84 protein-coding genes, 3 tRNA genes and 1 other RNA gene are annotated in these 90,460 nt (G+C 71.4%); 47 read left to right on the top strand and 41 right to left on the bottom strand.

Translation table 11 applies throughout. The features are described from left to right. Positions 1–163: 163 nt before the first annotated feature. The 3 genes from VMV22_14425 to VMV22_14415 form a co-directional block, all read right to left on the bottom strand. The gene (locus VMV22_14425) at positions 164–307 is read right to left on the bottom strand and encodes a hypothetical protein (GenBank protein ID HUY23525.1); all 144 of its coding nucleotides are present in this window, start codon (positions 305–307) and stop codon (positions 164–166) included. Positions 308–632: 325 nt separating this feature from the next. After that, positions 633–704 (bottom strand) — tRNA-Lys (locus tag VMV22_14420). A 57-nt stretch (positions 705–761) separates the two neighbouring features. Then, a tRNA-His gene (locus tag VMV22_14415) sits at positions 762–835 on the bottom strand. Between the two features lie 103 nt (positions 836–938). Here VMV22_14415 and VMV22_14410 point away from each other — a divergent pair. Continuing rightward, positions 939–1,012: transfer RNA gene (locus VMV22_14410), tRNA-Arg, on the top strand. A gap of 971 nt (positions 1,013–1,983) precedes the next feature. Here VMV22_14410 and VMV22_14405 read toward each other — a convergent pair. Then, positions 1,984–2,421 carry a hypothetical protein gene (locus VMV22_14405; GenBank protein HUY23524.1) on the bottom strand — a complete coding sequence of 146 codons (438 nt, stop codon included), beginning with the start codon at positions 2,419–2,421 and terminating at the stop codon, positions 1,984–1,986. A 935-nt stretch (positions 2,422–3,356) separates the two neighbouring features. Between VMV22_14405 and VMV22_14400 the strand changes: the two genes are divergently transcribed. Next, entirely contained in the window at positions 3,357–3,773 is a 417-nt protein-coding gene (locus tag VMV22_14400) for a hypothetical protein (protein ID HUY23523.1), read from the top strand. Between the two features lie 90 nt (positions 3,774–3,863). On the opposite strand, the gene VMV22_14395 is transcribed toward VMV22_14400, so the two are convergent. Continuing rightward, on the bottom strand, positions 3,864–5,375 hold the full coding sequence (locus VMV22_14395; GenBank protein ID HUY23522.1) for an MFS transporter: 1,512 nt from the start codon (positions 5,373–5,375) through the stop codon (positions 3,864–3,866). A 69-nt stretch (positions 5,376–5,444) separates the two neighbouring features. On the opposite strand from VMV22_14395, the gene VMV22_14390 reads away from it, so the two are divergent. Genes VMV22_14390 through VMV22_14375 form a run of 4 tightly spaced genes read left to right on the top strand, consistent with a single transcriptional unit; the run spans position 5,445 to position 7,919 of the window. After that, entirely contained in the window at positions 5,445–5,918 is a 474-nt protein-coding gene (locus tag VMV22_14390; GenBank protein ID HUY23521.1) for a MarR family transcriptional regulator, read from the top strand. 48 nt (positions 5,919–5,966) lie between these two features. Next, the gene (locus VMV22_14385) at positions 5,967–6,743 is read left to right on the top strand and encodes a ParA family protein (protein ID HUY23520.1); all 777 of its coding nucleotides are present in this window, start codon (positions 5,967–5,969) and stop codon (positions 6,741–6,743) included. Between the two features lie 25 nt (positions 6,744–6,768). Next, a complete protein-coding gene (locus VMV22_14380) occupies positions 6,769–7,230 on the top strand; it encodes a hypothetical protein (protein HUY23519.1) in 462 nt (153 codons plus the stop codon). After that, positions 7,179–7,919 carry a DedA family protein gene (locus VMV22_14375; GenBank protein ID HUY23518.1) on the top strand — a complete coding sequence of 247 codons (741 nt, stop codon included), beginning with the start codon at positions 7,179–7,181 and terminating at the stop codon, positions 7,917–7,919. The genes VMV22_14380 and VMV22_14375 overlap by 52 nt, the downstream gene beginning before the upstream one ends. Before the next feature lie 110 nt (positions 7,920–8,029). On the opposite strand, the gene VMV22_14370 is transcribed toward VMV22_14375, so the two are convergent. Beyond that, positions 8,030–9,226 (bottom strand): hypothetical protein, encoded by a 1,197-nt coding sequence (locus tag VMV22_14370; protein HUY23517.1) that lies wholly within the window; start codon positions 9,224–9,226, stop codon positions 8,030–8,032. Positions 9,227–9,367: 141 nt separating this feature from the next. Next, positions 9,368–10,417, bottom strand: coding sequence for an MBL fold metallo-hydrolase (locus tag VMV22_14365; protein HUY23516.1), 1,050 nt, complete (start codon positions 10,415–10,417; stop codon positions 9,368–9,370). Positions 10,418–10,769: 352 nt separating this feature from the next. Here VMV22_14365 and VMV22_14360 point away from each other — a divergent pair, with 352 nt between their 5' ends. Together VMV22_14360 and VMV22_14355 are read left to right on the top strand one after the other, a co-directional pair. Then, positions 10,770–12,536 (top strand): EAL domain-containing protein, encoded by a 1,767-nt coding sequence (locus tag VMV22_14360; protein ID HUY23515.1) that lies wholly within the window; start codon positions 10,770–10,772, stop codon positions 12,534–12,536. A 146-nt stretch (positions 12,537–12,682) separates the two neighbouring features. Further along, on the top strand, positions 12,683–13,300 hold the full coding sequence (locus tag VMV22_14355; GenBank protein HUY23514.1) for a YceI family protein: 618 nt from the start codon (positions 12,683–12,685) through the stop codon (positions 13,298–13,300). 141 nt (positions 13,301–13,441) lie between these two features. On the opposite strand, the gene VMV22_14350 is transcribed toward VMV22_14355, so the two are convergent. The 3 genes from VMV22_14350 to VMV22_14340 form a co-directional block, all read right to left on the bottom strand. After that, positions 13,442–14,365, bottom strand: a complete 924-nt coding sequence (locus tag VMV22_14350) for an aldo/keto reductase (GenBank protein HUY23513.1) — start codon at positions 14,363–14,365, stop codon at positions 13,442–13,444. Further along, the gene (locus VMV22_14345) at positions 14,365–15,219 is read right to left on the bottom strand and encodes a thioesterase family protein (GenBank protein HUY23512.1); all 855 of its coding nucleotides are present in this window, start codon (positions 15,217–15,219) and stop codon (positions 14,365–14,367) included. The genes VMV22_14350 and VMV22_14345 overlap by 1 nt, the downstream gene beginning before the upstream one ends. 123 nt (positions 15,220–15,342) lie before the next feature. Further along, the gene (locus VMV22_14340) at positions 15,343–16,890 is read right to left on the bottom strand and encodes an AMP-binding protein (GenBank protein ID HUY23511.1); all 1,548 of its coding nucleotides are present in this window, start codon (positions 16,888–16,890) and stop codon (positions 15,343–15,345) included. Positions 16,891–17,083: 193 nt separating this feature from the next. On the opposite strand from VMV22_14340, the gene VMV22_14335 reads away from it, so the two are divergent. Both VMV22_14335 and VMV22_14330 read left to right on the top strand, forming a co-directional pair. Continuing rightward, complete coding sequence (locus VMV22_14335) at positions 17,084–18,499, top strand: FAD-dependent oxidoreductase (GenBank protein HUY23510.1); 1,416 nt, start codon at positions 17,084–17,086, stop codon at positions 18,497–18,499. Between the two features lie 71 nt (positions 18,500–18,570). Beyond that, entirely contained in the window at positions 18,571–19,383 is an 813-nt protein-coding gene (locus VMV22_14330) for an alpha/beta hydrolase (protein HUY23509.1), read from the top strand. Between the two features lie 30 nt (positions 19,384–19,413). Here the strand turns inward: VMV22_14330 and VMV22_14325 are convergent, their stop codons facing one another. The 3 genes from VMV22_14325 to VMV22_14315 all read right to left on the bottom strand — a co-directional run bounded on the left by VMV22_14325 (position 19,414) and on the right by VMV22_14315 (position 22,257). Beyond that, entirely contained in the window at positions 19,414–20,217 is an 804-nt protein-coding gene (locus VMV22_14325) for an enoyl-CoA hydratase (protein ID HUY23508.1), read from the bottom strand. A 1-nt stretch (position 20,218) separates the two neighbouring features. Beyond that, on the bottom strand, positions 20,219–20,413 hold the full coding sequence (locus tag VMV22_14320; protein ID HUY23507.1) for a hypothetical protein: 195 nt from the start codon (positions 20,411–20,413) through the stop codon (positions 20,219–20,221). A gap of 80 nt (positions 20,414–20,493) precedes the next feature. Then, positions 20,494–22,257, bottom strand: coding sequence for an acyl-CoA synthetase (locus tag VMV22_14315; protein HUY23506.1), 1,764 nt, complete (start codon positions 22,255–22,257; stop codon positions 20,494–20,496). A gap of 9 nt (positions 22,258–22,266) precedes the next feature. Here VMV22_14315 and VMV22_14310 point away from each other — a divergent pair, with 9 nt between their 5' ends. Next, entirely contained in the window at positions 22,267–22,446 is a 180-nt protein-coding gene (locus VMV22_14310) for a hypothetical protein (GenBank protein ID HUY23505.1), read from the top strand. 3 nt (positions 22,447–22,449) lie between these two features. Here the strand turns inward: VMV22_14310 and VMV22_14305 are convergent, their stop codons facing one another. Together VMV22_14305 and VMV22_14300 are read right to left on the bottom strand one after the other, a co-directional pair. Beyond that, positions 22,450–22,692, bottom strand: coding sequence for a DUF2630 family protein (locus VMV22_14305; protein ID HUY23504.1), 243 nt, complete (start codon positions 22,690–22,692; stop codon positions 22,450–22,452). A 77-nt stretch (positions 22,693–22,769) separates the two neighbouring features. Further along, a complete protein-coding gene (locus tag VMV22_14300; protein ID HUY23503.1) occupies positions 22,770–23,630 on the bottom strand; it encodes a DNA-formamidopyrimidine glycosylase family protein in 861 nt (286 codons plus the stop codon). A gap of 77 nt (positions 23,631–23,707) precedes the next feature. Here VMV22_14300 and VMV22_14295 point away from each other — a divergent pair, with 77 nt between their 5' ends. From VMV22_14295 to VMV22_14270, 6 genes are all read left to right on the top strand, one after another. Next, positions 23,708–25,291 carry an alpha/beta hydrolase gene (locus tag VMV22_14295; GenBank protein HUY23502.1) on the top strand — a complete coding sequence of 528 codons (1,584 nt, stop codon included), beginning with the start codon at positions 23,708–23,710 and terminating at the stop codon, positions 25,289–25,291. A gap of 217 nt (positions 25,292–25,508) precedes the next feature. Beyond that, complete coding sequence (gene gap / locus VMV22_14290; GenBank protein HUY23501.1) at positions 25,509–26,522, top strand: type I glyceraldehyde-3-phosphate dehydrogenase; 1,014 nt, start codon at positions 25,509–25,511, stop codon at positions 26,520–26,522. A gap of 26 nt (positions 26,523–26,548) precedes the next feature. Then, positions 26,549–27,139 (top strand): 2-oxoacid:acceptor oxidoreductase family protein, encoded by a 591-nt coding sequence (locus VMV22_14285; GenBank protein HUY23500.1) that lies wholly within the window; start codon positions 26,549–26,551, stop codon positions 27,137–27,139. Between the two features lie 13 nt (positions 27,140–27,152). Beyond that, entirely contained in the window at positions 27,153–28,376 is a 1,224-nt protein-coding gene (locus VMV22_14280; GenBank protein ID HUY23499.1) for a transketolase C-terminal domain-containing protein, read from the top strand. A gap of 10 nt (positions 28,377–28,386) precedes the next feature. Beyond that, positions 28,387–29,535: a thiamine pyrophosphate-dependent enzyme gene (locus VMV22_14275; GenBank protein HUY23498.1), complete on the top strand. Its 1,149-nt coding sequence runs from the start codon at positions 28,387–28,389 to the stop codon at positions 29,533–29,535. A gap of 2 nt (positions 29,536–29,537) precedes the next feature. Further along, positions 29,538–31,163, top strand: a complete 1,626-nt coding sequence (locus VMV22_14270) for an NAD(P)-binding protein (GenBank protein HUY23497.1) — start codon at positions 29,538–29,540, stop codon at positions 31,161–31,163. A gap of 12 nt (positions 31,164–31,175) precedes the next feature. On the opposite strand, the gene ppsA is transcribed toward VMV22_14270, so the two are convergent. From ppsA to VMV22_14240, 6 genes are all read right to left on the bottom strand, one after another. Continuing rightward, the gene (ppsA, locus tag VMV22_14265; GenBank protein HUY23496.1) at positions 31,176–33,638 is read right to left on the bottom strand and encodes a phosphoenolpyruvate synthase; all 2,463 of its coding nucleotides are present in this window, start codon (positions 33,636–33,638) and stop codon (positions 31,176–31,178) included. 24 nt (positions 33,639–33,662) lie between these two features. After that, positions 33,663–33,923 carry a DUF1918 domain-containing protein gene (locus VMV22_14260; protein HUY23495.1) on the bottom strand — a complete coding sequence of 87 codons (261 nt, stop codon included), beginning with the start codon at positions 33,921–33,923 and terminating at the stop codon, positions 33,663–33,665. Positions 33,924–34,090: 167 nt separating this feature from the next. Continuing rightward, on the bottom strand, positions 34,091–34,558 hold the full coding sequence (locus VMV22_14255; protein HUY23494.1) for a DsrE/DsrF/DrsH-like family protein: 468 nt from the start codon (positions 34,556–34,558) through the stop codon (positions 34,091–34,093). Positions 34,559–34,631: 73 nt separating this feature from the next. Further along, positions 34,632–34,967 (bottom strand): TusE/DsrC/DsvC family sulfur relay protein, encoded by a 336-nt coding sequence (locus tag VMV22_14250; GenBank protein HUY23493.1) that lies wholly within the window; start codon positions 34,965–34,967, stop codon positions 34,632–34,634. Between the two features lie 35 nt (positions 34,968–35,002). Then, on the bottom strand, positions 35,003–36,250 hold the full coding sequence (locus VMV22_14245; protein ID HUY23492.1) for an FAD/NAD(P)-binding oxidoreductase: 1,248 nt from the start codon (positions 36,248–36,250) through the stop codon (positions 35,003–35,005). 2 nt (positions 36,251–36,252) lie between these two features. Continuing rightward, entirely contained in the window at positions 36,253–36,645 is a 393-nt protein-coding gene (locus VMV22_14240; protein HUY23491.1) for a carboxymuconolactone decarboxylase family protein, read from the bottom strand. A 385-nt stretch (positions 36,646–37,030) separates the two neighbouring features. On the opposite strand from VMV22_14240, the gene VMV22_14235 reads away from it, so the two are divergent. The 8 genes from VMV22_14235 (at position 37,031) to VMV22_14200 (ending at position 44,207) form a co-directional block, all read left to right on the top strand. Continuing rightward, positions 37,031–37,441: an Hsp20/alpha crystallin family protein gene (locus VMV22_14235; GenBank protein HUY23490.1), complete on the top strand. Its 411-nt coding sequence runs from the start codon at positions 37,031–37,033 to the stop codon at positions 37,439–37,441. A 46-nt stretch (positions 37,442–37,487) separates the two neighbouring features. Beyond that, on the top strand, positions 37,488–38,264 hold the full coding sequence (locus VMV22_14230; GenBank protein ID HUY23489.1) for a beta-phosphoglucomutase family hydrolase: 777 nt from the start codon (positions 37,488–37,490) through the stop codon (positions 38,262–38,264). Positions 38,265–38,277: 13 nt separating this feature from the next. Then, positions 38,278–38,475, top strand: coding sequence for a hypothetical protein (locus VMV22_14225; protein HUY23488.1), 198 nt, complete (start codon positions 38,278–38,280; stop codon positions 38,473–38,475). A 122-nt stretch (positions 38,476–38,597) separates the two neighbouring features. Beyond that, on the top strand, positions 38,598–39,179 hold the full coding sequence (locus VMV22_14220) for a pyridoxamine 5'-phosphate oxidase family protein (GenBank protein HUY23487.1): 582 nt from the start codon (positions 38,598–38,600) through the stop codon (positions 39,177–39,179). After that, a complete protein-coding gene (locus tag VMV22_14215) occupies positions 39,176–41,455 on the top strand; it encodes a glycosyl hydrolase family 65 protein (protein ID HUY23486.1) in 2,280 nt (759 codons plus the stop codon). Before VMV22_14220 ends, VMV22_14215 begins: the two co-directional genes overlap by 4 nt. An 8-nt stretch (positions 41,456–41,463) precedes the next feature. Beyond that, positions 41,464–42,204: a universal stress protein gene (locus tag VMV22_14210; GenBank protein ID HUY23485.1), complete on the top strand. Its 741-nt coding sequence runs from the start codon at positions 41,464–41,466 to the stop codon at positions 42,202–42,204. Next, positions 42,201–43,790 carry an AAA family ATPase gene (locus tag VMV22_14205; protein ID HUY23484.1) on the top strand — a complete coding sequence of 530 codons (1,590 nt, stop codon included), beginning with the start codon at positions 42,201–42,203 and terminating at the stop codon, positions 43,788–43,790. Before VMV22_14210 ends, VMV22_14205 begins: the two co-directional genes overlap by 4 nt. 162 nt (positions 43,791–43,952) lie before the next feature. Further along, complete coding sequence (locus VMV22_14200) at positions 43,953–44,207, top strand: hypothetical protein (GenBank protein HUY23483.1); 255 nt, start codon at positions 43,953–43,955, stop codon at positions 44,205–44,207. A 197-nt stretch (positions 44,208–44,404) separates the two neighbouring features. Here VMV22_14200 and VMV22_14195 read toward each other — a convergent pair whose 3' ends face one another. Beyond that, positions 44,405–45,184: a DUF6390 family protein gene (locus tag VMV22_14195; protein HUY23482.1), complete on the bottom strand. Its 780-nt coding sequence runs from the start codon at positions 45,182–45,184 to the stop codon at positions 44,405–44,407. A gap of 191 nt (positions 45,185–45,375) precedes the next feature. Here VMV22_14195 and VMV22_14190 point away from each other — a divergent pair, with 191 nt between their 5' ends. Continuing rightward, positions 45,376–46,923 carry a hypothetical protein gene (locus tag VMV22_14190; protein HUY23481.1) on the top strand — a complete coding sequence of 516 codons (1,548 nt, stop codon included), beginning with the start codon at positions 45,376–45,378 and terminating at the stop codon, positions 46,921–46,923. 85 nt (positions 46,924–47,008) lie between these two features. On the opposite strand, the gene VMV22_14185 is transcribed toward VMV22_14190, so the two are convergent. The 10 genes from VMV22_14185 to cpaB (VMV22_14140) form a co-directional block, all read right to left on the bottom strand. Continuing rightward, complete coding sequence (locus tag VMV22_14185; GenBank protein HUY23480.1) at positions 47,009–47,212, bottom strand: Flp family type IVb pilin; 204 nt, start codon at positions 47,210–47,212, stop codon at positions 47,009–47,011. A 62-nt stretch (positions 47,213–47,274) separates the two neighbouring features. Then, entirely contained in the window at positions 47,275–47,478 is a 204-nt protein-coding gene (locus VMV22_14180) for a Flp family type IVb pilin (GenBank protein ID HUY23479.1), read from the bottom strand. Between the two features lie 142 nt (positions 47,479–47,620). After that, a complete protein-coding gene (locus tag VMV22_14175; protein HUY23478.1) occupies positions 47,621–48,277 on the bottom strand; it encodes a response regulator transcription factor in 657 nt (218 codons plus the stop codon). After that, the gene (locus VMV22_14170) at positions 48,277–49,977 is read right to left on the bottom strand and encodes a histidine kinase (protein ID HUY23477.1); all 1,701 of its coding nucleotides are present in this window, start codon (positions 49,975–49,977) and stop codon (positions 48,277–48,279) included. Before VMV22_14170 ends, VMV22_14175 begins: the two co-directional genes overlap by 1 nt. A gap of 279 nt (positions 49,978–50,256) precedes the next feature. Then, positions 50,257–51,654, bottom strand: a complete 1,398-nt coding sequence (locus VMV22_14165; protein HUY23476.1) for a hypothetical protein — start codon at positions 51,652–51,654, stop codon at positions 50,257–50,259. 16 nt (positions 51,655–51,670) lie between these two features. Continuing rightward, entirely contained in the window at positions 51,671–52,594 is a 924-nt protein-coding gene (locus VMV22_14160) for a type II secretion system F family protein (protein ID HUY23475.1), read from the bottom strand. Position 52,595: 1 nt separating this feature from the next. Continuing rightward, positions 52,596–53,570: a type II secretion system F family protein gene (locus VMV22_14155; protein HUY23474.1), complete on the bottom strand. Its 975-nt coding sequence runs from the start codon at positions 53,568–53,570 to the stop codon at positions 52,596–52,598. Continuing rightward, positions 53,567–54,925 carry a CpaF family protein gene (locus tag VMV22_14150; protein ID HUY23473.1) on the bottom strand — a complete coding sequence of 453 codons (1,359 nt, stop codon included), beginning with the start codon at positions 54,923–54,925 and terminating at the stop codon, positions 53,567–53,569. Before VMV22_14150 ends, VMV22_14155 begins: the two co-directional genes overlap by 4 nt. 9 nt (positions 54,926–54,934) lie before the next feature. Beyond that, on the bottom strand, positions 54,935–56,155 hold the full coding sequence (locus VMV22_14145; protein HUY23472.1) for an AAA family ATPase: 1,221 nt from the start codon (positions 56,153–56,155) through the stop codon (positions 54,935–54,937). Between the two features lie 3 nt (positions 56,156–56,158). Continuing rightward, positions 56,159–56,914 (bottom strand): Flp pilus assembly protein CpaB, encoded by a 756-nt coding sequence (gene cpaB, locus VMV22_14140; protein ID HUY23471.1) that lies wholly within the window; start codon positions 56,912–56,914, stop codon positions 56,159–56,161. A 440-nt stretch (positions 56,915–57,354) separates the two neighbouring features. On the opposite strand from cpaB (VMV22_14140), the gene cpaB (VMV22_14135) reads away from it, so the two are divergent. From cpaB (VMV22_14135) to VMV22_14120, 4 genes are read left to right on the top strand one after another with little or no spacing between them, the layout of a single operon-like run. Further along, positions 57,355–58,236 (top strand): Flp pilus assembly protein CpaB, encoded by an 882-nt coding sequence (cpaB, locus tag VMV22_14135; protein HUY23470.1) that lies wholly within the window; start codon positions 57,355–57,357, stop codon positions 58,234–58,236. Then, entirely contained in the window at positions 58,208–58,720 is a 513-nt protein-coding gene (locus tag VMV22_14130) for a TadE/TadG family type IV pilus assembly protein (GenBank protein HUY23469.1), read from the top strand. Before cpaB (VMV22_14135) ends, VMV22_14130 begins: the two co-directional genes overlap by 29 nt. Next, the gene (locus VMV22_14125) at positions 58,717–60,606 is read left to right on the top strand and encodes a Tad domain-containing protein (GenBank protein HUY23468.1); all 1,890 of its coding nucleotides are present in this window, start codon (positions 58,717–58,719) and stop codon (positions 60,604–60,606) included. Before VMV22_14130 ends, VMV22_14125 begins: the two co-directional genes overlap by 4 nt. After that, positions 60,606–61,148, top strand: coding sequence for a TadE/TadG family type IV pilus assembly protein (locus VMV22_14120; protein ID HUY23467.1), 543 nt, complete (start codon positions 60,606–60,608; stop codon positions 61,146–61,148). The genes VMV22_14125 and VMV22_14120 overlap by 1 nt, the downstream gene beginning before the upstream one ends. Here the strand turns inward: VMV22_14120 and VMV22_14115 are convergent. Both VMV22_14115 and VMV22_14110 read right to left on the bottom strand, forming a co-directional pair. Then, positions 61,145–62,383: a hypothetical protein gene (locus tag VMV22_14115; GenBank protein HUY23466.1), complete on the bottom strand. Its 1,239-nt coding sequence runs from the start codon at positions 62,381–62,383 to the stop codon at positions 61,145–61,147. The two genes, VMV22_14120 and VMV22_14115, sit on opposite strands and share 4 nt — an antisense overlap. A 77-nt stretch (positions 62,384–62,460) precedes the next feature. Then, entirely contained in the window at positions 62,461–63,681 is a 1,221-nt protein-coding gene (locus VMV22_14110) for a hypothetical protein (GenBank protein ID HUY23465.1), read from the bottom strand. A 269-nt stretch (positions 63,682–63,950) separates the two neighbouring features. Between VMV22_14110 and VMV22_14105 the strand changes: the two genes are divergently transcribed. From VMV22_14105 to VMV22_14045, 13 genes are all read left to right on the top strand, one after another. Beyond that, a complete protein-coding gene (locus VMV22_14105) occupies positions 63,951–65,189 on the top strand; it encodes a cytochrome P450 (protein ID HUY23464.1) in 1,239 nt (412 codons plus the stop codon). Position 65,190: 1 nt separating this feature from the next. Beyond that, entirely contained in the window at positions 65,191–65,880 is a 690-nt protein-coding gene (locus VMV22_14100; protein ID HUY23463.1) for a TetR/AcrR family transcriptional regulator, read from the top strand. 68 nt (positions 65,881–65,948) lie between these two features. Beyond that, positions 65,949–67,250, top strand: coding sequence for a sterol desaturase family protein (locus VMV22_14095; GenBank protein HUY23462.1), 1,302 nt, complete (start codon positions 65,949–65,951; stop codon positions 67,248–67,250). Positions 67,251–67,301: 51 nt separating this feature from the next. Further along, positions 67,302–68,291 carry a PrsW family glutamic-type intramembrane protease gene (locus tag VMV22_14090; GenBank protein HUY23461.1) on the top strand — a complete coding sequence of 330 codons (990 nt, stop codon included), beginning with the start codon at positions 67,302–67,304 and terminating at the stop codon, positions 68,289–68,291. Positions 68,292–68,457: 166 nt separating this feature from the next. Further along, positions 68,458–69,891 (top strand): sulfatase-like hydrolase/transferase, encoded by a 1,434-nt coding sequence (locus tag VMV22_14085; GenBank protein HUY23460.1) that lies wholly within the window; start codon positions 68,458–68,460, stop codon positions 69,889–69,891. Positions 69,892–69,895: 4 nt separating this feature from the next. Next, positions 69,896–70,429, top strand: a complete 534-nt coding sequence (locus VMV22_14080; GenBank protein HUY23459.1) for an HD domain-containing protein — start codon at positions 69,896–69,898, stop codon at positions 70,427–70,429. Continuing rightward, complete coding sequence (locus tag VMV22_14075) at positions 70,426–71,259, top strand: phytanoyl-CoA dioxygenase family protein (GenBank protein ID HUY23458.1); 834 nt, start codon at positions 70,426–70,428, stop codon at positions 71,257–71,259. The genes VMV22_14080 and VMV22_14075 overlap by 4 nt, the downstream gene beginning before the upstream one ends. A 136-nt stretch (positions 71,260–71,395) precedes the next feature. Then, complete coding sequence (locus VMV22_14070; protein ID HUY23457.1) at positions 71,396–71,965, top strand: hypothetical protein; 570 nt, start codon at positions 71,396–71,398, stop codon at positions 71,963–71,965. Between the two features lie 76 nt (positions 71,966–72,041). Next, on the top strand, positions 72,042–72,755 hold the full coding sequence (locus tag VMV22_14065; GenBank protein HUY23456.1) for a YoaK family protein: 714 nt from the start codon (positions 72,042–72,044) through the stop codon (positions 72,753–72,755). Positions 72,756–73,037: 282 nt separating this feature from the next. Continuing rightward, positions 73,038–73,841, top strand: a complete 804-nt coding sequence (locus tag VMV22_14060; protein HUY23455.1) for a pentapeptide repeat-containing protein — start codon at positions 73,038–73,040, stop codon at positions 73,839–73,841. Positions 73,842–74,118: 277 nt separating this feature from the next. Beyond that, on the top strand, positions 74,119–75,294 hold the full coding sequence (locus VMV22_14055; protein ID HUY23454.1) for a hypothetical protein: 1,176 nt from the start codon (positions 74,119–74,121) through the stop codon (positions 75,292–75,294). A 1-nt stretch (position 75,295) separates the two neighbouring features. Continuing rightward, positions 75,296–76,825, top strand: coding sequence for a sulfatase-like hydrolase/transferase (locus VMV22_14050; GenBank protein ID HUY23453.1), 1,530 nt, complete (start codon positions 75,296–75,298; stop codon positions 76,823–76,825). A gap of 248 nt (positions 76,826–77,073) precedes the next feature. Then, entirely contained in the window at positions 77,074–78,780 is a 1,707-nt protein-coding gene (locus VMV22_14045) for an acyl-CoA dehydrogenase family protein (GenBank protein ID HUY23452.1), read from the top strand. 908 nt (positions 78,781–79,688) lie between these two features. On the opposite strand, the gene VMV22_14040 is transcribed toward VMV22_14045, so the two are convergent. Continuing rightward, positions 79,689–81,050 (bottom strand): hypothetical protein, encoded by a 1,362-nt coding sequence (locus VMV22_14040; GenBank protein HUY23451.1) that lies wholly within the window; start codon positions 81,048–81,050, stop codon positions 79,689–79,691. Positions 81,051–81,407: 357 nt separating this feature from the next. Here VMV22_14040 and VMV22_14035 point away from each other — a divergent pair, with 357 nt between their 5' ends. Together VMV22_14035 and VMV22_14030 are read left to right on the top strand one after the other, a co-directional pair. Beyond that, entirely contained in the window at positions 81,408–82,457 is a 1,050-nt protein-coding gene (locus VMV22_14035; GenBank protein ID HUY23450.1) for an FtsX-like permease family protein, read from the top strand. Beyond that, positions 82,457–83,431 carry an ATP-binding cassette domain-containing protein gene (locus tag VMV22_14030; protein ID HUY23449.1) on the top strand — a complete coding sequence of 325 codons (975 nt, stop codon included), beginning with the start codon at positions 82,457–82,459 and terminating at the stop codon, positions 83,429–83,431. Before VMV22_14035 ends, VMV22_14030 begins: the two co-directional genes overlap by 1 nt. Positions 83,432–83,482: 51 nt before the next feature. On the opposite strand, the gene VMV22_14025 is transcribed toward VMV22_14030, so the two are convergent. After that, positions 83,483–83,647, bottom strand: a complete 165-nt coding sequence (locus tag VMV22_14025) for a hypothetical protein (protein ID HUY23448.1) — start codon at positions 83,645–83,647, stop codon at positions 83,483–83,485. 225 nt (positions 83,648–83,872) lie between these two features. Here VMV22_14025 and VMV22_14020 point away from each other — a divergent pair, with 225 nt between their 5' ends. Continuing rightward, positions 83,873–86,737 carry a TIR domain-containing protein gene (locus tag VMV22_14020; GenBank protein ID HUY23447.1) on the top strand — a complete coding sequence of 955 codons (2,865 nt, stop codon included), beginning with the start codon at positions 83,873–83,875 and terminating at the stop codon, positions 86,735–86,737. 458 nt (positions 86,738–87,195) lie between these two features. Here the strand turns inward: VMV22_14020 and VMV22_14015 are convergent, their stop codons facing one another. Further along, on the bottom strand, positions 87,196–87,582 hold the full coding sequence (locus tag VMV22_14015; protein HUY23446.1) for a PIN domain-containing protein: 387 nt from the start codon (positions 87,580–87,582) through the stop codon (positions 87,196–87,198). A 14-nt stretch (positions 87,583–87,596) separates the two neighbouring features. Beyond that, on the bottom strand, positions 87,597–87,839 hold the full coding sequence (locus VMV22_14010; protein HUY23445.1) for a CopG family transcriptional regulator: 243 nt from the start codon (positions 87,837–87,839) through the stop codon (positions 87,597–87,599). A 91-nt stretch (positions 87,840–87,930) separates the two neighbouring features. On the opposite strand from VMV22_14010, the gene VMV22_14005 reads away from it, so the two are divergent. Beyond that, a complete protein-coding gene (locus VMV22_14005; protein ID HUY23444.1) occupies positions 87,931–88,383 on the top strand; it encodes a hypothetical protein in 453 nt (150 codons plus the stop codon). 606 nt (positions 88,384–88,989) lie between these two features. Here the strand turns inward: VMV22_14005 and ssrA are convergent. The 3 genes from ssrA to smpB form a co-directional block, all read right to left on the bottom strand. Then, positions 88,990–89,339: a transfer-messenger RNA gene (ssrA, locus tag VMV22_14000) on the bottom strand. 331 nt (positions 89,340–89,670) lie between these two features. Continuing rightward, positions 89,671–89,985, bottom strand: a complete 315-nt coding sequence (locus VMV22_13995; protein ID HUY23443.1) for a hypothetical protein — start codon at positions 89,983–89,985, stop codon at positions 89,671–89,673. Further along, on the bottom strand, positions 89,960–90,460 hold a 501-nt coding region (smpB, locus tag VMV22_13990), incomplete at its 5' end, for an SsrA-binding protein SmpB (GenBank protein ID HUY23442.1). The genes smpB and VMV22_13995, both read right to left, overlap by 26 nt.

Raw genomic sequence — 90,460 nt, 5'->3', positions numbered from 1 at the left:
GCCGGCGGCCTCGTAGTGGACGAGGCCGTGGCGCATCACGGCCTCTTGCGCGGTCGACAGGATGGCATCGCCTCGGGCCTCCAGGAAGGCCCCGACGTCCATGGGCGCTGTGGTCACGATGCAGGCTCCCATCTGGTCGGGGCCACGTCCACTCCCACCCGGCCTACCGGCCCTCGAGCACGGGCGGGCGCTTGTCGTGGAAGGCGGCGGTCGCCTCGAGGTGGTCCCCGCTGTCGTAGGCGCGCCGGCGCAGGCCCGGCACCCGCGCGTACACCTCGCCGGCGACGGGCTGATGGTCCGTCAGCATCCGCGTCCGCTCCTTGTCGAGGGCGTCGACGATCCCGTCGGTGACCCGCGCCTCAGCGCGTTGCGCTTGGTGGGGTTGTCCAAGGTCACGACGGCGACGTGCCCCTGGATGTCGCTGCGGACGGGCGGAGCCTCGGTCACGTCGCCGCGACCTCGGTCACGGCCCGGAGGGCCCGGTCGTCTCGATCACGTGTGACGAGCCTCCCACGTCCGGCGGCGGACGGGGGAGGTGCCATTCGGAGGTTCGGCCGGGGTCCTCGCCGGAGCTCCCCGGCAGGGCCCTCGGGCCGTGAGAGCAGGCGGCCCGCAGCGTTACGCGCCGTGCGTGCGCCCCGGGGGATTCGAACCCCCAACCTGCGGATTAAGAGTCCGTTGCTCTGCCATTGAGCTAGAGGCGCAACGGCGAGTGTACGCGAACGCGTCCCAGGGGTGGAACGGGCGCGTGGCGCGCTCGGGGTGACCGAGGGGACTTGAACCCCCGACCTCCAGGGCCACAACCTGGCGCTCTAACCAACTGAGCTACGGCCACCGTGATGGTCCCAGCATGGCATACCGACCAAGCGGGGTCGCCACGTCGCGGAGGGCTACCCTGGTCCGCGCGGGCCGCCCCACGGGGGTCCGACGTCGCCTTCGCCCCCGTAGCTCAACTGGACAGAGCGGGTGGCTTCTACCCACCAGGTTGCGGGTTCGACTCCTGCCGGGGGCACGAAATGGACATCCAGCCGCTCTGGCACGGTCGCATCGTGCGTCCGACCTCACTGCCCAACGGTCAGCGGGGCTGGGTTGACGACCACGCGCCCACCTGTCGCCCCCCCCTTGCTCGCTGTCGAGCACCACACAGACGCCGGGTGTCGCCTGGCATGGCGATGTGCAGCGGCCACCGCAGCGACGGTCAGAGCTCGTGTCTCGGCAGGCGGGGTGAGCGGTTGATGGTCTGTCGTCGGAATGACGGCGGCGGGAACATTACGCCAACCGCGGCCGACGTCCGGGTTCGGACCGAATGCCCGAGCCGGCAGCCGCCTTGTGCCCGAGCCGGCAGCCGCCTTCGGGTCGCAGGTGACGGTGGACCCGGCGAGGACCTTTTCGCCGGCATCGCTCGGACCAACGGGGCTGCTCTCTGGCTCGAGGAACGTGTCCGCCAGTCAGACCCCCTCTGCACCGTGGTGGGCGACGGCGTCCGAGGAGCTGCGCAGCGGCACCGGCGTCGGCAAGGGACGCGATCTCTGAGTCCGTGTCGGGCTCGCCGACGACGACATTCTCCGCGGGGATGCCCTGAGATGCTGTGTGCCGGCGACATCGGGCGTGGTTGTCGCGGAATCGGCTCGGGGGGGTTTGGTCGAGCGGAGCGCGGTGAGCCACGACTCAGCCGCTCGATAGGTGAGCCCCTCGTTCGTTGTTGGAGCAATCAAATGTTGTTGGAGCAATCAAATAAGCAGAGCACCCGCACTCCATGGAGACCCGTTCGGGGGACAGGTTCAGCCGCCACGGGGGTAACAGCTTGTGGAACGGTAGGCGGGCGGCTCGGGGTATCGCTCGAGACCGTTTCGACCTCAACGAACGTCGGAAATCTCGTCAATATTGGTGGTGCGTCCAGGCTTTTGGCGGATTTACAGTAAACGCTGCGGGGGCCTTGCGGCCTCGTTTCGGACCGCTGCGGCAGGGGGGAAACTTGAAACGTCACACCTTGACCATGCTCGTCACTGTGGCCGTCACCGGTCTGGCCTTCTTTATCGCCAGCCCGGGAGCGTCGGCTCGCACGCCGAGCACGACCGTCAACTCATCGGTCGGCCATTCGACTATCCGGGGGTTGGGTAGCGGTGCGCCGTTCGCATTGGCGAGCTGCACCTCAGCCGCACCTGCCAGCGTCGCCTGTGCCATCTGGAGCGCCCAGCCACCCCACGACTCGATCCGACTCTGGTGCCTGGCCCCGACGGCCACGGGCGGGGTCGCTGTCACCGTGACGTACGTGCCGCAGGCGTCGAGGTCGGCCATCCCTTCCACGACGCTCACGGTCCACTGCAAGGCACCGCGGGCGCAGAACGTCCCGACGCCGGGGTCCAAGTTGAGCACGCCGCTCATCGTCGGTAGCCCGCCGTTCACGGTCGTCGGATGCACCACGGACGTCCTTGGGACGGCATGCACCTACGCAGGGGAGACGATCACGAAGGCGTGCACGCTGGCGGCGTCGGCCAACACGCTGCCGGTTCTGGTCACTGCGACAGTGACGCTGGCGGGGCCGGCCGTCATCAGCGGGAAGACAATCGAGATTCCGTTCCGCTGCAGGTAGAGCCCGTTCGGGGTGAACCTGCACGGTTTGGGCCACGGCCTGATGACGGGATGAACCGGCGCAGCCGGATTCGTCGACCAACGTGAGCGGGGCGGCCACCTTCGGGTGGCCGTTTCCGCGCTGTGACCGCCGACCCGAGCACCCCTGCCAGTCTCGGGGGCAGCGCCCGACATGAACGGCATCGCGGGTGGGTGAGCCCCGTCAGGTGCCGGATTTGCGAAGATGGAGAATTCCGAGGGCTTGGGAGCGTCGAACGCGAAACGGGCCCCCGGTCCGCTCACCGGAGGTCGGGCGAAGGAGATACAAGATGATGCGCACATCGCCGAAGTTGAGCCGTCGAGCGGGGGTCGCCGCCCTCGCCATCGCCGGCTTGGTCCTCGGGGCCTGCTCTAACGGGCACGGCACAACCGGCGCTTCGAGATCGAGCGACACGGCAGGTGCCGGAATTGGCTCGACACCGGCCTCGGGCTCGACACCGGCCTCGGGACCCGGGGCGGCTTCGGATCCGAATTCCGGCTCGGGATCCCAGTCAGGCTCGGCCTCCCAGCCGGGAGGATCGGGATCCCAGTCAGGCTCAGGTTCCAAGTCGGGGGGCTCAAGCTCGACGCCGGGAGGCTCAGGCTCCAAGTCGGGCGGCTCAAGCTCGACGCCGATCGCCCGAGTTCTCCAGGACCTGCAGCGGAGGGATTCCTCTGAGATTCATGCAACCTTCAAGGCCACATATCGGGCACGGGGTTCGTCGGCAACCATCACGTTCGCACAGATGGGTTCCAAGGCTTCGTTCTCGAGCGGCACGTCGGCCTATTACAGCGACGGCTCCACCGGCACGGTCTGCGACAGCAGTAGCGGAACACCATCGTGCTACACGGGAGCGACACCGCCAACGGGCCTCTTGAGCCTCATCAACCCGGCACAAGTGGCCGGCGCGATCCGATCTGCGGAAGCAGCCGTGACAGTGAACCACTCGATGGAACGGCACTACAGCCAAATGTCGTCGTGCGTCGCGTACATGGCGGGGACACAGCACGTCAAGTACTGCCTGGACCAGCAAGGCACGCTCACGTTCATCAGGATCCCGACCGGGGCATTCGACTTGACGGCGTACACGACGACGGTCTCCGACAGCGACGTGTCCGTGCCGGCCGGCGCGACGACCCGACCAGCGCCGACGAACTCGTAACAGACACTGCTGGGACACGTGCGCAATCGCGGCGATGAACCCGGCGACGTGGGGAGGGGCCTGCGGGCCCGTCCCGGCTGACCGGTGCTGTCAGGCGAGGGCGGGCTCGGGTTCGGGCGTGGCGTCGGCCGGCGTCGCCATGGCCGGGGCGGGAGCGGCGGGCCTGATGACCACCACCGCCAGGACGAACCCCACGAAGGCGATGAGCGAGCCGATCCGGAAGGCGGCGTCGTACCCGCTCGTCACCGCCTGGTGCGTCGCCAGCGCCTGCGCCGCGTGCCCGACCGCCCGCCGCACGGGGGCCAGGTGGGACGCGGTGACGCTCGTCGCCACCGTCACCAGCACGGCGAGGCCGAGGGACCCGCCGATCTGCTGGCCGGTGTTGAGGAGGGCGGATGCGAGCCCGGCCTCGCGCTGCTGCACCCGCGACATCACGGTCAGGGTCAGTGGCACGAAGGTCGAGCCCATCCCCGTGGCCAGGAGCAGGAGGGGCCCGATGATCGACACGTAGGCGGCGTGGACGCCGACGAACGACAGCCACAACAGGCCGCCGGACACCATGAGGGGGCCCGCCGTCATGGGCCGCCGGGGCCCGATCCGGCCGACGAGGCGCGCCATGAGCGTGGCGGTCCCGCCGATCCCGAGGGTCATGGGGAGGAACGCCACCCCCGCCTTGAGGGGGCTGTAACCGAGGACGTTCTGCACGAACTGGGTGATGAAGAAGAACGTGGCGAACATGGCGGCCGCCAGGGTCAGCATGATGGCGTAGGAGCCCGCCCGGTTGCGGTCGGCGAAGATGTGCAGGGGCATGAGGGCGTGGGGGCTCACCCGCTCGATGGTCACGAACACCGCCAGCATCACCACCGCAAGGGCGAGCGCCCCGACGGTGACGCCGTCGGACCAGCCCGACGTGGCGGCCCGGGACAGCCCGTACACGAGTGACGTCATGCCGAGGGTCACCGACGACGCGCCAGGCAGGTCGAGGCGGCCCGGTCGGGTGGGGGTGGTGCCGAGCACCCGGGGCGCGGCCAACGCCACGCTGAGCCCGATGGGCACGTTCACGAACAGCACCCAGCGCCACGAGGCGACGTCGGTCAGGATCCCCCCGAGCAGGAGCCCGAGCGATCCCCCCGCACCCGACATCGCCGCGTAGACGCCCATGGCCCGTGACCGCTGCGGACCGGCGGGGAACGTGTTCTGGATCAGCGCCAGGGCCGTGGGCGAGGCGATCGCACCGCCGACGCCCTGCGCCACCCGGGCGGCGATGAGCCAGGCCTGGTCGGTGGCGAACCCGCCCACGAGCGACGCCGTGGTGAAGACGACGACGCCGATGATGAACATCCGCCGCCGGCCGAAGAGGTCGCCGCTGCGGCCACCCAGCAGCAGCAGGCCCCCGAATGCCAGCGCGTAGGCGGTGATGACCCATTCGAGGTTCGTCGCCGAGAAGTGGAGCTCGTGCTGGATCGAGGGCAGCGCGATGTTCACGATGGTGCCGTCGAGGATCACCATCATCTGCACGGCGCAGATCACCAGCAGCGCCAGCCCCGTGTGGCGGTGGGCCGACATGTTCGAGGAGCCGGCATCGGCCCGGTCGTGGTCCATCAGCTATAGACTTTCATCGAAGGTTTATACTACTCAGGTAGATCGTTAAGACTACTCAAAGGTCGAATCGTGTCAAGCGACGGGGGAAACGGGGGGCGTCGGGCCCGCGAGGTGGCGGCGGGGGAGGCCTGGCAGGCCATGTACCGGCTCGTGTTCGAGCGTGAGGGCCAACGGCGCTTCCACGAGGCGTGCGATGCCACCGGGCTGACCGCCGGTGTCCTGAAGACGCTGCTCCAGCTGTCGCCCGACCACCCGGTGCCCATGCGGGACCTCGCCGACCACTTCCGCTGCGACCCGTCCTACGTCACGTCCCTGGTCGACGGGCTCGAGGCCGCGGGGCTGGCCGAACGCCGGTCGCACCCCACCGACCGCAGGGTCAAGATGGTGGCCCTCCTGCCGAGCGGTGTCGAGGCGCTCACCCAGGTCCGCAAAGTGCTCGGGGAGCCCCCGGCGTCGTTCGCGGCCCTGAGCACCGACGAGCTCCTCGAGTTGCGGGCCCTGCTCGTCAAGCTCGCCGTGTCGGAGTCACCTCCGCCCGGTTGACCGACGCGGGCACGCCACCCGCCGGAACGTGGGCATAGACTCCCGGCGATGGCGCGGATCGTGGCGGTTGCCAACCAGAAAGGTGGCGTCGCCAAGACCACCAGCGTGCACGCCCTGGGCTTCGCCCTGGCGCAGATGGGCAGACGGGTCCTCCTCGTCGACCTCGACCCGCAGGCCTGCCTGACGTACTCGGTCGGCATCGACCCCGAGAACCTCCACCAGTCGCTGCACGACGTCTTCGTGCGCAAGATGAAGGCGGCAGACGCCCGTCGCGTCGTCGCCGGCGTCGACGGCCTCGACATCCTGCCGTCCACCATCGACCTGGCCGGCTCCGAGGTCCACCTCCTCACCCGGACGGGTCGCGAGCACGTGCTGGCACTCGCGCTGGCCACCGTGTCCGACGAGTACGACATGGTCATCGTCGACTGCCCGCCGTCGCTGGGCGTGCTCACCATCAACGGTCTCACGGCGGCCCACGAGGTGGTCATCCCCCTGCAGTGCGAAGCGCTCAGCCACCGGGGCGTGGGCCAGCTCCTCGAGACGATCGACGACGTGCGGATGTTCGCCAACGCCGACCTCGAGGTGCGCGGCGTGATCGCCACCATGTACGACGAGCGCACGCGCCACGGCCGTGCCGTGCTCGACGACGTCAGGACGCGCTACGGCCTCACCGTGCTGGAGCCGCCGGTCCGCAAGTCGATCCGCTTCGCGGAGGCGCCCGCCCAGGGCCAGTGCATCCTCCAGCACGCGCCGTCGTCACCCGGCGCCGAGGCGTACCGTGCCATCGCCCTGGAGCTCGACGCCGACCGGCGTCCGGCACGCTGAGCGACGCCCGCGGGTAGCGAGACCTGTGACCAGCGACGCACCGGACCCGCTCGGCAAGCGGGCCCTGTTCTGGGCCCCCGCCGAGCGCGACGAAGAGGGGCCGCGCCGAGCGGCGGAGCGCGACGTTCCGGGCAAGCACGCGCTGTTCTCCGACGAGGCCCGCGCCGCGGGCGTCAAGCCGTCGGCGCCGATCGCGCCGACCACGCGGAGCGCTCCGGGCGCGCCGGCCACACGGACCGCCCCGGGCGCGCCGGGCGGCGCCCGGTCGTCACCCGCCGCCACCCGCCCGAGGTCGCTGCTCAGCCCCATCACGGTCGAGTGCTCCTCGTGCGGGACGCGCAGTGACATCCACATGACGGAGTTCGCCGTGCTCCATCTGCCGATCTGGCTGTGGCGGCCCGGGCGTGGCTACACACGCTTCATGACCTGTCCGGCGTGCCGGCGCCGGACGTGGGTCAGCGCGTCATGGGCCCCCTGGGCCCGCTGACCGCATCGCACGTCGGGTCGGGGACCGCGGGGGTGCTCGCCGGCGTCAGCTCGTGGTTGGAGCATTTCCACGGGCCCGTCGTCTATGTGCTGTGCGGGCTCCTGGTGTTCGGGGAGGCGGCCGTGCTCCTCGGTTTCGTCATCCCCGGCGAGACGGCCGCCCTGATCGGCGGGGCCCTGGCCTCGCTCCATCACATCAACCTCGTCGTCATGCTCTTCGTGGTGGTGGCCTGCGCCATTGCCGGCGACTCGGTGGGGTACGAGGTCGGCAAGCACCTCGGGCCCTGGCTCGTCGAACGGCGCCCGCTGCGCGGCCACCCCGGCGTGCGACGCAGCCAGGAGCTCCTGGCCCGTTTCGGGGGGCCCGCCGTGTTCCTCGGGCGGTGGGTCGCCCTCGCCCGCGCCCTCGTCCCCGGGCTGACCGGGATGAGCGGCATGCGCTACCGCACCTTCCTCCTCTACAACGCCATCGGCGGGATCACGTGGGGGGTGACCTTCGTCATGATCGGCTACGTCGCGGGCCAGTCCTACGCCGCGGTGGCGAGGACGGTGGGGGTGTATTCGCTCGTCATCGTGGGCACCGCGGCTCTGGCGGTGGTGGCCATCGTCGTCGTGCGCCGGCGACGCCAGCATCGGCGCTGGAGCGGGTCGGCGGCGTCGGGCGCGGACTCCGAAGCGGAGAAGGCGTAGGCCGGGCGAGCGGCGCAGGGTCCCCGGGAGGCAGGGTCCCCGGGAGGCAGGGTCCCGAGGCGGGTCAGCCCGTCGCCGGTGGGCCCGGCGTCACGGTTCGGCCGCCGGCGTCACGGCGTCAGCGTCTGCACCCCAGCGGTCGGCGCGCCGTTCGACTCGCCACCGACGATCCACGCCGTCCCTCCCACGACGACGACGCCGGCATGGGCCACCGGGACCACCAGACGGCCGGCGGTGCCGACGGCGAGCGTCGACGGGTCGAACGCCCACACCGTGCCCGAGGTGGTCACAGCCGCGGTGTCGCCGCCCACGATGAACACGTGGCCGGCGAGGGTGACGGCGGCCGCGCCGGCGAGGGGCACCGGGAGCCGGCCCGCGATCGTCACCCTGTGGGTGGCGAGGTCCACGATCTGGATGGTGGCGATGGGCCCGCCGGCGCCGCCGCCGGCGAGTGCCTTCCCGCCGAAGACGAAGAGCTTGTCGCCGACGGCGGCCACCGCCGGGAACGCCACCGGGATCCGCAGGGTGGCCACGGTGGTGAAGGCGCGGCCGTCGCGCGTGGCCAGGACGGTGGCATCGGGCGCGGGCCCGCCCGTGCCGCCGACGACGTACGTCACCGCTCCCACGGTGGCCGCCGACGCGCCGGCACGCGCTTCGGGCAGCGCCCCGACCACGGTGGCGAGGGGGACGCTGCCGGTCGTCGACGTGCCGCTGGCGTTCGGGGCCAGTCCCTGCACGCTCGACAGGGGCGCGGCGGTGTCGCCCCCGAGCACCAGGTCCCCGCCACCCACCACGGCCCCCGTGGCGTCGGCGAGCGGCTGTCCCAGGTTGCCCACGTGGACCAGGGCCCCGGTCGACGGGTCCAGGGTGAAGATGCCCTCGGCCGCCTGGTTGCCGGTCGTCGACCCCCCGAACACCTCGAGCAGAGGGCTGCGCGGCGCCGCGGGGAGGACGACCTCGGCGTCGATCGGCGCCCGCAGCTGCCAGGGCTCCAGGGCCGCTGTCACGGTGGGCGCCGAGGCCGTCCGGGTCGCCGAGGCGCCGGCGGTCCTCGTGAGCGGGGCCGAAGGGCGCGCCGCCGCGGTGGTGCCGGACACCGCGATGCCCCGGGCGGCGTGGGCGGCGTGGGCGGCGTGGGGCTTCCCCGAGATGCCGACGAAGGTCACCGCCAGAGCGGCGGCGAGGAGGAGGACGGCGGCGAGGACGGCGATGACGAGGAGTCCGCGCCGGAGGTGGCGGGCGCGGCTGGTGGCGTGCCGGGCATCGAGCCCCGGGAGCCGCCGAGCGAGAGGTGTGGAGGTGAGCACGACCGTTGCTTCCGGCGCCCTGTCTACACGACGGCCAGGGGGAATTGGCGGTTCTCCGCTCTGCGTCGCCGCGGGTGTCGAGGTGTCCGGCGAGGCGTCGGCATTGCCGGGCGGGACCCGTCGACGCCGCCCGGGGAGGTGTCAGCGTTGCTCGGGAAGGTAGAAGCGCGACGGCATGGCCCCCTCGCGGCGCACGCGCTGGTGGTTCTCGAGGAGCACGATGTGCGCGAGCGTCTCTCCCACCGCAGCGCGCTGCATGAAGTCCGCGATCTCGTGCCAGGGACGGGACCACCGCAGGAGCACCGAGAGGTCCCACGCCGTCGACCCCGGGTGCTCGCTGATCAGCCCCTCGATCTCCGCCAGGCGATCGGCGTGATGGGTGATGATCTCGTCGAGCCGGGCACCCAGGCCGGCGAACCGGTACTCGTGGGCGGGCAGGACCTCGTCGACGCCGAGGTTCTGTACCTTGAGCAACGACTCCAGGTACTTGCCCAGGGGGTTCGGGAACTGCTGGGTGTGCACGCCGATATTGGGGGTGATCCTCGGCAGGACGTGGTCCCCTGACAGCAGGAGGCGGTGGCGGTCGCTGTAGAAGCAGACGTGGCCGGGGGAGTGGCCGGGTGTCCACACCGTCTGGAGGTCCCATCCCGGCACGTCCACGCGTCGGCCGTCCTCGAACAGGACGTCGGGCACGGCCATGGTGACCTGTCCCCGGATCATCATCGAGGCGAAGTTGAGGTCGGGCAGCTTGGTGGCGGGGACCCCGGCGTCCTCGAGGAAGTCGCGCATGCGGGCGAGCAGGTCGTCGGTGTTCATGTAGCGCGCCTCGAGCATCTCGGCGTCGTCGGGATGGAGGCCGATCCATGCCCCCGACTCCTCGCGCACCCGGCCGGCGAGGCCGTAGTGATCGGGGTGGATGTGGGTCACCAGCACGGCGCGGACGTCCGCGATCGACCCTCCGGCCTCGACGAGGCCGTTGTTCAGCGCCGTCCAGGCGTCTTCGGTGTTCCACCCGGCGTCGACGATGGCGATGCCGTTGTCGAGCTCGAAGGCATAGACGAGGACATACCGCAGGGGGTTGTCCGGGATCGGCACCGGGATCGACCACAGGCCGGGACGCACCCGCTCGACCGGTGGCATCACGTCGCGATCCCACGCGTCCTTTTGGAGCACCCCGGTGACGTCGACCATGTCGGCACCGTAGGCGGGAACCCCGCCGGCGACCAACCCTCCCCGGCGGTCCCCGGCACCGCCGCCAGGCGGCCGGGCCGCCTCAGCGGTCGCCCGCATCGCACCGTGCGCGGTCGATTTCGCGACGCAGAGTGAGGCCTGGATCCGGGTATCCGTGCCCGGACGGGCAGGTTTCACTAGCGTCACTTGCGTTCCATTGACCACATGAAACACAGGTGCGTACCATGACGCGCCCGGCCCCGGCGGCACCTCCGTCGCCGGCCGGGGCGCCCGACCGACGACCGGTCAGTGTGCGCGGTCCCCGGCGGGCCGCGGCGGTCCGCACGACGCAGACGACACGACGGGGGTCACGGTGGGAGAGCGGTTGACGAACATGTCGGTCGACCACGGCACCGGCAGAGCGGGCCGCGAACGCGAGCTCACCGTGAGCCGCCTGCGCTCCCGTCTCGAACACGTCCTCGACCTGTCACGCGACGCCTTCGTCGAGACCGATCGCGACGGGGTCCTCACCGAGTGGAACCGCCAGTCCGAACTGCTCTTCGGATGGTCCCGCGACGAGGTGCTCGGCCGGTCCATCACGGAGTTCCTGATCCCGGCGCGCTACCACGACCGCGTCGTGCACGACCTCGAATCGGCCCGGCTGTCGGTGCACGGCATGGAGCGCACCCGACCCCGGCAACTGCGGCTCATGCACCGCGAGGGCTACGAGGTCCAGGTGTCGGGCTCGGCATACGTCGTGGGCTCGGGTGACGACATGCGCATCGGCGGGTTCCTCCACGACCCCGAAGAGGACAAGGCGGCCGAGGAAGCGTTGGCCCACGCCTACCTCCACGACTCGCTCACCGGCCTGCCCAACCGGACGCTGTTCACCTACCGCCTCGCCTATGCCCTGGCCAAGGGCAAGAGCACCCCGGGCACGGTGGCGGTGCTGGTGCTGGACCTCGACCGGTTCAAGGCGATCAACGACGGCCTGGGTCACGAGGTGGGCGACGAGGTCCTCGTGGCCGTGGCCGGTCGGCTCCAGTCGGCCAACGCCACTGCCGAGGTGATCGCCCGCCTGGGTGGGGACGAGTTCCTCGTCCTGTTCGACGGGGACGACGCCGAGAAGGAGGCGATCGCCTTTTCGCATCGCGTGCTGCACCTGCTGAGCAGCCCGATCCCGGCCGGCGACGGAGAGGTCTTCATCACGGCGAGCATCGGCATCGCCGGCACCAACCCGCGCGTCACCGACCCCACACCCCTGCTGTCCAACGCCGACGCGGCGATGTACCAGGCGAAGAAGCGCGGCGGAGGGACGGTGGAGGTGTTCGGCGAGGCGATGCGCATGCGCGTCCTGGACCGCATGAACACCGAGCATTCACTGCACCGTGCCCTCGAGCGGCGGGAGCTGCGCCTCTTCTACCAGCCGGTCGTCGAGATCAGCGGGAACCGCGCCGTGGGCGTCGAGGCGCTGCTGCGCTGGGAGCACCCCGAGCAGGGTCTCGTCGCCCCCAACCGCTTCATCCCGGTGGCGGAGGAGAGCGGGCTCATCATCCCGATCGGCGCCTGGGTGCTGTACGAGGCGTGCCGCCAGCTGTGCATGTGGCAGGCCAACCGCTGGGGTGGGCCGCGCGGGGCCGTCGAGGTCAACCTGTCGGCCCGCCAGATCGACCATCCGGAGATCATCACCACCGTGGAGCGCATCCTGGAGGAGACGGGGCTCGCGCCGGCCAACCTCACGCTCGAGATCACCGAGAGCGCGCTCATGAACGACGCCGCCTCGGCTCTGCGGGTGCTGCGCGCCCTGAAGGACCTCGGGGTGATGCTGGCCATCGACGACTTCGGCACCGGGTACTCGTCGCTCAGCCACCTGCAGCGCTTCCCCCTCGACATCCTGAAGATCGACAAGAGCTTCGTGGACGAGCTCGGGGCGGGCCGCGGCGGGGCGGAGATCGTGGCGGCGGTCGTGAAGCTGGCCCACGCCCTCGATCTCCAGGTGATCGCCGAAGGGGTGGAGACCGAGCGGCAGCTCGACGCCCTGCAACACCTCGGCTGCGACTTCGCCCAGGGGTATCTCTTCTCGCGGCCCGTCCCCGCCCACGAGCTCGTCGAGAAGTTCCCGCTCCGCCTGGGCGCCTGATCCCTCCGGCCGCCTCCCGTGGTGGAGGCGGGACACCCGCCCGCCCTGGTCACGGGCCGTCCCGACAAACTAGTTGACATCGCAAGTAGTTCTGGTAAGATACTTGCAGTCACAACATTGTGTCGGCAACGATCTCGGAGGCAACCATGACCATGACCACCACCACCAGCCAGGGAGCAGGATCGACCCGCCAGTACAAGGGCGTCGCGGTACCTGCGCCCGGCGTCTACGACCTCGACCAGGCCCACACCACGGTGGAGTTCGTCGCCCGCCACCTCATGATCACCAAGGTGCGGGGCCGGTTCGCCGACTTCTCGGGCTCGGTCCACATCGCCGAGGTCCCCGAAGAGTCCTCGGTCGACGTGACCATCAACGGCGCCAGCGTCAACACCAGCCAGGAGCAGCGTGACGCCCACCTGCGCAGCGCCGACTTCCTGGACGTCGAGAACCACCCCACGCTCACCTTCAAGAGCACCGGCGTCGAGCTCGGCAGCGATGGGGACTGGGAGGTCACCGGAGACCTGACCATCCTCGGCACGGCCCGCCCGGTGGTGCTCAACGTGGAGTTCGACGGCGCCAACACCACGCCGTGGGGGACGCAGGCTGTGGCCTTCTCGGCCTGGACCGAGATCGACCGCGAAGACTGGGGCCTCACCTACAACCAGGCGCTCGAGGCCGGCGGTGTGGTCGTGAGCAAGAAGGTGCGGATCGAGCTGAACGTCGAGGCCGTCCTCCGCCAGGAGCAGGCCGAGGGCGCAGCCTGACCCACGGCTGACACCGGTTGCCGGAAGGCGTGAGGCGCCGCCAGGACCCACCGGTCCTGGCGGCGCCGACGCGTCAGGACGCAGGTCGTCAGGACGCAGGACGCAGGTCGTCAGGACGCAGGTCGTCAGGACGTCAGGTCGTCAGGGTGTGAGGGCGTCGACCTCGGCGACCTCGTCGGCGCCCAGCACCCAGTCGGCCGCGGCGGCGTTGGCGCGGACCTGCTCGGGCGATGTCGCCCCGGCGATGACGCTCGCCACCGACCCGTGGGCGGCCACCCAGGCGATGGCCAGCTCCACCAGGCTGCGGCCGTGGCGCTCGGCGAACCCGGAGAGGCGCTCGATGGCGGCCACGTTGCCCACTGACAACAAGCCCCGACGGCGGTCGGCGGGCATCCCCGCCAGCCTGGTGCCCGCCGGCGGCTCCCCGTCGGACCGGTACTTGCCGGTGAGCACGCCCGACGCCAGCGGGAAGTAGGGGATGAAGGCGATGCCGGTGCGCTCGCACTCGACGAGGACGTCGGCCTCGGGGCCGCGGTGCAGCAGGCTGTACTCGTTCTGCACGCTCACGAAGCGCGCCGCTCCCTCCCGAGCGGCGAGGGCGGCCTCCTGCAGCTGCGCCACGGTGAAGTTGGAGCAGCCGATCTCCCGGACCTTGCCGGCCCGGACGCACTCGTCGAGGACCGCCAGGGTGTCGGCGATCGGCGTGGTGGGATCCGGCGCGTGGAGTTGGTAGAGGTCGACGCGGTCGGTGCCGAGGCGCCGGAGGCTGTCGTCGAGGGCGCGCCGCACGTAGTCGGGCTTGGCGCCCTGGCGCTGCTCGTCGACGGCCATGCCGAACTTGGTGGCGAGGACGACCCGGTCCCGGCGCGGCCCGAGGGCGCGGCCCACGAACTCCTCGCTCCTGGTGCCGCCGTAGATGTCGGCGGTGTCGAAGAACGTGATCCCGGTGTCGATGGCGGCGTGCACCACCGCGGCGGAGCGCTCCTCGTCGAGGCGCCCGCCGAAGTTGTTGCACCCGAGCCCGACCACCGAGACATCGAGCGAGCCGATCGTCCGCGTGCGCATCATCCCTCCTGTTCCGGTGTGGCCCCTGCCGTCGCCGCGCCCGAGACCACGGCGATGTCGCCCGGCCACCGCCGCACGCTGATGGACTGGCTGGCGGTGCCGAGCAGCGTGCCGTCCTCGGCCCACAGGTGGGCCAGGCCGTGGCCGAAGCCGTGGGCGAGGGCGTGCATCTGGATGTCGCACAGCACCCACTCCGTCGGCACCAGCTGGGCGATCCGTATCGTGTTGTCGAGGCTGCGGCCCATGGTGCGCACCCCGAGCGGTTGTGACACGCCGCCCGAGACGTAGTCGCCGATCACCGCCAGGGTGGCGGCCGAGGGCTCGAGGTGCCCCGGCACGCGTGCCCAGAACGCCGATCGGGCATCGCCGGGCACCCCGTCGAGCTCGCTCATCATCCGGCCCCGGGCCACGCGGTGCTCCACCCGGACGAGCACCGAGTCGGCGAACAGGGCGGGGATCTCCTGGACCGGGCACTCGTCGGGGCCCGGCACGGCGGGCGGGTCGACCCACGTGCCCGACATGTCGAGCTCGTGGCGGCCGAGGGCGGCGTTGACGGTGAGCACCTCCTCGTCACCGAGGCGGCCGATGGCCCGGCCCTGGGTGGTGTTGCGGCCGGTGGCGGCCAGGACCACCTCCCACTCGAGCACCGACCCGGTGGGCGCGTACGCCAGGTACTGGGCTGTGGCCCACACCGTCGGACGCCCCGAGGCCTCCTCGAGGGCCACGATGCCCGCCGCCAGCCCGCACCCGCCGTAGAGGAACCGCCCCGGGGTGCACACCGCGGGCGTGACGGGCAGGCGCCAGCGCAGCGGGTCGTCGGTGGGCTCGAGCCCGAGGAAGTGCCGTGCGTCCATGGCCGCACCCTAATTGGGCTCATTGGGGCGGGGGTGACCGCGTGCACCGCCGAACCGGGGCGGCGGGTGCCGCATGCACCGCGAGGCGGCCGGGTCGCACTCACCGACCGGTGGCCCGACGGGTCAGTTCACCTTCCGGTCGTGACCCTCCCAGTAGGGCTGGCGCAGCTTGTACTTCTGGAGCTTGCCGGTGGCCGTCCGGACGAGGCCGGCGCGCACCTCGATCGACGTGGGCGCCTTGAAGTGGGCCAGGTGGGCCCGGCAGAAGTCCATGAGCTCGTCCTCGGTGGCCACGGCGCCCGGACGCAGCACGACGAGGGCCTTCACCGTTTCGCCCCACTTGTCGTCGGGAACGCCGATCACCGCCACCTCCGCCACCGCGGTGTGCTTGTAGAGGCAGTCCTCCACCTCGATCGACGACACGTTCTCGCCGCCCGTGATGATGATGTCTTTCTTGCGATCCGCGATCACGGTGTAGGCCCCGTCGAGGTAGCCGCCGTCGCCGGTGTGGAACCACCCGCCCTCGAGGGCCCGGGCCGTGTCCTCGGGCTGCTCCCAGTAGCCGTCGAAGACGTGGTTCGAACGCGCCAGGATCTCGCCGCTCTCGTCGGTCCGGATGCGCACGCCCACAGCGGGCACGCCCGCCCGCGACAGCAGCGACGCCCGTGCCGCGCTGTCGAGCCCGTCCCACTCGGCCGGTGCCCGGTTGACCGTCAGCAGCGGGGTGGTCTCGGTCAGCCCGTAGATCTGGATGAACTCCCACCCGAGCTCGGTCTCGATCTGTTCGATGGTCGACGAGGGCGGGGGAGCGCCCGCCACCACGACGCGCACCTGCCCGCGGCCCGGGACCTCCTCGCCACGCCGCCGCCGCTCTTGCGCGGCCGCCAGCACCGCCGTGAACACGGCCGGCGCCCCGCACAGCATCGTGACGCCTTCGGTCGCGACGCGCGCCAGGATCGCCTCGCCGTCGACCTTGCGCAGCACGACGTGCTTGCCGCCCATGGCGGTGACGGCGTAGGGCATCCCCCAGCCGTTGCAGTGGAACATGGGCAGCGTGTGCAGCAGTGTGTCGCGATCGCCGACGGTCGTGTGCCAGCCGAAGACCGCGGCGTTGAGCCAGCAGTTGCGGTGCGTCAGCTGCACGCCCTTGGGCCGTGCCGTCGTCCCCGAGGTGTAGTTGATCGAGCACGTGGCGGCCTCGTCGGCCTCCCATGGTGCGGGCTCGGCACCGGCGGGCGCGGGGGCGAACAGTCCCGCGTCCTCGCTCCCGTCGAGGACCATGCGCACCTTGGCGGACACCGCCGCCAGGGAGCCCTCGAGCTCGGGGTCGACGAGCAGCACCGAGGCGCCCGAGTGCTCGACGATGTATGCCACCTCGTCGGCGTTGAGGCGGAAGTTGACCGGGACGAGCACCCGGCCGTAGCCGCTCACGCCGAAGAACGAGATGAGCATGCGGGCCGAATTGGGGCTCACGACCGCCACGCGCTCGCCGGGGCCGACGCCGAGGGCGTCGAGGGCGAGGGCCATCCCCCGGGCCCGGGCGTGCATCTCGGCGTACGTGACCGAGCCGAGCGACCCGGCCACGCCCGGCTCGTCGACCACCGCCACCCGCTCGCCGTGCACCACGGCAGCCCGGTCCAGGAAGTCGCCGATGGTGAGCGGTATGTGCATGCGTCGATCCTCCCGCCCCGGGCGCGGCCGCGCCGGGTGCCGTCCCGATCATCCCAGAACGCGGCGCCCGCCGGCTCGCCGGGCGCCGCGGGCCGCTGTTAGCTTCCGGTAGCTTCCGGGAGGCCGGTCCGGCCATCCGGGTGGTCGGGGCCCGAGGGCGGCGGCGAATCGCCGGTGACGAACGGAGGTCCGGATGGCTGCCATCGTGATCACCGGAGGGGGCGTGGCCGGCCTGTCCGCCGCCATGCTGCTGGCCGAGGACGGCCACGACGTCACGGTCCTCGAGCGTGACGCGGCCGAGCCCCCGGCGCCGACCGAGGCGTGGGAGACCTGGGAGCGGCGGGGGGTCAACCAGTTCCGGCTGCTCCACTTCTTCGCCGCGCGGTTCCGGGTGGAGCTCGAACGGGAGCTCCCCCGGGTCCTGACCGGCCTCGAGGCCGCCGGGGCACTGCGGGTCAACCCCATCGCGGGCGCACCTGACAGGCTCACCGGGGGCGCGCGCCCCGAGGACGCCGGCTTCGACGCCGTCACCGGCCGCCGCCCGGTGGTCGAAGCCGTCCTGGGGGCCGTCGCGGCCGCCACACCCGGGGTCACCGTTCGCCGCGGCGTGACCGTGCAGGGGCTCGTCACCGGCACCCCGGTCGTGCCGGGCGCGGTCCACGTCACCGGGGTGCGCCTGGCGACCGGCGAGGAGATCCGGGCCGACCTGGTCGTCGACGCCGCCGGGCGGCGCTCGCCGCTGCCCGACTGGCTCGGGGCCGCCGGGGCCCGGCGCCCCGTCGAGGAGATCGAGGACCTGGGCTTCGTCTACTACGGTCGCCACTTCCGCTCGACCGACGGCACCACGCCGCCGATCTTCGGTCCGTTCCTGCAGTCCTACGGCAGCGTGTCGGCTCTCACGCTGCCGGCCGACAACGGCACGTGGGGCATCGGGGTCGTCGCCAGCGCCGCCGACAAGGCCATGCGTCCCCTGCGCGATGTGGAGCGCTGGACGGCGGTGGTGGCCAGCCTCCCCCTGGCCGCGCACTGGCTCGACGGCGAGGCCTTGGAGGACCACGTCGTCGTCATGGCCAAGATCGAGGACCGCCACCGCGACTTCACGATCGACGGGGTGCCGGTGGCCACGGGCGTGGCGGCCGTCGGGGACTCGTGGGCGTGCACGAACCCGTCGTTGGGGCGCGGCGCCACCCTCGGGCTGCTGCACTGCCTGGCCCTGCGCGACACGGTGCGGGCCACCGGGGTCGACGACCCCGCGGCATTCAGCGCCGCCTGGGCCGACGCCACCGACACGGTCGCCGAGCCCTGGTACCGGGCGACGCTCGACTTCGACCGCCACCGCCTGGCGGAGATCGACGCCGAGATCCGCGGCGAGCCCTACCGCCCCGGGGACGACGGCTGGGACACCCTGCAGGCGTTGGGGTTCGCGGCGGGCCAGGACCCGGACTGCCTGCGGGCCACGCTGACGCTCTTCGGCCTGCTACAGCCGGCCGACGAGGTCCTCGCCGCCCCCGGGTTGCTCGACAAGGTCCGGTCCGTGGGCGGGGGATGGCGCCACGCGCCGCAGTTGGGGCCCACACGCGCCCAGCTCTTGTCGATCGTGTCGCCATGATCGATGCCGTCGTCCCGTCCTGTGCCGTCGTCCCGTACTGTGCCGTAGTCCCGCACTGAAGGAGAGGTCCGATGCGTGTCGATGTGAACGGAGTGGGGATCGCGTACGAGGTGACGGGGGAGGGCCCGCCCGTCGTGCTGCTCCACGGCTTCCCCGACAGCGGCCGGCTGTGGCGCCACCAGGTCGCCGCCCTTGCCGACGCCGGGTTCTCGACCGTGGTCCCCGACCTCCGGGGTTACGGCGCGTCCGACAAGCCCGCCGAGGTGGAGGCGTACTCGCTGCCGTACCTGGCCGGCGACGTGGTCGCCATCCTCGACGAGCTGGGCCTCGAGCGGGCCCATGTCGTGGGCCACGACTGGGGCGCCGCCCTGGCGTGGGTGATCGGATCGCTCATCCCCGACCGCGTCGACCACCTGGTGGCACTGTCGGTGGGCCACCCCCTGTCGTTCGCCTCGGCGGGATACGCCCAGCGCGAGAAGTCGTGGTACATGCTGCTGTTCCAGTTCGAGGGCATCGCCGAGCAGTGGCTGTCGGCCGACGACTGGACCAACTTCCGCGAATGGGGACGGCACCCCGACGCCGACGCCGTGATCGCCGAGATGGAAGCGAACAAGTCGCTGACGCCTGCCCTCAACTGGTACCGGGCCAACGTGCCGCCCCAGGCCCTCGTGGACCCGCCCATGGTGCTCCCGCCCGTGCAGGCCGACACGATGGGGGTGTGGAGCAGCGACGACGTCGCGCTCACCGAGGAGCAGATGCTCGGCTCCGCCGACCACGTCACCGGCACGTGGCGCTACGAGCGCATCGACGGCCCAGGGCACTGGATGCAGCTCGAGGCGCCCGACGCCGTCAACGAACTGCTCGTCGACTTCCTGCCCCTATAGGGCTGCCCCCGGGCGGCGTGGGCCGTCACGTCAGTCGCGGAACGTCGGTGGTCGCCGCTCGCGCCGGGCGCGGACGGCCTCCTCGAAGTTCTCCGTGGTGAGACGCACGTAGAGCTGGGTGGTGCCCTCGTGGTCCATGTGGCCGTGCAGGCTCCCGGCGTCGAGGCTGGCCCACAGCAGCCGCTTGGTGAGCTCGATGCCGACGCGCGAGAACCCGATGATGCGCTCGGCGAGCTCGTAGGCGGTGTCGAGCAGCGCCGCCCCGGGCACCGTGCGCGACACCAGGCCGATGCGCTCGGCCTCGTGGGCGTCCACGTCGCGACCGGTCAGCATGATCTCGAAGGCGCGCGAGGCGCCGATCGCCCGGGGCAGGAGGTAGCTCAGCCCGAGCTCGCTCGAGGTGAGCCCGTTGTTGACTCCCGCGGCCCGGAAGTAGGCGTCCTCGGAGGCGATGCGGATGTCGGTGGCCACGCTCAGGCAGAAGCCCCCGCCGATGGCGGGCCCGTTGAGGGCCCCGATGACGGGCTGGTGCATCTTCCGGATGGCGCGGACGACGTCGTCGAGCAGCTCCATCGAGCGCTGGGCGATCGTGGTGCGCGTGAGCCCGGCGATGTTGGGGATGACACCGGCGTCCTCGAGGTCGGCGCCCGAGCAGAAGGCGCCGCCGGCGCCGGTGAGCACGACGACGCGGGTGTCGTTGTCGTCGCTCGCCGCCTCGAGCGCCCGGCGGAACGGCACCATGACGTCGAACGCCATGGCGTTCATGCGCTCCGGGCGGTTGAGCGTGATGCGCGTCACATGGGGGCGCGGCGTGTCCACGAGGACGAAGTCCATGTCAGCGCATCCCTACCGGTGTGGTGCCGAGGAGCCGGAATGTGTTGCAGTGCTCCACCCGGCTACCGGCCGCCGGCCAGTCGGCCCACACCCGGAACCCGTCGGTGCGGGGTCCACCGAAGTACCGGGCCATGTGCCGTGCCATCGCCATGGAGGCCTCCTCGGGGTCGTCCGCGTCGAGCTCGGAGAAGTGCATGAACCGGGGCCCTGGCGCCGTGTTCTCGCAGGGTGATGCGATCCTCCATGGTCCCGCCCGTCGGTGATGCGCCGTCGAGGTCACGCCTCGAGGGCGCGCTCTTTGGCCCAGCGGTAATCGGCCTTCCCCGCGGGGGAGCGCACGATGTGGGGGAGGAAGGCGATGGCCTTCGGCAGCTTGTAGCGGGCGATGTGCTTGCCCGCTTCCGCCACGAGATCCTCGGCGCTCACGGTGTGCCCGTCGGCCACCTGCACGATCGCCACCACCTCCTGGCCCCACCGCTCGCTCGGCCGGCCGGCCACCACGACGTCGGCCACGGCGGGGTGGCGGATGATGGCCTGCTCCACCTCCTCGGCGAAGATCTTCTCCCCGCCCGAGTTGATGGTGACCGAGTCGCGGCCCAGGAGCTCGATCTGCCCGTCGGCGAGTGCTCGCGCCCGGTCGCCGGGCACCGAGTAGCGCTCGCCCCCGATGACGGGGAAGGTGCGCTCGGTCTTGGGCGCGTCACCGAGGTACCCGAGCGGCACGGCGCCGCGCTGCGCCAGCCACCCGACGTCCTCGGCGCCCGGCTCGAGCACGCGCGCCAGGTCGGCACTCACCACCACCGTCCCGGGGCCGGGCACGAAGGTCCCGGTGGACACCGTCGTTCCGGCCGAGGCCACCCCCATCTGCACGCCCGTCTCGGAGGCGCCGGCGACGTCGGAGATCATGATCGTCGGGAGGCGGTCGAGCAGGCGCTGCTTGATGCCCACGCTCAGCATGGCGCCACCGCTCCCGAAGGCGAGGAGGGAGCTCGTGTCGTACTCGCCCCGCTCGAGCTCCTCCACCACGGGACGGGCCATGGCGTCGCCTACGACGGAGATCCCGATGACGCGCTCGCGCTCGACGGTCCGCCAGACGTCGACAGGGTCGAGGGAGCGGGTGTTGTCCGGGAAGACGAGGGTCGCTCCCATGGCCATGTAGTAGAAGCTCGCCCACTGGGCGGCCCCGTGCATGAGCGGCGGGATGGACATCACGCGCACCTCGCCGCCGGGCAGCACCCGGCTCACCAGGTGCTGGTAGCTCTCGACGAGCTCCCACGTCCCGTAGGTCCGGCCGCCCATGGCCGCCCGGAAGATGTCGTGCTGGCGCCACAGCACGCCCTTGGGCATCCCCGTGGTGCCCCCCGTGTAGAGGATGTAGAGGTCATCGGGGGACGGTTCGACCGGTGGCAGCTGGGGCTCCACCGAGGCGAGCGCCTCCTCGTAGTCGACGGCCCCCGGGAGCAGGTCGTTGCCGGAGTCGTCGGCGACCTGGAGGAGCAGCTCGAGCTTCGGCAGCGACGGCAGGACGCCGGCCAGCACCGGGGCGAAGGCAGCGTGGTAGACGACGGCGCATGCCCCGGCGTCGGTGAGGAGGTACTGCAGCTCCTCCTCGACATAGCGGTAGTTGACGTTGAAGGGGCCCACCCGGGCCAGGTACGAGCCGATCATCGCCTCGATGAACTCGTTGCCGTTGTGGAGGTAGATCCCCAGGTGGTCCTGGCCCGACTCGTGGCCCGCCAACCCGGCCCGCTCGGTGTGGGCGCCCAGTCCCCGGGCGTGCAGGAACGAGGCGAGGCGCCGGGAGCGTTCCTGCAGGTCCCGGTAGCTGAGGCGCCGCTCTCCCCACACGATCGCCTCACGGTCGGGGATGGTGTGGGCGACGGCTTCGAAGACCCGCCCCAGGTTGAACTGCTCGCCGCTCACCGACCACCCTCCCGGTCGACGGCCGGTGCCGCCGCTCGACGATCCCCACCGGCCGCCCCGCCACTCGACGATCCTGCGGCGCCCCCGGTCGCGCAACGGGCGCATGTTATCGGGCATGATGGCCTCATGGACCCGAGCGAGCCCGTTCCCGACGCAGACGCCGCCGAGCAGGCCCAGCCCGTCGAGACCGGGGACGAGGAGGACGAGCGGGCCGTGGTCCGGCCGGCCGAGCGCGGGGACGTGCCCGAGGCCGACTGGCTCGAGCAGTCCGTCGCCGAGCCGCTCGACGACGACGACGAGCGCTGACGCCTACTGCTGGTAATTCTCCACGACGGGCGCCGGCCGGGCGGTCGCCTGGTCGGGGTCCTGGCCGGCGTGGCGCCGGGCTCGCCGCTGGCGCAGCAAATCCCAGCACTGGTCGAGGGCGATCTCGATGCCCCGCAGCTTCTCCGACTCTCCGTCGGTCAGCCCGTCGCCGGCGTGCGCCTCCTCGAGGCGGTGCTCCTCGTCGGCCAGGCGGCCGATCTCGGCCACGATCTCTTCGTCGTTCATGTCGGGCTCCCTTCGTCATCTTCCTGTGAAGACCGATACCGGTGGCGGGTGCGCCGTCTACCCTGCTCACCCCGGCCCTACCGCAATAGCCTCGACAGCCGGCGGTCGGCCAGGGGCTTGCCGCCGGTCTGGCACGTCGCGCAGTACTGGAGCGACTTGGTGGCGAACGACACCTCGCGCACCACGTCGCCGCACTCGGGGCAGACCTCACCCGTCCGGCCGTGGACGCGCATGGCCCGCTTTTTGTCACCCTTGAGCTCGGACGCCTCCTGCCCGACGGCCCGGGCGACGGCATCGCCGAGCACGCCGACCACGGCGGCGTGCAGGCGCTCGACCTCGCTGCGTTCGAGGTTGCGTGCCGGCTTGAACGGGGAGAGCCGGGCCACGTGGAGGATCTCGTCGGAGTAGGCGTTGCCGATGCCGGCGATGACCGACTGCGAGGCGAGGACGGTCTTGACGTTGCCGGCGGCGCCGGCCAGGAGCCCGGCGAGCACGTCGGCGTCGAACCCCGGCTCGAGCGGCTCGACGCCGAGGGTGGCGACGCCGTCCACCTCGTCCGGATCGCCCACGACCCACAGGGCCAGACGCTTCTCGGTCCCCATCTCCGTGATGTCGAACCCGGAGGCGCCGTCGAGGCCGACCCGCAGCGCCAGCGGTCCCCGGCCCGGCCGCACCCGGTCGGGCGGGAGCTTGTCGCGCCACCGCACCCAACCCCCCCGGGCCAGGTGCACCACGAGCCACACGCCGTCGAGTTCGAGGCAGACGTACTTGCCCCGACGCGTGCACGACGCGGCCCGACGGCCCACCAGCGCGGACAGCGGTGGGTCGACCGTCTTGAGCGCCGCGATGGCACCGAGCTCGCAGCGCTCCACCGACCGGCCGGCGACGCGGCCGTGGAGGAATCGGGTGAGGGCCTCGACCTCGGGAAGCTCGGGCACGTGCCGATCCTCCCATGCACCGAACCCACCGCGCCGCCCGACCGTGCGTCTTCCGCCAGCCGTGCCACAGTGGCGGCGTGCGCAGCCGGGGCGTCGAGGGGCAGGTCGGCCTCCGGCGCCACGCCACGACGGCGGTCCTCGTGGCCGCCGTGCTGGCGGCGACGCTCGACGCGTGCTCGAGCCCACCCGGCGGGCGCGGCACCCTGCGCCGCGCCGGGGCGTCGACAGGCGCCACGGCCCCCACCACGACGGCCGCCCCGTCGACGACCACCACCACGGCGCCCGGCCCGCCGGTCACGCCGGTGCAGTGGTCGGCATGCGGGGCCCTGCAGTGCGGCTCCGTCACCGTCCCCATCGACTACGACGAGCCGCAGCTCGGGACGATCCAGATCGCCCTGGCGCGCCATCCCGCCACCGACCCGGCCGCCCGGATCGGCTCGCTCGTGATCAACCCGGGCGGGCCGGGCGGGTCGGGGGTGAACGACCTGCCGACGGAGCTGCGCGTGCTCACCCCGGCCCTGATCGCCCGGTTCGACATCGTGTCCTTCGACCCCCGGGGCGTCGAGCGCAGCAGCCCCGTGCACTGCGGCACGGGCAGCGGGTCGTCGTCCTCGACGGCGACCCGGGGCCCCCTGATGGACCCGGTGCCGGTGAGCGCGGCCGCGCAGCAGGCGCTCATTACCAACGACCGGGAGTACGCCGCCCAGTGCGAGGCGCAGAGCGGCGGCCTCCTGCCGTTCGTGGGCACCGTCGACACGGCACGTGACCTCGACCGCATCCGCCAGGCGTTGGGTGACGCCCAGCTCACCTACTTCGGGCACTCCTACGGCACCCTTCTCGGCGCCACCTACGCGGAGATGTTCCCCACGCACGTGCGGGCGATGGTGCTCGACGGCGCCATCGACCCGGCGATGTCCACCGACCAGATGGTCATCGACCAGTCCGCGGGGTTCGAAGGGGTGCTCGACGACTTCTTCTCGTGGTGCGCGTCGTCGGGCTGCCCGTGGCGGCCGACGGGCGACCCGGGGACGGCGCTCGTGGCCCTCATCGACCAGAGCCGTGCCCGACCCGTCCCGGCGGGCGGCGGCCGGGCGGCCGGGCCAGGGGAGTTCTACGACGCCATCCTCGACACGATGTACGCGAAGTCGTTCTGGCCGTCCCTGGGCAACGCCCTGGCGCAGGCGGCCGCGGGAAACGGCTCCGCCGTGGTGGGGTTGTCCGACAGCTACACCACCAGCGGGTCCACCAACGCCGTCGACGCCGAGACCGCCATCGACTGCCTTGACCACCCGGTGACCCGGGACCTGTCGACCTTCCCGGCGCTGGCCGCGCAGGCCGCGGCGCAGGCCCCGGTGTTCGGCCCGCTTCTCGCCTGGGGGATGGCCGGGTGCGCGGTGTGGCCGGTACCGCCGACGCGCACCCCCGAGGCCACCACCGCGCCCGGATCCCCTCCGATCGTGGTGGTGGGGGCGACCAAGGACCCCGCCACGCCCTACCAGTGGGCCGTGCGGCTGGCCGCCGAACTCTCGCGCGGCGTGCTCCTGACGTGGCAGGGCGAGAACCACGTGGCCTACTACTACAGCGCCTGCGTGCGGGCGGCCGACGAGGCGTACCTGGTCCAGGGCGCGGTCCCCGCCCCGGGCACCACCTGTCGGGACTGATTCCCTGGCCGCTGCCGCTGCCGCTGCCGCTGCCGCTGCCACCGGGCACCGATCCACCACGGCCCGGACTGGCGGCCGGGCCTGGGTAGGGGCGGCCGGCAGGGGAATCGGGACCTTCGTCCCTGCCCACCAGGGGTGCGTGGGCGCGACGGTGGGCATGTCGGCGCGAGAGGCGGCGTCGCCGCCCGTGGGCGGGCCCGTGTGTGAGGAGTTGCAGATGGCTGTGCGGATCGGGATCAACGGTTTCGGAAGGACGGGGCGCGCCCTGCTGCGCGCCGCTCGGCGGCCCGAGCTGGGGCTGGAGGTGGTGGCGGTCAACGACCTCGGCCCCCCCGAGGCGCTCGTCCGTCTGCTGGCGCGCGACTCGGTGTTCGGCAAGCTCGAGGTCCCCGTCACGCTCGACGACGGCGTCATGGTCGTCGGCGGCCACCGGGTCCGGCTCCTGGCGGAGCCCGAGGTGAAGTCGCTGCCGTGGAAGGAGCTCGACGTCGACGTGGTGGTGGAGTCGACGGGGAGGTTCACGGCGCGCGACAAAGCAGCCGGGCATCTCGACGCCGGCGCCCCCCGTGTCGTCGTCTCCGCCCCGTCGAAGGGTGCCGACGGCACCTTCGTCATGGGCGTCAACGACCACGAGTTCGACCCGGCGCGCCACGTGGTGGTGTCCAACGCCTCGTGCACGACCAATTGCCTGGCGGTGTTGGCGAAGGTCCTCGACGACGCCTTCGGTATCGACGAGGGGTTCATGACCACGGTCCACGCCTATACCGGCGACCAGAACGTGGTCGACGGCGTGCACAAGGACGCTCGCCGGGCACGTGCGGCCGCCATCAACATCATCCCCACCACCACAGGCGCTGCCCGGGCCACCGGGCTCGTCCTGCCCGCGCTCGAGGGCCGTCTCGACGGCTTCGCGCTGCGGGTACCCGTGCCCGACGGGTCGGTGACGGACCTGGTCGCCAACCTGCGGGCCACCGTGACCCCCGACGACGTCCGCGCCGCGTACCGAGAGCGGGCGACGTCGGGCACGCTCGTCGGAAAGTTGCAGTACGCGGAGGAGGCCCTGGTGTCGAGCGACATCGTCGGCGACCCGGCGTCCTGCGTGTTCGACGCCGAGCTGACGATGGCGCACGGCCGCCTGGTCAAGGTCGTGGGGTGGTACGACAACGAGTGGGGCTACGCCAACCGGCTGGCGGAGCTGACAGCCGTCGTCGGCGCCGCACCCCGCCCGTAGTCGGCGCAGGGCGGCGCGTGTCAACCATGTTCCAGGTGCGGATCCACGGCCGGGGCGGCCAGGGGGTCGTGACCGCCGCCGAGTTGTTGTCGGTGGCCGCCTTCGGTGACGGGCATTTCGCCCAGGCCTTCCCGAGCTTCGGTTCGGAGCGAACGGGCGCGCCCGTGATGGCGTTCTGCCGCATCGACGGCGGGCGTATCCGCACCCGAGAGCCCATCGTCTCCCCCGACGCGCTCATCGTGCTCGACGCCACCCTGCTGCACCAGGTGGACCTGTTCAGCGGCGTGACCCCCGACGGCTACGTCCTGCTCAACTCGTCGCGCGGCTTCGAGGAGCTCGGCCTGGCGGACATGCTCCGGTCGCATTCGAGCCAGCGGCTGATGGCGGTGCCGGCCACGGAGCTGGCGCTCACCCACACCGGACGTGCCGTCCCCAATGCCGTCCTCCTGGGGGGGTTCGCGGCCATGACGGGCGCGGTGTCGCTCGACGCCGTGGTGATGGCCATCCGCGAGCGGTTCAAAGGCGACGTGGCCGAGGGCAACGCCGCCGCCGCCACCGAGGCCTACGGCCTCGTGGCGCGACAGCGGGAGGTGCACAGCGGTGCTCCGACAGCTTGAAGGGTCGCGGGCGGTGGCGGAGGCGGTCGCCCTGTGCCGGCCCGAGGTGGTGTGCGCCTATCCGATCTCGCCCCAGACGCACATCATCGAGGGAATCGGGTCACTCGTGAAGTCCGGCGCCCTGACCCGGTGCGAGTTCATCAACGTGGAGTCGGAGTTCGCCGCCATGTCGGTGTGCATCGGCGCCTCGGCCACGGGCGCCCGGGCCTACACGGCCACGGCCAGCCAGGGCCTGCTGTACATGATCGAGGCCGTGTACAACGCCTCCGGCCTCGGCCTGCCGATCGTGATGACGCTCGCCAACCGCGCCATCGGGGCGCCTATCAACATCTGGAACGACCACAGCGACGCCATGGCCGTGCGCGACGCCGGGTGGGTCATGCTGTTCGCCGAGACCAACCAGGAGGCCGTCGACCTGCACCTGCAGGCCTTCCGCCTGGCCGAGGAGCTGTCGATGCCGGTCATGGTGTGCATGGACGGCTTCATCCTGACGCACGCCTTCGAGGCGGTGGAGGTCCCGACCCAGCAGCAGGTGGACGTGTTCCTGCCGCCGTACGAGCCGCGCCAGGTCCTGGACCCGCTCGAGCCCGTGTCGATCGGGGCGATGGTCGGTCCCGAGGCGTTCGAAGAGGTCCGCTACCTCGCGCACGTGAAGCAGCTCCAGGCCCTCGACCTCATTCCCGAGATCGCCGCGGAGTTCGCCGGGACCTTCGGACGCCGCTCGGGCGGGCTGGTCAGCACCTACCGCAGCGAGGACGCCGAAACCGTCGTGGTCGCCCTGGGGTCGGTGCTCGGCACCATCAAAGACGCCGTCGACGACCTGCGCGAGCGGGGGACACGCATCGGCGTCGTCGGGATCGGGTCGTTCCGGCCGTTCCCGACCGCGGCGGTACGCTCGGCGCTGGGAAGCGCCACGCGTGTGGTGGTGGTCGAGAAGGCGCTCGCCCCCGGGGTCGGCGGGATCGTCGCCCGCGACGTGTCGATGGCCGTCGCCGGCCTCCCGGTACGGACCCATGCGGTGATCGCCGGGCTCGGCGGGCGGCCCATCACCAAGGAAGCGCTCACCCGGCTGTTCGAGACGGCCGCCGCCGACGCGCTCGACGCCCTGACGTTCCTCGACCTCGACCGGGGCCTCGTCGAGCGCGAGCTCGAGCGCATGGCCCGGCGCCGCCGGTCCGGCCCGACCGCGGAGAACGTGCTGCGCGACGTCGGCATCGTCTCGGCGCGTGTGCCGTGAGGAGCGTGTGATGCCGCTCCAGCCGGTCAAGTTCTACCAGACGGGCAGCTTCGCGGTGGGCAACCGCCTGCTGCCCCTGGAGCAGCGCTCGGTGCAGGCCGACACGGAACGAACGAACTCGTTGAACTCCGGCCACCGGGCGTGCCAGGGGTGCGGCGAGGCGCTCGGGGCGCGCTACGCGCTCGACGCCGCCATGCGCGCCTCGAACAACAAGATGATCGCCGTCAACGCCACCGGGTGTCTCGAGGTGTTCTCCACCCCGTACCCCGAGACGTCCTGGCGGGTGCCGTGGCTGCACTCGCTCTTCGCCAACGCCCCGGCCGTCGCCACCGGGGTGGCCGCCGCCCTGAAGGCCCAGGGGCGCAGCGACGTCCGCGTGGTGGCCCAGGCCGGCGACGGCGGCACCGTCGACATCGGGTTCGGGTGCCTGTCGGGGATGTTCGAGCGCAACGACGACGTGCTGTTCATCTGCTACGACAACGAGGGGTACATGAACACCGGGGTGCAGCGCTCGAGCGCCACGCCCCCCGCGGCGCGCACGGCCACCACCGAGGCGGTGGGCCCGGAGCCGGGGAACGTCTTCGGCCAGGGGAAGAACGTCCCGCTCCTCGCCGTCGCGCACGAGATCCCCTACGTGGCCACCGCCACCGTGTCGGAGCTGCGCGACCTGGAGTACAAGGTGCACCGGGCCATGGCGATGCACGGGGCGCGCTACATCCACGTTCTCGTGCCGTGCCCCCTCGGCTGGCAGAGCGCGTCGAACGACACCGTCCATCTGGCCCGCCTGGCCAAGGAGACCGGGCTCTTCCCCGTGTTCGAGGCCGAGCACGGCGAGATCACGGGGGTGTCGAAGATCCGCCGCCGCCTGCCGGTGGAGCAGTACCTGGAGCGCCAGGGACGGTACCGGCACCTCTTCGGCCCCACGCCCCGGCCCGATGTCGTGGAGCGCATCCAGGCCATGGCCGATCGCAACATCCGCCGCTTCGGCCTCCTCGACGAGGACGAGGACCCGGACCCCGATGAAACGCTCCCGGTCGGAGCTGGGCCGGGTGCTGGGCCGGGTGCTGGGCCGGGTGCTGGGCCGGGCGCTGTTGTGCCGGGTGCTGGGCCGGGTGCTGTTGTGCCCAGTGCCGGCGAGCCGGGCCCCGGGGAGGGGTGAGCATGGAGAAGCCGTTCGCCATCACGCTCGACATCGGGTCGAGCCTCGCCAACAAGACGGGGTCGTGGCGCGTGGAGCGCCCCGTGTACGTCGACCGCATCCCGCCGTGCAACGACGTCTGCCCCGCGGGGGAGAACATCCAGCAGTGGCTGTACCACGCCGAGGCCGGCGACTACGAGCAGGCGTGGCGGGCGATCGTGAAGGACAACCCCATGCCGGCGGTCATGGGTCGGGTCTGCTACCACCCCTGCGAGACCGCCTGCAACCGCGCCCAGGTCGACGAGGCCGTCGGCATCAACGCCGTGGAGCGCTTCCTCGGGGACGAGGCCGTGGCGCGGGGGTGGAAACTCCGCGCCGACGCGGCTCCGAGCGGGAAGCGCGTGCTCGTGGTGGGGGCGGGGCCGGCCGGGCTGTCGGCCGCTTACCACCTCGCACGCCTCGGGCACGCCGTCACCATCTACGAGGCCGGGCCCGTGGCCGGCGGCATGATGCGGTTCGGCATCCCCACCTACCGCCTGCCGCGCGCCGTGCTCCAGGCCGAGATCGACCGGATCGTGGAGCTCGGCGTCACCATCGAGGTCGACCGCCCGGTGACCGACGTCCTGGCGACGATGACGTCGGACGGCTTCGACGCCGCCTTCCTGGCCGTCGGAGCCGAGATCGGGAAGCGGGCCTACATCCCGGCCGGAGACTCTGCCCGGGTCGTCGACGCCGTGGCGCTGCTGCGGAGCATGGAGGACGAGTCGCCCCCCCTCCTCGGGCGGCGGGTGGCGGTGTACGGGGGCGGGAACACCGCCATGGACGCGGCCCGCACAGCCCGGCGCCTCGGCGCCACCGATGCCGTCGTGGTCTACCGGCGCACGCGCGATCGCATGCCGGCCCACGACATCGAGGTGGAGGAGGCCGTCGAGGAGGGCGTACGGATGAAGTGGCTCTCGACCGTCACGGCGGTGGAGAGCGGCACGCTCGTGCTGGAGAGAATGGCGCTCGACGAGACGGGCTTCCCGCAACCGACAGGCGAATTCGAGGAGCTCGACGCCGACTGCCTCGTGCTCGCCCTGGGCCAGGAATCGGACCTCTCGCTCGTGGGGGGCGCGGCGGACATCGTGGTGGAGGACGGTGTCGTCGAGGTGGGGCCGGACATGATGACCGGGCACCCCGGCGTCTTCGCCGGAGGGGACATGGTCCCCGCCGAGCGTACCGTCACCGTCGCCATCGGTCACGGCAAGCAGGCGGCCCGCCACATCGACGCCTGGCTCCGGGGGACCGTCCACCAGCCGCCTCCGCGCCACGAGATCGCCACGTCCGGGATGCTCAACACCTGGTACTACGCCGATGCGCCGAAGACGGTCCGTCCCCGGCTGGACCTGGCCAGGCGGACGTCGACCTTCGACGAGGTGGTGGAAGGCCTCGACGAGGGCAATGCCCTCTTCGAGGCGCGGCGGTGCATGTCGTGCGGGAACTGCTTCGAATGCGACAACTGCTTCGGGGTCTGCCCCGACAACGCCGTGATGAAGCTGGGGGTCGGCAACCGCTACGCCTTCGACTACGACTACTGCAAGGGCTGCGGGATCTGCGTGGCGGAGTGCCCCTGTGGGGCCATCGTGATGGAGCCCGAGCGGATCTAGCCGGGCAGGCGCCTACGCCCGGGGGTGCACCGGCGGCTGTGCCTGCGTCTGTGCCTGCGTCTGTGCCGGTGCCGGCGTCTGGGCGTGCCGGTGCGGTCGCGGCGTGAGCCCCGCGCCGGGGTGCGCGCTCGTCCGGTCGGGGACGGATGACTCGAGCAGCAGCCGCCACTCGGCCGCGGCGATGGACCGTCTCGCCGCTCCCACGGCGTCGGGATTGACCGAAATGGAGGTGATGCCCAACCGGACCAGGTGCTCGGCGAACTCCGGTCGGTTGGAGGGTGCCTGCCCGCACAGTGACGAGGTGATCCCGGCGTCCCGGCAGCCGCGGACGATCCGCCCGATGGCGTCGAGCACCGCGGGGTCCGCCTCGTCGAACAACTCGGCGCACACCTCCGAGTCGCGGTCCACGCCCAGCACCAGCTGGGTCAGGTCGTTGCTCCCGATGGAGACTCCCTCGATGCCCATGGCGGCGTACTGCGGGATGAAGAACGCCACGGACGGCACCTCGGCCATCACCCACACGGGGAGCACACCTGCGACCGGGCTGGTGTCGACGATCTGGAGGCAGGCCTCGAGCTCCCACCGGGTGCGCACGAAGGGGATCATGAGGCGGAGGTTCTGCGTCTGCTCGAGGACCTTGGCGAGCACGTCGAGCTCCAGCCGGAACAGGTCGGGCTCGCGCACGTAGCGGTAGCAGCCGCGGTAGCCGATCATCGGGTTCTCCTCGTGTGGCTCGAAGCGCTCACCCCCTTCCAGGCTGCGGAACTCGTTGGTCCGGAAGTCGATGCTCCGGTAGACGACGGGGCGGGGGGCGAAGGCGCGAGTGATCCGAAGCAGCGACGCCGCCATGGCGTCCACGAAGGCCTTCTCCTCGCCGCGCTCGAGCAGCAGCCGCGGGTGCACGCCGTGCAGCGCGTCGACGACCATGAACTCGGCGCGCAGCAGCCCGACGCCGTCGACGGGCATGGCCGCCACCTCCTCGGCGTGCTCGGCGATGGCGAGATTGACGTAGAGGCGGGTTGCGAGCACCGGCGCCCCGGCCGCCGATCCGTCCGTCGAAGCCGACAGGCTCGACGCCGTGGCAGGGACGGCGGTGCCGGCCGCATCCGGCTCTGCCTCCACCGCTCCCTCGTAGACCTCACCCTTGGCCCCGTCGACGGTCACCATCTCGCCGTCGCGCAGCACGGTGGTGGCGTTGCGCGCCCCCACCACGCACGGCACGCCCAACTCGCGCGTCACGATGGCGGCGTGGCAGGTCATGCCGCCGCCGTCGGTGACCAGGGCCGCCGCCCGGCGCATCGTGGGCACCCAGTCGGGGCTGGTCATGGGGGCGACGAGGATCTCCCCGTCGAGGAGCGCGGCGCCCTCGTCGGGGGAGCGCAGCACCCGGACGTGACCGGACGCCCGACCGGCGGAGGCCGCCAGCCCCGACACGAGCACGGTCACGGTCGGCGCCGTGGCGGTACCCACCGGGGCGGGCGATCCCATGGCTGCGCCCGTCGGGGACGGCACATCGCGAGGGGGCCGATCGGCGAGCGTCGTGATGGGTCGCGACTGGACCAGGTAGGTGTTGCCACCCGCGATGGCCCACTCGACGTCCTGCGGGGTGCCGTAGTGCGCCTCGACCGCCAAGCCCAGCCTGGCGAGGCCGAGGACCTCCTCGTCGGTGAGGACGCGACGTGACCCTTCGCCGGCGTCGAGGTCGACCTGCCGGTCGTGGCCGTCGGCGCCCTGGACGATCTTCGTGGTCTTGATGCCGATGCGGACGTGCAGCAGCGTCGGGCCCGACCGTTCGACCACGTAGGTGTCGGGCTCGACCTGGCCGCTCACGACCACCTCGCCCTGGCCGAACGCCGCCTCGACCACGAGGTGGTCGGGATGGGCCCGTGACGGGTCGACGGTGAACATCACACCGGAGCGCTCCGACGGCACCATCTGCTGGACGACGACGGCCAGCGAGGGCTCCTCCCCGACCTCCTGGCTGGCGCGATAGGAGATCACCCGCTCGCCGTACAGGGAAGCCCAGCAGTCCACGATGCGGGCGAGCAGCTCCTCGTCGCCGGCGACGTTCGTGAACGTGGCATTCATACCGGCGAACGACGTGCCCGCGCTGTCCTCACTCGTCCCCGACGAGCGCACCGCCACGCGGGTGCCGGGCCCGAGCCGGCGATATGCATCGCGCACGGCGTCGGCCAGGTCGGGCGGGACCGGGGTGGCCGTGACGAGCTCCTGGGCCTGGCGCGCGCCCGCGGCCAGGCTGGCCGGGTCGTCGGGCACGGCACCGGCGATCACGTCCCGGAGCCGCGCACGCGCCCCGCTGCGATCGATGGCGTCGAGGAAGGCGTCGCTCGTGACGATGAATCCCGGGGGGACCGGGAGCCCCGCCGCCGTCAGCTCCCCGAGGTTCGCTCCCTTGCCGCCGACCTGCGGCGCGTCATCGAGGCCGACATCGCCGAACCAGCGGATCATGTCCATCGTGCGCTCCTCCCGAGCCGCGCCTCAATGCCGGACAGGGGACGGCCGAGGTCCCTTGCGATGCCCACGGGGGCGGGGCGAGCCGTGCCCGGCCCGCCCGGCAACCCTCTGGATGGTGGCGTCGGGGCCGGGGAACACCAGTCCCACGTGGCCGTCCTCGTCCCACCGCACGACGTACGGCGGAGCACCGCCGGCCTCGTGGACCTCGATGATCTCGCCCGTACGATCCGCTTCCCCGGCGCGGTGCCCGTGCACGACGAGCATGTCGCCAATTGCTGCCCGCATCAGCTCGACCTCCTGCTCAGCCGGGGTGACCGGCGGCTTCGATGCCTCGGTGCCATGTTCGCCCGGGCGGGCCCCGCCGCCCAGGGTCCAAGGTCCAGACTTGCCTGCTGCCCGACCGGGTGCCCGTGGCGGATCCGCCGCGGATCTCGTCCGTGAAGATGAACTGGCTACGTGAAGATGATCTGGCCGCCGGCCGCCATGGCGTAGAACTCGCCCACCGTGATGATGTCCTTCACCTGGTCGATGAGGTCGTCGTGGGTGAGCTCGAACAGGTCGCACGAGGCCTTGCAGCCGTACAGGCCCGCCCCGGTGTCGGCGATCATGGCCAGGAACTCGGGGATCGGCGGGATGTCGAGCTTGTCCATCTTGCGCTCCATGTAGTGCGTCAGGACGCTCGACACACCGGGCAGGCCACCCGCCAGGGTGGCCAGGTGCAGCCCCGGGTTGCCCACCGTGGCGACCTTTATGTGCTCATAGCGCTTCTTGTGCACGGCGTCGAGGCCGAAGAAGGTGAAGAAGAGATTGGCCTCGATCCCCTCGGCCCGTGCCCCGTTGGCCATGATGAGGCCGGGGTAGACGCCCTCGAGCGAACCCTTGGAGATGACGATCGACACCTTCGTGATCGTGTCTGCCATTGCCGGAGTCCTTTCGTCTGGCCGGGGGCCGGTTGCCGCCCGGGGTGGCCCGGCGCCGGTGTGGTCGGATCGGTCAGATGCAGCCGCGGGGCTTGGGAATGCCGGCGATCTTGGCGGCGGTCTTCGCCGGGCCCTTCGGGAACAGCTCGTAGAGCTCCTTCACCGAGACGCCCGACGTCTTGCCCAGCACGCGCACGGTCGGGCCGGCGCCGGTGGCGGCGTACTCGGCGCGCATGAACCGGAGGACCTGCCAGTGCCGGTCCGTGAGCTCGGGGATGCCCTCGGCCCGTGCGATCTCGGGCGCCATCTCCTCGGTCCACTGGGAGGGGTCCTCGAAGAACCCTTCGTCGTTGACCGTCACGGGCCGCCCCGCGTAGGTGGCCTCCGAGGCGGCTGTCGTGGTTGGCATGTCGACTCCCTTCTCGCGCGCGCCGTGGGCGGTGCTCACCGCGCCACCGGTGCGGCGTGCTTCCCGGCGCTCGGCATGGCCGAGCCGATCCCCGGGACGTCCCGGCCCGGGAGCAGGCCGTGCCAGTAGAACCACTGGAACATGAGCTTGCCCAGGTGGTTGAGCCGTGACTCCTTCAGGAGGGGGAGGCCGACATCCCCCGGGTAGTGCCCCGACAGGGGCTCGGTGTCGTAGTTGAAGTCGATCAGGAGCGCCTTGCCGAAACCCGTCTCGATGAAGCAGTTGGTGTGGCCGTCGTACGAAGCCTGGAGCGGTTCGCCCGCCAGGAAGCGGCAGACGTTGGAGACGAGGGTCTCGCCCTCGAAGTGGGTGACCGAGCCCGCCTTCGATGCCGGCAGGTCGGCGGCGTCGCCCAGGGCGAACACGTTGGGCTTGGCCAGCGACTGCAGCGTGTGCGGCTCGGTGCGCACGAACCCCAGCGCGTCCCCCAGGCCGGGCGAGCGGCCCACGTAGGGGGCGCCGCCGTGGAGGGGGACGAGCACGGCCAGGTCGAAAGGGACCTCGCGGCCGTCGTACCCGACGAGACGGCCGCCGGAGCCGTCGACCTCGCCGATGTTGAATTCCGTGACCAACGCCACGCCCTTCTCCTCGAGGATCCCGCCGAGCGTGCGGGCGGCCTCGGGCGTGGTGAACGCGCTGTCGAGCGGCGTGACGTACCGCAGGTCGACCTGGTCGCGGATGCCGCGCTCGCGCAGGTACCAGTCGGCGAGGAAGCAGAACTCCAACGGTGCGACCGGGCATTTGATGGGCAGGTCCACCACGCCGACCACGAGACGCCCGCCCTCGAACCACTCGAGCGCCTCGTGGAGGGCGGAGGCTCCCTGCGGCGTGTAGAAGGTGAAGACCTTCTCCATCCAGCCCGGCCCCAGCAGTCCCTCGGTCTCCTCCGGCACCAGGGTCGACCCGGTGGCCACGACGAGGACGTCGTAGTCGAGCGTGGTGCCGTCGCTGAGATGCACCCGATCGGCGTCGATGTCCACGTGGTCGACGGCGCACTCACGAAAGGCGATCCCCCGGTGCAGCTGGTGCCGGCGGGGCCGGGTGATCTCGTCCAGGTGGGCGAGGCCGAAGGGCACGAACAGCAGGCCGGGCTGGTATACGTGATCGTCGTCCTGGTCCACGACGACGATCTCGGCGGCGTCCTCGTCGAGGGCCCGGCGCAGGCGGTTGCCGACCAGGGTGCCCCCGGTGCCCCCTCCGAGGATCACGATGCGTTGCGCCACCGTCACCCCGTGGCGGTGTCGCCCGCTATCACGGGCTGGGCAACACCGAGGGGAGCGATGTCGGCGAACTCGCGATACGCGGCCCAGGCGCGGGGCCCGTACACGGTGGCGGTCCCTCCGTCCATCATCAGCGCCACCGACAGGGTCTCGGCGACCTCCTGCTCGGTCGCACCCAGCCGGGCGGCCGCCTTGGCGTGGTAGGCGATGCAGCCGTCGCATTGCTTGACCACGGCGATGACCAGGGCCATCAGTTCCTTCACCTTGCCCGGCAGCACCCCCTCGGCGACCGCAGCGTCGTGCAGGGCACCGAAGCCCGCCCACGCCTCCGGCGCCGCCTGGCGCAACGACCGTGTCGGCTCGCGCAGATCAGCTATGACCTTGACGTTGTTCTCCATGCCCCGATCGTGCTGATCGGCGGCCCCGACGCCCAGAGTCGAAGGTCCGCAAACGCGATGCCGCCCGCCCCACCGTCGCCGGAGGGCGGGCGCACACCGGCGTCACACCCGCTCGGCTCGGCCGCCAGGAGGCGGGTCCTCCACCCGGTACAACCCTGCCCGTGGGGACGGTGTTCCGTCTTCGGGCCCCCTCGTACGGATCGGGACCAAGGTCACATCCATCCCCAGTTCCCACAGGCGGCTGTGGACGAGCGGCGCAGGAGGACTGCCCGATCGGGACGTTCGGCCCTAACGGGCGGGGTGGCCGGCGCAGTCCAATTGGAATGGCGGCAATGTCACGGGAATGTGGCACGCGGGTGGGCGGTGATGCTCGAGGAGGTGTGGCATGGCACTCGTGAAGCGTGAGCACTTGGAGCTCCCGGAGCTCTGGCGGCGGTTCTTCGACCCCGAAGCCGACGGCTCGTGGTTGCGGGTCGAGGAGTTCGTCGACGGTGACGCCCTCGTCGTCCGGACGGAGCTGCCCGGCATCGATCCCGACAAGGACGTGGAGATCACGATCTCCGACGGGATGCTGCACATCCGTGCCCGGCGCGAGGAGAAGTCCGAGCACAAGGCCAGGGACGGCTACCGGTCGGAGTTCCGGTACGGGTCGTTCGTCCGCACGATGTCGCTCCCCGCGGGGACCAAGGAGGACGACGTCAAGGCGACCTATGGCGACGGGATCCTCGAGATCCGCGTCCCCGTGGGCGAAGAGGCCAAGACGGCGTCGACCCGGGTCCCCGTTGTCAGGCGCTGAACGCGGCCGGCGAGCAGGTTCGGCCGCCGCCGGCATCGGCGGTGCTGTGGACGCGTGGTTGTTCGACCTCGACGGCGTGCTGACCGACACTGCCCGCGTGCATGCCGCGGCGTGGAAGGAGACCTTCGACGAGGTGTTGGCCCGCCGTGGCGCGGGGCTCGCCGTCGCGGTCGAGCCCTTCGACCTCGTCGGTGACTACCAGCGCTTCGTCGACGGGAAGCCACGCTATGACGGTGTGCGCGATTTCCTCGCATCCCGTGGTATCGAGTTGCCCGAGGGCTCGCCGTCCGACCCGCCGGCCAGCGAGACCGTGTGCGGAGTCGGCAACCGCAAGAACGAGTTCGTCCTCCACCGGCTGGGTGCGGGCGCGGTGGCGGCGTTCCCGGGGTCGGTCACCTTCGTCGAGGCGGTGCGGCGCACGGGCGTGCCGACGGCGGTCGTCTCCGCCAGCGAGAACTGCATGGCGGTCCTCCGGTCGGCGGGGATCACGGGCCTCTTCGACGTCGTGGTGGACGGCCGGGTGGCCGCCGGGCACCATCTGGCGGGGAAGCCGGCGCCGGACACGTTCCTGTGGGCCGCCGGTGCCCTCGGCGTGCCCGCGGCCCGTGCCGCCGTTGTGGAGGACGCGCTGGCCGGGGTGCAGGCGGGGCAGGCGGGGGAGTTCGGGCTCGTGGTCGGCGTCGCCCGGAGCGTGAGCCCGGCCCAGCTGGTGGCGGCCGGGGCGGACATCGTCGTCGCGGACCTCGCCGAGCTCCTCGGGCGTGTGGGGCGAGTCGACGCCCGACGGGCCGGTGCCACCGCCACCGGCCCGGCACACAAGTGAGAGGGGAGGGGCCATGACGAAGAAGGCCGTGACGCAGAAGGTCTGCCGCAGTTGTGGTGCCAACGAGCACGTCCACCGGGGCCTGTGCCGGCGGTGCCGGGAGGTCCTCGAGGGTGCCGGCTCCGTGCTCCCGGCCGAGCACGCCGAGCATCCGCGTCGCCCCGAGGTGGAGCCACTGCACAACCCGCCGTGGCGGCGCCGGGGCGCCTGACGGCTTCCGGGCCTGTTTCGGGGCCCGTCCGACCCGGCTCGTCGCCGGAATTGGACCCCCGCGCCCGGTCCTGGGACGAACGGCCCTAGGGGGCGGCACCTGATCCTGGCAACCTTGTTCGTATGTGGGTGGACCAGCGTGGATCCGAGATCATTCCCCTGCCGGAGTGCCTGCGACTCCTGGCGATGGCGGCGAAGCAGGGTGCGGTCGGTCGCCTGGCGGTGTCGCGTGAGCAGGCGCCGTTGGTCCAGCCGGTGAACTTCGCGTACCGCGATCGTCGCATCCTCTTGCGCCTGGGGCGCGGTGCCATGGCCACGGCGGCGACCGGCGGGCTCGTGGCGTTCGAGGTGGACCACCTCGACCGCAACGGGGGAGCGGCCTGGAGCGTTCTCGTCCGGGGGCTGGCCGTGGCCGTCGACGAGGCGGACCCGGCTGCGGCGGACGTGGCGGCGTTGCCGCTCGTCCCGAGCCCGGGGGACGTGGTCCTGGCGATCAGGCTCGACGTGGTCACCGGCCGGCGCTTCATGCTGCACGCCATCCCGGCCGAGGCCGCCGGCGGGGCCCCGGATGCCACCGATCCCGACGGTGTGCTCACGCGCACCGACCCGGGTGCGGCCGAGGTGCGGACGGCGTCCCCCCCGACGACGACGTGGACGGGCGTCAGGCGCGTGCCGGGGAGCATCGCCCGCACCCCGATCCCGTGAGCCCGGGCGCTCGCGGCGCCGCCCCCCGGTCGCCCTCCCCGCGGCGCCTGCCTGACCCCCAGGGCGTCACCGCCACCCTCGGGCCCGTCGCCCAGGCGGCACACCGGGTGCTCGCCGAGCGACCGGGCGGCGACGTCGACCCGGCAGCCTCACCGTGGTACCTGGTCGTGCCGGACGGCCCGAGCGGGATGCTGCGTGTCTACGAGAGCCTGCTGAGCCTGGCCGACGGTGTCACCGGCACCCGCGGCAGCCTCGAGGAGGACGGCCCGGGAGCGCGCCCGGGTGTGTTCGTGTCGGGTGTGTACGAGCGCAACGACGGCGCGGAGTCGCTACTGGTCGTGCGGAGCTGGGCGACCCTGGCCGAGCACATCGGGCCCCTCGTGGGGGAGCGCATCCTCGATCTGCGTTCCGGCATCCTGTGGCGCGACGTCGAGGCCGAGGACGGCTCGATCCTGCGCACGGCGCGGTGGGCCTGCCTGGGCCGTCCGGGGACCACCGTCCTCGTGGCGTTGGGGACGTCCGACGTCCTGGACGTGCGCGAAGGCAGCGAGCAATTCGACTTCCGGGCCACCACCGGGGGTGGCGTCATCGGGATCGTGGAGACGATGCGCGACGACACCCCCGAGCGGGTCGACCGCGACCGCGAGACACACCTGGTCCGCATCTCCTCGTTCGTGTCGGGACGGCGGCGGATGCCGAACCGCACCGCCGCAGCCGCCGCCCACGCCGCGGCCTGCGAAGCCGGAGCGGTGGCCCTCCTCGCCGAACAACAGGCCGCCTGGGCCGAGCGGTGGGCGGAAGCGGACATCGAGGTCGTCGGGGACGAGGAGCTCACCCAGGCCGTCCGGCTGGCCGTCTTCCATACGATCAGCTCGGTGCCTGACCGCGGCGAGGCGGGCATCGGCGCCCGGGGGCTGACGGGCGCGGCGTACGCCGGGCATGTCTTCTGGGACGCGGACATGTTCGTCCTGCCCATGCTGGCGGCCACGCACCCGTCGGCGGCACGCGCCATGCTCGAGTACCGCATCCGCCGCCTGCCGGCGGCCGTCGACGCCGCGGCGGCCCTCGGCCGGGCGGGGGCACGCTTTCCCTGGGAGTCGGGCCACGATGGCAGCGACGTCACGCCGACGAGCGGCATCGACGATCGGGGCGATCTCGTCGCCATCCGCACCGGCCGGCTCGAAGAGCACATCACGGCCGACGTGGCGTGGGCCGCGTGGCACCTGGCCACGTGGTCGGGGAGCTGGCGCTTGCTCGAGGGGAGCGGTCGGCGCCTGCTGACCGAGACGGCCCGGTACTGGGCGAGCCGGGTCCGTGTCGACGCTGCCGGACGTGGGCACATCGACGGGGTGATCGGCCCCGACGAGTACCACGAGGACGTCGACGACAACGCCTTCACCAACCAGATGGCGGCGTGGAACCTCGAGCGGGCAGCCGAGCTCGTCGAGCGAAGCGGCTCGGCCGGCGAGCGCGACGAGGCCGTCCGCTGGCGCGAGGTGTCGGCCGCACTCGTCGACGGGTACGACCCCGAGGCGGGTCACCACGTCCAGTTCGTGGGCTTCGATCTCCTGGAGCCGCTCCGGGTCGAGGACGTCGGGCCGGTTCCCGTGGCCGCCGACCTCGTGCTCGGCCACGATCGCGTGTCGCGCTCGCAGATCATCAAGCAGGCCGACGTGCTGATGCTCCACCATGTCATCCCCCCGGTCGGGCCGCCCGGGGTCCTGGCGCGCGACATGGACTACTACCTCCCCCGCACGGCCCACGGGAGCTCCCTGTCGCCTGCCATCCACGCCGCGCTGCTGGCTCGTCTCGGGCGGCTGGACGAGGCGCTCGCCTTCCTCGACATCGCGCAGCGCATCGACCTCGACGACGTGACCGGCACGACGGCGGGTGGCCTGCACCTCGCCACCCTGGGCGGCCTGTGGCAGGCGTTGGTGATGGGGTTCGCGGGCGTACGGGTCACGGGGCCCGACGACGACGCCCTCGTCCTCGATCCCCACATCCCGGCCCGGTGGGAGGAGCTGCGCCTGCGGCTGCGCTGGCACGGCCACGTGGTGCGGCTCCGCTGTCGCAACGAACGGGTGCACGTCCGGTGCTCGGCACCGGTGCGGATCAGACTGGGGGCGGGCCCGCCCGTGGTGGTGCAGCCACCCGGCGGGTGGGTGGAGCAGGCCGGGGCCATGTCGGGCCCGTCGGGCGGACCGGGCCTGTCGGGCGGACCGGGCCTGTCGGGAATACCGGGCCCGGGTGCCGAGGACGAGGAGGTCGTCGCATGAGGCCGAGCGTGCAATCCGCACAGCCACCGGTCCGGGCCGTCGCGGCTGACGCCGCCGACGACGGTGCCGACTGGGCCCTCCTCGCGGGCGACCTGGGGCGCGTGTTCGACCTCGAGCCCGTCGTGGACGTCCTCCCGGACGGGATCGCCCCCGGACGGGCCGCCGATCAGCTCCTGGCGCGCGCCGCGCTGGTGGCGGGGCCGGTCCTGGTGCTGCCCTCCAGGCCGGCCCGCCGCCGGCCACGGGGAGCCATCCCCGCCGAGGAAGGAGCCGGGGCCGGGCAGCGCGCTCGTCCGGCGTCGGGCATCCGACGGGTGCTCATCGCGTCGGACGGCAGTGACGAGGTCGCCGCCGGTGCCCGGACCCTGCGTCGACGCCTGGTCGAGGCCGGCGTCCAGTCGACGGTTCTCCACGTGCTGACCGAGGACAACCGTCCGAGGATGTGGGAGGGGTCGGGGCATCACGCGTCGGTGTGGTTCGACGAGCTCCGTCGGCGCCACGGCGCCACCCCTGAGGCTCTCCGGGTGGTGACGGGCGAGCCCGCGCACGAGCTGCGCGCCTACGCCGCCAGCGCCGACCTGGTGGTCATGCTCTGGCGGCACGCCGTGACGCCGGGCCGCTCGTCCCTGTTGCGGTCCGTGCTCGTGCAGGGCATCGACATCCCCCACCTGCTCGTCCCACTCGTGTGCCTGGAGGCGCTGGCGTGGAGACCCGACGTCGCCATGGTGCGTCGCTCCACGGATCCGTGAGACCGGGCCCGACCGTCGTCGAGACGCACGTCTCGGTCCTGGTGTTCCTCGACGACGTCGTCCTCAAGTACAAGAAGCCGGTCCGATTCCCGTTTCTGGACTTCGGCACCGCCGAGGCCCGTCGCGCCGCCTGCGAGGCCGAGGTCGAAGCCAACCGGCGCCTGAGCCCCGACGTGTACCTGGGCGTCGCAGACGTCGTCCTCGGCGACCGCACGCTCGACCATGCCGTCGTGATGCGCCGCCTGCCCGCGGACCGCAGCCTGGCCGCGCAGGCACAGGCACACGCCCCGGACCTCGACGTCCAGCTGGCACGGCTGGCATCGGTGCTCGCCGACTTCCACGCAAAGGCGGCCCGTTCGCCGGCGATCGACGCCGGTGGCGGCGCCGACGCCGTCGCCGAGACGTGGCGGGGATGCCTGGACAGCCTGACGGCGTACGCGGGGCCCGAGCTGGCGCCGACGACGGTGGCGCGCGTGGAGGACCTCGCCCTGGGCTTTCTGGCGGGGCGCCGGGCGCTGTTCGACCAGCGCGTCACCGCCGGCCGGGTGTGCGACGGCCACGGCGACCTGCTCGCCACCGACGTGTTCCTTCTCGACGACGGGCCGCGCGTCCTCGACTGTGTGGAGTTCGACCCGAGGCTTCGCCACGTCGACGTCATCGCCGACGTCGCCTTCTTGGCCATGGACCTCGAGCGCCTCGGGGCGCCGGCCGCGGCGGCGACGTTCCTGCGCCTCTACGAGGAAATGGCCGGGGACCTCTTCCCGCCGTCGCTCGTCCACCACTATTGCGCCCAGCGCGCCCTGGTGCGCGCCGAGGTGGCGTGCATCCGTGCCTCCCAGGCAGACGGCGCGGCCTCCGGCGCTCCTGCCCTGCTCGACCTGGCGCTCCACCATCTCGAGGAGGGCCGCGTCGTGCTGGGGGTGGTGTGCGGCGCGCCCGGCACCGGGAAGTCCACCGTCGCCGCGGCCGTGGGCGAGCGCCTGGGCTGGCCCGTGCTCCGCTCCGACGAGGTACGGCGCGAGCTCGTCGACCCGGGCGCGGCGACGGCGCCCCTCGCCCCGTTCGGCGGCGAGGGGTACTCGCCCGAGACGACCGAGCGCACCTACCTGACCCTCCTCGGGCGCGCCCGCGCCGCGCTCGGCCTGGGCCAGTCCGTCGTGCTCGACGCCACCTTCACGGACCGGCGCTGGCACGACGCCGCCGAGCGCCTGGCCGACGACACGACCAGTGCGCTCGTCGTCGTGCAGTGCACTGCCGGGCTCGACGTGACCGTGCCCCGGCTCCGGGCCCGCCGGGACTCGGGCGCCGACGTCTCGGGCGCCGACGAGGAGGTGGGGCGCGCCCTGGTTGCCCGGGCCCGACCCTGGCCCGTCGCCGTGCCGGTGGACACCGCGCACGTGCCGGTGCATGACTCGATCGAGGCGGCCCTCGCCGCCTTCGGTCGGCCGGCGCCCGCGCCCCCCGGGTCGGGGGTCGACGGCCGGCGGACACCGGGTGCCCCGGAGGGTGCCCCGGCGGGTGCCCCGGAGGGTGCCCCGGAGGGTGCCCCGGAGGGTGCCCCGGAGGGTGCCCGGGGGCCCAGGTAGCCGCTCGGGGCCCCGGCCGCCCGGCTGGGCGCCGACGGAAACGGCTGGTCGGGTGGGCGCCAGGGCGAACCGGCCGGTCGGCGGCCTGCGCCATGACCTTGGACCCTTGGGCACCGTGCCCGGCCTGACGACACTGCAAGGAGGAAGAAGCAGGAGGGCGAGATGCTCGAGGTCGTGGCGGTGCTGGTCGGGGTCGACCTGGCGGTGCTGTTCGCCTGCATCGCCGACGCGGTGAGCCCGTCCGGGTCGCGATTGGTCCCCCTCCGTACGGGCGCACACACCCAAGGTGCGCACCGCGGCATGGCGAACGTCACCGTTCCCACCCCGATCGTCCGCGTGCAGGGGTGTGGGCGTGCCCGGCGCGGCTACGGCGCACTGTCGGTGTCGTGCCACCCGTCTTTCGGTGGTCGGCCGTGATGCCCGTCACCGTCGCTCCCGCGGGCACGCTGCTTCTCGAATGGTCTGTCACCGGCACATCGGTCACACCGGTGCTCCCGGTGGCGCTGGACGGCTGGCCGCCGTCCAAGGTCGACGGTCGCCGCGGCCCCAACCCGGCGACACCGGTGAGGGGCCGGGCGCCCCTTCACCGCCACCCCGGAGCGGCGTGACCGCAGTCAGGCGTCGAGCGCGTTCACGACCCCCAGGCTGCGCTCGGTCGACGCCTGCAGCCGCTCGCGGCGCGCCGGGCTGAGGCGTTCGCACACCCAGTCCCAGTGCATCGAGACGCTGTCGCCCGGCGCCAGATCGCCGACGAAGCCGACACCGTCGATGCGGTACCGAACGTCCTCCACCCGCTCGTGGCCGAGCTCCAAGCGCCCGTCGGAGAAGCGCAGGGTCCGGCTTCGCACCGTGGCGGCGTCCGCGTCGACGGCCTCGACGGTGCCCCACCGGATGCGGCAACGGTCGAGCACCATGAGCGGCGGCCCCTCCATCCCCGAGCGCAGCAGGCCGAGCCACGGGTACACCGCGAAGACGTGGAAGCTGTGATTGGCGTGACCGCCGGCGGGGACGGTGCCGGGGGCGGCCGCGGCCGCCGGGCCGTGCCCCAGCTCGAGCTGAGCGTCGACGACCTCGGCGAGGCCCGCCGGCGGCACGCGGTCGAGCAGCGCGTTGCCCACCCAGTAGGCGTCGACGACGCGGGCGTCGAGCGGGTCGAGGACGTCGTTGCTCGCCGCGATCAGCCGCAGGTACGGCCACGCGCCCGTGAAGTGGGCCGCCCGGTCGGCCAGCGCCTCCACCTCGACGACGTCGACGACAGCGGCGGCGGCGTCGGCAGCAGCAGCGGCGCCCAGGAGCCCCTCGGGATCGGCCGGCCCGCAGTAGCCGAGAGCGTTCGGCGGGTAGGCGTAGCGGGCGAACAGCACAGGCCCGGGCGCTGTCACCGGCTCGTCCATGCAAGTCACCTTCCGTCGGCGCCGTTCGGCGGGGGAGCGTGTCGAGTGTAGGCACCGTCCTCGGCGGTCCCACCCGGCGGCCCCGCCGCCGGCGCATCGGGCGGGTCCCGGATGCGCCGCCGCCGCCCGACCGCACGCGATCATTGGCGGGCCCGGACGCGTCCAGGCCGTTCGCCGTGGAGGGAGGATGCGTGTCGCCAGGCCGACCGTCGCAGGCACCACCGGAGGACGCGCTGCGCCCCCCGGCCGCCGGCGCCGGGGACGGCACGGGTACGCCGACACCTCGGGGCCCGGCGCGCCGCCTCGGCGTGCTGCGCGGCGTGGCCCTGCCCGTCGGGGTCGTCGGGGTCGTGGTGGGATGCCTGCTGGCCTGGCGCGACGCGCTGCACAGCGGGGTGTTCGACGACACCTTCTGGCACCGCGCCGCCGGGGTGTGGATGCTCGACCACCACCGGGTGATCACCCGCGACGTCTTCTCCTACACCGTGACCGGGCACTCGTGGATCTCCCCCGAGTGGGGGTACGACGTCCTGCTCGCCCAGTCGGTGCGGTGGCTCGGGCCGGTGGCCTTCTGGCTGTTGTCGGCGGGCCTGGCGTCGCTCACCGTCGTGGCGGTCGCCGTCCGCTCCCGGATGGTGGGGGCGGGGTGGACCTGGACGGGCCTGCTCTGCGTGGAGACCGGCGCGGCCGTCACCTTGTTCCTGGACGACCGCCCCCAGGTGGTCAGCTACTTCTTCGTCGCCCTGCTGCTGGTGCTGCTCACCCGGGCACGCCGCCGTCGCGGATGGCTGTGGGCGGTGCCCGTCCTGTTCGTGCTGTGGGCCAACCTCCACGGGAGCTTCCTCCTCGGCCTGGGGATCCTCCTCCTGGAGGTGGTGGCCGCCGCCGCGCCGATACGCCGCGGCCGCCTGGTCGTGTCCGAACCCCTGGCACGCCGCCCCGTCGTCATCGTCTTCCTGGCGTCGGGCGTCGCCACCTTCGTCAATCCGTTCGGTCCCGGCGTCTACGCCAGCGCGCTGGGCGTGACGTTCAACCAGACCGTCCGTCGCCTGATCGGCGAGTGGCAGTCCCCGAACTTCCACGACCCGGCGACGCTCGCCGTGATCGTCCTCCCCGTGGTGATCACGGCCGCCTATGTGGTGCTGTCGGACGCCGAGGTCCCCGCGGTCGAGCTCGTCCTGGCCGGGTTCCTCCTGGTCTCCGCGCTCGACGCAGCGCGCTTCATCCCGTACTTCGCCATCGGGTGGTGTGCCCTGGCGGCCCGGTGTCCCCCGATCCGCCAGGAGCGGTTGCGCCCGTCGCTGCTCGTGTGGCCGCTGGTGGCGGTGCTGGCGCTCTCCATGCTGCACGGGCCGTGGCACCGGGCGGGCCAGCCCGCCGCCAGTGTCCCCGTGCGGGCGGTGGCCTACCTGCAGCACCATCCTGGCCGGGTCTTCGCCACCTACCTGTGGAGCGACTACCTCGACTGGGTGGGCCGGCCGGTGTTCGTCGACGGCCGCACCGAGCTCTACACGGGTGACGGGGTGCTCTCGCGCTACCTGGCACTCGACCAGCTCACCGCTGACCCGGACCCCGAGCTGCGTTCCTACGACGTGTCGTACGTGCTGTGGACGCCGGGGACGCCACTGTCGACGTACCTGGAGCACGACGCCCGCTGGCGGGTGGTGTGGCGATCGGGCACGGCGGTGGTGCTGCACTACGTCGGCCCGCCGACCGGGGGCAGCCTGTCCGGGGCCTGAGCGCGCGACTGAGCCCGGACGCGCCAACGGCTCAGCCCGGGTGACCGAGCTGAGCCGTTGCTCTGGCTGTTCCCGCCGTTGGCGATCAGGGCTTGTTGATGGAGCTGCCCACGTTGTTCAGGGTGTTGGCCACAGAGCCGCCCAGGAAGTGCAGCGCCACGAGCGCCACCACTGCGATGAGAGCGAGCAGCAGCGCGTACTCCACCAGGCTGGCGCCCACCTCGTCCCTGCGGTTCCACGTTGCACGGATCGGGTCGATCACGCGCATGACGAGCGAGACGATGTTCACGGTTTCCCCCCCTTCGCAGTGTCGGGAACGGGTGTGCGGCGTCACGCACCTCGTTCTGTGTCTCAGGGCTTGTTGATGGAGCTGCCCACGTTGTTCAGGGTGTTGGCCACAGAGCCGCCCAGGAAGTGCAGCGCCACGAGCGCCACCACGGCGATGAGAGCGAGCAGCAGCGCGTACTCCACCAGGCTGGCGCCGATCTCGTCCCTGCGGTTCCACGTCGCACGGATCGGGTCGATCACGCGCATGACGAGCGAGAAGATGTTCACAATGCCCCCCTATTCCGATCCAACCCTGGGTCCCACTATCGGGGAAGGGGGCACCGTGCGCCATAGGTCTGCCGGCCCAAAAGGTCCCGCTGTGCAGGAAGAACGTGGGTCGTGCGACCCATTGTGGGGCTGGCGGCCTCGATCAGTCCAGCTTGATCAGCCCCATCCGCATGGCCTTCAGCACGGCTTGGGCGCGGTCGTGGGAGTCGAGCTTCTGGTAGATCGACGACAGGTGGTTCTTCACCGTCTTCACGCTGATGAAGAGGCGCCGGGCTGCCTCGGGGATGGAGACCCCGGTGGCCACGAGGCGGAGGACCTCCTCCTCGCGCTTGGAGATGAGCGGCCGTGTGGTGGTCGGCGCCGACTGGCGTGTCGGCACGCCGTTGTCCACGAAGGCGGGCGGGACGCCGTCGGACACCGACGGGGCGAGCACGCGCTCGCCGGCAGCCACCCGGCGCACGGCGTCGACGATCTCGGCGGTGGTGCAGTCCTTGACGAGGTACCCCTGGGCGCCCGCTCCCAGTGCGGACGAGACCGCGGTCTCGTCCGAGAGCATCGAGAGCACCAGCACCGCGGTGTCGGGCAGCAGTCCCCGGATCCGCTTGGTGGCGGCCACCCCGGAGAGCACCGGCAGCGACAGGTCCATGAGGACCACGTCCGGGCGGTGCTCGTCGGCCAGGTCGACGGCCTCCTGCCCGTCGGCGGCCTCGGCCACGACGGTGAGCCCGGCGTGCTCGAGGGCCCACCGGAGCCCCTCACGGACCATGGTGTGGTCGTCTGCGATCAGTACTCGTACCATCACGCCGCTCTCATTCTCATCCGCACCAGGGTGCCCTTGCCGGGCCCCGAGGTGATCTCCAATTGGGCTCCTACCGCATCGGCTCGTTCGCGCATTCCCAGGAGGCCGTAGCCCGACGCACCGACCGCCTTGCCCGCGGGCAGGCCGATGCCGTCGTCGGCCACCTCGAGCAACGCCCCCTCGGCGTTGCACCGCCACAGGATCGAGACCCGCGACGCCCGCCCGTGGCGTTCGGCGTTCATGACCGCCTCGCGTGCGACCCGCCAGAATTCGCGCTCGACCGGGATCGGCATGCGGGCGTCGCCGTCGGCGACAAGCGTGACGGCCACCCGGTGGCGCTTGTTCACCCGGTCGAGGAACGACGCCAGGACGCCGTCGACGCCCTGGGTCTCCGAGACGTCGCAGCGCAGGTCGGTCAGCATGTCGCGCAGTTCCTCGACGAGGTCGCGCATGTCGCCGCGCAGGGCGATCAGGTCCTGCTGCACCGCCCGGCCGTGGTTGAGCTCGACCAGGCGGTCGAGCTCGAAGCCGAGGTGCACCACGGACTGGCCGATGTGGTCGTGCAGCTCGCGCGCCAGGCGGGTGCGCTCCTGCTCCATCCCGAGGGTGTGGATCCGCTCCAGCCAGCGGGCGTTGTCGACGGCCAGGGCCGCGGCCCGGGCGAGGTCGGCCAGCCGGCGGCGGTCCTTGGCGCCGGTGTGGCGCCGGACGTCGCACTCGACCACCAGCACGCCGACGACCTCGTCGCGGGTGCGCATGGGGCAGTACAGCCCCCAGCGCGAACGGAAGCTGAGGCCGTGCTCGAGGTCCTCGCGCACCAGCGGGTCCGAGCCCGCCGCGGCCTGCGCCATCGACGGGGGTAGGTCGAAGGGCCGGTCGGGGGCGGTGGTGCGCACGCCGTTGCCCGCCACCAGGCTCCAGGACTCGGTGGCGGGGTCGAGCAGCGCCACGGCGCTCAGGTCCGGGGCGAACAGCTCGTCCAGCCGCTCGAGGGCCCAACGCGCCGCCCCCTCCACGTGCAGCGGGGTGCCCTCGCTCTCGGTCACCCGGTGCAGGTCGAGCAGCAGGTCGTTGACCTCCGACAGCTGCTCCACCCGGGCCGCCAGCCCGTCCCGGGCCTGGTGGGCGTCGTCGACGAGGTAGCGGCTGAACCCACCGACCACGCCGACGAGCACGATCTCGATGGCGAACTGCACGCTGGTGTCGGCATCGGCGTGCAGCGACGCCAGCAACACGCTGGGCAGCGCCACGGCGAGGCCGGCGATGACCGCCAGCCCCGTCACCACCCGGAGCCCCCCGGCGAAGCCGGCCACCACGGTGGCGACGGCCAGGCAGATCAGGAAGGGCGAGCGGCCGAACCCCGTCGCCTCCACCACCGCCACGCCCACGGCCACCTCGAGGAGGAGGGCCGCGCTCGTGTGCCAGCCGGTCCGCTCGGTGCCGATGGGCCGCAGCGTGCGCCACACGGTGTAGGCGACCAGCACGCCGCCGGCCGCGGCCGTGGGTGCCCCTCGGTGCTCGACCAACCCCAGGGCGAGCGCCAGGCACAGCGTGGCCCACCGCAGGGCACTGAGCATCTGCCCGAACCCGGCCACCAATTCGGGCGCGGCCGGCGGCAGGTTGGACCACCCCGGGCGGGCCCGCCGTGCAGGCGCGTGGGGTGGCGACGGTCTGTCGGAAAGCGGCTCGACCACCTGCACTGCGGCTCGTCCCCTCCGGTCCTGTCCTGGGCCCGGCCTGCGGGCCATTTGATTACTTACGGTCAGCGATCAGTCACATATCGTGGTAACAGGCCGGGGTCCTTGAGGGAAATCCATGGTCGGAGCGCGCAAATTCCCTCGGACGTTGGTCCTCCCCGCCGTCGCCGGCAGGCCCTCGACCCCCCGAACCAGCAGGGAGAGAGGTCGTTGACCAGGACTTCTGGCGTCCAGGCCACCTCATGTGGGACGGGTGGCGGCGTGGCGCAGGCCCCGAGGGGGTCAGTGCGCGCCGGAAGTGGTGAGCGCGACACGGACCGCTACGATCCAGTGGCGATCGCGCACCCGCACCGACCACCGGGGATCCTCGGCGACCAGCCCGGCCAGAGGCTCGGACCGGGGCCACAGGACGGCGGCCACTCCGTACCGGGCGAGGACGGCCTGCCAACCCTCGTGGCCGTCGAGCAGGACGCCGTAGTCGCGCTCGACGGCAGGGGGGAAGACGTCGACCCGGTCGTCGACGAAGGCACGCGCCCGGGCTCCGAAGCGGAATTCCAGGTAGTTGCCGACGTAGTCGGGTGTGGCCACGCGACCCGGGACGAGGCCGTGGCGCTGCATCCACGACACCTCGCTGACCGGGTAGGCCGACAGGTCGTAGGCGGGGCGGTGCACGGCCCCGGCCACCATGGCGGCACCGAGCACCGCCAGCGCCCCGAGGCCGGCCGCCGGCAGCAGGCCGCGGCGCGTGCCGTCGAGCTGCCCGAGGCCCGTGAGGCCCCGCGCCAGGACGGGGGTGACGACCAGGGCGGCCACCGGGACGTTGCGCGAGGCCTCGAGGGCGGCCGCGGCGAAGACCACCGTCACGAGCACGTCCTCGATCGAGCCGCGGCGCGCCACCAGGAGCACGACGGCCAGGAGCACCGCCGCCAGGAAGGCGCCGTTCACCGGGTCCGAGAAGGTCGGTGACTGCCATTCCGCGACGTGGGCGAACGCCTGGTGGTGCGTGAGCACCGTCAGCGGGTAGTCGAGCAGGCGCAGGCCGAGGGGGTTCGCCGCCCCCAGGACCACCCCACCGGCGGTGGCGCCGAGGAGGCGGGGGAGGCGCTCGAGCGCGGCGCCGTCGGCGCGCCGCCCGGCGATGCGCACCACGAGGTAGACGAGGGCGAGGGGCCAGCTCCCGTGCACGTTGACCCACACCCACATGAGCGGCACGAGCAACCACGGCGAGCCGCGGCCCGTCTCGGTCATGGCGATGAGGGCCCCGAAGAGCACCAGAGCGATGAGCAGCGGTCGCGACGTCCAGTAGCCCGATCCCACCGCCAGGAGGCCGCCGGCGGCGACGATCCGACCCGGGAGTTGGCGCGCCGGCCGCGTGAGCACCCAGGCCAGGGCACCGAGGCCAGCGCCCAGGGCGGCGTGCAGCACCTGCAGGCCGTGCCCACCGGCGGCCCGCTCGACGACCCCGAAGAGCACCGAGGCCAGCCACGACTCCACCACCCACGGCCGGCCGTGGGCGGTGAAGGTGTAGGGGTCGGTGGTGGGGACCCCGTGGGCGAGGATCAGGCGCCCGGTGGCGACGTGGGTCAGGTACGAGTTGTCGTGGAGGCGCAGCAGGCCGACGCCGAGGCCCCAGAGGGCGAACGCGCCACCGAAGACGGTCGACACCCGTGGCGAGCGCACGGGCCGGTTCTAGCCGTCAGCCCCCGCGGAAGGCGTGATAGATGCCCAGGACGGCCGGGCCGGCGATGATGACGAACAGCGCCGGCATGATGCAGAAGACCATGGGGAAGAGCATCTTCACCGGCGCCTTCTGCGCCTGCTCCTGGGCGAGCTGGTGGCGCCGGACGCGCATCTCGGCGGCCTGGCTGCGCAGGATGGCGCCCACCGACACCCCGAAGGTGTCCGCCTGCAAGATGGCCAGGACGAACGACTTCAGCTCGGGGATCTCGGTCCTGGCGTCCAAGGCGTTGAGGGCGTCGGCCCGGCTCGAGCCGGCCCGCATCTCGCCGAGCATGCGCGAGAACTCCTCCGACAGGGGGCCGGGGACCATCGTCACCGTCCGGGCCAGCGCCTGCTCGAAGCCGAGGCCGGCCTCCACGCTGATCGTGAGCAGGTCGAGGACGTCGGGGAGCTTCCTGCGGATGGCGAAGCGGCGGTCGGCCACGACCCGGTTGAGCCAGGCGTCGGGCCCGACGGCGCCGGCCACGCCGATGAACACGATCACGGCCATGAGGGTGGTCCCCGCCAGCGACGTCATCTTCCACACCACGAGCCACAGCACGGGGATGGCCACCACCGACAGCACCCGCACGACCAGGAAGCGGTCGACCTCCTCCGGCGACCCGCGCCCGGCCAGGACGAGCTTGTGGCGCAGCTTGTCGACGTACTCGGTCGGCAGGAAGCGCTTCAGGAGGCCGACGACCATCTCGCCGGTGGGCCGCAGCACGCGCTGGGCGAAGGGCTCTTTGAGATCCTCCTCGCGCTTGACGAGGGTCGACTCGTAGTCCCCCAGCCGGACGCGCGCGGCGCGCACGCTCAGGCGCTCGTCCGCCTTCATGGCGGCCGCGTAGGTGAGCAGCCCAGCGGTGACAAAGATGGTGATGGCAGCCAAGATCAGCATGTCAGACCTCGATGTCCACGAGCTTGCGCAGCCACAGGATGCCGCCCAGGCCGAGCACGATCGAACCGTAGAAGAGGATCTCGCCGAAGGCCTCGTGCAGCAGCGGGCTGATGTACGTGGGGTTCACGGCGTAGACGAAGAGGCCGATGACGACCGGCAGCACCGAGATCACGACGGCGCCGATCCGTCCTTCGGCGGTCAGCGTGCGCGCTTCGCGCCGCAGCCGGGCCCGGGCGTTCATGGTGTCGGCCACGATGTCGAGGAGCTCGGCCAGGTTGCCGCCGACCTCGCGCTGGATCCCGATGGACGTGACCACCCACTCGAAGTCGTCACTGCGGACGCGCTGGGCCACCTCGGTGAGCGCCTCCACGAGCGGCCGGCCCAGCCGGGCCTCGGCCACGACGTGGCGGATCTCCTTGCCGATGGGGTCGTCGAGCTGGCGCGACACGGTGTCCAGGCCCTGCAGGATCGAGAACCCCGAGCGCAGCGTCGTGCCGAGCAGCTGGAGCATGTCCGGGAGCTGGGCCGTAAAGGCCTGGGTGCGCCGCTTGGCCAGCGTGGAGAGCGCCACCCACGGGATGACGCCCACCGCCCCGAGGGCCACGAGGCCCCAGAAGGGGCTCCCGAGGAGCAGGCCGAAGGCGCCACCCAGGACGACGGCGACCACGTAGACGAACAGGCCCTCGGCGGGCCGGATGGGCAGGTCGGCCTGGTCGAGCAGGCGCTTCAGGAGCTGAAGGAGGCCCTTGCGCGAGGCGAAGTCGGCGAGGCCCGCCACGGCGCGCTGCATCCACGGGCTCTCCACGAACTCCGAGCCCCCGCCGGTGGACACGCCGGGCTGGGACATCCCCCCCACGCTGTACGGCGCCAGCGCCTCGGTCAGCCGGCGCGGGCGCTCGCGCAGCGCCACCGAGACGACGCCCCACACCAGCAGGGCGGCCGCCGGCCCCACGAGGATGGCGACGAGGATCTTCACCGCCGGGCCACCCGCACGCGAGCGAACTCCTCGGCCTGGAAGAGCTCAGGGTCGAGCTTCATGCCGGCGTCCTCCAGCTTGTCGGCGAAGTGCGGCCGGATGCCCAGCGACTTGAGCGTCCCCTTGTAGCGGCCCTGCTCGTCCATGCCGGCGGAGAAGTCGAACATGAAGAGGTCCTGCATGATGATCACGTCCCCCTCCATGTGCTGCACCTCGGAGACGTGGGTGACCCGTCGGGTGCCGTCACGCAGGCGCGACAGGTGCACGACGAGGTCGATGGCCGAGGACATCTGCTCCCGGATGACCCGGATGGGCAGATCGAACCCGGCCATCAGCGTCATGGTCTCGATGCGCGACAGGGTGTCGCGCGGACCGTTGGAGTGGATCGTGGTGAGCGAGCCGTCGTGGCCGGTGTTCATGGCCTGGAGCATGTCGAGCGCCTCGCCGCTGCGGCATTCCCCGACGATGATGCGGTCCGGGCGCATACGGAGGCTGTTTCGCACGAGGTCGCGGATGGTGATCTCCCCCCGGCCCTCGATGTTGGGCGGGCGGGCCTCCAACGACGCCACGTGCTCCTGGCGGAGCTGCAGCTCCTTGGAGTCCTCGATGGTGACGATGCGCTCGTCGGTGGGGACGAACGACGACAGCACGTTGAGCAGCGTCGTCTTCCCGGCGTCGGTGCCGCCCGACACGATGATGTTCAGGCGGCCGACCACGCACGCCTCGATGAAGCGGGCGAGCGCGGGTGTGAGCGTCATGTTCGTGATGAGGTCCTCGACCTGGAGCGGGTCCTTGGAGAACTTCCGGATCGTGAGGAATGGTCCCCCGATGGCGAGGGGGTGGATCACGGCGTTCACCCGGGAGCCGTCGGGCAGCCGGGCGTCGACCATCGGCGACGCCTCGTCCACGCGCCGGCTCACCTCGCCGACGATCTTGTCGATGACCCGCCGCAGGTGGGCCTCGTCGATGAAGGTGGCGGAGGCCTGCTGGATCTTGCCGTGGCGCTCGATGTAGATCCTGTCGGGCCCGTTGACCATGACCTCGGAGACCTCGGGGTCCTCGAGGTAGGCCTGGATCGGCCCGTAGCCGAGGATGTCGTTGGCGATGTCCTCGCCGAGCCGGGCCTTGTCGGCGAGCGACAGCGGCGTCGACTCGTCGGCCAGGGCGGCCTGGAGGTGGGCGTTGACCCGCGGCCGCAGGTCCTTCGCCGTCAGGCGTCCTTGGGACAGCTCGGGGCCGAGCTCCTCGATGAGGCGCTGGTGCACCCGGAGGTGCACCTCCTCGAGGAGCCGGGACCGGGCCTCCTCGGTCGTGAGGAAGCTGCCGGCCTTGCGCAGGTGGTCGGAAAGGGTCATCGGGTTCCCCTACACGCTCTGTCGGGACTGCGCCGTCGCCGGCGCAGCGGTCATCAATGAGTCGGCGAGGCTGTCGATGCTCTTTGCGAACTTGGAACGGGGCGCGCTCGTCACGACCGGCACCCCGCGGTTGACCGATTCCGCCACGAGGATGTCGCTCGGCAACGCGGCATCCACCTTCAGCTGCAGCGCCCGTTCGGCGTCCGCCTCGGTGAGCCCCACCCGGGTGTTCGCCCGGTTCAGCACGAACTTGACCCGCGAGAACGGGATCCCGAGCACGCGCATGGTCTGCATGCCCACCCGGGCGCTCTTCAGGCTCATGACGTCGAGGCCGGCCATCACCAGGATGTCGTCGGCCGCCTCGAGGGCGGCGAGGGTCACCTCGGCGAAGTTGGCGGACGTGTCGACGACGATGTAGGCGCACCGCTCACGCAGCACCGACAGCACCCGCGTGATGTCGGCCTTCCCGATCTGGTCCGCCGAGCTCGGCTCGGTCGGGGCCGCCAGCACCAGGAGCCCGCTCGGCGGGTGGCGCAGCAGCAGGTTCTCGAGCAGCGTGCCGTCGAGGCGGTCGCCCGCCTGGGCGGCTTCGGCGATGGTGTGCGTGGGCTGCAGCTGGAGCATGAGCGCCACGTCGCCGAACTGCAGATCGGCGTCGACGAGGACGACCGGCTGGATGGTCTTCTTGGCCAGGGCGACGGCGAGGTTGATGGCCACCACCGACTTCCCGGTGCCACCCTTGGTGCAGAACACGGAGATGATCCGTCCCGGCGAGCTCGCACTCGGCCCCGGGGCGACGGTCGCCGTCCTCCCAGCCTCGCGGGCCGTGACGCGTGCCGAGGCCCGCCCGATGGCGTCGAGCAGCTCGGCGTCCTCGGCCGAGACGGCCACGACGTCGACGACGCCGGCCCGCAGGGCCTGCTGCAGGACGTCCGCGGTGAGCTCGTAGACGACCATGATGGCGTCGCAGCGGGGTCGGAAGGCGATGAGCCCGGCGACCTGCGGGATCACCTCGTCGGGCGACTCCGAAGGTCCGAAGATGACGACGCCGGGTCGTGACGGGTCCGTCGAGTCGGTGAACGCGGCGAGGTTCGCGTAGGCGACGACGCCGCTGTCGAGGTCCCGCACGTGGTCGGCGAGGACGCCCCGGACGGTGTCGTCCGGGTCGACCACGCTGATGACCACGTCTCCGACGTGCTCGACGTCAGCCGTAGCTGCTGCATTGGTCATCGGTCAGCTCGAGGTCTGCGGGCCGCTGAGGATCCCGTCCGGGGTGACCGCCGGGATGGACACGACCGGGTTCCCCGGTGGGACGAGCAGCATGTAGATGCCCATGGCCTGCTGCTCCGCCAGAGCGATGCGAGCGGCGTCCGAGGGACTGACGGCGAAGGTGAACAGTCCGCTCGACGGGTTGGCGGTGGTGGCGGCCGTCTGGGTGGCGTTCTGGGCGTTGGTGTTGGTGTTGGCGGTGGTGCTCTGCCCGATGGCCAGGATCGGCACGTTCTGGAGCAGCGGACTCTCGGTGTTGTTGACCGAGATCAGCAGGTCGACCTTGTCACCTGGGACCGGGAGCCCCGCCACCCCGTGGACCTGGTCGACAGACACCGTGACGGCGACGTTGCCGGCCGGGATGATCTGAGAGAAGGTGTTGGCTGCCGCGATCGGGCTGACGAACATGGAGGTCACCACGACCTGCCCCACCGAGAAGGGGGCGTCGGCCTCCTTGCCCTGCAGAGCCGCCAGACTCGTCACGGCCGCAGTCGGGCGGAACTCGGCGGGGACGCTCTTCTTCTGGACGTAGCCCCCGTTGACGGCATCGGTCCACGTCAGCATGCGTGGGATGGGCTTGGCGACGACGTACGCGGGCACCAGCTTGGCGTTGTGATATGCGCGCTGCTGGGCACCGTTCAGAAAGATGTAGCTCAGCACCGAGGCCAAAACCCCGACAGCCACGGCGACGGCGACTACGACCGTCCGCTTGGGTGTCATTCCGCGTCCCCCCTCGTTGCACGCCGGGCCAGAATCGGGCCTGCCGCCTTTGTCGGCGCCGGTCGAGGTCCACCGCAGTGGACTGGTCGAGGCCCAGTGTGCGCGCCCGCGAGCACCATTGACAATGACGTGAGGGCCAATTGAGTCGCAGGTCCTACTGGCAATCTCCCGCTCGTCGTCTGGTTGTTCGCGGGCATTTGGGTCGACGGACCTATGGCCACCCACGTGGAGAGAACGGGATACTTCTCACAGGGATCGCCGGTCCCGACGGAGGCCCTGGGGGGATGTGGCGCCGCGAAAGTCCCCCGGCTCGCGTGAGCGGGCGGCCGGTCGAGAACCTGTCGGTCCCACGGTGCCGGCCACCCGGGGTGCGAGGCGTGCCCGAGTGACGGGTGCGGTACGCCATGGACCACATGTCGTGAACAGATACGGAGAAGATGGTGCCCAGGAGAGGCCTCACCGTTCTCGCCGCCGTCGCCTTCGGCGCGGTGGCAAGCGCGGCCGCGCACAGCGAGGCCACCTCGACCCAACAGAAGGCGTTCAAGAACTCGAAGCTCGAGTCCGTGTACGTCCTGAAGGGGATCGTGCCTCGGGACGAGAGTGGCGCCGCGGCCGCCTCTCAGGGCCTGCTCGAAAAGACGCAGATGCCGAGCCAGTTCGTACCGGTCGGAGCGGTGACCGACCTGTCCGCCATCGCTGCGCGGGTGGCGGGCTCGGACCTGCCCACGGGCGAAGTCGTCGTCGGTGGGATGTTCGTGTCCGCCGCCGACAATCCAGGCGCCGCCGCCGGCTTGCTGCCCCGGGGCGAGGTCGCCGTCACGGTGTCGGTCTCCCAGGCCCAGGGCGTGGCCGGACTGATCCAGCCCGGGGACAGGGTGGACATCCTCCTCGACCTCCCCGGCGCCCAGGAGGCCACCCTGTACCGATCGGTCGCGGTCCTGGCCGTCGGCACCGCGCTCCAGCCGCCTCCGGGTGTGGCCGCGGGCGCGGTCCGGACGACGGCCACGGCCCCGTCCGGATCCGAGAGTCAGGCGAACGCCGTCGCCGCCGCCACCGAGCTCATCACCTTCGCCGTCTCTCCGGCGGCCGCCGCGCACATCGCGCCGGCCAAGAGTGACAGCGGGGGAGTGGTCCCGGGGGTGTACCTCGCGCTCGACGCGCCCGGCAATGCACCGGCATCGGAGTCGACGATCACGATCCCCGGCTCGGGCATCGTCCCCGGGGCGGCCACGGGCTCGCCGGCCGTCACGACCACGACCACGACCCTCCACAAGGCGACGCCGCCGAGTCAGGGTGGAGGACCCGGTGCACCGACGCCCTGACAGCCCGGAGCCCGGCGGCCTCGGTCCGGTCCACGCTGCGCCGGCGCCCGACAGGCGCCGCCGCGGCCGTGACGAAGCAGGTCAGGCACTCATCGAGTTCGTTCTGGTGCTGCCGGTGGTGGCACTGCTCATGGGCGTCGCCTTCAACGGCTGGAGCGGGTTGCAGCTCACGATCCGCCTCACCAGCGCGGCGCGCGCCGGCGCCATCCAGGCCGCCAGCGACCTGGCCGCCCACCCGACCCAGACGCAGACCGCCTGGAACGACGCCACGACGGCCGTCAACCAGGAAGAAGGCGCCACCAACCTCTACCAGAACACCAACCGCGCCGCCGACGGCTACGTGAGCATGTCGGAGACGACCAGCACCACGGGTGGAGTGACGATCAACGAGGTCACGGTCACCATCTCTCGGGTGTCGGTCACGCTGGTTCCCATCGCGAAGAACATCGGCGTCAGCGCCCACGCAACTGCGAGGTATTCATGAAGCGCATCGCTCCCGAGCGGGCGGACGGCGAGAGCGGCGCCATCCTGGTGATCTTCGCCATCGCCATGGTCGTGCTGGTGGGGATCGCGGCGATCGCCGTGGACGGTAGCTTCGGGTTCGTCCAGAACCGCCGGGCCCAGAACGCCACCGACCTCGCTGCCTTCGCCGCCGCCCAGCAGCTCGACAGTTCCACGTACTGCAACGGGACGGCCGTCCCTTCCACGCAGCAGATCGCGGCGATCATCCAGCGCTTGGTCGACGACAACGACGCCGGTGTCGGGACCAACTGGAACGCACAGTTTCTCTACGCCAACGGGCAGGCGATTCCCGGCTCCACGTTCACGGCGAGCACGTACTCGACGCAGCCCCCGCCGGGCGCCTGTGGCGTGAGTATCAGCGCCGCACCGGTGTGGGCCCCCTTCTTCGCCGGGATCTTCGGAGTCCACCAGTTGAAGGGGTACGCATCGGGCTCGGTCTCCACGTCTCAGCAAGGTACGCCCATCGGGATCGTGGCCCTCAACGAGGTGGGGCCGCACGAGGTCCTGGGCGGTGGCACCGGTAACTTCGTCGTCTCAGGCAACATCTTCCTCAACACCAACGTGAAGAACCAGCCGTGGACCTCGTCGTCGGGCGGCGTGGAATGGGACGACGCCGTCGACGCCAAGGCCAACAGCAACCTGTACGTCTTCGGCACCATCGACAGCAACGGCGGCACCTTCAACGGCCAGCATCTGTGGCCGCTCGATTGGTGCTTCAACGGCTCCCCGCCCATGCCCGGGAGTGCCACCGGTGGCCCCACGTACCAAGGTGGCAACCCGCCGAACCCGTCCCCGTTGGTCGAGCCTCCGTGCTCGGAGGGATCGGTGAAGGTCGCGTACAACGCCATCGACAACTCGAAGGCCCAGATCACCGACCCTCTGACGGGATCCGGCGCTCCCGCCAACCCGCTCGGTGGCGCCAACATCGCCTGTCCGGGGATGGGCATGCAGGTCTACTCGAGCGTGTCGCGCACGGCATCGCAGCTGCTTCCCGGTGAGTACACCAACCCGGTCGAGCTCACGGGCTCCCCCCATTTCGCGGACTGCTCCGGGTACTCGGGCGAGGGCGCGTATCCCGGCATCTACCGCTTCGACCAGGGGCTGTGGATCAACCCCGCACCCGGCAACGCCGTGACGGGATCCAACGTCGTGATCGCCACCGAGCAGCCGTATCCCATGGGTGGCAACACGCTCAACGGTACGACGGCGCCCGGCAACGGCGCACCGTGCCTGCCGGCGCTCACCATGGCGAGTGCCGTCAACGGGGGGCAGTCCGAAGTGACGTCCAACGTGTGCGGTGGGACCAGCCCGACGACCTACGGGGTCGTGGCGTACACCGACTCGCCCATCAACCAGGACCCCAACATCTGGGGGACGGGCAACAACTTCTCCCTCATGGTCGGCGGTGGGCCGAACACCACGGTCACCCTGAGCGGGCCGATCACGGGGCCCTACGCGGGCAGCAACGGCTCGGCGGGCCTGGTCTTCTACCAGGACCCCAACACCCAGGCCAACTACGGGTTCGACGCCGGAGCGGGTGACGCTGCCAACATCGACCTCACGGGCGTGGTGTACAACGCTTCGCTGTCGAACTACGGGCAGAACGCCCCCCTCGATTACTGGGACGGAAGGGTCGGCGGCGTGCCCTTCTACGCCGGCGGCACCTTGCAGACCGGCTACGGGACCGGGTGGACCGGGCCCGCGGCGCCCACACCCTCGGCCGGCTCGGTCAAGATCACCGGCACCGCCATCGTCGACGACTTCAACACCGACGGGGCGACGACCATCACGATCCTGGGCGAGCCCTACACCCTGCCCGGCGGCGGCAAGCTGTCGCTCATCGGATGATGCGACTCCACCGCCACATCCGGGCCCGACGGCGCGACGAAGGTGGTGCCACGCTCGTCGAGTTCGCCCTCGTCGCGCCGATCGCCTTCATGCTGATCCTCGGGATCATCGCGGGCTGCTACCTCGCCTACCAGAACTCGGCGTTGCACGATGGTGCCACCGCGGGGGCGCGTGCCGCCTCGATCGAGACGTCGCTCGTGGCGCTCGGCCCGACCAACGCGGCGTGGGCGGTCGGGTCGACCACCGGGATGTACTGCGAGTCCGGTCTGCCCCTGCCGATAGAGAGGGCGGTGGCGGGCAACGCACCGCTCCTCAAGGTCAACCCCGCACCGTTGTGCGCCACGAGCAGCACCGCCACGCAGCTGACCCAGTCCCCGGCGATCGTGGGCGACGTCAACATCACGGTCACGTGCGGTGGGACGTGCGCCGCCCCGACCAGCACCGCCGTGGCGCTGGCGTTCAGCACCAAGGGCATCGCCGAGCCCCTCGGCATTACCTACAGCATGTCGGCGAACAGCCAGGTGCCGGTACTCAGCCCCTAGCGATGTCTCGACGCACCCGGCGTGCCCCGCGCACCCGGCGTGCCGGGCCGCGGGTCGGCACGCACCGATCGCAGCCATGCCCCGGTGCCGGCCACGACGAGCAGGTCGCGGGCGAAGAAGGTGAGCGTCAGGCTGACGGCGAAGGCGTGGCCCGGGACGTAGCCGAAATGCGTCGCCGAAGCGACGTAGGGGAACACGACGAGGTTGGCGGCCGACGCCAGGAGCCATGACACCCGGAGCCGGTACAGCGCCCACAGCGGCATCAGCCAGATGAGGTACTGCACCGACAGGACCTTCGACCCGAGCACCGCCAGCGTCAGGGTGGCCAGGCAGGCAGCTTCCAGGGGGAGGCGGCCGCGCGCCTGCGCCCACCACGTCCACAGGCACCCGGCGAGCGCGGCGAGCTCGAGAGCGGTGCCGAGGCCTGCGGTGACCGAGCTGACCACGTTGACGCTGTGGAAGCTGGCCACCCAGGACGTGCCGTGCCAGTCGAGGAGCACCGACAGCCCTGCCGGCAGGCTCCCCATCTCGGTGGGGCGGTGCAGGTAGTAGTGCACGACGTTCAGGACCGCGCCGCGGTCGAGGAGGGCGGGGACGCCGGCCACGAGCACCGCCGATCCGGCCACCCACCACAGCCGGCGCGCCGGTACCCGCCCCGTCGTGCGCCACTCGGCGATGAGGAACACGGGCCAGAACGCCGCGGGGAAGAGCTTCAGCGCGACCCCGACGGTGCTCCACGTCCACGCCGCCGACCACCGGTCCCGGCGCGCGGCGCGCAACGACAGGAAGGCGGCGGCCGTGGCGAAGATGTCGTAGCGCCCGGCGAGGACCATCACCGAGCCGATGGCGAGGTAGATGATCAGGCGGCCCGCGTTGCGGGCGTCCCACCCGGGGATCCCCGATCGCTCGTAGCCCGTCGCCAGGACGAGGAGGGTGACGCCGGCCAACAACGCGAACGCCCACGGGTAGGCCACGGGGAGGAGCAGGGGGGCGAGGAAGACCACGAGCGCGGGCGCGGGGTACTCGGCCGGCAGACGGTGCAGGAGCGGGGCGCGCAGGGCGGCATGGGCGTAGCGCTCGTACTCCGTCACGTCGAAGGGATGGAGGTACACGGTCGTCACGACGGCGGCGAGGAACCACAGCACGAGGGTCGGCAGCACCACCGGCCGACCCCGCTCGACGAGGTCGCGCCCGGCCGCGACGAGCCGCTCCCGCCGCCCGGGCGCGGTGGACACCGACGCCGGTGCCGGTGCCGGTGTCGGTGCCGGTGCCGGGGCCGGTTTCGGGGCCGGGCCCGGGCCCGGGCCCGGGGTCACGTCGTGCACCCGCCGCCGGGACGGTAGAAGGAGGCCAGGGTGGGGGCGTGCGCCGTGCCCGTCCCCGACGAGCCCGGGCGCGGGGCGTCGGGCTGGCCCGGTTCGCACAGGTCGGCGACCTCGCCCTCGAACGCCGGCAGGGCCCCGAGCATCGACGTGGGGCCATGGGCCAGGACGTAGCGAGCCGCCCATTGCAGGGGCACGTCGGCGAACCAGCCGCGGCCGTAGGGGTTCACGGTGGCCTCCACCACCTCGTGCGACAGGGCGTACGCGGGCGACACGTACGCCGGCACCGCCCGACAGGCCGGCCGGGCCCGGCAGGAGGACAGGCCCCAGGAGGCGAAGCCGCCGCTGAGCCCTGTCACCGCCAGCCCGTCGGGGCGGCCCGCCCATGGCACCGAGCCGTGGACCGAGACGCCGCCGAGCTCGTAGGGCACGGCGGGGTCGAGCCACAGGGCCACGAGGGCGTCGCGGGGGAGGACCGACGGAAGGGCGACGGCCGGTGCGCCGGGGCAGGGGAGCAGGTGCCGGTGCCCGGCCAGGACGAGGTGGACCTCGTCGGGGAACACGCCCACCGCGGTGCTCGAGGCGGCCCCGGGCTCGGTCGGCGGCCCGGGGTCGATCCAGCAGCCGCCGTCGGCGAACGCCCGCACGCCGAAGCCGGCATGGACGACGGCCGCGCCCCAGCGAGACGTGGGCAGCCCCCGCTGGAACGCCACCGCCTGCGCCAGGGCCGGGGGCCCCGGGGTGCTGTCCCAGACCGGGCCCCAGAACACCTGGTAGAGCACGGGCCGGTCGAGGACCTGCCCGGCATGCGCCGCCGGGGCCGGCCGTCCCCCGGCGAGCGCCGCCCCGTCGACGACCACGGAGGCGCCGCCCAGCGTGACGAGCCCCGACCCGACGACCACCGAGGCCATGGCGGCAGCGATGGACCGCCATCCGGCCGGGGAGGGGCGCTGCACGAGCACGGCCAGGAGGCGGTGGACGCCCGCCAGTCCGGCGGCGACGGCCCCCGCGATGGCCACGTCCCAGTACCACGGTCGCAGGAACATCGTCGTGACCAGGACGACGACGGCACTCGAGGCGCCGAGCCACCGCAGCACAAAGGCGCTCGACTCCCGGGAGCGGCCGTGGTCGTCCCGGACCAGGACCCACACGGTGCCCCCGGCGCCGACCACGGCCACCAGGGCGACGATGCCCAGGATGTGCCCGGTCACGAGGGCCCGGCCCCCGGGCTGCGGCCGGTCGGGGGTGCCCCCGGGACCTGGCGGCCGGCGGGTGCCATGGGGCCCGGGAGGTCCCCGGTCGCGGGCGCCCCGCCCTGGCCCGGCCCGCCCGGATGCGCCCGCGTGACCATGACGCGCCACTGTCGCCGCAGGGTGCCCCGTTGTCCAGCATCCCCCGGGGGCGTTGATCCGCCACCGGTCTGGACATATGATCCAGTGAATCGGACAACTGTCCGATTCACTGGAGGTACGTCCGCCCCATGGAGCTCGCCCCGATAGACCTGACCGACTCGCGCAACTTCGTCGACGGGGTGCCCTACGAGTGGTTCGCCCACCTGCGCCGGAATGCGCCCGCCTACTGGCACGAGGAGGCCGACGGCCCGGGGTTCTGGGCCATCACCCGCCACGAGGACTGCGTGACGGTCAACCGGGACGCGCAGCGCTTCTCGTCGTACCGCAAGGGCACCTTCTTGTGGGAGACCCCCGAGGAGCAGCTCGAGCAGCAGCGCCTGATGATGGTGACCATGGACCCGCCCCTGCACACGCGCTACCGGCGGCTCGTGAACAAGGGCTTCACACCGCGGATGATCGGGGAGCTCGAGCAGCGCATCCACGGTGTCGCCGACGAGATCATCGACCGGGTGTGCGAGGCGGGCTCGGCCGACTTCGTCATCGACGTCGCCGCCGAGCTCCCGCTCGTCGTCCTGGCGGAGCTCCTCGGTGTGCCGCCCGAGGACCGGATGAAGATGTTCGACTGGTCCAACCGGATGATCGGCCGTGAGGACGCCGAGTACCAGGGACAGGAGGTCGTGGCCGAGGAGAACGCGGCGCTGGCGGCCGCCGAGCTCTTCGGGTATGCGGCCGCGCTCTACGAGCAGAAGCGGCTCGACCCCCGCAACGACCTGATGAGCGTGCTCACGCAGGTCGAGCTGGAGGGTGAGCAGCTGTCGGAGCTCGAGCTCGACCTGTTCTTCATGCTGTTGGCGGTGGCCGGCAACGAGACCACGCGCAACCTCATGTCGGGCGCGATGGTGGCGTTCTCCCAGTTCCCCGACCAGTGGGCGCGCCTGCGCGAGGACCGCTCGCTGTTGCCCTCGGCCGTCGAGGAGATGCTCCGGTTCGTCACGCCCGTCATGAACTTCCGGCGCCAGGCCACGCAGGACGTCGAGCTCGGCGGCGAGCGGATCAACGAGGGCGACAAGGTCGTCTTCTTCCACGTCTCGGCCAACCGGGACGAAGCGGTGTTCGAAGACCCCGACCGCTTCGACATCGGCCGCAAGCCCAATCCCCACATGGCGTTCGGAGGCGGGGGACCGCACTTCTGCCTGGGCGCCAACCTGGCCCGCATGGAGATCGTCGTGATGTTCGAGCACCTGCTCGACCGCCTGCCGGACATCCACGTCGACGGCGACGTGGAGCGGCTCCAGTCGAACTTCATCAACGGGGTCAAGCACCTGCCGGTGGCGTTCTCCCCGACGGAGCGGGCCGGGGCCCGCTGACGTGGCCCGGAGCGCGCCCGCCGAGCTGAGGGCCATCATCCGCGACTTCCGCCGGGACCAGATCATCGACGTGGCGCGGCGCCTCTTCGGCGAGCGCGGCACCACCGAGGTCCCGATGGACGAGATCGCCACCGAGGCGGGGGTGGCGAGGTCGACGCTCTACGTGTACTTCGCCAATCGGGACGAATTGCTGCGGGCGTGCTTGCAGCGCATGCACACGCTCCTGCTCGATGCCGTGGTGGCGTCGTGGGAGGACGACGGCGACCCCGTCGACCGCCTTCGGACGCTCGTCGTCGGCATGCTGGAGCGCATCGACGACAACCCGGCGTTCTTCCGCCTGGCCTTGGCGACACAGGGGGCGCCCAGTCAGCTCGGCTCCACGGTCGGAGCCGAGCTCGACCTCATCGGCCTCGACGTCGCCGGCCTCATCAGGGACGTGATCGAGCAGGGTACCCGGACCGGCGACTTCCGCCTGGTCGATCCGGACAAGGCCATGACGTTCGTGGGCCAGCAGCTCTACGGGGCCATGTCGGTCCGGGCCGCCGACCCCGCCCCCGACCCCATCGACCTTGCCGCCGACGAGCTGATTGCCTTCATGCTGCACGGGCTGGCCGGTCCGTCCGTCGGTGCCGGGCGTGTGGAAGGCCCGGCACCCACCGCCCCTGGCGCCCCTTCCGCCCCGGACGGCTGACGGGGCACACGCTCGGGGCGGGCCGGCGGGGTCGACGGCCGGGCGGCAACCAGCGCACAATGGGCGCGATGGGTCGTCGCCGCACCAGAGCCGTCGCGTCGCGGGCCGCGTCCCCGGCGGCGGCGTCCTCCGGAGGTGCCCGGGACCTGACGGTCGTCGCCGTTCCCTTCTACTTCGCCACCATGGCTGCCGAGTACCTGTGGCGCCGGCGTCGGCGCCGGGCGGCGGTCGGGGGTCCCACCGCCGGCGACTACGAGCGCCGCGACACCCTGGCCAGCTTGGCCATGGGCGTCGGCAGCCTGGTGGCGCCCATGGTGGGGCAGAAGCTGCTCCGGCCGGTCACGCCGGGCCGCGGGCGCTACGGCCGCGGGCTCGTCATCGGGGCCCTGGGCGCGGTGGCGGTGACGACCGTGGCGGACCGGGTCGTCCGGCGCCTGGCCGACGACCCGGGCCGGGACCACGGCGCCCACCCGACCGCGCACGGCAGGGAAGCCACGCACCGCCGCGTCCCCCCTTCGGCGCCACGAGCGGCGCGCCGGGCCGCGGCGCTGCGAGCGGCCCGCTCCGTGGCGTCGGTCGGTGGCGTGGCCGCCGTCGTGACCGGGGGCGTGGCTGTGACCACGACGTGGGCATCGCGTACGACACCGGACCGGCTGTGGCGGCGGCGCCTGCTCCCCGACCTGGGGGTGGGCCCGCTGGCGCTGGCGGCGGCCATCGCGGCGTGGGACTTCGTCTACTACTGGGACCACCGCTTCATGCATTCGAGCCGGTACATGTGGTCGATCCACGTCGTGCACCACTCGAGCGAGCACTACAACCTGTCGACGGCGCTGCGCCAGCCCGTGGCCGAGGCCTTCGGGACGTTCGTCCCGTTCGGCGCGCTGTGCCTGTTCGGCATCCGTCCCGGGCTCGTGGAGACCGCCCGCGGGGTGAACCTCCTCTACCAGTACTGGATCCACACCGAGACCATCGGCCGGCTGGGCCCGCCCGAGGCCATCCTCAACACCCCGTCGCACCATCGGGTCCACCACGGGTCGAACCGGCAATACCTCGACCGCAATCACGGCAGCATCTTGATCGTGTGGGACCGCCTGTTCGGGACCTTCGAGCCGGAGGACGAGCCGGTCGTGTACGGGCTCACGAAGAACATCAACACGTTCAACCCGTTGCGCATCGCCACGCACGAGTACCGCGACATCCTGCGTGATGTGGCGTCCTCGACGAGTTGGGGCGAGCGCCTGTCGTACGTGGTGCGAGGCCCGGGCTGGGCCACACGACACCGGGCCGAGCTCGCGGCGACCGCCGGCGGGACCGACCCCGCCGGTGCACAGGACGGCGGCCTGCCCACCGGCGTGCCCGTGAGCGCCTGACCCCCGGGACGCTCACCGGCCTGTCGTCGTTCGCCCCGGCCAGAGGACCGCATGGACATTCGCACGGAGGCCCTGATCGCAGCCTTCGTCCCCTCACTGGCGTGGCTCGCGCTCGTCTACAGCCGCGACCGGTACGAGAAGGAGCCCAAGTGGCTCGTGGCCCGGCTCTACGTCATGTCGATCATCGCCGTCGTCCTGGCGTTCGCACTGGAGTCCGCCACCCGTCCCAGACTCTCGGGCGCGGTAGGCGTCGTCCTCGGCGGCGGCCTGCTCGTGGGCCTCATCGAGGAGGGCTCGAAGTTCTCGGTGCTCGTCCTCGGCACCCGCCGGAATACCAACCTGAACGAGCCGGTGGACGGCATGATCTACGCGTCGGCCGTGGCCCTCGGCTTCGCCGGCGTCGAGACGCTGTCGTACATCCTCCGGACCTACGACGTCGCCCTGGCGTACCACCTGTCGCCGTCGACGGCATCACACCTGGCACTCACGATGACGGCGCCGGTGCGCGCCCTCGTCGGCAACCTCGGGCACATGGCATGGACGGGGATCATCGGCTACGAGTACGGCCGGTGGCGTTGCGGGCTCGGCAGTCGGCGCGCCGTGGCCGTCGCCTACGTCGTGGGCGCCTGCGGGCACGGGGCGTACGACGCCCTCCTCGGCCTCGATGCCCCGGCACTGGCGTACTCGGTGCTGGCGATGGGCGTGCTCGTCTACGCGGTGCTGTTCCACCGGGCGCTGGCCGCCTCACCCTTCCGCCATCACCAGCTGCGCGCCGTGCCCGCGCTGTCGATCCCACCGGCACCCGGATCCTCCTCGGGTGTCGTCCCCCTGTCCGTCGCGCCCCCCGGCGGCCTGGCGGTGTGGGCCCGGCCCGACCCGGGGAGCCATCTCGTCGGGCAGCTCCCGCCCGGCCTGCCGGTGCAGGTCGTGGCTCGGCTCGGCGCCTGGGCCCACGTGCTGACGTCGAGCGGCTGGTCCGGATGGGTGGACGGGCGGGCCCTCCGACCGGCGGCCCCCGACGGAGCCGGCCCTTCGTCGTGACGGGACCCGCGTCCGTCCCGGCGGCTGCGGTGGCGGCGCCGGTGTGCGCCACCGTGGGGCCGTCACCGGTGCCCACGGCCGCCGTGTCTCCGCCGTGCTTGTAGGCGCACTGTCGCCGGGGCACCATGGAGGCGACGCGACGGGAACGGAGCAAACCGCGGAACAGATGAACGTCCTTGTCGTCACGCTCGACCAGTTCCGCGGTGACTGCCTCTCGGCGGCAGGGCACCCGGTCGTCCGCACGCCCAACCTCGACCGCCTGGCGGCGCACGGCGTGCGGTTCGCGCGCCACTACAGCCAGGCGTCGCCGTGCGCCCCCGGGCGGGCCTGCCTCTACACCGGCACCTACCAGATGAACAACCGGGTGGTGGGCAATGGCACGCCCCTCGACGACCGCTTCGACAACGTGGCCCGGGTGGCGCGGCGCGCCGGGTACGTGCCGACCGTGTTCGGCTACGCGGACCAGGGGATCGACCCCCGGGTGGCGACGGGACCCGACGACCCTCGGCTGTCGTCGTACCAGGGGTTCCCCCCGGGTTTCGACGTCGGGCTGGACCTTCCCGACGATCAGGACGCGTGGCGGGCGTGGCTCGGTCGGCTGGGCTACGACGTGCCCGCCGACGGCGACACGGCCCTGGCCACGGAGCCGGACCGTCCCGCCGAGCACGGCGTCTCGGCGTTCTTGACCGACGCGCTCGTCGGCTGGCTCGAGCGTCGCGACGGGCCATGGTTCGCCCACGCCAGCTACTGGCGCCCGCACCCCCCGTACGCCGCCGCCGGTCGGTGGTCGAAGGCCTACGACCCCGACGATGTGCCGCCGCCGCTGACCGCGCCCGAGCGCGACATGCCGTTCTGCGGCAGACTCGCCGCGCCGGCGGCCCCCGCCGACGAGCGGCGCCTGCGGGAGCTGCGGGCGCAGTACTTCGGGATGGTCTCCGACGTGGACGAGCAGTTCGGGCGGGTGCTCGACGCGTTGAACACGCTCGGGATGTGGGACGACACCTTCGTCGTCGTGACCTCCGACCACGGCGAGCAGCTGGGGGACCAGGGCCGGCTCGGCAAGGGAGGACCCTTCGAGGCGAGCTACCACATCCCCGCCATCGTCCGCGACCCGCGCCGGCCGAGCACGCACGGCACCGTCGTGTCGGCCTTCACCGAGAACGTGGACGTGCTTCCCACCATCTGCGAGGCGGTGGGGGTCGATGTCCCCGCACAGTGCGACGGGCTGCCACTCTCCGGCTTTCTCGCCGGGGAGGAGCCTCCGTGGTGGCGCGACGCCGCTCACTGGGAGTACGACTGGCGCTGGGAATACATCCCCTTCGGCCCGCACTCCTGGCCGTGGGACCGTCGCCTGGAGTCCAAGCACGTGACCGTGGTGCGTTCGGACGCGGCCGCCTACGTCCAGTACGGCGGGGGTGACTGGCGCTGCTTCGACCTGGCCGCCGACCCGACGTGGCGCACCGAGGTGGAGGATCCCGGCGTCGTGCTCGAGCATGCCCAGGCCATGCTGACGTGGCGTTCACGTCATGCCGACAGGACCCTCAGCGACATGCTGCTCGTCGACGGCGGCATCGGCCGGCCTCCCGGCTCGGTGGCATGACCCCGTGACCCTCTCCGAGCTCGTCGACGTCCTCGGCTCGCTCGCGTCCGAGCCGGCGGAGCCCGCACGACGGTCTGACCGGTCCGACCGGCTGAGCGCGCTCGACCACGGGTTGCAGTGCGCCTTCGAGCTGTCGACGGTGCGGCCCGACGACGTCGAGCTCCAGCTGGCCGGGTTGGTCCATGACATCGGGCACCGGTTCGGCTCCGACGACGATCACGGCCGGTTGGGTGCCGCCTGCGTCCGCGCCCTGCTCGGTGACCGGGTGGCAGGCCTGGTCGAGGCGCATGTGCCGGCCAAGCGGTATCTGGTCACCACAGACGCGTCGTATCGCTCGCGCCTCTCCGCCGACAGCGTGCGGACGTTGGCGCTCCAGGGTGGCCCCCTCGGACCCGAGGACGCCGCCGCCTTCGCGGCGTCGCCAGTGGGGGCCGCAGCCGTGGTGCTGCGCCGGGCCGACGACGCCGCCAAAGTGCTCGGGCGGGTCGTCCCTCCACTGGCGTACTGGCTGCCGCTGCTCCGGGAGTCGGCGCATTGACGCCGCTGTCACCGGTCCGACGAGCCGTCGTCACCGGCGCCGACCTGGAGGCGTTGCGGACCTGGGCCTCGGACGTGGAGGCCTGGCCGCCGGGAAGTCACCGGTGGGGGCACTACGCCGAGCAGACCGCAACCGGCGAGGCCATCTGCCGAACGGAGAACGTGTCGGCCTGCCACGACGGCTTCGCCGGGCTCGTCCGGGGGTCGTTGTCGGCCGTGGCGGCCGCCGAGCTCGGCGTGAGCGTGGCCGACTTCAAGGACAAGCTCAACTACAAGCAGCCTGGTGGCGCCGGGTTCAGCCCGCACCAGGACCTCCTCGCCTATCCCGGCGTCGTCCGCGTGATGTCGGTCCTGCTCGCTATCGACGAGTGCAGCGCCACGTCGGGGTGCGTCTGGATCGCGCCCGGTGTCGATGAGATGCTTCCCGTCGACCATCGGGGAGTGGTGGTGGCCGATACGGCGGCGTCGCTGCCGTGGGAGCCGGCCGAGCTGGCGCCCGGCGACGCTCTGTGCATCGCCGGCCTTCTTCCGCACTTCAGCGAGGCGAACCGTGACACACGACCGCGCCGCGTGCTCGTGGCGAGCTACGCCGCCACGAGCGAGGGCTACGGGCGCGACCGCTACTACTCGACCCGCGCCCATGCCATGGAGCGGGCGACGGCCCGCGACAACCGTTTCCGCATCAGCACGCTGGCAGACTTCGAGGGCGTCGAGGTGGTCACGGCGAATCGGGCGACCGCGCAGTGCACCCATGCCCGGCCGGTCAGGACCCTCCGAGCTGATGGCCGACGTCCCGACGCCCCGGCCCACCCACCCGAAGCACAGGGGTGAGTCCCTCGCCGGGCCGACGCGGACGGGTACCGTGACCGATAAGGCCCCGTCGGGCCGCGAAAACCACACGGGAGCGGGAGGTGCGCCCATGCTCGTCACGACCGGCAGCGCTGGCACGGCGGGAGGCTCGAAAGGTATGACGGGCAGGACATGCCGACGGTTCCTGATCACCTTGCGCCGCGGCCGGGTCGTCCTCGGGGTGCCGATGGCGGTCGTGGCGGCCCTGGCGCTCTCGGCGTGCAGCCTGCACCTGTCGAAGAACGGGATCAGTGGCAATGTCCTCGGCCACAGCTTCTCCGGCTCGAGCGGGGCGCTGCCGACCGGATTCCCGTCGAACGTGCCCGTGCCCGACGGCTCGCGGGTGCTCGGGGGGGCGGGTACGAGCAACCGGTGGGATGCGGCGTTCGCCGTGACCGGCGCCGTCACCACCGGGACCGCCGCCTACGAGTCCAAGTTCCGGTCGGCGGGGTACACGCTCACCAACGTGGAGTCGGGGTCCACCCAAGTGACGGCGACCACGAGCGCGGGCTCGACGTCGACCACGGTGACGCTCACCGGCGCGTCGTTCACGGCCACCGGCTCGGGATGGACCGTCGAGGTCCTGTCCGGGAGCGCGTCGTCCAGCATCGGCACCTTACGGTCGGGCGAATTCGCCGTCAACATCACCGTCGTGCCGGAGGGGTCGGTCCCGACCTCCGCGCCCTGAGCGAGTCGAGGCGCGCAGCCGGTGCCTTCATCCTCACCATCGTCGTGAGGAGCGCCCCGGACGCGTACCCGTGAACATGTTCTTCACGGAGCTCCGTCAGACGATCGCCCCTGACAGGGCAGGTCCCCATGGACTGCTGCCACCCTTGCTCCTCGCCATGACGCTGGTGACGGGCCTCGTCGACGCGTTCAGCTACCTGGTGCTCGGCCATGTCTTCGTGGCGAACATGACCGGGAACGTGGTGTTCCTGGCGTTCGCACTGGTTGGAGCGCCCGGGTTCTCGATCGGGGCGTCGCTCGCCGCCCTGGCGTCGTTCGGCGTCGGTGCCGGGGTCGGTGGGCGGGTCGCCTCGACGAGACCGGACGACCGTGGACAACTCCTGCGCACGGGCACGACGATCCAGGCGGTCTTCGTGGCGTCCTCCGTGGCGCTGGCAGGCCTGAGCGGGCCCGCGCTCGCCGGTTCCTGGCGGTACGCCCTGATCGCCGTGCTCGGCGCGTCGATGGGGATTCAGAACGCCACTGCCCGCACGCTCGCCGTCCCGGATCTCACCACGACGGTGCTCACCTTGACGATCACCGGCATCGCCGCCGACAGCTCTGTCGCCGGTGGGCGCGGCGCGACCGCAGGGCGCCGCCTGCTCGCGGTCGCGGCCATGTTCGCAGGCGCCCTGGTCGGGGCGGTCCTCATCGTGCACGGCCAGAAGGTCTATCCGCTCGCCATCGCCCTGGCCGTCGCCGCCGTCGTCGCCTGGACGTCGCGCTCCGCCGGCCCCGATCGCGTCAGCTGAGCGTCGAGCGCCGCCCAGCGCGTCAGACCGTCAGCGCGTCAGACCGTCAGACCGGGACGAGGTCTTTGACGACGACGCCGTCGTCGACCGCAGGGGTCTGCGTACCCGCTCCTCGTTCCGCCGGTGCGATCTCCCGGAGTGAGGATTCGAGTGCTGAACGTCACATCGGAGCATTCCGGCGCAGTTCGTCAGATTTGGGGATTCATGGTCTCGGAGCGGGATGGTCAACTCTGGACTCGAGGAGGTCCTGACGCCATGGTCCGCCGCTTGGGATTCCACAGGATGCGTGTCGCCATCGGCCTGGGTGTCGCGCTCGTCGGCGCCTTCTCGGTGACCGTGGGCCTGGCCTCGCCGGCATCGGCCGCAGTCAATTGCCAGGCCACGCCTGCCCCCCTCGTGGACCTCCACGGCTGCAACCTGACCGGGGCCCAGCTGGCGGGCACCGACCTGTCAGGAGCCAACCTGGCCCGCGCCACGCTGTCAGGAGCCAACCTGGCCGGCGCCAAACTCAGCGGCACCCGTCTCGTCCACGCCGTGTTGTCCGGCACCACACTGACCAGTGCCAACCTCACCGGCGCCAACCTCACCGGAGCGACACTCGGCAACGCCGCGCTGTCGAACGCGACGCTCGATGGCGCACATCTCACCGGTGCGAACCTCACCGGTGCGAACCTCACCAACGCCAGCCTCCTCAGGGCCCATCTCGACCACGCCGTGCTGTCGACGGCCACGCTCTCGGGTGCCAACCTGATCCGCACCGCGCTCGTCGGCGCCAACCTCAGCGGGGCGAAGCTCCTCGGAACCAGGCTCGTGTACGCCAAGGCGCGAGGCGTCGACCTCGTCGGCGCCAACCTCACGAACGGCCATCTCGAAGGCGCCGTGCTCTCGGGCGCCAACCTCACCCGCGCCAACCTCACCGGCGCCACGCTGTTCAAGGCCAAGCTCATGGCGGCCACGCTGACCAATGCCAACCTGACCAACGCCACGCTCGTCCGCGCCAACTTGGCCGGTGCGGTGCTCTCCGGCGTCACCTGGACAGGAGCAGCGTGCCCGAGCGGCTCACTCGCCGGCCTGCTGGGGTGTTGACGACGCCTCCGAGGTAGCGACTGCGACACTGCCTCCACGAGGGCGACACACCACCCCGAGCCTGGACCCGGTCACCCCCGGCGCGAGGGCGTGGTTCCTCTGTCCGAGAGCCCCAGCGTCCGCCGGGGTCCGCGACGGAAACCTGGATCTGACCGTCGGGAATTGCATAACGTGGTTCCCCGTTATGCCCACACATGGCGGGACCACGGTCGCCAGGGCCCGCCGGCAACGCCGTGGGCTGCGTCCATCACGGGCGCGGGCCGTCACGCTCGTCGGGGTGATCGGCGCGGCCGTCACGGCAACGGTCGTCGTCTTCCCCGTCAGGGCGTCGGCGGACGTGAACTCCGACCAAACGCAGATCGCCCAGCTGGGGACGCGCATCGCCGAGGACGGTGCTGAGGTGCAGCGCCTGGTGGTCAGCTACGACGAGGCGCAGGCGCACGAGACCGCCATCGGGGCCGAGCTCGACGCCGCCCGGGCTCATCTCGACGACGACCGACGCGCGCAGGCCCAGGACACCGCCACGCTGAGGGCACTGGCACTCAAGAGCTACATGACCGGGGCCGGGGACGGCGCTGCGCTCGCACTGTTCGACACTCAGAACGTCACCACGCTGGCAGCCAGGCAGCAGTACGCGCAGGACGTGACCGACAGGTTCCACGACGCCATCGACGCCGTCGAGCTGGATTCGCAGCGCACCCAGTCCGCGGAGACCCAGCTGCAGGCGGCCAAGGCCCAGGCTGCCTCCAGCGTGCAGCAGTTGGCCGGCGCGCGCCAAGCAGCGCAGGCCGCGCTCGACCGCGACGACACGTTGCTCAGCCAGGTCCAGGGCAACCTGCAAGCCCTGCTGGCAGCCGCCGCCCAGCAGCGCCTGGCGGCGGCGAAAGCCGCGGAGCAGGCCATGGCCGCGCAGGCGGCCGCGGCTGCGGCGGCCCATCCGGTCACCGTGACGTTCGACCCTTCGCCAGGCTCGTACGCCAACCCCCTTCGGTCGGTCGAGGCTCTCACGCCGGAACGTATCGACCAGGGGGTCGACTACAGCGGGTACGGGCCGATCTATGCCATCGGCGACGGTGTGGTGCTGAGCACGGTGAACGCCGGCTGGCCCGGTGGCACCTTCATCAGTTACCGCCTCGACGACGGGCCGGCCGGTGGACTTGCCGTCTTCGCCGCCGAGGACATCGACCCCATGGTGGCGGTGGGCCAGTCCGTCACGGCCGGGACCGTTCTCGGCATGATGTACGAGGGCCCCGACGGCATCGAGACGGGCTGGGCCGACCCGTCGGGCGACGGCCTCAGCATGGCCAACGACGCCGGGCAGTTCTCAGGCGCCAACTCCACCGCCTTCGGGACGAGCTTCTCCCAGCTGCTCGCGTCGTTGGGCGCGCCGCCGGGCATCGCGCAGAACGATCCGTCGACGGGCGTCCTGCCGTCGGGATGGCCGGTGTGGTGAGGTGGGGGAGCCCGGGTGCGGTGACGGGGCTCCCGACCGCGCCCCAGACGAGCCCGGGAGGACGAGAGTGACGTCGCGCGCACCGAACATCGTGGTTGTCATGTCGGACCAGCACCGTGGCGACATGATGGGCTGTGCCGGGGACGACGGCGTGCTCACGCCGGCCCTCGACCGGCTTGCCGCCGAAGGGGTCAGGTTCTCGCGGGTGTCGTGCCAGGGTCCGCTGTGCATGCCGGCGCGGGCCTCGTTCATGACGGAGCGCTACGTCAGGGATCACGGCGTCTACACCAACTGGGCCGAGATCCCGCCCGATGCACCGACCTACGTCTGGGCGTTGCGCTCGGCCGGCTACCACACGGCCCTCCTGGGCAAGGCACACCTGTACCGCGACGAGATCCTACAGGCGGCACACATCGACGAATTGGCCTGGCGCCTCACCAGCCTGGGGTTCACCGAGGTCCGGGAGACCGGCGACAAGTTCCCCGGAGAGATACCCAATCGCTACACCGACCACCTCCGCGAGCGGGGCCTGCTGGACGTGTACCTGCAGCACATCGCCGACCGCAGCTACCAGGGCGACGCCGAGACCGGGCAGAACGCCACCAAGCGGGTGCCCATGTGGGACGCCACGCCGATGCCCGTTCCACTCGATGCGTACGTCGACGCCTGGCACGGCGCCGAGGCGGTCCGTTGGATCGACGGGTACGACCGTCCGGAGCCCTTCTTCCTGTTCGTCGGCTTCCCCGGACCGCACGACCCCTGGGATGCGCCCCGATCGGCAGTCGACCGCTACCGCGACGTCGAGGTGTCGATGCCACGCTCGACACGTCGGCCCACCGTCGACGGAACGGGCCGCTACGGGGCACTGCTCAACTCGTTCCTGTGGTTGTCGGACACCGAGACCATGACCGACGATGCCATTCGCGGCATGCGTCGTGCATACAGTGCTGACATCACCGTGATCGACGACGCCGTGGACGGCATTCTGGCGGCGCTCGAACAGAAGGGCGCCCTCGACGACACATGGGTGATCTACACCAGCGACCACGGCGAGATGGGCGGCAACCACGGGCTCATGTCGAAATGCGTGCTCTACCAGCCGGCGGTGCGCATCCCGCTGATCGTGCGCCCACCGGGCGGATGCCCACCAGCGGTCGTCGACGCGTTGGTCGAGCACTTCGACGTACCCGCCACCGTCCGCGAGATCGCCGGTGCTCCCGAGCTGCCCGGGGGAGAGGGCCGGTCCCTGCTCGGCTATGCGAACGGCGTCCCGCCGCCGGCGCGTTCGGTGTCGGTCAGCGAGAACTGGGGCTTCGCCTCGTTCGAGACCGACCGGTACAAGATCATCGTCGACGAAGATGCCGGCACCCCGTGTCAGCTCTTCGACCTCCACGACGATCCCGACGAGGACCACGACCTGCTCCACGACCCGCTGTCGGCCTCGACCGTGGACGAGCTCATGGAGACTCGGGTGCGTCCGTTCTTCAGCACGCCGCCCGCCCGTCCCCACGAGAGCATCTTCACGCCCTGAGGGTCCGCTCTCGAGGGGTGGCGAGGAGGATCGGCACATGCCGCCTGGCCGGTGTCGCTGGCGGTGACCGGTCCTCTCCGCGGTGCGGCCCCCGGGCCACGTGCGGGGGCAAGGGCGTCTCGACACCGAGGCGGCCGCGCAACGGGGCCGGCAGTCCCCGAGTCCACCTCGCTGGCGCGGCCGGCACCTCGCACATGCCGACCGCGTGGACTTGCCACTCGCGCGTTGGATGGGAGCAGAATGGGGATGTGATCGAGCAGCCGGGACGCCAGGACCTCGCCCGGTGGCTGGATTCGCGTCCGACGAATTACTACGAGGCGACACCCAACCTGCGGTCGGTGCTCGACATCCGGGCTGGCGTCACGCGTACCGCCTCCATGGAGCCACGCCTTCGGGACTTCGGCCGTGTGGTCGCCGAGGTCATCGATCCCGCGGTCGAGACCCTGGAGCGCCACCGCGAGCTGCCCGCTCACATCCCGTACGACGGCATCGGACGGCGGGTCGACCAGATCGAGTTCCACCCCGACTACCAGCGCGCCGGCCAGGCGGTGTGGGCGTCGGAGATCCTGGCGGTGAATCGGGGCGGACGCGGTGCTTTCGAGCAAGCGGCCTTGTTCTACCTGTTGGCACACGCGGGCGAAGGTGGCCACAGCTGCCCGGTCGTGTGCACCGCCGGTCTGGCGCGGGCGGTCGAGCGCCGGGGCTCACCCGAGCTCAACGCCCGCTACGCGTCGGGGCTCTTCGAGATCGACTACGACCGGTGCCTGCGAGGATCGCAATTCCTCACCGAGGTCCAAGGGGGCTCCGACGTGGGCGCCAACGTGACGCGTGCGGTGCCCGACGCGACCGAGCCCGGGGCCTGGCGGATCACCGGTGAGAAGTGGTTCTGCTCGGTCGCCGATGCCGACCTCTTCGCCGTGACCGCCCGCCCCGACGGCGCCGGCGAGGGCACCGGCGGTCTGGGGTGTTTCCTCGTACCCCGGAGCCTCGACGGCGCCACTCCCAACGGCTTTCGCATCCGGCGGTTGAAGGACAAGCTCGGGACACGTTGTCTGGCTTCGGCGGAGATCGATTTCGACGGCGCCCTGGGCTGGCCCATCGGTGGGGTCGAGGAGGGGTTCCGTGTCGCCGTGGAGGAGCTGCTCAACACCTCCCGGTGGCTGAACGCCGTGGGCTCGACCGCACTCATGCGACGCGCGTATCTGGAGGCCTCGAGCTTCGCGCGCCACCGCCAGGCGTTCGGGCAGGCCGTTGAATCGTTCCGAGCTGTGCGTGGGCAGTTGGCGGTGATGAAGGTTGAGGAGCAGGCCGCGCTGGCCTCGACGATGGCGCTTACAGGGCTGCTCGACGACGTCGATAGCGGCCAGGCCTCCGAACCTGAGGTTGCTGTTTACCGGCTCCTCGTCAACGCCAACAAGTACCTCACTTCGATCACCGCTACTGATGTCGTGCACCGTGGGATCGAGGTGCTCGGCGGCAACGGCACGATCGAGGACTTCTCCCCGCTTCCCCGCCTTTACCGCGATGCCGTCGTGTTCGAGAGTTGGGAGGGCACCCACAACGTGCTGTGTGCCCAGGTGCACCGGGACTGCGTCCGCCTCGGCCTTCTTGACCACGTGCTGACATGGGTCCGGGGCGAGCTGGCCACAGCTGGCGAGAGCGATGACGGCGCCTCGGTCGCTGCCGCGCTGAGTGACCTCGAGCCCCGCTTGCGACGCGCCCTGACCGAACCCGAGGGGGCTGGCGCCCATTTCCGTCGTCACCTCGACCAACTGACCCGCGTCGTCCAGGCATCGTGCTTGCTCTCGGAGGCCGTCAAAGGAGCCGACGCCGAGAAGAGGGCGGTGGTGGCGCTGTTCGTGCGTCTCCATTTGATCCCAGGACACCGTCCAGAAGAGGAACCGGGATGGCACGAGCTCGTGGAGGCCGTTCTCGGCGACGCAACCGCAGGATGACGGCCCGGCCAGCTCCGGGCGTGCTTGGTTCGCGTACCCGGGGTGGGAACCACCGCCTGTCCATCGCCATTGCCATCGCCATCGTGGCCATGGTCACCCTTCTCGGCGCATGCACATCTGCGAGCGGGCCGGCCGCAAGCGGGCGGAGTGGGGGCGGAGGCACAGCCGCGAGCCCGCCGACCGCACATCATTTCAGTGGGAACCTGACGGTGGGGGCCCTGTTCCCGCCCGGCGTTCCGGTTCACACGTGCACCGCAAGTGTGGTCGGCAGCCCAGGGCGAGATCTCTTGATCACCGCGGCGCACTGCATCGCGGGGACGGCTGCTGGGTATGTCTTCGCTCCTGGCTATGACCACGGCATCGAGCCGTTCGGCTCCTGGACGGTCACGGGGGCCTACGGTGCGCCCGGGTGGATCGCCCGGCGAGCGCCCCGGGACGACTTCGCGTTTCTCGTGGTGGCGCCGCATCAGGTCAATGGACACCCGGAACAGATCCAACAGGTCACCGGGGCCAACCAGCTCGGGACAGCGCCTGTCTCCGGTAGCCAGGTCACGGTGCCCGCCTACTCACTCGGACGCAACGACGATCCGATCGCCTGCACGACACGCGTCTACTACGACGCCGGATATCCAGCGTTCAATTGCAGCCCGTACGCGGCCGGGACGAGCGGCGCACCGTGGCTCCAGCACCGTGGCCATGGCTGGTCGGTCGTCGGCGTCATCGGCGGCCTGCACCAAGGCGGCTGTCACCCGTGGACCTCCTACAGCGCCGCGTTCGGCCCGGCTACCTTGCGTACCGCCTCTAGAGCTGCGAGGGGATCTGACGACTCGACGTTTCCACCCGTGGGCACCGACGGATGTAGTCCCGGGCTCTAGCATCCATCGTGCACCGCTGCACGTCGAGTCCGTTCATTCGATGTCCTGCTGGGGGTCGGGGGTCGCGGGGGGCGAACCGCAGCTCCCGACCTGGAAGGCCTCGGCGAGGTAGCCGTAGGCGGTGGCGACGATGGTGTTGGCCTGGTCGATGTCGCCGTTGGTCGTGGTGACGGCTGATGTGAGGGCGTTGTTGGTTCCCGCCAGGGTTTGCGTCACCACTCGTCGACCCGGCTGGTTGGGAGGCCGGTAGCCAGGCAGCACCGACTGGTCCGACTGGAGCTGGGCGAAATCACTCTGCAGTGACGTCACGTTGCCACGCAGGACACCCACCTGGTTCTCCACACCTTGCGTGGCGTCGTATTCGAGTTTCTGCGCGGTGTCGTACGCCAGTTTCTGCGCGGCGCTCGCCACCACGTGCGAGGCATCGGAGCAGATCTGGCTCTTGTTCCCCTGGGGGGCCTCGGCCAGCACCTTGTCCAGATCGGCTTGCACCTGGGTCAAGTCGGTCGTCACCTGCTGCACCGAGGTCCCCACCGACTCGACAGCTGCCGTGAGCGACGACAGATCCGAGAGGCGCTTGATGTCGGAGGCGACGGCCGTGGCGTCACTGGTGATCGCGTGCTGTTCGGTCTTCAGTGTCCGGGCGCTCGCCGCCACCTGATTGGCCTGCGCCATCTGGTCGCCCAACGCTGCGACAGCTCGGGCGTACTGCAACGCCGATGCGCTGACGAAGGTGACCGGTGCGAGAGCGCTTCCGGGTTGCGGGAAGTCCACCGTGAACGATCCTCCCGACAGGGCTCCGAACGCCGCCGGGCTGCCGTCGAAGCTCAGGCTGATCGTCGAGGCGTTGAGCGTCCCGCTCACTGCCAGCGTCCTCGTGGCCGTATTCAGGTCTGGGGCATGGCCGGTGAGGGTGACGACGTGCGCCGACCCGGTGAGTCGGCCTCCGAGGTCATGCCACTGGATGTAGTCGATGAAGTCGGGACCCGTGGCCAGGTGTCCCGGACCGACGACCTGTGCGGTCGGGCGACCGCCGGTGGCAGCCGAACCGGCAGGCGAGAGACTCCATCCGTTGCGGCTCAGCACGACGCCGCCCGCCGCGGTGACGGCTGCCACGATGGCGATGAGCGACCATCCCCAGATCCGTCGCCGCCGACGGGGTGAGGGTGCCTCGTCGCGAAAGAGGATCCGGCTCCCCTCGACCTGGGCGTACGGCTCCCAGTCCGAGAACTGCGCTGACGCGACTCGCCAGCCCTCTTCGGTGCGAGGATACCGTGAGACGAGCCGCCATCCCCACGGCCGTTTGCGCCAGATGCCGTCGAATTCGGTCGTACGACCGAGAGCGTACCGTTGGCCCTCGGCAGCGACATCGACCTTCCGCTGGGCCCAATTCACGCTTCGAGCCTATGTCGGGGTCAGGCCGGAACCGTGGGTTTCAGGAACACCGAGTGTTCCGTTGCCGGATCACCCTTCGTCGTGGAGGCGGCGGTCATGGAGCCAGGGGGATGCTTTCAAAACCTCGGCGTGACATGGAGGGAGAATCGGTCCACCACATCAACGGCATCCGGGACGACAACCGGCCTGAGAACATCTCACCGTCCTACCTCACCGTCCTACCTCACCGTCCTACCTCACGGCCTGGACCACACGTGCTCGCCGACGTGCCGTCGTCGGCGGCCGGCGCGGACGGGGCTGTGTATTGATCCGACCGCGGGCGCGGTCAGGACCCGGCACACGCTGACAGGGGGGACGATGTGGAGACTCGCGCTGCGCGACCTGCAGTGGCGCAGGCGGCGTTTCGTGATCTCGGTCCTCGGCACGTCGCTCGTCTTCACGGTGGCGCTGATCCTCGCCGGGGTGGCGAGCAGTTTCGGCGTCGAGGCCGACCGCGCCATACAGGGCTTCGGGGCTGACGCCTGGGTCGTCCACGCCGGGACCCCGGGTCCGTTCACGAGCGGCCTACCGATCCCGGATACGGCCATCGCGCAGCTGGCCTCCTCGCCCGGGGTGCGGGAAGCCGCCGGGCTCATCTACGGGCTTCAGTCCGTCGGGCCGCTCTCCCGGCCCTCGAACGTGAACCTGTTCGGCGTCAGCCGTGGGAACCTCGGTTTCCCCGCACCGGTCGAGGGTCGGCGACCCCGGCGTGACGACGAGACGATGGTCGACTCCTCCCTCGGCGACGGGCTCGGCCAGCACATCACCATGGGAACGAGGTCGTTCACCGTCGTCGGCCTGCTGCGCCACTCCACGCTGCTGGCGGGCACCCCGAACATGTTCGTCACCATGCGCGCCGCCCAGCAGCTCGTGTTCGAGGGCCAGCGCCAGGTGACTGCCGTGCTGCTGCGCGGCGAGCCGCTCCGGGTGCCCGCCCGGTACCGGCTGCTGTCGCCCGCCACCGTCAAGTCGGACATGACCAGGGCGCTCGCCAAGGCCCAGCAGGTCATATCCTTCCTCGAGCTGTTCCTCTGGCTGATCGCCGCCTGCATCATCGGCTCGGTGGTCTACATCTCCGCCCTGGAGAAGACCCGCGATTTCGCCGTGCTCAAGGCGACCGGCTCGGCCAACTCCCAGTTGATCTCCGGCATGGCGCTGCAGGCGACCGTCATCTCCCTCGGCGCCGCCGTCATCGCCGTGGCGCTCGGCGTGATCCTCGTGCCGACGTTCCCCATCGTCGTCGACATACCGGGCTGGGCGCTCGGAGCTCTTCCGGGGCTGGCGGTCGTCATCGGGCTGCTCGCCAGCGTGGCCGGGCTCCGGCGGGTGAACGCGGTGCAGCCCGCCATGGCCTTCGGGGGACCGTGATGGCCGAGCTGGTGATCCGCGACCTCACCGTCGAGTACGCGAGCGGCGACTATTCGATCCGTCCCATCGACGGGCTCGACCTGACCGTCAAGGAGGGCTCCCTCGCCCTGCTGCTCGGCCCGAGCGGTTGCGGGAAGACGACCCTGCTGTCGTGCATCGCCGGGATCCTCAAGCCGACCTCCAGCTCGATCAGCGTCGGCGGCGTGGAGGTGACCGGGCTCGAGGGCCCGGCGCTCACCGAGTACCGCCGGCACCAGGTGGGCGTGGTCTTCCAGGCGTTCAACCTCATCCCCAGCCTCAGCGCGCTCGACAACGTGGCGGCACCGATGTGGGCCGCCGGGGTGGGCGCGGCGAAGGCCCGCGCCCGTGCCGTCGCCCTGCTCGAGCGGGTGGACCTCGAGGCGCGCCTTCACCATCGTCCCGGTGAGCTCTCCGGGGGCCAGCAACAGCGCGTCGCCATCGCCCGGGCGCTCGCCCTCGACCCGCCGGTCGTCCTGGCCGACGAGCCCACCGCCCATCTCGACTACATCCAGGTCGAAGGGATCCTCCGGCTGGTCGCCGGCCTGTCGGCGGAGGGCAGGGTGGTGGCCGTGGCGACGCACGACGACCGACTGCTCGCTCTCGCCCACCAGGTCGTCGAGCTGGTGCCTCGCTTCATCGAATCCGAGCTCCGGCCCAAGCGTGTCGACCTCGACGCCGGCGACGTCGTCTTCGACCAGGGGGAGCGGGGCGATCTCATCTTCGTCGTCGACGAGGGGGCCGTGGACCTCGTGCGCCGGCACCCCGACGGCACCGAGGAGCTCCTCGCCGTGGCCGGGCCCGGCGACCACTTCGGAGAGATGGGGCCGCTGTTCGACCTCCCGCGGGCGGCCACGGCCCGGGCCCGGGAGCGATCGGTGATCACCGGGTACACGGTCCGCGCCTTCCGGGAGGCCTTCGGCGAGCAGCAGCTGAACAGGCTCTTCGGCCGCTGATGCTCTCGTGCGTTGGTCATCGTGACGTACGCGGCCTGTAGCGGTCGACCGTCATGGGTCCACCGGATCCGTCACCCAGCCGGCGATCGCTCCGTCGTGGACATCCAGGGCGGCGAAGAGCACCTGGGTGCCGTTGCGCTTGTACTCGAACTCCCTGCGCACCGCCTTGCCCGGGACGGCCGGCTTGGTGGGGTTGATGTGGGATGTGGCCTGCATGCCGGACGTCTCGTCCACTGTCCGGTGGTTGTGGGTCGACTGGTGGACGTTGAACCGTTCTCCGTTTCTCGTTCCTCGACGAGAACGACCGCCTTCGGCACCTTGCCGAAGAGCTTCGTGACGCGGGTGACGGCGGCGGCGAGCATGGGCGCATCGGGTGGGTTGCCCTTCTCAACAAAATGGTCGAGGAAGGGTGAGCAATGATCCACCCGGCGTGATTCAGCATTGCGCGATCATGAGGGGCGGACGGCGAGCGACAAGGGTGGGCTCAACATGGCGGACATCTTCCTCTCCTACTCGCGGCAGAACAGCGACTTCGTAACGCGCCTGAGCGATGCGCTTGCCGCACACGGCAAAGACGTGTGGCTGGACCTCCACACCATCGCCGACGGCGAAGTCTTTCCCGACGCCATCCGACGGGCCATCGAAGAGTCAGAGGCATTTGTCTTCGTCATCAGCCCGGCATCCCTGTCGTCGGCCTACTGCGGGCACGAGGTGGACCATGCCGCCAGTCTCGGCAAGCGCATCGTCCCCCTGATCTACGAGGTCGTTCCCGACGACGAGATCCCGACCGCGATTGCCGAGCGCAACTGGATCCCGTTCGTCGACGAACGCGAGTTCGAGCGCTCCGTCGATCGGCTTGTGGTGGCCGTCGACACCGATCTGGAGTACCGCAAGGAGCACACCCGGTGGTTGGTCAAGGCGGCCGAGTGGGACCGGGAGGGCCATGACCGCAGCTTCCTGCTCAGGGGTAACGAGCTGGCCGCCGCGGAGGGCTGGCTGGCCGGGGCCCAGGCTGAGGCCGACCCGCCACCGACCGAATTGCAGCGCTCGTACCTGCTGGTTAGTCGGCAGTCGAACCTGCGTCGCCAGCGAAGGTTTGCCGTGGGTGGGGTGTCGGTTGCGGCGGTGGCCATCGCCCTGCTGGTCTTCGCCCTCATCTCTCGAAGCCAGGCCGTCACCGCCGAGACGACGGCCAGCTCCCGGGCGCTGGCCGCCGAGAGCCAGAACCTGCTCACGTCGGACCCCGAGACGTCCGTCCTGGTGGCCAGCAAGGCCCTCGAAGAGTCCCCGACGCCCGACGCCCTCTACGCGGTGCGCCTGGCCCTCGACCACTCGACCGTCGAGCGCGCCCTTCCGCTGGCCAAGTCGGCCACCAACTGCGAGCCGGTGGCCCGATTCGACGTGCATGAGCCGCTGATCCTGCGGGTGGCGGTGGGTGGTCAGCTGACCGCCTACCGGGCATCGACCGGCACGGTGGCCTGGCACGAGACCCTGGCCGGGGCGAATTCGTGTGTGCTCGCTTTCGACCCCGCCCACGACCTGGCCGCCGTCGCCGTCGCGAAGGTCGTCGATCTGGTCGACCCGTCGACCGGCACGGTCACCAGGCAGCTGACTCCGGCCCACCTGTCCGGTCCATCGGCCACCGGCAGTCCCGGCACCATGGCCTTCAGCCAGGACGGTTCCCAGCTGGCGGTCCTGACCAACTCCGACCAGATCGAGCTGTGGAACGTGGCCACCAGGACCGGTCGGATGCTGAGCACCACGTTCCCCATCCTCTACGGCATGGCCTTCGTGGCCGATGGCTCGGAGATGGTGCTCGGGACCCAAGCGGGGACGTTCCTCGTGGTGGACACCACGACCGGTCAGGTGGTGCGCACACTGACCGTGGGAGTTCCGGGCGACGCCGTCGAGGTGGCGGCCAATCCGGCCGGGAGCACGCTGGCCGTCGCCGACAGCACGGTCTCGAGTACCCGGACCACTGTGGTGACGCTGTGGAATACCGCCACATGGACGCAGCAGTCCACCCTGGCCCATTTCGGCGTGATCGGCGTCGAGACCCTGGCCTTCAGCCAGACGGGAGACCGGTTGGCCATCGGGGAGGCGGACGGGGCGGGAAGCGTGTGGTCCGTGCCGCACCAGGACGAGCTTGCTCCACTCCTCGGTCAGACCTCCGACCTCGACGCGGTGTCCTTCAGCCCCGACGCCACGAGTGTCCTGGTGTCCGCCTGGGACGGTTCAGCTCGCATCTATCGGGCGACCGGCCCGGGCGTGGGAACGGTCGGGCTGAACACCGGCGCGCTCGCCCCGGCGTCCTTCGCCTGGGGCGCCCACACGTTCTCGTCGGTTCTCATGTCCAATACGGGCACCTGCGTGCCGTCCTGCCAGTGGACGACGTGGTCGTGGCCGGCAGGTGTGCCGATCAAGCAGCACGCGCTCAGCACCGACCCCAACGCCATCGTCGCCACCTCGGGGGCGACCGTCGCCGTGGCCGTACCCAACGGCTCGGGCCCCAGCTGGACGGTCACCGTGTCGGAGGGTACCGACCTGCGCCCCGTCCGTACGCTCAGCGGCGTGCCCCTCGGCCCGGTGGGGATCGTGACCCCCGCCTTCATGGGTCTGACCGACAACGGGCGCTACCTGGAGCTGGCCCTGGCCGGAGCGACCACCAAAGGTGCGCTGCTACGCACCTACGACGTGCTCACCGGCCGAGCCGTGGCCACCCGGCTCTTCGCCACCCCGACCACGGCGGTGTGCGGCGTCAACAATGCGACGGCCAACACGAAGGGCACCGTCGACGTGCTGCTCGACTTCTGTGGTCACATCTGGACGATCGACGTGGCTGTCCACTCCAAACCGCTGCTGCTCAATTCCGGCGGCCGGGCCTCCGCCCTCGCCTTGAATACCGCGGGGACCCAGCTGGCCGTCTCCTCCTGGGACGGCATTGCCAACGTCTTCGACCCGCGCACAGGACGACGGCTCTTCCAGCTGATCGGCAGCACCGGGCTGACCGACATCGCTTACTCTCCCGACGACCGCTACATCGTGACCACTTCCATCAGCGGTGACGTCCAGACGTGGAGCGCCGACAGCGGACGGTTACTCAGGAGCCAGAGCGATCCGAGCGACGCATGGCTCATCGCATTTTCGTCACCGAGCCGGTTCTCGACCCTGGACAACGACGGTGAGCTCCGGGTCTGGGACGTGTGCAGCGACTGCCAGGACCCCGGCCCGCTGCTGCGGACGGCCCAGCACGCCGTGGTGACCCCCTTGACCGCGGCCGAGAGCCAGCAGTCGTCAGAGGGCTGAAGTCCCGGGCCGCCGGCCAGGCGCGCCTCGCCAGTAGGAGACTGTTGAACAAACGGCATCCTTCGAGGTCACAGCCTCGGACGGCGTGATCCACCGAGTTCGAGCGAGTCGGAGGGGCATATCCGGCGTCTGAAGGCGACGTTCATCCGCCGGAGCGTGGCCATCGACGAGAGGCTGAGCTGATTCCTCTCGACTCCACGGAATCTCACCCGCCGGTGATACCTCAGGACGTGGCGCGCGAAGTGGCATCCTGGCCCGGGCAAACCCCGCCGGTGGCAATGGCTCGCTCGAGACTGTGGAGCCTCCCGAGACCAAGTACGTGAGCATCGGCGACGGCGATGTCGCCTACCAGGTCTTTGGCGAAGGCTCTCGCGACCCCTGAGCATCCTTGGTGTTGCGTTTCCCGTGGTCGAACTCGCGACAAATGCGGGAACGGTTGGATGCTCCCGTGAGCGTCCTTACGGGAGCAGCTCGAAGGCCGCCACATGGCTCGGCCGTATGACGCTGAAGTGCCTTCGATCCAACGTGGCGACCTCACTGATCTTCAAGCGTTCGGCTGCTGTCACGACGGAGGCGTCCACCGCGCCGAGCGGAAGGTCGCCGTAGCGCGCGGTCAGCTCGGCGATGCGCAACCAGTCACCGGCGAGGACAGGCTCCGGGGTCAGCGCGCCGGCAGCGAGATCGCCCAGGAACCGGACCTCTGGTGCGATGCCGAGGCGCGTCGCGACGAGGTGGGTGACCTCGCTCACGACGAGGACCGGGACGAGCAGCGGCCCAGGGTGCGTCTCGAGCAGCTCGAGGCACTCGGCGTGGTGACGGTCGTCGGCGTCGATGTACGCGTACAACGGGCCGGTGTCGATCAGGAGTGCGATGCCCCGAGCTCCTTCGACAGGATCTCCTCGACACGCTCGGAGATGTCCTGGTGCCCGCTTCGCCCGGCGCCCGCTGCGAGGAGGTGCCGCTTACCTTGTCCGTCCGACCCGCCGAGGTACAGGTCGATCGCGTCGCGGGTCAGCTCGGACACCGTGCGACCACGGCGTTCTGACTCGTGACGCAGTCGAGCGTCGAGCTCGTCTGGCAGCTTCACGGTAGTGCGCTTCATGGTATGCCAGCATACCATTGAGATCAGGTGGAGCTAGCGGGAATGCTTTCGAACCCGACGACGCCCTCCTGACCCTTCTTGACCTCGACAATTGCCCGCCGAGGCCTGGCGGGGGCACGCCGTCGATGCGGGCCTGCTCCCCATGACGGCGACGCTGGCGATGGTGGTGGTCGAGTTGGAGGCCATCGACGAAGCACGCCTCGTGCTTGAGGGGATGGAGCCGTTCTGGTCCAGGTGGGCGGCGTGGGGAGGATTGGGGACGCTCGGTCCGGCGCCGCTCGCCATCGCCCGGTTGCGGGCCCTGCTCGGGGACGCCGAGGGGGCGGAGGAGGCGTTCGCGGAGTCCATCGCCCGGTGCCGGGCGAGCGAGTCCCCGTTCTTCCTGGCCGACTCGCTTCTCTACCTCGGCCCCACACGGGCTGCGCGCGGGGATTCGGGGGCCGCTGTGACCGCTCCTGTGCAAGAGGCAGTGCAGGTGGCGAGAGAACGGGGCTACGGAACCGTCCTCCGTCGCGGCGAAGCCGCCCTGAGCACCGCGTCGTAGCGGACAGCGCCGTCGTGAACAGCGGCGCCGACGGCGCCGTAGGTGTGCTCGCGGTGCAGCTCGCAAAGCTGCACCGATTGCTCGATACACCCCCGAGCTACCGTCGGTCATGCGTGAGAGGCAGTGCGATGAGTGCGGGAGGATCTTCCACCCGTCCAGTCGGCATCTTCGGTGTCCAGCCTGCAGGGCCAAAGACCTGTGTGCTTGCGGGAAGGCAAAGCAAGCCAAATCGGAGACGTGTGGAGGCTGCAGAACCGAAGTCGGCGATGCCAATGGGAACTGGAAGGGGGGGCGTACGCGGCATAAAGCCGGCTACGTCATGGTGCGAGTTCCTGGGCACCCGCGGGCGGGACGGAGCCCATACGTGTTCGAACACATCCTGGTGGCCGAAGAGCTACTTCGGAGGTATCTCGTGGAGGGAGAAACGGTCCACCACATCAACGGCATCCGAGACGACAACCGACCTGAGAACCTCGAACTCTGGACGCGTCCACAGCCGTCGGGCATCCGGGTGAGCGACGCCGTAACTTGGGCGCGGTCGATCTACGACCGTTACGTGGATGTCGGCGCACCTCCAACGGTGCTCACGGTCTCCCCTGAGCATCCTTGGAGGTGGCGGGAATCGAACCCGCGTCCTTCAGCTTCTCATCGGGCCTTCTCCGAGCGCAGCCAGCGGCTAAGTCTCGGGTCCTGCGCCGCCGCCGGCGAATTCGCAGGTCCCCAGCCGATCTTTGGTGTCCCTGGCGGCCGGTCGGCGGAACCGTTCAGGTAAGCCCCACTGAATGACGCCCGCTACCGGCCTGCGGGGCTGAGACCGGACGGACGGGCTACCTCTTAGGCAGCCATGGCGAGCGTAGGCTCGGCATTTGTTTTGGTTTCCGGCTCTTTAACGTGGCTCCGGAGACCACGGCTCGCTTCTCCCGAATCGACGACCGAAGTCGAAGCCAATCACCCCCGTGTGTCTGTCACGGAACTGCGGCGCAGCCCTCGACCCCCATCCTACTGGCGGGCCGTCGTTCCGGCGGCACGCCCCGCCAATCACGGCGGCTCGCCACCGAGGGGAAAGGCCAGGCGGAGAGTCTCTCCAGGCGTTGTCGCCTGCCACCGGGTCAGCGTCGCCAGCACCCGACGGGCCCGGGCCACGATCTCGGGCGCCACGGCTGCCGGGAGCGGCTGCCCGCGCTCGGCGCACAGCGCATCCGCGGCGGTGACGTACCCGTGATCGTCCTCGTCGGGCGAGCCAGCTGGTGGTGGGAAAGGTTCATGAGTCCCCCGGCCACCTGGAGCTCAGGCAGGTGTAGTTCCACGAGCGGGTCGGTGCGCCTCGACCCTCGGGGCGCTTGCCGTCGCCGGGTCGCGCGTCTCGAAGTGCGCTCCGGCGGCGACGAGGCCCCGGAAGCCGAGGGGCAACTCGACGAGCGATTCCACGACGACGTGGGCGATGTCGTGGGGGAGGGCGGGGCCGTCGTCGGCCATGGCGTGGTATCCCACCACCTTGTCGTCGAGCACGGCCGTGATGTGGTGGCGCCGCCCGTCGCCGAACGTGAACGCCAGGCGCACGATCGAGGCCGGTCGGTCAGTAGCGCTCGCGGCTCGCGCCACGAGCCACGTGCTTGCCCGCCGCGCTGCGGGCCTCGCGCGCCGCATCACGCTCGGCGTCACGGGAGGCGATGGCGTGGCGCTTGTCGTACAGGCGTCGGCCCTTCGCCAGGGCGAGCTCCACCTTCGCCCTGCCGTCCTTGAAGTAGATGGAGAGCGGCACCAGGGTGAGCGACTGCTGCTGCGTCTTGCCCATGAGCTCGTCGATCTCTCCCCGGTGCAGGAGCAGCTTGCGCCGCCGCTCGGGCTCGTGGGCCCCGAATCCCGCGGCGTGCTCGTAGGGCGGGATATGCACGCCCAGGAGCCAGGCCTCCCCGCCTTCGACCCGTGCATAGGCGTCGGCGAGCGTCACCCTGCCCGCTCGCAGCGACTTCACCTCGCTCCCCTGCAGCGCGATGCCGCACTCAAAGGTCTCGAGGATGTCGTACTCGTGCCGGGCGCGCCGGTTGCGGGCGACGGTGCGGAACCGGTCGCTCCC

Source organism: Acidimicrobiales bacterium, from assembly GCA_035531755.1.
Taxonomy (GTDB): domain Bacteria; phylum Actinomycetota; class Acidimicrobiia; order Acidimicrobiales; family UBA8190; genus DATKSK01.
Note: the sequence above shows the minus strand (reverse complement) of the source record. Positions and strands in the feature narration are given on the sequence as shown.

What these genes read in the sequence shown, in the direction of transcription:
- VMV22_14400 (HUY23523.1), top strand. Translation starts at nt 3,357, where the DNA reads ATGGGTTCCAAGGCTTCGTTCTCGAGCGGCACGTCGGCCTATTACAGC.
- VMV22_14060 (HUY23455.1), top strand. Translation starts at nt 73,038, where the DNA reads ATGCGTGTCGCCATCGGCCTGGGTGTCGCGCTCGTCGGCGCCTTCTCG.
- VMV22_14065 (HUY23456.1), top strand. Translation starts at nt 72,042, where the DNA reads ATGTTCTTCACGGAGCTCCGTCAGACGATCGCCCCTGACAGGGCAGGT.
- VMV22_14085 (HUY23460.1), top strand. Translation starts at nt 68,458, where the DNA reads ATGAACGTCCTTGTCGTCACGCTCGACCAGTTCCGCGGTGACTGCCTC.
- VMV22_14095 (HUY23462.1), top strand. Translation starts at nt 65,949, where the DNA reads ATGGGTCGTCGCCGCACCAGAGCCGTCGCGTCGCGGGCCGCGTCCCCG.
- VMV22_14225 (HUY23488.1), top strand. Translation starts at nt 38,278, where the DNA reads ATGACGAAGAAGGCCGTGACGCAGAAGGTCTGCCGCAGTTGTGGTGCC.
- VMV22_14345 (HUY23512.1), bottom strand. Translation starts at nt 15,219, where the DNA reads ATGGACGCACGGCACTTCCTCGGGCTCGAGCCCACCGACGACCCGCTG.
- VMV22_14325 (HUY23508.1), bottom strand. Translation starts at nt 20,217, where the DNA reads ATGGACTTCGTCCTCGTGGACACGCCGCGCCCCCATGTGACGCGCATC.
- VMV22_14270 (HUY23497.1), top strand. Translation starts at nt 29,538, where the DNA reads ATGGAGAAGCCGTTCGCCATCACGCTCGACATCGGGTCGAGCCTCGCC.
- VMV22_14355 (HUY23514.1), top strand. Translation starts at nt 12,683, where the DNA reads ATGACCATGACCACCACCACCAGCCAGGGAGCAGGATCGACCCGCCAG.
- VMV22_14335 (HUY23510.1), top strand. Translation starts at nt 17,084, where the DNA reads ATGGCTGCCATCGTGATCACCGGAGGGGGCGTGGCCGGCCTGTCCGCC.
- VMV22_14365 (HUY23516.1), bottom strand. Translation starts at nt 10,417, where the DNA reads ATGGTCGACGTCACCGGGGTGCTCCAAAAGGACGCGTGGGATCGCGAC.
- VMV22_14255 (HUY23494.1), bottom strand. Translation starts at nt 34,558, where the DNA reads ATGGCAGACACGATCACGAAGGTGTCGATCGTCATCTCCAAGGGTTCG.
- VMV22_14200 (HUY23483.1), top strand. Translation starts at nt 43,953, where the DNA reads ATGCTCGAGGTCGTGGCGGTGCTGGTCGGGGTCGACCTGGCGGTGCTG.
- VMV22_14235 (HUY23490.1), top strand. Translation starts at nt 37,031, where the DNA reads ATGGCACTCGTGAAGCGTGAGCACTTGGAGCTCCCGGAGCTCTGGCGG.
- VMV22_14305 (HUY23504.1), bottom strand. Translation starts at nt 22,692, where the DNA reads ATGAACGACGAAGAGATCGTGGCCGAGATCGGCCGCCTGGCCGACGAG.
- cpaB (HUY23471.1), bottom strand. Translation starts at nt 56,914, where the DNA reads ATGACACCCAAGCGGACGGTCGTAGTCGCCGTCGCCGTGGCTGTCGGG.
- VMV22_14220 (HUY23487.1), top strand. Translation starts at nt 38,598, where the DNA reads ATGTGGGTGGACCAGCGTGGATCCGAGATCATTCCCCTGCCGGAGTGC.
- VMV22_14090 (HUY23461.1), top strand. Translation starts at nt 67,302, where the DNA reads ATGGACATTCGCACGGAGGCCCTGATCGCAGCCTTCGTCCCCTCACTG.
- VMV22_14320 (HUY23507.1), bottom strand. Translation starts at nt 20,413, where the DNA reads ATGCACTTCTCCGAGCTCGACGCGGACGACCCCGAGGAGGCCTCCATG.
- VMV22_14030 (HUY23449.1), top strand. Translation starts at nt 82,457, where the DNA reads ATGGCCGAGCTGGTGATCCGCGACCTCACCGTCGAGTACGCGAGCGGC.
- VMV22_14105 (HUY23464.1), top strand. Translation starts at nt 63,951, where the DNA reads ATGGAGCTCGCCCCGATAGACCTGACCGACTCGCGCAACTTCGTCGAC.
- ppsA (HUY23496.1), bottom strand. Translation starts at nt 33,638, where the DNA reads ATGGACATGATCCGCTGGTTCGGCGATGTCGGCCTCGATGACGCGCCG.
- VMV22_14035 (HUY23450.1), top strand. Translation starts at nt 81,408, where the DNA reads ATGTGGAGACTCGCGCTGCGCGACCTGCAGTGGCGCAGGCGGCGTTTC.
- VMV22_14120 (HUY23467.1), top strand. Translation starts at nt 60,606, where the DNA reads ATGCGACTCCACCGCCACATCCGGGCCCGACGGCGCGACGAAGGTGGT.
- VMV22_14070 (HUY23457.1), top strand. Translation starts at nt 71,396, where the DNA reads ATGACGGGCAGGACATGCCGACGGTTCCTGATCACCTTGCGCCGCGGC.
- VMV22_14385 (HUY23520.1), top strand. Translation starts at nt 5,967, where the DNA reads ATGGCGCGGATCGTGGCGGTTGCCAACCAGAAAGGTGGCGTCGCCAAG.
- VMV22_14310 (HUY23505.1), top strand. Translation starts at nt 22,267, where the DNA reads ATGGACCCGAGCGAGCCCGTTCCCGACGCAGACGCCGCCGAGCAGGCC.
- VMV22_14285 (HUY23500.1), top strand. Translation starts at nt 26,549, where the DNA reads ATGTTCCAGGTGCGGATCCACGGCCGGGGCGGCCAGGGGGTCGTGACC.
- VMV22_14145 (HUY23472.1), bottom strand. Translation starts at nt 56,155, where the DNA reads ATGACCAATGCAGCAGCTACGGCTGACGTCGAGCACGTCGGAGACGTG.
- VMV22_14010 (HUY23445.1), bottom strand. Translation starts at nt 87,839, where the DNA reads ATGAAGCGCACTACCGTGAAGCTGCCAGACGAGCTCGACGCTCGACTG.
- VMV22_14330 (HUY23509.1), top strand. Translation starts at nt 18,571, where the DNA reads ATGCGTGTCGATGTGAACGGAGTGGGGATCGCGTACGAGGTGACGGGG.
- VMV22_14175 (HUY23478.1), bottom strand. Translation starts at nt 48,277, where the DNA reads ATGGTACGAGTACTGATCGCAGACGACCACACCATGGTCCGTGAGGGG.
- VMV22_14350 (HUY23513.1), bottom strand. Translation starts at nt 14,365, where the DNA reads ATGCGCACGCGGACGATCGGCTCGCTCGATGTCTCGGTGGTCGGGCTC.
- VMV22_14125 (HUY23468.1), top strand. Translation starts at nt 58,717, where the DNA reads ATGAAGCGCATCGCTCCCGAGCGGGCGGACGGCGAGAGCGGCGCCATC.
- VMV22_14275 (HUY23498.1), top strand. Translation starts at nt 28,387, where the DNA reads ATGCCGCTCCAGCCGGTCAAGTTCTACCAGACGGGCAGCTTCGCGGTG.
- VMV22_14315 (HUY23506.1), bottom strand. Translation starts at nt 22,257, where the DNA reads ATGCCCGATAACATGCGCCCGTTGCGCGACCGGGGGCGCCGCAGGATC.
- VMV22_14425 (HUY23525.1), bottom strand. Translation starts at nt 307, where the DNA reads ATGCTGACGGACCATCAGCCCGTCGCCGGCGAGGTGTACGCGCGGGTG.
- gap (HUY23501.1), top strand. Translation starts at nt 25,509, where the DNA reads ATGGCTGTGCGGATCGGGATCAACGGTTTCGGAAGGACGGGGCGCGCC.
- VMV22_14025 (HUY23448.1), bottom strand. Translation starts at nt 83,647, where the DNA reads ATGCAGGCCACATCCCACATCAACCCCACCAAGCCGGCCGTCCCGGGC.
- VMV22_14260 (HUY23495.1), bottom strand. Translation starts at nt 33,923, where the DNA reads ATGCGGGCAGCAATTGGCGACATGCTCGTCGTGCACGGGCACCGCGCC.
- VMV22_14250 (HUY23493.1), bottom strand. Translation starts at nt 34,967, where the DNA reads ATGCCAACCACGACAGCCGCCTCGGAGGCCACCTACGCGGGGCGGCCC.
- VMV22_14340 (HUY23511.1), bottom strand. Translation starts at nt 16,890, where the DNA reads ATGCACATACCGCTCACCATCGGCGACTTCCTGGACCGGGCTGCCGTG.
- VMV22_14150 (HUY23473.1), bottom strand. Translation starts at nt 54,925, where the DNA reads ATGACCCTTTCCGACCACCTGCGCAAGGCCGGCAGCTTCCTCACGACC.
- VMV22_14395 (HUY23522.1), bottom strand. Translation starts at nt 5,375, where the DNA reads ATGGACCACGACCGGGCCGATGCCGGCTCCTCGAACATGTCGGCCCAC.
- VMV22_14160 (HUY23475.1), bottom strand. Translation starts at nt 52,594, where the DNA reads ATGCTGATCTTGGCTGCCATCACCATCTTTGTCACCGCTGGGCTGCTC.
- VMV22_14195 (HUY23482.1), bottom strand. Translation starts at nt 45,184, where the DNA reads ATGGACGAGCCGGTGACAGCGCCCGGGCCTGTGCTGTTCGCCCGCTAC.
- VMV22_14240 (HUY23491.1), bottom strand. Translation starts at nt 36,645, where the DNA reads ATGGAGAACAACGTCAAGGTCATAGCTGATCTGCGCGAGCCGACACGG.